Source organism: Georgenia sp. H159 (genome assembly GCF_035607575.1).
GTDB lineage: Bacteria > Actinomycetota > Actinomycetes > Actinomycetales > Actinomycetaceae > Oceanitalea.
Map to the genome: position 1 here is coordinate 169,166 of NZ_JAYDZY010000001.1, position 112,143 is coordinate 281,308.

111 protein-coding genes (2 of these 111 only partly in view) are annotated in these 112,143 nt (G+C 73.3%); 74 read left to right on the forward strand and 37 right to left on the reverse strand.

Annotation, left to right across the window (positions count from 1 at the left end):
* The 8 genes from VR894_RS00825 to pstB form a co-directional block, all read left to right on the forward strand.
* Positions 1-753, forward strand: partial view of a DUF4397 domain-containing protein gene (locus tag VR894_RS00825; RefSeq protein WP_324649399.1) — the 3' portion only. Its footprint begins 78 nt before the window's first position; only the last 753 of its 831 coding nucleotides appear in the window; its start codon lies off the left edge, out of view; its stop codon occupies positions 751-753.
* A 7-nt stretch (positions 754-760) separates the two neighbouring features.
* A complete protein-coding gene (locus VR894_RS00830; RefSeq protein WP_324649400.1) occupies positions 761-1,450 on the forward strand; it encodes a class F sortase in 690 nt (229 codons plus the stop codon).
* Between the two features lie 26 nt (positions 1,451-1,476).
* A complete protein-coding gene (locus VR894_RS00835; RefSeq protein WP_324649401.1) occupies positions 1,477-2,013 on the forward strand; it encodes a sigma-70 family RNA polymerase sigma factor in 537 nt (178 codons plus the stop codon).
* On the forward strand, positions 2,000-2,749 hold the full coding sequence (locus tag VR894_RS00840) for an anti-sigma factor (protein WP_324649402.1): 750 nt from the start codon (positions 2,000-2,002) through the stop codon (positions 2,747-2,749). Before VR894_RS00835 ends, VR894_RS00840 begins: the two co-directional genes overlap by 14 nt.
* A gap of 131 nt (positions 2,750-2,880) precedes the next feature.
* On the forward strand, positions 2,881-4,014 hold the full coding sequence (gene pstS / locus VR894_RS00845) for a phosphate ABC transporter substrate-binding protein PstS (RefSeq protein WP_324649403.1): 1,134 nt from the start codon (positions 2,881-2,883) through the stop codon (positions 4,012-4,014).
* Between the two features lie 92 nt (positions 4,015-4,106).
* On the forward strand, positions 4,107-5,087 hold the full coding sequence (gene pstC, locus VR894_RS00850; protein WP_324649404.1) for a phosphate ABC transporter permease subunit PstC: 981 nt from the start codon (positions 4,107-4,109) through the stop codon (positions 5,085-5,087).
* Between the two features lie 2 nt (positions 5,088-5,089).
* A complete protein-coding gene (pstA, locus tag VR894_RS00855; RefSeq protein ID WP_324649405.1) occupies positions 5,090-6,127 on the forward strand; it encodes a phosphate ABC transporter permease PstA in 1,038 nt (345 codons plus the stop codon).
* A 51-nt stretch (positions 6,128-6,178) separates the two neighbouring features.
* On the forward strand, positions 6,179-6,958 hold the full coding sequence (pstB, locus tag VR894_RS00860; protein WP_324649406.1) for a phosphate ABC transporter ATP-binding protein PstB: 780 nt from the start codon (positions 6,179-6,181) through the stop codon (positions 6,956-6,958).
* A 76-nt stretch (positions 6,959-7,034) separates the two neighbouring features.
* Here the strand turns inward: pstB and VR894_RS00865 are convergent, their stop codons facing one another.
* A complete protein-coding gene (locus VR894_RS00865) occupies positions 7,035-7,466 on the reverse strand; it encodes a septum formation family protein (protein ID WP_324649407.1) in 432 nt (143 codons plus the stop codon).
* A 252-nt stretch (positions 7,467-7,718) separates the two neighbouring features.
* Positions 7,719-8,393: a response regulator transcription factor gene (locus tag VR894_RS00870; protein WP_324649408.1), complete on the reverse strand. Its 675-nt coding sequence runs from the start codon at positions 8,391-8,393 to the stop codon at positions 7,719-7,721.
* 134 nt (positions 8,394-8,527) lie between these two features.
* Here VR894_RS00870 and VR894_RS00875 point away from each other — a divergent pair, with 134 nt between their 5' ends.
* From VR894_RS00875 to dtd, 6 genes are read left to right on the forward strand one after another with little or no spacing between them, the layout of a single operon-like run.
* Entirely contained in the window at positions 8,528-9,250 is a 723-nt protein-coding gene (locus tag VR894_RS00875) for a hypothetical protein (protein ID WP_324649409.1), read from the forward strand.
* A gap of 24 nt (positions 9,251-9,274) precedes the next feature.
* The gene (locus VR894_RS00880; protein ID WP_324649410.1) at positions 9,275-9,877 is read left to right on the forward strand and encodes an FABP family protein; all 603 of its coding nucleotides are present in this window, start codon (positions 9,275-9,277) and stop codon (positions 9,875-9,877) included.
* Entirely contained in the window at positions 9,874-10,974 is a 1,101-nt protein-coding gene (locus VR894_RS00885; protein WP_324649411.1) for a folate-binding protein, read from the forward strand. The genes VR894_RS00880 and VR894_RS00885 overlap by 4 nt, the downstream gene beginning before the upstream one ends.
* Positions 10,975-10,978: 4 nt before the next feature.
* Positions 10,979-12,094, forward strand: coding sequence for an FUSC family protein (locus tag VR894_RS00890; protein WP_324649412.1), 1,116 nt, complete (start codon positions 10,979-10,981; stop codon positions 12,092-12,094).
* Positions 12,095-12,143: 49 nt separating this feature from the next.
* Positions 12,144-12,464 carry a DUF2516 family protein gene (locus VR894_RS00895; protein WP_324649413.1) on the forward strand — a complete coding sequence of 107 codons (321 nt, stop codon included), beginning with the start codon at positions 12,144-12,146 and terminating at the stop codon, positions 12,462-12,464.
* Positions 12,461-12,886 (forward strand): D-aminoacyl-tRNA deacylase, encoded by a 426-nt coding sequence (gene dtd, locus VR894_RS00900; protein ID WP_324649414.1) that lies wholly within the window; start codon positions 12,461-12,463, stop codon positions 12,884-12,886. The genes VR894_RS00895 and dtd overlap by 4 nt, the downstream gene beginning before the upstream one ends.
* Positions 12,887-12,903: 17 nt before the next feature.
* Here dtd and VR894_RS00905 read toward each other — a convergent pair whose 3' ends face one another.
* Entirely contained in the window at positions 12,904-13,419 is a 516-nt protein-coding gene (locus tag VR894_RS00905; protein WP_324649415.1) for an O-acetyl-ADP-ribose deacetylase, read from the reverse strand.
* Positions 13,420-13,636: 217 nt separating this feature from the next.
* On the opposite strand from VR894_RS00905, the gene VR894_RS00910 reads away from it, so the two are divergent.
* Together VR894_RS00910 and VR894_RS00915 are read left to right on the forward strand one after the other, a co-directional pair.
* Entirely contained in the window at positions 13,637-16,213 is a 2,577-nt protein-coding gene (locus VR894_RS00910; RefSeq protein WP_324649416.1) for an ATP-dependent Clp protease ATP-binding subunit, read from the forward strand.
* 183 nt (positions 16,214-16,396) lie between these two features.
* Positions 16,397-16,600 (forward strand): cold-shock protein, encoded by a 204-nt coding sequence (locus tag VR894_RS00915; RefSeq protein WP_324649417.1) that lies wholly within the window; start codon positions 16,397-16,399, stop codon positions 16,598-16,600.
* A gap of 76 nt (positions 16,601-16,676) precedes the next feature.
* Here the strand turns inward: VR894_RS00915 and VR894_RS00920 are convergent, their stop codons facing one another.
* On the reverse strand, positions 16,677-17,564 hold the full coding sequence (locus VR894_RS00920; RefSeq protein ID WP_324649418.1) for a phenylalanine 4-monooxygenase: 888 nt from the start codon (positions 17,562-17,564) through the stop codon (positions 16,677-16,679).
* Positions 17,565-17,703: 139 nt separating this feature from the next.
* Here VR894_RS00920 and VR894_RS00925 point away from each other — a divergent pair, with 139 nt between their 5' ends.
* Positions 17,704-17,874 carry a CsbD family protein gene (locus VR894_RS00925; RefSeq protein ID WP_324649419.1) on the forward strand — a complete coding sequence of 57 codons (171 nt, stop codon included), beginning with the start codon at positions 17,704-17,706 and terminating at the stop codon, positions 17,872-17,874.
* A gap of 125 nt (positions 17,875-17,999) precedes the next feature.
* Positions 18,000-18,500 (forward strand): sigma-70 family RNA polymerase sigma factor, encoded by a 501-nt coding sequence (locus tag VR894_RS00930; RefSeq protein ID WP_324649420.1) that lies wholly within the window; start codon positions 18,000-18,002, stop codon positions 18,498-18,500.
* A gap of 149 nt (positions 18,501-18,649) precedes the next feature.
* Here VR894_RS00930 and VR894_RS00935 read toward each other — a convergent pair whose 3' ends face one another.
* Positions 18,650-19,198, reverse strand: coding sequence for an NUDIX hydrolase (locus tag VR894_RS00935; protein WP_324649421.1), 549 nt, complete (start codon positions 19,196-19,198; stop codon positions 18,650-18,652).
* A gap of 85 nt (positions 19,199-19,283) precedes the next feature.
* Between VR894_RS00935 and VR894_RS00940 the strand changes: the two genes are divergently transcribed.
* Positions 19,284-20,759 carry a hypothetical protein gene (locus VR894_RS00940; RefSeq protein ID WP_324649422.1) on the forward strand — a complete coding sequence of 492 codons (1,476 nt, stop codon included), beginning with the start codon at positions 19,284-19,286 and terminating at the stop codon, positions 20,757-20,759.
* 106 nt (positions 20,760-20,865) lie between these two features.
* Positions 20,866-21,858 (forward strand): pirin family protein, encoded by a 993-nt coding sequence (locus VR894_RS00945; RefSeq protein ID WP_324649423.1) that lies wholly within the window; start codon positions 20,866-20,868, stop codon positions 21,856-21,858.
* A gap of 27 nt (positions 21,859-21,885) precedes the next feature.
* Here VR894_RS00945 and VR894_RS00950 read toward each other — a convergent pair whose 3' ends face one another.
* Positions 21,886-22,179: a GNAT family N-acetyltransferase gene (locus VR894_RS00950; protein ID WP_324649424.1), complete on the reverse strand. Its 294-nt coding sequence runs from the start codon at positions 22,177-22,179 to the stop codon at positions 21,886-21,888.
* A 147-nt stretch (positions 22,180-22,326) separates the two neighbouring features.
* On the opposite strand from VR894_RS00950, the gene ppdK reads away from it, so the two are divergent.
* The 7 genes from ppdK (at position 22,327) to fgd (ending at position 31,934) form a co-directional block, all read left to right on the forward strand.
* The gene (gene ppdK, locus VR894_RS00955; RefSeq protein WP_324649425.1) at positions 22,327-25,035 is read left to right on the forward strand and encodes a pyruvate, phosphate dikinase; all 2,709 of its coding nucleotides are present in this window, start codon (positions 22,327-22,329) and stop codon (positions 25,033-25,035) included.
* 52 nt (positions 25,036-25,087) lie between these two features.
* Positions 25,088-25,876 carry a maleylpyruvate isomerase family mycothiol-dependent enzyme gene (locus VR894_RS00960; protein WP_324649426.1) on the forward strand — a complete coding sequence of 263 codons (789 nt, stop codon included), beginning with the start codon at positions 25,088-25,090 and terminating at the stop codon, positions 25,874-25,876.
* 86 nt (positions 25,877-25,962) lie between these two features.
* The gene (locus tag VR894_RS00965; RefSeq protein WP_324649427.1) at positions 25,963-27,498 is read left to right on the forward strand and encodes an MmgE/PrpD family protein; all 1,536 of its coding nucleotides are present in this window, start codon (positions 25,963-25,965) and stop codon (positions 27,496-27,498) included.
* Positions 27,498-28,391: a methylisocitrate lyase gene (gene prpB, locus VR894_RS00970; protein WP_324649428.1), complete on the forward strand. Its 894-nt coding sequence runs from the start codon at positions 27,498-27,500 to the stop codon at positions 28,389-28,391. The genes VR894_RS00965 and prpB overlap by 1 nt, the downstream gene beginning before the upstream one ends.
* Before the next feature lie 25 nt (positions 28,392-28,416).
* A complete protein-coding gene (locus VR894_RS00975; RefSeq protein ID WP_324649429.1) occupies positions 28,417-29,523 on the forward strand; it encodes a bifunctional 2-methylcitrate synthase/citrate synthase in 1,107 nt (368 codons plus the stop codon).
* 71 nt (positions 29,524-29,594) lie between these two features.
* Positions 29,595-30,779, forward strand: a complete 1,185-nt coding sequence (locus tag VR894_RS00980; protein ID WP_324649430.1) for an acyl-CoA dehydrogenase family protein — start codon at positions 29,595-29,597, stop codon at positions 30,777-30,779.
* Between the two features lie 150 nt (positions 30,780-30,929).
* Complete coding sequence (fgd, locus tag VR894_RS00985) at positions 30,930-31,934, forward strand: glucose-6-phosphate dehydrogenase (coenzyme-F420) (RefSeq protein WP_324649431.1); 1,005 nt, start codon at positions 30,930-30,932, stop codon at positions 31,932-31,934.
* Positions 31,935-31,992: 58 nt separating this feature from the next.
* On the opposite strand, the gene VR894_RS00990 is transcribed toward fgd, so the two are convergent.
* Genes VR894_RS00990 through VR894_RS01000 form a run of 3 tightly spaced genes read right to left on the reverse strand, consistent with a single transcriptional unit; the run spans position 31,993 to position 35,249 of the window.
* Complete coding sequence (locus tag VR894_RS00990) at positions 31,993-33,357, reverse strand: VOC family protein (protein WP_324649432.1); 1,365 nt, start codon at positions 33,355-33,357, stop codon at positions 31,993-31,995.
* Between the two features lie 37 nt (positions 33,358-33,394).
* Positions 33,395-34,582 carry an amidohydrolase family protein gene (locus VR894_RS00995; RefSeq protein WP_324649433.1) on the reverse strand — a complete coding sequence of 396 codons (1,188 nt, stop codon included), beginning with the start codon at positions 34,580-34,582 and terminating at the stop codon, positions 33,395-33,397.
* A 58-nt stretch (positions 34,583-34,640) separates the two neighbouring features.
* Positions 34,641-35,249 carry an SRPBCC family protein gene (locus tag VR894_RS01000; protein WP_324649434.1) on the reverse strand — a complete coding sequence of 203 codons (609 nt, stop codon included), beginning with the start codon at positions 35,247-35,249 and terminating at the stop codon, positions 34,641-34,643.
* 289 nt (positions 35,250-35,538) lie between these two features.
* Here VR894_RS01000 and VR894_RS01005 point away from each other — a divergent pair, with 289 nt between their 5' ends.
* The 11 genes from VR894_RS01005 to VR894_RS01055 all read left to right on the forward strand — a co-directional run bounded on the left by VR894_RS01005 (position 35,539) and on the right by VR894_RS01055 (position 45,891).
* A complete protein-coding gene (locus tag VR894_RS01005; protein WP_324649435.1) occupies positions 35,539-36,537 on the forward strand; it encodes an LLM class flavin-dependent oxidoreductase in 999 nt (332 codons plus the stop codon).
* A 229-nt stretch (positions 36,538-36,766) separates the two neighbouring features.
* Complete coding sequence (locus tag VR894_RS01010; protein ID WP_324649436.1) at positions 36,767-37,168, forward strand: RidA family protein; 402 nt, start codon at positions 36,767-36,769, stop codon at positions 37,166-37,168.
* A 229-nt stretch (positions 37,169-37,397) separates the two neighbouring features.
* Positions 37,398-38,390 carry an ABC transporter substrate-binding protein gene (locus VR894_RS01015; protein ID WP_324649437.1) on the forward strand — a complete coding sequence of 331 codons (993 nt, stop codon included), beginning with the start codon at positions 37,398-37,400 and terminating at the stop codon, positions 38,388-38,390.
* A 32-nt stretch (positions 38,391-38,422) separates the two neighbouring features.
* Positions 38,423-39,220, forward strand: coding sequence for an ABC transporter ATP-binding protein (locus VR894_RS01020; protein ID WP_324649438.1), 798 nt, complete (start codon positions 38,423-38,425; stop codon positions 39,218-39,220).
* Positions 39,217-40,011, forward strand: coding sequence for an ABC transporter permease (locus VR894_RS01025; protein ID WP_324649439.1), 795 nt, complete (start codon positions 39,217-39,219; stop codon positions 40,009-40,011). Before VR894_RS01020 ends, VR894_RS01025 begins: the two co-directional genes overlap by 4 nt.
* Positions 40,008-40,787 carry an ABC transporter permease gene (locus VR894_RS01030; RefSeq protein WP_324649440.1) on the forward strand — a complete coding sequence of 260 codons (780 nt, stop codon included), beginning with the start codon at positions 40,008-40,010 and terminating at the stop codon, positions 40,785-40,787. Before VR894_RS01025 ends, VR894_RS01030 begins: the two co-directional genes overlap by 4 nt.
* On the forward strand, positions 40,784-43,093 hold the full coding sequence (locus VR894_RS01035; protein ID WP_324649441.1) for a xanthine dehydrogenase family protein molybdopterin-binding subunit: 2,310 nt from the start codon (positions 40,784-40,786) through the stop codon (positions 43,091-43,093). Before VR894_RS01030 ends, VR894_RS01035 begins: the two co-directional genes overlap by 4 nt.
* Complete coding sequence (locus VR894_RS01040; RefSeq protein WP_324649442.1) at positions 43,090-43,953, forward strand: FAD binding domain-containing protein; 864 nt, start codon at positions 43,090-43,092, stop codon at positions 43,951-43,953. Before VR894_RS01035 ends, VR894_RS01040 begins: the two co-directional genes overlap by 4 nt.
* On the forward strand, positions 43,950-44,438 hold the full coding sequence (locus VR894_RS01045; protein WP_324649444.1) for a (2Fe-2S)-binding protein: 489 nt from the start codon (positions 43,950-43,952) through the stop codon (positions 44,436-44,438). The genes VR894_RS01040 and VR894_RS01045 overlap by 4 nt, the downstream gene beginning before the upstream one ends.
* A gap of 3 nt (positions 44,439-44,441) precedes the next feature.
* Positions 44,442-45,398, forward strand: a complete 957-nt coding sequence (locus VR894_RS01050) for an FUSC family protein (RefSeq protein WP_324649445.1) — start codon at positions 44,442-44,444, stop codon at positions 45,396-45,398.
* Between the two features lie 25 nt (positions 45,399-45,423).
* A complete protein-coding gene (locus VR894_RS01055; protein ID WP_324649446.1) occupies positions 45,424-45,891 on the forward strand; it encodes a MarR family winged helix-turn-helix transcriptional regulator in 468 nt (155 codons plus the stop codon).
* 7 nt (positions 45,892-45,898) lie between these two features.
* Here the strand turns inward: VR894_RS01055 and VR894_RS01060 are convergent, their stop codons facing one another.
* Entirely contained in the window at positions 45,899-47,002 is a 1,104-nt protein-coding gene (locus VR894_RS01060; protein WP_324649447.1) for an XdhC family protein, read from the reverse strand.
* Between the two features lie 204 nt (positions 47,003-47,206).
* On the opposite strand from VR894_RS01060, the gene VR894_RS01065 reads away from it, so the two are divergent.
* The 3 genes from VR894_RS01065 to VR894_RS01075 all read left to right on the forward strand — a co-directional run bounded on the left by VR894_RS01065 (position 47,207) and on the right by VR894_RS01075 (position 52,167).
* The gene (locus tag VR894_RS01065; protein ID WP_324649448.1) at positions 47,207-47,779 is read left to right on the forward strand and encodes a nucleotidyltransferase family protein; all 573 of its coding nucleotides are present in this window, start codon (positions 47,207-47,209) and stop codon (positions 47,777-47,779) included.
* A complete protein-coding gene (locus tag VR894_RS01070) occupies positions 47,776-50,766 on the forward strand; it encodes an FAD-binding and (Fe-S)-binding domain-containing protein (RefSeq protein ID WP_324649449.1) in 2,991 nt (996 codons plus the stop codon). The genes VR894_RS01065 and VR894_RS01070 overlap by 4 nt, the downstream gene beginning before the upstream one ends.
* A gap of 243 nt (positions 50,767-51,009) precedes the next feature.
* On the forward strand, positions 51,010-52,167 hold the full coding sequence (locus VR894_RS01075) for a hypothetical protein (protein WP_324649450.1): 1,158 nt from the start codon (positions 51,010-51,012) through the stop codon (positions 52,165-52,167).
* Here VR894_RS01075 and VR894_RS01080 read toward each other — a convergent pair.
* Genes VR894_RS01080 through VR894_RS01090 form a run of 3 tightly spaced genes read right to left on the reverse strand, consistent with a single transcriptional unit; the run spans position 52,127 to position 55,963 of the window.
* The gene (locus tag VR894_RS01080; RefSeq protein WP_324649451.1) at positions 52,127-53,383 is read right to left on the reverse strand and encodes an alpha/beta hydrolase; all 1,257 of its coding nucleotides are present in this window, start codon (positions 53,381-53,383) and stop codon (positions 52,127-52,129) included. The two genes, VR894_RS01075 and VR894_RS01080, sit on opposite strands and share 41 nt — an antisense overlap.
* 37 nt (positions 53,384-53,420) lie before the next feature.
* Positions 53,421-54,602 carry a homoserine O-acetyltransferase MetX gene (gene metX / locus VR894_RS01085; RefSeq protein ID WP_416380800.1) on the reverse strand — a complete coding sequence of 394 codons (1,182 nt, stop codon included), beginning with the start codon at positions 54,600-54,602 and terminating at the stop codon, positions 53,421-53,423.
* A 26-nt stretch (positions 54,603-54,628) separates the two neighbouring features.
* On the reverse strand, positions 54,629-55,963 hold the full coding sequence (locus tag VR894_RS01090; protein WP_324649452.1) for a bifunctional o-acetylhomoserine/o-acetylserine sulfhydrylase: 1,335 nt from the start codon (positions 55,961-55,963) through the stop codon (positions 54,629-54,631).
* A gap of 421 nt (positions 55,964-56,384) precedes the next feature.
* Here VR894_RS01090 and VR894_RS01095 point away from each other — a divergent pair, with 421 nt between their 5' ends.
* A complete protein-coding gene (locus tag VR894_RS01095) occupies positions 56,385-57,812 on the forward strand; it encodes a C40 family peptidase (RefSeq protein WP_324649453.1) in 1,428 nt (475 codons plus the stop codon).
* A gap of 30 nt (positions 57,813-57,842) precedes the next feature.
* On the opposite strand, the gene VR894_RS01100 is transcribed toward VR894_RS01095, so the two are convergent.
* On the reverse strand, positions 57,843-58,370 hold the full coding sequence (locus VR894_RS01100; RefSeq protein WP_324649454.1) for an inorganic diphosphatase: 528 nt from the start codon (positions 58,368-58,370) through the stop codon (positions 57,843-57,845).
* A 196-nt stretch (positions 58,371-58,566) separates the two neighbouring features.
* Between VR894_RS01100 and dacB the strand changes: the two genes are divergently transcribed.
* The 14 genes from dacB (at position 58,567) to VR894_RS01170 (ending at position 73,475) form a co-directional block, all read left to right on the forward strand.
* Positions 58,567-59,916: a D-alanyl-D-alanine carboxypeptidase/D-alanyl-D-alanine-endopeptidase gene (dacB, locus tag VR894_RS01105; protein ID WP_324649455.1), complete on the forward strand. Its 1,350-nt coding sequence runs from the start codon at positions 58,567-58,569 to the stop codon at positions 59,914-59,916.
* A gap of 39 nt (positions 59,917-59,955) precedes the next feature.
* On the forward strand, positions 59,956-61,017 hold the full coding sequence (locus tag VR894_RS01110; protein WP_324649456.1) for a zinc-dependent metalloprotease: 1,062 nt from the start codon (positions 59,956-59,958) through the stop codon (positions 61,015-61,017).
* Between the two features lie 3 nt (positions 61,018-61,020).
* Positions 61,021-62,238 carry a tRNA lysidine(34) synthetase TilS gene (gene tilS / locus VR894_RS01115; RefSeq protein WP_324649457.1) on the forward strand — a complete coding sequence of 406 codons (1,218 nt, stop codon included), beginning with the start codon at positions 61,021-61,023 and terminating at the stop codon, positions 62,236-62,238.
* A gap of 11 nt (positions 62,239-62,249) precedes the next feature.
* Positions 62,250-62,804, forward strand: a complete 555-nt coding sequence (hpt, locus tag VR894_RS01120) for a hypoxanthine phosphoribosyltransferase (protein ID WP_324649459.1) — start codon at positions 62,250-62,252, stop codon at positions 62,802-62,804.
* A 142-nt stretch (positions 62,805-62,946) separates the two neighbouring features.
* On the forward strand, positions 62,947-64,971 hold the full coding sequence (gene ftsH, locus VR894_RS01125; RefSeq protein ID WP_324649460.1) for an ATP-dependent zinc metalloprotease FtsH: 2,025 nt from the start codon (positions 62,947-62,949) through the stop codon (positions 64,969-64,971).
* 41 nt (positions 64,972-65,012) lie between these two features.
* On the forward strand, positions 65,013-65,618 hold the full coding sequence (gene folE, locus VR894_RS01130) for a GTP cyclohydrolase I FolE (RefSeq protein WP_324650030.1): 606 nt from the start codon (positions 65,013-65,015) through the stop codon (positions 65,616-65,618).
* Between the two features lie 2 nt (positions 65,619-65,620).
* Positions 65,621-66,502, forward strand: coding sequence for a dihydropteroate synthase (folP, locus tag VR894_RS01135; protein WP_416380784.1), 882 nt, complete (start codon positions 65,621-65,623; stop codon positions 66,500-66,502).
* Entirely contained in the window at positions 66,499-67,371 is an 873-nt protein-coding gene (gene folK / locus VR894_RS01140; protein ID WP_324649461.1) for a 2-amino-4-hydroxy-6-hydroxymethyldihydropteridine diphosphokinase, read from the forward strand. The genes folP and folK overlap by 4 nt, the downstream gene beginning before the upstream one ends.
* The gene (locus VR894_RS01145) at positions 67,371-67,826 is read left to right on the forward strand and encodes a DUF3180 domain-containing protein (protein ID WP_324649462.1); all 456 of its coding nucleotides are present in this window, start codon (positions 67,371-67,373) and stop codon (positions 67,824-67,826) included. The genes folK and VR894_RS01145 overlap by 1 nt, the downstream gene beginning before the upstream one ends.
* Before the next feature lie 62 nt (positions 67,827-67,888).
* A complete protein-coding gene (locus VR894_RS01150) occupies positions 67,889-68,407 on the forward strand; it encodes a PH domain-containing protein (protein ID WP_324649463.1) in 519 nt (172 codons plus the stop codon).
* The gene (locus VR894_RS01155; RefSeq protein WP_324649464.1) at positions 68,404-70,125 is read left to right on the forward strand and encodes a PH domain-containing protein; all 1,722 of its coding nucleotides are present in this window, start codon (positions 68,404-68,406) and stop codon (positions 70,123-70,125) included. Before VR894_RS01150 ends, VR894_RS01155 begins: the two co-directional genes overlap by 4 nt.
* A gap of 62 nt (positions 70,126-70,187) precedes the next feature.
* On the forward strand, positions 70,188-72,068 hold the full coding sequence (gene panC / locus VR894_RS01160) for a pantoate--beta-alanine ligase (RefSeq protein WP_416380785.1): 1,881 nt from the start codon (positions 70,188-70,190) through the stop codon (positions 72,066-72,068).
* A gap of 2 nt (positions 72,069-72,070) precedes the next feature.
* A complete protein-coding gene (gene panD, locus VR894_RS01165) occupies positions 72,071-72,553 on the forward strand; it encodes an aspartate 1-decarboxylase (protein ID WP_324649465.1) in 483 nt (160 codons plus the stop codon).
* Position 72,554: 1 nt separating this feature from the next.
* Positions 72,555-73,475, forward strand: a complete 921-nt coding sequence (locus VR894_RS01170; RefSeq protein ID WP_324649466.1) for an AEC family transporter — start codon at positions 72,555-72,557, stop codon at positions 73,473-73,475.
* A 28-nt stretch (positions 73,476-73,503) separates the two neighbouring features.
* On the opposite strand, the gene VR894_RS01175 is transcribed toward VR894_RS01170, so the two are convergent.
* The gene (locus tag VR894_RS01175; protein ID WP_324649467.1) at positions 73,504-74,226 is read right to left on the reverse strand and encodes an ATP-binding protein; all 723 of its coding nucleotides are present in this window, start codon (positions 74,224-74,226) and stop codon (positions 73,504-73,506) included.
* Between the two features lie 94 nt (positions 74,227-74,320).
* Here VR894_RS01175 and lysS point away from each other — a divergent pair, with 94 nt between their 5' ends.
* Positions 74,321-75,853, forward strand: coding sequence for a lysine--tRNA ligase (gene lysS, locus VR894_RS01180; protein WP_324649468.1), 1,533 nt, complete (start codon positions 74,321-74,323; stop codon positions 75,851-75,853).
* Positions 75,854-75,861: 8 nt separating this feature from the next.
* Here lysS and VR894_RS01185 read toward each other — a convergent pair whose 3' ends face one another.
* The 5 genes from VR894_RS01185 to VR894_RS01205 all read right to left on the reverse strand — a co-directional run bounded on the left by VR894_RS01185 (position 75,862) and on the right by VR894_RS01205 (position 81,890).
* Positions 75,862-77,535 carry a VWA domain-containing protein gene (locus VR894_RS01185; protein WP_324649469.1) on the reverse strand — a complete coding sequence of 558 codons (1,674 nt, stop codon included), beginning with the start codon at positions 77,533-77,535 and terminating at the stop codon, positions 75,862-75,864.
* Between the two features lie 76 nt (positions 77,536-77,611).
* A complete protein-coding gene (locus tag VR894_RS01190; RefSeq protein WP_324649470.1) occupies positions 77,612-78,601 on the reverse strand; it encodes a hypothetical protein in 990 nt (329 codons plus the stop codon).
* A 53-nt stretch (positions 78,602-78,654) separates the two neighbouring features.
* Entirely contained in the window at positions 78,655-80,058 is a 1,404-nt protein-coding gene (locus tag VR894_RS01195) for an HNH endonuclease (RefSeq protein ID WP_324649471.1), read from the reverse strand.
* A gap of 147 nt (positions 80,059-80,205) precedes the next feature.
* Positions 80,206-81,057: a DUF4349 domain-containing protein gene (locus tag VR894_RS01200; RefSeq protein WP_324649473.1), complete on the reverse strand. Its 852-nt coding sequence runs from the start codon at positions 81,055-81,057 to the stop codon at positions 80,206-80,208.
* Between the two features lie 11 nt (positions 81,058-81,068).
* Entirely contained in the window at positions 81,069-81,890 is an 822-nt protein-coding gene (locus VR894_RS01205) for an alpha/beta fold hydrolase (protein ID WP_324649474.1), read from the reverse strand.
* A gap of 99 nt (positions 81,891-81,989) precedes the next feature.
* On the opposite strand from VR894_RS01205, the gene VR894_RS01210 reads away from it, so the two are divergent.
* The gene (locus tag VR894_RS01210) at positions 81,990-83,162 is read left to right on the forward strand and encodes an acyl-CoA dehydrogenase family protein (protein ID WP_324649475.1); all 1,173 of its coding nucleotides are present in this window, start codon (positions 81,990-81,992) and stop codon (positions 83,160-83,162) included.
* 35 nt (positions 83,163-83,197) lie between these two features.
* Here the strand turns inward: VR894_RS01210 and VR894_RS01215 are convergent, their stop codons facing one another.
* The 3 genes from VR894_RS01215 to VR894_RS01225 all read right to left on the reverse strand — a co-directional run bounded on the left by VR894_RS01215 (position 83,198) and on the right by VR894_RS01225 (position 85,697).
* Positions 83,198-83,551: a nuclear transport factor 2 family protein gene (locus VR894_RS01215; protein ID WP_324649476.1), complete on the reverse strand. Its 354-nt coding sequence runs from the start codon at positions 83,549-83,551 to the stop codon at positions 83,198-83,200.
* Positions 83,552-83,712: 161 nt separating this feature from the next.
* On the reverse strand, positions 83,713-85,251 hold the full coding sequence (locus tag VR894_RS01220; protein ID WP_324649477.1) for a catalase: 1,539 nt from the start codon (positions 85,249-85,251) through the stop codon (positions 83,713-83,715).
* Positions 85,248-85,697, reverse strand: coding sequence for a Fur family transcriptional regulator (locus VR894_RS01225; protein WP_324649478.1), 450 nt, complete (start codon positions 85,695-85,697; stop codon positions 85,248-85,250). Before VR894_RS01225 ends, VR894_RS01220 begins: the two co-directional genes overlap by 4 nt.
* Before the next feature lie 103 nt (positions 85,698-85,800).
* On the opposite strand from VR894_RS01225, the gene VR894_RS01230 reads away from it, so the two are divergent.
* A complete protein-coding gene (locus VR894_RS01230; protein ID WP_324649479.1) occupies positions 85,801-86,355 on the forward strand; it encodes an amino-acid N-acetyltransferase in 555 nt (184 codons plus the stop codon).
* Between the two features lie 24 nt (positions 86,356-86,379).
* On the opposite strand, the gene VR894_RS01235 is transcribed toward VR894_RS01230, so the two are convergent.
* Entirely contained in the window at positions 86,380-86,835 is a 456-nt protein-coding gene (locus VR894_RS01235; RefSeq protein ID WP_324649480.1) for a hypothetical protein, read from the reverse strand.
* 114 nt (positions 86,836-86,949) lie between these two features.
* Entirely contained in the window at positions 86,950-87,840 is an 891-nt protein-coding gene (locus tag VR894_RS01240; protein ID WP_324649481.1) for an A/G-specific adenine glycosylase, read from the reverse strand.
* Positions 87,841-87,908: 68 nt separating this feature from the next.
* Between VR894_RS01240 and VR894_RS01245 the strand changes: the two genes are divergently transcribed.
* On the forward strand, positions 87,909-88,538 hold the full coding sequence (locus VR894_RS01245) for a hypothetical protein (protein WP_324649482.1): 630 nt from the start codon (positions 87,909-87,911) through the stop codon (positions 88,536-88,538).
* Positions 88,539-88,550: 12 nt separating this feature from the next.
* Here VR894_RS01245 and disA read toward each other — a convergent pair whose 3' ends face one another.
* From disA to VR894_RS01270, 5 genes are read right to left on the reverse strand one after another with little or no spacing between them, the layout of a single operon-like run.
* Complete coding sequence (gene disA / locus VR894_RS01250; protein WP_324649483.1) at positions 88,551-89,624, reverse strand: DNA integrity scanning diadenylate cyclase DisA; 1,074 nt, start codon at positions 89,622-89,624, stop codon at positions 88,551-88,553.
* Between the two features lie 53 nt (positions 89,625-89,677).
* A complete protein-coding gene (radA, locus tag VR894_RS01255; protein WP_324649484.1) occupies positions 89,678-91,108 on the reverse strand; it encodes a DNA repair protein RadA in 1,431 nt (476 codons plus the stop codon).
* Between the two features lie 49 nt (positions 91,109-91,157).
* On the reverse strand, positions 91,158-92,048 hold the full coding sequence (locus VR894_RS01260) for an aldose-1-epimerase (protein ID WP_324649485.1): 891 nt from the start codon (positions 92,046-92,048) through the stop codon (positions 91,158-91,160).
* A gap of 32 nt (positions 92,049-92,080) precedes the next feature.
* On the reverse strand, positions 92,081-92,749 hold the full coding sequence (locus tag VR894_RS01265) for a TrkA family potassium uptake protein (protein WP_324649486.1): 669 nt from the start codon (positions 92,747-92,749) through the stop codon (positions 92,081-92,083).
* Positions 92,750-92,787: 38 nt separating this feature from the next.
* Positions 92,788-94,188, reverse strand: a complete 1,401-nt coding sequence (locus VR894_RS01270) for a TrkH family potassium uptake protein (protein WP_324649487.1) — start codon at positions 94,186-94,188, stop codon at positions 92,788-92,790.
* A gap of 41 nt (positions 94,189-94,229) precedes the next feature.
* On the opposite strand from VR894_RS01270, the gene VR894_RS01275 reads away from it, so the two are divergent.
* The 4 genes from VR894_RS01275 to VR894_RS01290 all read left to right on the forward strand — a co-directional run bounded on the left by VR894_RS01275 (position 94,230) and on the right by VR894_RS01290 (position 97,117).
* A complete protein-coding gene (locus tag VR894_RS01275) occupies positions 94,230-95,399 on the forward strand; it encodes an acetoin utilization protein AcuC (protein ID WP_324649488.1) in 1,170 nt (389 codons plus the stop codon).
* A gap of 94 nt (positions 95,400-95,493) precedes the next feature.
* The gene (locus tag VR894_RS01280; RefSeq protein ID WP_324649489.1) at positions 95,494-95,703 is read left to right on the forward strand and encodes a helix-turn-helix domain-containing protein; all 210 of its coding nucleotides are present in this window, start codon (positions 95,494-95,496) and stop codon (positions 95,701-95,703) included.
* A 36-nt stretch (positions 95,704-95,739) separates the two neighbouring features.
* The gene (locus VR894_RS01285; protein ID WP_324649490.1) at positions 95,740-96,909 is read left to right on the forward strand and encodes a glucose-1-phosphate adenylyltransferase family protein; all 1,170 of its coding nucleotides are present in this window, start codon (positions 95,740-95,742) and stop codon (positions 96,907-96,909) included.
* 109 nt (positions 96,910-97,018) lie between these two features.
* On the forward strand, positions 97,019-97,117 hold the full coding sequence (locus VR894_RS01290; protein ID WP_005504750.1) for a 30S ribosomal protein bS22: 99 nt from the start codon (positions 97,019-97,021) through the stop codon (positions 97,115-97,117).
* 74 nt (positions 97,118-97,191) lie between these two features.
* Here the strand turns inward: VR894_RS01290 and VR894_RS01295 are convergent, their stop codons facing one another.
* Positions 97,192-98,022: an HAD-IB family hydrolase gene (locus VR894_RS01295; protein WP_324649492.1), complete on the reverse strand. Its 831-nt coding sequence runs from the start codon at positions 98,020-98,022 to the stop codon at positions 97,192-97,194.
* Positions 98,023-98,058: 36 nt separating this feature from the next.
* Here VR894_RS01295 and VR894_RS01300 point away from each other — a divergent pair, with 36 nt between their 5' ends.
* Complete coding sequence (locus tag VR894_RS01300; RefSeq protein ID WP_324649493.1) at positions 98,059-98,301, forward strand: glutaredoxin family protein; 243 nt, start codon at positions 98,059-98,061, stop codon at positions 98,299-98,301.
* Positions 98,302-98,382: 81 nt separating this feature from the next.
* On the opposite strand, the gene VR894_RS01305 is transcribed toward VR894_RS01300, so the two are convergent.
* Positions 98,383-98,940, reverse strand: coding sequence for a YceI family protein (locus tag VR894_RS01305; RefSeq protein WP_324649494.1), 558 nt, complete (start codon positions 98,938-98,940; stop codon positions 98,383-98,385).
* Positions 98,941-99,091: 151 nt separating this feature from the next.
* Here VR894_RS01305 and VR894_RS01310 point away from each other — a divergent pair, with 151 nt between their 5' ends.
* From VR894_RS01310 to ccsB, 5 genes are read left to right on the forward strand one after another with little or no spacing between them, the layout of a single operon-like run.
* Positions 99,092-99,802, forward strand: a complete 711-nt coding sequence (locus VR894_RS01310; RefSeq protein WP_324649495.1) for a histidine phosphatase family protein — start codon at positions 99,092-99,094, stop codon at positions 99,800-99,802.
* Positions 99,799-100,383: a TlpA disulfide reductase family protein gene (locus VR894_RS01315; protein ID WP_324649496.1), complete on the forward strand. Its 585-nt coding sequence runs from the start codon at positions 99,799-99,801 to the stop codon at positions 100,381-100,383. Before VR894_RS01310 ends, VR894_RS01315 begins: the two co-directional genes overlap by 4 nt.
* On the forward strand, positions 100,380-101,198 hold the full coding sequence (locus VR894_RS01320; RefSeq protein ID WP_324649497.1) for a cytochrome c biogenesis CcdA family protein: 819 nt from the start codon (positions 100,380-100,382) through the stop codon (positions 101,196-101,198). Before VR894_RS01315 ends, VR894_RS01320 begins: the two co-directional genes overlap by 4 nt.
* The gene (gene resB / locus VR894_RS01325; protein ID WP_416380786.1) at positions 101,198-102,778 is read left to right on the forward strand and encodes a cytochrome c biogenesis protein ResB; all 1,581 of its coding nucleotides are present in this window, start codon (positions 101,198-101,200) and stop codon (positions 102,776-102,778) included. The genes VR894_RS01320 and resB overlap by 1 nt, the downstream gene beginning before the upstream one ends.
* A complete protein-coding gene (gene ccsB, locus VR894_RS01330) occupies positions 102,775-103,743 on the forward strand; it encodes a c-type cytochrome biogenesis protein CcsB (protein WP_324649498.1) in 969 nt (322 codons plus the stop codon). Before resB ends, ccsB begins: the two co-directional genes overlap by 4 nt.
* A gap of 35 nt (positions 103,744-103,778) precedes the next feature.
* Here the strand turns inward: ccsB and VR894_RS01335 are convergent, their stop codons facing one another.
* Entirely contained in the window at positions 103,779-104,240 is a 462-nt protein-coding gene (locus VR894_RS01335) for a PLD nuclease N-terminal domain-containing protein (protein WP_324649499.1), read from the reverse strand.
* Positions 104,241-104,360: 120 nt separating this feature from the next.
* Between VR894_RS01335 and VR894_RS01340 the strand changes: the two genes are divergently transcribed.
* On the forward strand, positions 104,361-104,645 hold the full coding sequence (locus tag VR894_RS01340; protein ID WP_324649500.1) for a DUF4229 domain-containing protein: 285 nt from the start codon (positions 104,361-104,363) through the stop codon (positions 104,643-104,645).
* Positions 104,646-104,692: 47 nt separating this feature from the next.
* On the opposite strand, the gene VR894_RS01345 is transcribed toward VR894_RS01340, so the two are convergent.
* The gene (locus VR894_RS01345; RefSeq protein ID WP_324649501.1) at positions 104,693-105,562 is read right to left on the reverse strand and encodes a 1,4-dihydroxy-2-naphthoate polyprenyltransferase; all 870 of its coding nucleotides are present in this window, start codon (positions 105,560-105,562) and stop codon (positions 104,693-104,695) included.
* A gap of 51 nt (positions 105,563-105,613) precedes the next feature.
* Complete coding sequence (locus tag VR894_RS01350) at positions 105,614-106,807, reverse strand: AMP-binding protein (RefSeq protein ID WP_324649502.1); 1,194 nt, start codon at positions 106,805-106,807, stop codon at positions 105,614-105,616.
* A 60-nt stretch (positions 106,808-106,867) separates the two neighbouring features.
* Between VR894_RS01350 and VR894_RS01355 the strand changes: the two genes are divergently transcribed.
* The gene (locus VR894_RS01355; RefSeq protein ID WP_324649503.1) at positions 106,868-107,908 is read left to right on the forward strand and encodes a DUF3048 domain-containing protein; all 1,041 of its coding nucleotides are present in this window, start codon (positions 106,868-106,870) and stop codon (positions 107,906-107,908) included.
* 320 nt (positions 107,909-108,228) lie between these two features.
* On the opposite strand, the gene VR894_RS01360 is transcribed toward VR894_RS01355, so the two are convergent.
* A complete protein-coding gene (locus VR894_RS01360) occupies positions 108,229-109,179 on the reverse strand; it encodes a 1,4-dihydroxy-2-naphthoyl-CoA synthase (protein WP_324649504.1) in 951 nt (316 codons plus the stop codon).
* 54 nt (positions 109,180-109,233) lie between these two features.
* Between VR894_RS01360 and VR894_RS01365 the strand changes: the two genes are divergently transcribed.
* Positions 109,234-110,214, forward strand: a complete 981-nt coding sequence (locus VR894_RS01365) for an o-succinylbenzoate synthase (RefSeq protein ID WP_324649505.1) — start codon at positions 109,234-109,236, stop codon at positions 110,212-110,214.
* The gene (gene menD, locus VR894_RS01370; protein ID WP_324649507.1) at positions 110,211-111,863 is read left to right on the forward strand and encodes a 2-succinyl-5-enolpyruvyl-6-hydroxy-3-cyclohexene-1-carboxylic-acid synthase; all 1,653 of its coding nucleotides are present in this window, start codon (positions 110,211-110,213) and stop codon (positions 111,861-111,863) included. Before VR894_RS01365 ends, menD begins: the two co-directional genes overlap by 4 nt.
* Positions 111,864-112,032: 169 nt before the next feature.
* Here the strand turns inward: menD and VR894_RS01375 are convergent, their stop codons facing one another.
* Positions 112,033-112,143, reverse strand: partial view of a SelB C-terminal domain-containing protein gene (locus VR894_RS01375; protein ID WP_324649508.1) — the end only. The gene runs 1,644 nt beyond the window's last position; 111 of the gene's 1,755 nt are visible here — the last part of the coding sequence; its start codon lies off the right edge, out of view; the stop codon is at positions 112,033-112,035.

The window sequence follows — 112,143 nt, forward strand, 5'->3', positions numbered from 1 at the left end:
ACCGCCGAGACCGGTGACGCCGCGTCCCTGTCCGTCCTGCACGGCGTCCCCGGACTCACCGTGGACGTGTGGGTCAACGGCGAGCGCACCCTGGACGACTTCGAGCCGGCGTCCCTCGCCGGACCGCTCGAGCTGCCGGCCGGCACCTACTCGGTGGCCATCACCGCTGCGGACGCCGGGGACGACAGCGAGCCCGTGCTCGGCCCGCTCGACCTCCCCCTCGAGGCCGGCGGGAACTACACCGCGGTCGCGCACCTCGACGCGGACGGGGCACCCACCGCGTCGTTCTTCACCAACGACACGACGGCGACCGCAGCGGGCGAGGGCAGGCTGACCGTCCGGCACACCGCCGCCGCACCCGCGGTGGACGTGCTGGCCGGCGGTGAGGCGGTCATCAGCGACCTCGCCAACGGTAGCGAGCAGAGCCTCGACCTCCCCGCCGGCACCGTCTCCGCGACCGTCGCCGCGGCCGGGACGACCGACCCGGTCATCGGCCCGGCCGACATCCCGGTCGAGGAGGGCGTGAGCACCATCGTCTACGCCTGGGGCAGCCTGGAGGAGGACTCCCTCGCGGTCGCGACCCAGACCATCGAGGGCCTGCACTCCGCTCCCGGTGGGGTCCCGACCGGTCTCGTCCCGGTCGACGAGGGCTCGACCACCGGTGTCGTCCTGGCCGCCGGGCTCGGTGCGCTGCTCCTCGCCGGCGTCGCCGGCACCGTCGGAGCACGCCGGGTCGCGCGAGCCAAGGTCTGAGCCCACCATGAGACCGCTCGTCGGAGCCGTGATCGCGATCCTCGTCCTCGCCGGGTGCTCCTCGGGCGACGGCACGCGCTCCGACGAGCGACCGGAGCCCGTGCCGGTGGTGGCCACTGACGCCGCCACCGGCACGGGTGCCCCGGCACCCGGCCCGACGGCCACCCCCGAGGGGGGTGCGCCGTCGGGCCCCGTGCCGGACGTGCCGGTGCGGTCGGCCGCGGGCCTGCCGGCGGCACGGCCCCAGAGCCCACCGGTGCGCGTCGTCGTCCCCGCACTCGGTGCCGACGTCCCTGTCGACCCGGTGGGCGTGGCACCGGACGGCCAGATGGAGATCCCGCCCGACGCCGCCCGAGCCGGGTGGTACCGCCACGGGCCGTCGGTCGGTGCGGAGGAGGGGGCGACCGTCGTCGCCGCCCACTCCGGATCGCACATCACCGCCCGCGGCCCCCTGCGCGACCTCGTCGACCTCAGGCCCGGGGACGTCGTCGAGGTCACCCGGGAGGACGGCGCGACCCTGCGCTACGCCGTCGAGAGCTCCCTGCTGATCCCCAAGACCACGATCGACCTCAGCGAGCACTTCCGGCGCGAGGGCGAGCACCGCCTCGTCCTCATCACCTGCGACGGGGTCTGGCAGGACGACGTCCAGAGTTACACGGACAACACGGTCGTCACCGCTACGCTGATCACGTCCTAGCACGCGGCGTGGCGGTAGAGGTGGCGATGACGGAACCCGAAGTCCTCGGTGCCCGTTTCCGCGACGGCACGTCCGACGCCGTCCGCATCGCCTACGAGCAGTACTCCTCGATGGTCTACAGCCTGGCACTGCGGTCGCTCCGGAACACCGCCGACGCCGAGGACGTCACCCAGCAGGTCTTCGTCAACGCCTGGCGCTCGCGGTCCCGCTTCGACCCGGACCGCTCACCGCTCCCCGCCTGGCTCGTCGGCATCACCCGGCACGCCGTCGCCGACGTCCACCGACGCCGCGCGCACGCCGGGCACGCGCAGCCGGTCGAGATCCCCGAGACCAGCGGACCCGACCACACCGACGAGATCGTCGACCAGGTGGTCGTCGCCCAGGCGCTCACCGAGCTCGGCCCACCCCAGCAGGACGTGCTCGAGCTCGCGTTCTTCGAGCGTCTCACCCACGCGGAGATCGCCGAGAGAATGGACCTGCCGCTCGGCACGGTGAAGTCGCACATCACCCGCGGCCTCAAGCGCCTACGCACCCGGATGGAGGGAACACATGCGTCACCTTGACGACGAGACCCTCACCCTGGTCGCGCTGGGGGAGCAGCAGCCGCAGGACGCTGCCGCAGAGCACCTGCGCACGTGCGAGCAGTGCAGCGCCGAGCTCGCCGGCCTCGCCGCGGTCGTCACCGCGGGGCGGGCCGGTGGCCGGCTCGAGGCACCCCCCGCCCACGTGTGGGACCGCATCGCCGCCGAGATCGCCGCGGAGGACGGCCCGGCGGACGCCCCCCGGGTCTCCGCCGGGGGGCGCCGCGCCGGCGACCGCCGCCCCGGTCCCTCGACCCGCCCCGCCGGGCGGCGTGACGGCGGGAGGCGGCGCAGCGCGCTGTCGCGTGCCGCCTGGCTCGCCGCGGGACTGGCGGCCGGGGTCGCCGGCACCCTCGTCGTCACGCAGCTGCCCGACGGTCCGACCGGGCCCGCGACCGTCGCCGAGGCGGACCTCGAGCCGCTGCCCGGGTGGTCCGAGACCGGAGCGGCTCGCGTCGAGGAGGCGGGCGACCGTCGGCTGCTCCACGTGGAGGTCACCGGTGAGGTGAGCGACGGCATCCGTGAGGTGTGGCTGCTCGACGAGGCCGCGCAGCAGCTCGTCAGCGTCGGCCTGCTCGTCGGGACCGAGGGCACCTTCGACCTGCCCGAGGCCATCGACCTCGAGGAGCTCGTGCTCGTCGACATCTCCCGGGAGCCGCTCGACGGGGACCCTGCGCACAGCGGCGACAGCATCGTGCGGGGCCGGCTCACCACCTGACTGTGACGTAACCGACAGTCGCTGTTCACCTGCCGTTCACCGTCCGCCCGCCGGCGCGACACCTGCGCTTCCTACCGTCAGTGACGGCCACCGGGTCCCCCCGGCCCTCCACTCGACAGGATGGATTTGACGTGAAGCTTGCAGGTAGCCGCCGTCTGGCGGGAATTGCCGCGATGAGCGCCCTTGCGCTCACCCTCGCGGGCTGCGGAACCGACTCCTCCGCCGAGGACAACGACACCACCACCGGCACCGACTCGGGCGGCTCCGCGCTGTCCGGCTCCATCGCCGGCTCGGGCGCGAGCTCGCAGGAAGCCGCCGTGCAGGGCTGGATCGCCGGGTTCATGGACCAGAACCCCGACGTCAGCGTGACCTACGACCCGACCGGCTCCGGCACCGGACGCGAGCAGTTCCTCAACGGCACCGTCGTCTTCGCCGGGTCCGACGCCGCGATGGACGAGGAGGAGCTCGAGCAGGGCGCCGAGCGCTGCTTCGACGGTGAGGTCATCGAGCTGCCCCTCTACATCAGCCCGATCGCCGTCGCCTACAACCTGCCCTCGGTCGACGCCGAGCACATCAACATGGACCCGGAGACGATCGCCGGGATCTTCATGGGTGAGATCACCAGCTGGGACGACCCGGCGATCGCCGACGCCAACCCCGACGTCGAGCTGCCCGACCTGCCGATCACGCCGGTCAACCGCTCCGACGACTCCGGCACCACCGAGAACTTCACCGAGTACCTCTCCGAGGCCGCTGGTGACGTGTGGACCCACGGGCCCGTCGAGACCTGGCCGATCTCCGGCACGCAGTCCGGCGCCCAGACCTCCGGTGTGGTCGGCGTCATCGAGGGCGCCGAGGGCGCCATCGGCTACCTCGACGCCTCCCGCGTCGAGGAGGGGATGGGCACCGTCGCCGTCGGGGTCGGCGACGAGTACGTGCCCTTCTCCCCGGAGGCGGCCGCGGCCATCGTCGACAACTCGCCGGCCACCGAGGACGCCACCGACCTGCGCCTGACCATCGACCTCGCGCGGGACACCACCGAGGCGGGCACCTACCCGATCGTGCTCATCTCCTACTCGATCGCCTGCTCGCAGTACGACGACGAGGCCGACGCGGCGAACGTCAAGGCCTACCTCGAGTACGTCGCCAGCCCCGAGGGCCAGGACCGGGCCGCCCAGCCGGACGTCGCCGGCTCCGCCCCGATCTCCGACGACCTGCGCCAGCGGGTCCAGGCAGCCCTCGACCAGATCACGGTGGCCGGCTGACCGGCTAGCCTGACGGGCGGGTCGGTGCTTCCCTGAGGGCACCGACCCGCCCGACGCACGTCCATCGCCCGATCGATCCTGCCGGAGGCCTCGTGGCACCCGCCGCACCGCCCACCTCCACACCTGCCGCCGCGGACCTCCGCACCGGCCGCACGCCGGGCAGACTCGGCAACCGCGTCTTCGCCGGAGTCTCCACCGGCGCCGGCGTGGTCATCCTCGTCGTCCTCGCCGCCGTCGCGATCTTCCTGCTCTACCGCGCATGGCCGGCGCTCGTCGCCACGCGCGAGGAGCTCGCCGACGTCGGCTTCATGCAGGGACGCAGCCTGTGGGGCTATGTCACACCGCTGCTCTTCGGCACGGTGCTCTCCTCGGTGATCGCGCTCGTCGTCGCGGTCCCGCTGAGCATCGGCATCGCGCTGTTCATCTCCCACTACGCGCCCCGCCGGCTGGCGCAGGGCCTGGGCTACCTCGTCGACCTGCTCGCCGCGATCCCCTCGGTCATCTACGGGCTGTGGGGCATCCAGTGGCTGCAGCCGACGATCGACCCGCTCTTCGGCTGGTTGAGCGAGCGGCTCGGCTGGATCCCGCTGTTCGCCGACTACCAGGCGCCGGCGCGGAACATCCTCACCGCCGGTCTCGTCCTGGCGATCATGATCCTGCCGATCATCACCGCGACGATCCGCGAGGTGTTCCTCCAGACGCCGCGGCTCCACGAGGAGGCGTCCCTCGCGCTGGGCGCCACGCGCTGGGAGATGATCCGCCAGGCGGTGCTGCCCTTCGGCCGCTCCGGGATCATCTCCGCCGCGATGCTCGGCATGGGCCGCGCGCTCGGGGAGACGATGGCGGTGCTCATGGTGCTCTCGCCCGGCTTCCTCATCAACCTCTACCTCCTGCAGCCCGGGCAGCACCAGTCGATCGCGGCGAACATCGCGGCGCAGCTGCCCGAGGCGAGCGGGATGGGCGTGGACGTGCTCATCGCCACCGGCCTCATCCTCTTCGTCCTCACCTTCGGGGTGAACCTCGTCGCGCGGTGGGTCATCGCGCGACGCGCCGAGTTCTCAGGAGCGAACTGACGATGACCACCGCCGCTCTCCACCAGGTCCGCCGGCTGCCCTCCTGGGCGCCCTGGGCCGTCCTCGCCGCCTCCGCCGCCGTCGCCGTCGCGGTGCTCGCCCTCGTCACCGAGCCCACGCTCGCCGGCGTGGCCTTCCTCACCGCCCTCATCCACGCCCCGGCCGTCACCGCGATCTCCTGGCAGGTCGAGGGCGCCCGCTGGGCGAAGGACCGGCTGGCCACGACGCTCGTGACGACGGCGTTCATCATCGCCATGGTCCCGCTCGTCACCCTCGTCTGGACCGTCGTCGCCGGCGGCGTGCGGGCCTTCAGCTGGGAGTTCCTCACCACCGACATGGTGGGCATCTTCGGCCAGATGACCGAGGGCGGCGCCTACCACGCGATCATCGGCACGGTCTACGTCACCGGGATCGCCTCGCTCATCGCGATCCCGCTGGGCATCTTCACCGCCATCTACCTCGTCGAGTACGGCAGCGGACGGATCAAGCGCGGCATCACCGTGCTCGTCGACGTCATGACCGGGATCCCCTCGATCGTCGCCGGCCTGTTCGCCTTCACCCTCTTCCTCGTGCTCTTCGGGCCGGCGTACAAGTCGGCGCTCATCGGAGGTATCGCACTGGCCGTGCTCATGACGCCGGTCGTCGTGCGCTCGGTGGAGGAGATGCTGCGCCTCGTGCCCAACGAGCTGCGGGAGGCGGCCTACGCCCTCGGGGTGCCGAAGTGGCTGACCATCGTCAAGGTCGTCCTCCGGACCGCGATCGCCGGCATCACCACCGGCGTGATGATCGCGATCGCCCGGGTCATCGGCGAGACCGCGCCGCTGCTCATCACGGTCGGCATCGCCAACGCGGTGAACTACGACGCCTTCGACGGGCGCATCGCGACCCTGCCCGTGTACGTCTACCGGCAGTACGCGCAGGGCGGCGCGAGCGAGTACCGTGCCTGGGCCGGTGCGCTCACGCTCATCATCATCGTCATGCTGCTCAACCTGCTCGCCCGCCTGGTGAGCAGGTACTTCTCGCCCAAGGGAGCGCGCTGATGCCCTCGCCGCGCCACTCCCGCCCGACCGTTCGACCCTCAAGGACCGCCCATGTCTAAGCGCATCGACGTCAAGGACCTCAACGTCTACTACGGGGACTTCCTCGCCGTCGAGGACGTCAACATGGTCATCGAGCCCCGGTCCGTCACGGCCCTCATCGGTCCCTCCGGCTGCGGCAAGTCGACCTTCCTCCGCACCCTCAACCGCATGCACGAGGTCATCCCCGGGGCCTACGTCAAGGGCCAGGCGCTCATGGACGGCCAGGACCTCTACGCCGACGGCGTCGACCCCGTCGAGGTGCGGCGCCAGGTGGGCATGGTCTTCCAGCGCCCCAACCCCTTCCCGACGATGTCCATCGCGGACAACGTGCTCGCCGGGGTCAAGCTCAACAACCGCCGGATGTCCCGGTCGGACGCCGAGGGGCTGGTCGAGCGCGCCCTGCGGGGCGCGAACCTCTGGGAGGAGGTCAAGGACCGCCTCGACCGGCCGGGCTCCTCGATCTCCGGTGGGCAGCAGCAGCGGCTGTGCATCGCGCGCGCGATCGCGGTCCAGCCGCAGGTGCTCCTCATGGACGAGCCCTGCTCGGCGCTCGACCCGATCTCGACGCTGGCCATCGAGGACCTCATCTCCGAGCTCAAGGCCGAGTACACGATCGTCATCGTCACCCACAACATGCAGCAGGCCGCCCGGGTGTCCGACACGACCGGCTTCTTCAACATCGCCGGCACCGGCAAGCCCGGTCGCCTCATCGAGATGGACTCCACCGAGCAGATGTTCTCCGCGCCACGGAACAAGGCGACCGAGGACTACATCTCCGGCCGCTTCGGCTGAGCTGAGAGGCGGTGCGCGTGCGCACCACGGACAACGCCCCGGGAGCCGTCTCCCGGGGCGTTCGTCGTGCGTTGGCTCAGATCTTGGCGCCCTCGAGGGACTCCGTCATCGGCTCGTCGGTGACGACGATGCACAGGGTGGTGCGGTCGTCGGCGTCGTTCCAGCTCTGCTCCGACGGGTGCAGCATGGTGAAGAAGAGCTCGGACTCCAGGTAGGGGACGCCGATGAACTTCTCGAACTCGGCGGTGCAGGTCTCCTCGGACTCCGCCTCGACGGCGTCCTGTCCCGGGAAGTCGTCGCCGGAGAAGACGTGCTCGCCGAAGATCTCGGCGTCGTGCTCCTCCGAGCAGTCGACGGTCGCGGCGGAGCTGACCTCGTCGCCCTGGAGGTCGCTCTGGTTGAGGCAGTCGCCGACCTCCAGGTCGAGCACGGAGTCCGCCGTGCAACCAGCCGCGCCGACGAGGGCGAGGGCGGCCGCAGCAGCAGGGACAAGACGGCGCAAGGACATGGTCTACCTCCGGTAGATGACGGGGAAGGGTGACCTCCGGGGTAGAAGGCCGGGCCAACCTTAGCGAAGCGCGCGAGGGTCGACGGACACCGGCGGGTAGCCGCACCGCTGCTGTGCGGGGCTGAGGCGACGCCGGACCGCGAAGCGCCAGTCGGCGCGAAGGCCGCTCTTGGCGGCTTGTGTTGGAGCCCGGGGCTTTCACGACCCGGCGTCGCACTGTCCATCGTAGGGCAGTGCCGTCGCCGCGTCCTGTCAGTCGACGGTCGGGCGCAGCACGAATCGGTAGCCGACGTTGCGGACCGTGCCGATGAGCTGGTCGTGCTCCGCGCCGAGCTTCGCCCGCAGGCGCCGGATGTGGACGTCGACGGTGCGGGTGCCGCCGTAGTAGTCGTAGCCCCACACCTCGTCGAGCAGCTGCGCGCGGGTGAGCACCCGGCCCGGGTGCTGCGCCAGATGCCGCAGCAGCTCGAACTCCTTGTACGTGAGGTTGAGGACCTGGCCACGCACGCGGGCGGAGTACCCGGCGGTGTCGATGACGAGCTCGCCGACCTCGAGGACGTCGGTGGTGGGCGCCTCGGCCGGGGGAAGGGAGGTGAGGAGCCGGATGCGGGCCTCGACCTCGGCGGGTCCGGCGGTGGTGAGGACGATGTCCGTGCACCCCCACGCCGGGGTCACCGCGGCGAGGCCGCCCTCGGTGAGCACGAGCAGCAGCGGGAGCTGCAGACCCGTGCTCCTGGCCAGCTGGCACAGGGCGCGCGCGGCGGCGAGCTCCTGGCGCCCGTCGACGACGACGACCTCCGCGTCGGGCTCGACGAGCGAGTCGGCGGCGAGGGGGAGGGCGCGGACGCGGTGGTCCAGCAGGGTGAGCGAGGGCAGCACGTCCACCGAGCCGGTCGTTTCCCGGGTCAGGACGACAAGAGTGGCCATCGCACCTCTTCCTGGTCGGTGACACTGTAGTGGGGGTCGGCCGCCCTCGGTGACGGTGTCATCTGCCAGACTCGGGGGGTGCCGCACCGATCTGCCGTCCCGTCGCGCCGTGACCACGCCGGGGCCACGCCGTGATGGGGGCCTCCACCCGGGCAGTGGTCACGGCCGTGCTCGCCGCTGCGCTCGCGGTCGGCGCCATGTGGCACTGGCCGGTGCTCGTCGTCGTCGCGGCGCTCGTCGGGGTCGTGGCGGGCGGCTGGCCGCGACTGATCTCGCTGCCGGTCACCGTCGGCCCGGGTGTGGTCATCGCGCTGTGCGGGCTCGGCGCGCTCGCCGTCGTCGTCCTCACCGAGTCCGTGGACGGGGTGGCCGTCGTCCTCGGCCTGGCGGTGGCCGCCGCGTTCGTCCAGGAGATGCTCCGCCGCGACGGCCGGCCGCGGCTGGTGGAGTCCGTCGCCGGGACCGTCACCGGCTCCGTCGTCGCCGCCTCCGCGGCGATGTGGCCGGCGCTCGGCGCCACCCGTCCCGCGACCGCCGTCGTCGTCACGGCCGCAGCGGCCCTCGCGGCCGGCGCGATCTGCACGGTCCCGCCGCTGCGCGCCCAGGTCGTCTCGCCCCTCGCCATGGTCGTCGCCGGAGGAGCGGGTCTGGTCGCCGGTCTCGTCCTCCCGGCCGTGGGGCCGCTGGTGGGCGTGGCCACCGGCCTGGTCGCCGGCATCCTCACCTCCACCGTCCATCTCGTCCTCGGCCGCTTCCCCTCCTCCACCCGTCCGCTGCCCGCCCTGGCGGCAGCCGCGCTGCCCCCGATGCTCGCCGGGGCGCCGACCTTCATGCTCGGCAGCCTCCTGCTCGCCTGAGCGTCGACCGCGTAGCATCGGGACATGGCCACCTTCACCCTTCCCGAGGGCCTGGCCCCGGAGGTCTACCCGCTCGCCTGGCTCGTCGGCTCGTGGCGCGGCTACGGCGTCCTGGCCTACCCGGGGATCCCCGAGCAGCCCTTCGTCCACGAGATGAGCTTCGACCACGACGGCGGCCCCTACCTGCGGTGCACGAGCACGCTGTGGTCGGTGGACGCGGAACGCTCCTCCTCCGTCCCGCAGGAGACGGCGGGCGCCGCGGGCGCGGACCTCCTCGGGAAGGCCGAGGTGTGGGCGACCGAGTCCGCGTACTGGCGGTCCGTCCCGCGGGGGCCGGAGCAGGCGAACGACGGCGCACCCGCCGCCCAGCGGCAGACCGACATCGAGGTGCTCGTCGCCCAGCCCACCGGCCACGTCGCCGTCTACGTCGGCAACGTCCGCAGCGCCCGGATCGACCTGGTGAGCGACGCCGTCGTCCGCACGGCCAGCGCCGCCGAGATGACCGCGGGCCGCCGGATGTACGGGCTCGTCCAGGGCGAGCTCATGTGGGTGGAGGAGCTCGCGGCGTTCGGCCACGAGCTGCAGTCCTACGCCTCCGGGCGGCTGAGCAGGCAGGAGCAGGCATGAGCCCCAGCCCGCTCCTCGCCCGCCCCGGCGCCGTCGCTGCGGGTGGACCCGACTCCGGGGTCGCGCTGCACTACGGTCAGCCCGCCCAGGAGCAGCGCGCCCTCGAGGCCGGGCAGGGCGTCGTCGACCTCTCCCACCTCGGCGTGGTCACCGTCACCGGCCCGGACCGGCTGAGCTGGCTCAACACCCTGAGCACCCAGCTCCTGCTCGACCTGGCCCCCGGCCAGTCCGGCGAGCTGCTCCTGCTCGACCCCCACGGCCGGATCGAGCACGCGGCCGCCGTCGCCGACGACGGGGAGCGCAGCTGGCTCGTCACCGAGGCCGGGCACGTGGGCGGCCTCGTCGACTTCCTCGAGCGCATGCGGTTCATGCTGCGGGTGGAGGTCGCCGACGTCACCGGGCGCACGGCCGTCGTCGGCACGTACGCCGACGCCTGGCAGGCCGTGGCGGCCACCCCCGGCCACGTCCTCACGTGGCGCGACCCGTGGCCCGCGACGGCGCCCGGCGGCACGAGCTACGGACCACCGGACGCGGAGCACCCCGGACGCGACCTCCACCGTGCGCTCGGCCTCGTCGACCGGGCACGGCTGGCGGAGACCGTGGACGCCACGGGGCTGCGGCTCGCCGGGACCTGGGCGTGGGAGGCGCTGCGCGTGGAGGCGTGGCGCCCGCGGCTGGGCCGGGAGGTCGACGACCGTGCCATCCCCCACGAGCTCGACTGGCTGCGCACCGGCGTCCACCTCGAGAAGGGCTGCTACCGCGGGCAGGAGACGGTCGCGCGGGTGTACAACCTCGGCCGACCGCCGCGCCGCCTCGTGATGCTGCACCTGGACGGCTCGGAGCACCTGACCCCCGAGCCGGGGGCACGGGTGCTGCACGGCGACCGGGACGTCGGTGTCGTCACCACCGTCGTCCGGCACGCCGAGCTCGGCCCGCTCGCCCTCGCCCTCGTCAAGCGCTCGCTGCCCGCGGACGCCCAGCTCGTGGTGGACGACATCGCGGCGGCCCAGGAGATCATCGTCCCGGTGTCCGGTGAGGCCGTCGGCCGACCGGTGGAGCGGCCGGGCGCCGAGCTGCGCCGGCGGCCACGCGGCTGACGCCGTGAGCGAGCCCCGCGCCGGCTCCGAGCGCCTCGACCTGCGCCGGCTGCTGGTCCTGGTGCGGCAGCGGCTGCGGGGCGGACGTCGCCGGGTGCGGGCGGCAGCGGTGCCGGTGGTCACGGCCGCGGTGGCGGCCGGACTGGCGTGGGCGGTCGCCTTCTACGTGCTCGGGCACTCCCAGCCGTTCTTCGCCCCCGTCGCCGCGTGGGTGTGCCTGGGGTTCAGCGCGGACCGTGAGGTCCGCAAGGTGGCCGAGCTCGCCATCGGGGTGAGCCTGGGCGTGGCGCTGGGGGAGCTGGTCGCCTACTTCCTCAGGACGGGCGTGTTCCAGATCATGTTCGTCATCGTCGTCGGTGCGCTGCTCGCGCGGTTCGTCGACCGCGGGCAGATGCTCACCATCCAGGCGGGGGTCCAGGGGATCGTCATCGTCGCGCTCCCGGTGGCGGCGATCGACGGGCCGACCGGCCGGTGGACCGACGCCCTGGTGGGTGGGTCCTTCGCGCTGCTCGTCGCGGTGCTCACGCCCCACGACGCCCGGCGGCGGGCCCGTCAGCTGGCCGGCGCGAGTCTCAGCGACCTCTCACAGATGCTCGAGACGCTCGCCAAGGGCCTGCGGGACGGGGACCCGGAGCGCATGCGCGACGCCCTCGCGCTGGGACGCAGCACCCAGGGCTCGCTCGACGACTGGGCCTCGGTCGTGCGGAACGCCCTGCAGTCGGCGCGGATCTCGCCGGCGGCACGCAGCTACCTGCCCGAGCTCTCCCGCCTCCAGCGGGCGAGCACGCTGGCCGACCGCGCGATGCGCAACGCCCGGGTCATCGCCCGCCGCGGGCACGCGGCGGTCGAGCAGGGTGTCGCCGACGACCGGGTGGCCGACGCCCTGGACGCCCTGGCCGTCGCGGCGCGCAGGCTGGGTGAGGCGCTGGGCGCCGGCAGGAACACCGCGGACGCCGCCCAGGTGCTCGCCCTCGTCACGTCCGAGCTGGACCCCGACGACGTCCAGAGCGGGGGCTGGCAGCTGCAGACCCTCGTCATCCTCATGCGCTCCCTGACGATCGACCTCCTGCAGGCCGCCGGCCTCAGCGCCGAGGAGGCCAACCACCTCCTCGACCCCTGACGCCCGGCGGTCCGGGCGCCGAGGCGGCCGGCGTCGCTAGACTCGGCGGGTGCTCATCGGCTCCCTGCAGTTCTACCTGTTCCTGCTGCTCGCGCTCGCGGCCTTCGTCGTGGAGGTGTGGGCGCTGGTGCACGCCCTGCGGCAGCCCGCCGCCGCCTTCACCTACGCCGGCAAGCGCACGAAGAACTTCTGGACACTCGTCCTGGCTGTCAACGTCGCACTGGGCTTCGTCGCCCTGCCGCCCTTCGGGCCCCTCTCCGGCGGTTTCCTCTCGATCATCCTCGTCATCCCCGCCGCGGTCTACCTCACCGACGTCAAGCCGGCGGTCAGCGGGTTCGGGCGCGGTCGACGAGGTGGCGGCGGCTGGTGAGGACGGTCCTCCAGCGGGTCGACGGGGCCGCGGTCCACGTCGCCGGCGAGCAGGTCGGTGGGTTCACCGGCACAGGGCTCGTGGCCCTCGTCGGCGTCACCCACGACGACGGGCCCGCCGAGGTGGAGACGACCGCCCGCAAGATCGCCGACCTGCGCATCCTGCGCGAGGAGCGGTCGGTGCTCGACGAGGACGCCCCCGTCCTCGTCATCTCCCAGTTCACCCTCCACGCCGACGTCCGCAAGGGGAGGCGTCCCTCGTGGAACGCGGCCGCCCCGGCGGACGTCGCCGAGCCGGTGGTCGACGCCGTCGTCGCCGCCCTGCGGGAGCGGGGTGTGCGGGTGGAGACCGGCCGCTTCGGCGCGGACATGCGGGTGTCCCTCGTGAACGACGGCCCGGTGACGATCGTCCTGGACGTCTGACGCGTCGGCGCGCTGCGTCAGGCGGCGTCGTCGAGCGCGAACGTGAACGCGCGCAGCACGTCCTCGCCGAAGAGCACGAACCGCACGAGCTCGACGTCACCGGACCAGCCCCGCACCGCGTCCACCGCCACCCTGGCGACCTCGGCGGGGTCCCAGCCGTAGACGCCGGCGCTGATCGCGGGGAAGGCGACGGTGCGTGCGCTGACGGCGTCGGCGACGTCCAGCGCGCTGGTGAAGCAGGCGGCGAGCAGCGCCGGGTCGGTCTCCCCGCGGTGCCGGTTCGGTCCCACCGTGTGGATGACCCAGCGGGCGGGGAGGTCGTGGCCGGCGGTGGGGACGGACTGCCCCACGGGGAGGCCGTCGGGCAGCTCGGTGCGGCGCAGCTCCATGCACTCCTCGAGCAGCCCCGGCCCCGCTGCCCGGTGGATCGCCCCGTCGACCCCGCCTCCGCCCATGAGGGAGGAGTTGGCGGCGTTGACGATCGCGTCGACGTCCTGGCTGGTGATGTCGCCCTGTACGGCCTCGATGCGCATGGGTCCATCGTGCCCGGCCCGGGCCTCGGCACAAGCCCGCCCCCGCCGTCGTTGTGGACGACGGCGGGGCCACCCGGCGGGCGCGGCCCTCTGTGGAGGGGGACGATGGAGTCACGCCCCTGGCGAACACAGGCAGGTTCGCGCGCCTCCCGCAGTTAGCCTTGACGAACGCTGCCCGGCTGGGAGCACCCGGCCACGCTGCCTCGAAGGAGCCCTGATGTTCGAGAGATTCACCGACCGAGCCCGTCGGGTGATCGTCCTTGCCCAAGAAGAGGCGCGGATGCTCAACCACAACTACATCGGGACCGAGCACATCCTGCTCGGCCTCATCCACGAGGGCGAGGGCGTCGCCGCCAAGGCGCTGGAGTCCCTCGACATCTCGCTCGAGGGTGTGCGGCAGCAGGTCACCGAGATCATCGGTGAGGGCCAGCAGGCTCCGGGCGGGCACATCCCCTTCACGCCCCGGGCGAAGAAGGTGCTGGAGCTCTCGCTGCGCGAGGCCCTCCAGCTCGGCCACAACTACATCGGCACGGAGCACATCCTGCTCGGCCTCATCCGTGAGGGTGAGGGTGTCGCGGCGCAGGTGCTCAACAAGCTCGGCGCCGACCTCAACCGGGTCCGCCAGCAGGTCATCCAGCTGCTCTCCGGCTACCAGGGCAAGGAGGCCGTCGCCGCCGGCGGCCCCGCCGAGGGCCAGCCGTCCGGGTCCGCGGTCCTCGACCAGTTCGGCCGCAACCTCACCCAGGCCGCGCGCGAGGGCAAGCTCGACCCCGTCATCGGGCGCGAGCAGCCCATCGAGCGCGTCATGCAGGTGCTCTCGCGGCGCACGAAGAACAACCCCGTCCTCATCGGCGAGCCCGGTGTCGGCAAGACGGCCGTCGTCGAGGGCCTGGCCCAGGCGATCGTGCGCGGCGACGTGCCCGAGACGCTGCGGGACAAGCAGCTCTACACCCTCGACCTCGGGTCCCTCGTCGCGGGGTCCCGCTACCGCGGTGACTTCGAGGAGCGGCTGAAGAAGGTCCTCAAGGAGATCCGCACCCGCGGCGACATCGTCCTGTTCATCGACGAGATCCACACCCTCGTCGGTGCCGGTGCGGCCGAGGGCGCGATCGACGCCGCGAGCATCCTCAAGCCGATGCTCGCCCGCGGTGAGCTCCAGACCATCGGTGCCACCACGCTGGACGAGTACCGCAAGCACATCGAGAAGGACGCCGCGCTCGAGCGCCGCTTCCAGCCGATCCTCGTCGACGAGCCGAGCGTCGCCCACACCATCGAGATCCTCAAGGGCCTGCGCGACCGGTACGAGGCGCACCACCGCGTCTCGATCAACGACGAGGCGCTCATCGCCGCCGCGACCCTGGCCGACCGCTACGTCTCCGACCGGTTCCTGCCGGACAAGGCGATCGACCTCATCGACGAGGCGGGCGCGCGCCTGCGCATCCGCCGGATGACCGCCCCGCCGGAACTGCGGGAGCTCGACGAGCAGATCTCCGAGGTCCGCCGCGAGAAGGAGTCGGCGATCGACGACCAGGACTTCGAGAAGGCCGCCTCCCTGCGCGACGACGAGAAGCAGCTCGGCGCCCGCCGCATCGAGCGCGAGAAGGCCTGGAAGGCCGGCGACCTCGACACGGTGGCGGAGGTGGACGAGGACCTCATCGCCGAGGTGCTGGCGATGTCGACCGGGATCCCGGTCTTCAAGCTCACCGAGGAGGAGTCCTCCAAGCTGCTGCACATGGAGGAGGAGCTCCACAAGCGGATCGTCGGCCAGGAGGCCGCGATCTCGGCGCTCTCCCAGGCGATCCGGCGCACCCGCGCCGGCCTCAAGGACCCGAAGCGGCCGGGTGGCTCGTTCATCTTCGCCGGCCCCACCGGCGTCGGGAAGACCGAGCTGGCCAAGGCGCTGGCGGAGTTCCTCTTCGGCGACGAGGACGCGCTCATCCAGCTCGACATGAGCGAGTTCTCCGAGAAGCACACCGTCTCGCGGCTCTTCGGCTCGCCTCCCGGCTACGTCGGGTACGAGGAGGGCGGCCAGCTCACCGAGAAGGTCCGCCGTCGTCCGTTCTCCGTCGTGCTGTTCGACGAGGTGGAGAAGGCGCACGCCGACATCTTCAACTCGCTGCTGCAGATCCTCGAGGACGGCCGGCTCACCGACGCCCAGGGCCGGGTGGTGAACTTCAAGAACACCATCATCATCATGACGACGAACCTCGGGACGCGGGACATCGCCAAGGGCGTGCAGACCGGCTTCCAGGCCAGCGGCGAGCTCTCCAACGACTACGAGCGGATGAAGACGAAGGTCAACGAGGAGCTCAAGCAGCACTTCCGGCCCGAGTTCCTCAACCGGGTGGACGACACGATCGTCTTCCCGCAGCTCACGCAGGAGCAGATCGTCCAGATCGTCGACCTCATGATCGCCCAGCTCGACGAGCGCATGCGCAACCAGGGCATGGCGATCCGGCTGACCGACGCGGCCAAGCTGCTGCTGGCCGAACGGGGCTACGACCCCGTCCTCGGTGCCCGGCCGCTGCGTCGTGCGATCCAGCGTGAGATCGAGGACCAGCTCTCGGAGAAGATCCTCTACGGCCACATCCACGCCGGTCAGACCATCGAGGTGGACGCCGAGGGTGAGGGTCTGCTCGGGGAGTTCACCTTCCGCGGGCTCGACGAGGGTGCGATCACGCCGCCGGAGCCGGTGGGTGTCAGTGGCTCGACCACGGTCGAGCAACGGCAGATGCCGACCGCCCCCGCGGGCGGCGGTGCCGGCGGCGGCGGACAGCTGCAGCCCGGCGCCTGACCACGACGCCACCAGGGCCCGGCGACCTCTCGCAGGTCGCCGGGCCCTGTGGCGTCCTCCGGCCGTCGAGGGACCGTTTCTGGGACAAGTTCGCGTCCGTGTCGACGGATGACGTCCGGTACGGCTATGCTGATCTCAGCCCCGGCATCGGTCCGGGGCGTTTTGGTATCGAGGAGTTCGGCAATGGCAACAGGCACCGTGAAGTGGTTCAACGGCGAGAAGGGCTTCGGCTTCATCGCTCCCGACGGCGGAGGTGCGGATGTCTTCGTCCACTACTCGGCCATCGCATCGAGCGGATACCGCTCGCTGGATGAGGACCAGAAGGTCGAGTTCGAGACCACCCAGGGCCCGAAGGGCCCCCAGGCGGAGAACGTCCGCCCCCTCTGAGTCTTAGCGCGTCCTCTGCCGCGGCCGTCCCTCACGGGATGGTCGCGGCAGAGTCGTCTCCGGGACCGGTCGACCGCTACGCCGCCTGGGCCGCCAGCCGGGCCGGGGTCTCGTCGTCGAAGTCGGCGAAGAAGCCGCCGACCCGGTCGGTGAGCTCGCCCAGCCCGTCGCAGGCGAAGAGGACCGGCTGGTAGTGGGTGATGTCGTACTCCTGTGTCGCCATGGCATGGAAGTCCACCGGCCGGATGTCGGCGCCACGGAACTCCTCGATCTCACCGTAGGAGGACAGCAGTCCCGCACCGTAGGCGCGCAGCTCGCCCTCTTCCCGCATGACGCCGAACTCGATGGTGAACCAGAAGACGTCGGCGACGTACTGCAGGCCCGCCTCGGTCTCACAGCGCTGCGCGGCGAGCCCGGCCTGGCGCTTGACCTCGGCGATGCCCGGGTGGCCGAGGAGGTTCCCGTGTCCGATGACCTCGTGGATGATGTCCGGCTCGGGGGTGTACAGCGGCTGGGAGTGGTGTCGCAGGTACTGCGTGGAGTGGAAGACGCGGTCACCGAGCGAGCCGTAGAAGACGTCGAGCGGCACCAGCCCCGCCGCCGGGTGCAGGGTGAACCCGCTGAGCCGCCGGAGGGTCGCGCTGACCTCGTCCAGCTGCGGTACGTGGTCCGTGGGGAGCCCCAGGGCCTCCTTGCCCTCGAGGAAGGCGCGCACCGCCAGGCGCTCGTGCTTGGGTGCGAGCTCGCGCGACACCTCGGCCCAGATCGCGTTCTCCTGCTCGGTGTACTCCACCTGCGGGACCGGGTCGCCCGGGCGCCAGCGGTGTGCCGGGCCGGCGATCTCCTCGCGCCGTCGCCGGTACTCGGCGTCGGCGACACCGGGGTGGTCGGGGGCCAGGTGCACCTCGACGGTGCCGTCCGCCCGGTCGGTGACAGGTGAGTAGAGCTGTGCCTCCTCGAACATCTTCCCTTTGTACTCCCGTCCATCATGTGAGACAAGGGGGTGGCCGGGGGCCCTGAGCTCGCCGTGCGACCGTGCAGGAGCGCGCCTAGGGTGGATCTCGGCGGGGCCGACCTCGGCCCCGATGACGGAAGGGGCTCACATGGGCACTGACGACAAGATCGCGAACTCCACCGAGAAGACCTCGGGCAAGATCAAGGAGGCCGTCGGCGACGCGACCGACGACAGGGACCTCCAGGCCGAGGGCCAGAAGGACCAGACCACGGGCAGCCTCAAGCAGGCGGCCGAGAACGTCAAGGACGCCTTCAAGTAGAACCAGGCGACCTCGAACGCCCCGCAGGAGTCGATCCTGCGGGGCGTTTGCCGTGTCCTGCGCGGTGGTCCCTCCTGTGCCGTGCAAGATCGAGGCAGGTGGCGACACAGGCAGGGCGGTGGGATGTGCCCACCACGACGGAAGGGGTGCCGGTGCGCGACGACGCGTGGTTCGACACCCTCTACCGTGACCACGCGACCGCCGTCCACCGCTACTTCGTGCGTCGTGCACCGACCGACGACGCGGAGGACCTCGCCGCCGAGGTGCTCGCCACCGCGTGGCGCCGCCGGGCCGACGTCCCCGCCGACGCGGTGCTGCCGTGGCTCTACCGCACCGCGGGGTTCGTGCTCGCCAACCACCGACGCAAGCGTGTCCCGCTTCCCGTCGAGCAGCTCCCCGACGGGCCCGACGACGACGGCGACCCGGCACTGGCGGCGGTGGCCGACGACGAGGTGCGCGTCGCCCTGGCGGCCCTGAGCGAGCGCGACCGGCAGATCCTCGTGCTCCACGCGTGGGAGGGGCTCGGCGGCGGCGAGCTCGCAGCGGTCCTGGGCATCTCCCGCGGGGGAGCGGACGCGGCGCTCTCGCGCGCCCGGGCACGACTCGCGGCGGCCTGGCCGGACTGACCGGCGCTGCCCGCCGCCGTCGTCGTCCCGTCTCCTGCGCCGAGAGCGGGATTGTTGCGGGATGTCCGCCGTCGTCGTCCCGTCTCCTGCGCCGAGAGCGGGATTGTTGTGAATCCCGCTCTCGGCGTGACGTGGGGAGGAAGGGTTGATCAGCCGAGGCGCTGCCGGGCGAGGGCGACGAGCTCCAGCATGTCGGGCTCCGGCTCGGGCAGACCGTCCACCGGCCACCACGCGACGTCGAGCGACTCGGCGGAGGTCGCGTGCGCGGCCCCCGCCGGGGCGGTCGCGACGAACCGGACGTCGAGGTGCGTGACCCCGCCCCGGGGGTCGCAGAACGGCACCGGGTGCGCGCTGAGCTGGACCGGGACCGGGTCGAGGACGAGACCGGCGACGCCCGACTCCTCGGTCGCCTCGCGCAGCGCCGCGCCGGTCAGCGAGGTGTCGCCGGGCTCGACGTGCCCGCCGAGCTGGAACCACCGCCGTGCCTTGCGGTGCAGCGTGAGCAGCACACTGCTCCGGTCGGCCGAGACGACGAGCGTGCTCGCCGTCAGGTGGTCGGGGTAGCACTCGCGCAGCACGCCCTGCGGCTCGGCCTCGAGGTGCGCGACGTAGCGGGCCCGGAGGGCGGACTGTGTCGGCGTGGGCGCTCGCCACCCCGCGAGCACGGCGAGGGCGGAGGAGTGCAGGGCGGAGGGCATGACCCCAGCCTGCCACCCCCGGCCGTGCAAGATACGCACCCGCCGACACACAAGCGGGGTAGGAACCAACCCCCAGGAGGCAGCCATGGACGAGGACGAGGCAGTGGCCCGCATGCGTGCCGCCGATCCCGCCGCCGGGGCCGAGCCGGACGCGGAGCGGCTGGCCGAGCTCACCGCGGGGCGTCGCGCCGACGTCCCCGACGAGCTCGCCGCCCGGCGCGCACGGCGCGCCCCACGCTGGGCCGCCGTCGCGGCCGTCACCGCCGGCGCGCTCGTCGTCGGAGGTGCCGGCTACGGCCTCGGGAGGGCCACGGACGACCCGGCACCACCGACGGACGCGCTCCGCGCCGAGTCTCCCGCCGTCGCCCAGCGGCCGATGGCCGAGAGTGACGCCTCGGGGGCGAGCGACATGGCCATCGACCCGGGGTACGGCGGCCGCACGGCGTTCACGGCACAGGGCTTGAGCGACGAGGCGGGCAGCGCGAGGGCGTGGGCATACGACGGCGCCGGCACCGTCAGTGCCGACACCGCGGCACGGGTGGCCCAGGTGCTCGGTGTCGACGGCGAGCCGCGCCAGGAGGGTGGCTGGGTCGTCGGCCCCGTGGACGGCAGCGGCCCCTCCCTGCAGATCGGCTCGGACGGTGCCGCGACCCTCTGGTACCACGACCCCGAGCTCAACTCCATCGTCGAGGAGCTGACACCGCTCCCGGAGGGCGCCGACGCGGCGGAACCGGGCGTCGCTGTCGAGCCGGAGCAGGACGGTGGGGGAGTGAGCGGAAGCGCAGCCGACGGCGGTGTCGTCGACGAGCCCGCCATCGACGAGCCGGCGGCCGGTCCGGACGAGCCGGCCGTCGACGAGCCGGCCCCGGGCGAGCCGGCCGAGCCGGCCCCGGCCGAGCCGACGACCGGTCAGGACGAGCCGGCCGTCGTCGAACCCCTGCCCGCCCCGGTGGGACCGGCACCGGAGGAGCCCAGCGCCGTCCCGCCGGCAGGCGAGGTGCCGGAGGGCGCGGCCGGCGTCCTCTACGAGACGCTCGCCGCTCTCGGTCTCGACCCCGAGGCAGCCGAGTACGCCCTCGAGGAGCACTGGGCGGGGGACCAGGTGTCCAGCGTCGTCGCCCACCAGCTGGTCGACGGCCGGCGCACCGGGCTGGGCTGGCACGCGGACGTCGTCGACGGTGAGGTGTACTCCCTGGGCGGCCCGCTCGCGCCGGTCGTCGCCCTCGGGGAGTACGACGTCGTCAGCCCGGCCGAGGCCGTCGGCCGGCTCAACGACCCGCGGTTCGGTGGCGCCCAGGTCTGGACCGACGTCGACGTCATGACGATCGAACCGGCCCCGTCCGAGCGGGACTGGAACGAGCCGCCCGGCGCCCCTCCGGCGCCCGGTTCGCCGGTCCCCTGGCCGGTGACGGACGTGACGATCACCAGCGCGGAGCCGGCACTGACCGACCACGGCATCAGCAACGGCAGCACGCTGCTGCTCCCGGCCTACGACCTCAGCGACGCCGCGGGACGCACCTGGCGCGTGCTGGCCGTGGCCGACCACGAGCTGGCGTTCTAGGACGCCACCACGAGACGCCGTTCCGGGTGGGTGGAGGGCCCACCCGGGACGGCGTCGTCATGTGGGACACCGCGTGGCGGTGGTCACCGCGCCCTACCCTGTGGAGGTGACCAACCTCGAGGCACGACCGCAGGAGCAGGTGTGCGCGGCTGGCCCGGCGACGGCCATCGAGCTCATCGAGCCGCGGGACGTCCCCCTGGGCGGACCGCGGGCGATGACGGTGCGCCGCACCTTGCCGTCCCGCGCCCGCTCGCTCATCGGGGCGTTCTGCTTCGCCGACCACTACGGTCCCGACGACATCGCCGAGACGGGTGGGATGGACGTCGCCCCCCACCCGCACATCGGCCTGCAGACCGTCACGTGGCTGTTCTCCGGCAGGGTGCTGCACCAGGACGCGCTCGGGTCCGTGCAGACCATCGAGCCCGGCCAGCTCAACCTCATGACAGCGGGCAACGGCATCTGCCACTCGGAGGAGGGCACCGTGACCCGCTTCCCGGACCAGCGCCGCCTCCACGGCGTGCAGCTGTGGACGGTCCTCCCGGAGGCGACGAGACACGGCGCGCGTGCCTTCGAGCACGTGGCGGAGGTGCCCTCGTTCACGGTCGACGGCGCGCGGGTGCAGGTCTTCCTGGGCGCCCTGGGCGGGGTCGTCTCACCGGCCCGGACGGACACCCCGCTCGTCGCGGCGCAGGTCGACATCCCGGCACGAGTCACGGTGCGGCTGCCCGTGGACCCGCGCTTCGAGCACGGGGTCCTCCTCGACACCGGCACGCTCACGGTCGCGGGGACGCCGCTGGAGCCGGCGTGGCTGGCCTACCTGGCCCCCGGTGCGGACGAGCTGGTGCTCGAGGCGGGCCCCGAACCCGTGCGGGCGGTGCTCATCGGCGGCACGCCCTTCGAGGAGGAGCTCCTCATGTGGTGGAACTTCGTCGGTCGGACGCACGAGGAGGTCGTCTCCGCCCGCGCCCAATGGCAGGCAGCCGTCGCGGGGCACCCCGACGGGGTGGTCCGCTTCGGCACCGTCACCGGCTACGACGGTGCGCCGTTGCCCGCCCCCGACCTGCCCTCCGTGCGGCTCAAGCCGCGGACCAGGCGCTGAGGGGGCGGCGCGAGTCGACCGGAGAGGTCAGCCGAGGGGCGTGGCGACGAGGTCGGCGTAGTCGGGGTGCCGGTCGATCCACGAGGCGATGAACTCGCACTGCGGGTCGACGCGCAGACCGTCCGCGCGGGCGGCGTCGAGGGCCGTCCGGGCGAGTGCGGAGCCGACCCCCTGCCCCTCGGCGGCCTGGTCGACGACCGTGTGGGTGAGCACGACGACGCCGTCGCGGCGCTCGTAGACGGCGACACCGAGGAGGTCGTCGCCGGAGCGTGCCTCGTAGCGGTGACGTCCCGGGGCGTTCTCGACGTGGATGTCGGTCATGCCTCAGCCTAGGCACGGGGCCGGCGGGCCGGCACCTCGGCACCGTCGTCGTCGTGGGCACAACGTCACATGCCGGGCCCTGGCCGCTCGGTACAGTGACCACACGTCCGCGGTGCGGGTGCCGCGTGATGATCACGGGAGGCGACGATGCCGAAGTACGTGTACCGCTTCAGCGAGGGCGGCATGGACCAGAAGGACCTCCTCGGGGGCAAGGGGGCGAACCTCGCCGAGATGAGCCGGCTGGGCCTTCCGGTCCCGCCGGGCTTCACCATCACCACCGAGGCCTGCCGCGCGTACATGCGCGACGGGCACGTCCCGCCGGACCTGCGCGTGGAGGTGACCCTCGCGCTGCGGCAGATGGAGGACTCCCTGGGGCGCAGCCTCGGCGACTTCCACGAGCCGCTGCTCGTCTCCGTCCGGTCGGGCGCCAAGTTCTCCATGCCCGGGATGATGGAGACCGTCCTGAACGTCGGGCTCAACGACGCCTCCGTCCAGGGGCTCATCGAGCTCACCGGCGACGCACGTTTCGCCTGGGACTCCTACCGCCGGCTCATCCAGATGTTCGGCAAGACCGTCCTCGACATCGACGGCGAGCTGTTCTCGCGGGCCTTCGACGACCTCAAGGCCGAGCGCGGTGTCGCCGACGACACCGCGCTGCCCGCCGAGGACCTGCAGGCGCTCGTCGCCACGTACAAGGAGCTCGTCCGGGAGCACGCCGGCCGCGACTTCCCGCAGCACCCGCGCCAGCAGCTCGACATGGCGATCGAGGCGGTGCTCCGCTCCTGGAACACCGACCGCGCCACCCTCTACCGCCGCCAGGAGGGCATCCCCAACGACCTCGGCACCGCTGTCAACGTCCAGGCGATGGTCTTCGGCAACCTCGGCCCGACGTCCGGGACCGGTGTGTGCTTCACCCGTGACCCCTCGACCGGCCACTCGGGCGTCTACGGGGACTACCTGCCCAACGCCCAGGGGGAGGACGTCGTCGCCGGCATCCGCAACACGGTGCCGCTCGCGGAGCTCGAGTCGCTGAACCCGGACGCCTACGCCGAGCTGCGGCAGGCGATGCGCCGCCTCGAGACCCACTACCGCGACCTGTGCGACATCGAGTTCACCATCGAGGACGGCAAGCTGTGGCTGCTGCAGACCCGGGTGGGCAAGCGCACGGCCGGCGCCGCCTTCCGGGTGGCGACCCAGCTCGTCGACGAGGACCTCATCACGATGGACGAGGCGATCGCCCGGGTCACCGGCGCCCAGCTGGCCAAGCTGCTCTTCCCGCAGTTCGACACCGAGGCCGCCACCGAGCTGCTCACCACCGGGATGGCGGCCTCGCCGGGCGCCGCGGTCGGGGAGATCGTCTTCGACAACGCCCAGGCCGTCGAGCGCAGCGAGGCCGGGGCACACGTCATCCTCGTCCGGCGGGAGACCAACCCCGACGACCTCCAGGGCATGATGGTCGCCGCCGGGATCCTCACGGCCCGCGGCGGGAAGACGTCGCACGCGGCCGTCGTCGCCCGGGGGATGGGCACCTGCGCCGTCGTCGGTGCCGACGATCTCGACGTCGACGCCGCCCGCCGCGAGGTCCGCGTCAACGGCCGGGTGCTCGGGGCCGGTGAGACGATCGCCATCGACGGCACGACCGGTGAGGTCTTCCTCGGTGAGGTCCCCGTCGTCGACTCCCCGGTCATGACCTACATCGCCGAGGGACGGGAGGCCGGGCTGGCAGCCGCGCCGGACGAGCAGACCCGCGAGCTCGTCGAGGCCGTGCACCGGATCCTCGTCCACGCCGACGGCGTGCGCAGGCTGCGGGTGCGGGCGAACGCCGACACCGCCGAGGACGCCCGCAACGCCCGTGAGCGTGGCGCCGAGGGCATCGGTCTGTGCCGTACCGAGCACATGTTCCTCGGTGAGCGCCGCGAGCTCATCGAGCGCGTCATCCTCGCCGACGACGACGCCGAGCGCACCGCCGCGCTGGAGGCACTCCTCCCGTACCAGCGGGCCGACTTCATCGACATCCTGCGGGCCATGGACGGCCTGCCCGCGACGATCCGGCTCATCGACCCACCGCTGCACGAGTTCCTGCCCGACCTCACCGAGCTGGCCGTCGAGGTGGCGCTGGCGACGGAGCGGGGCCAGGTGGACGAGCGCCGGGAGCGGCTGCTCACCGCGGTCCGCCGCATGCACGAGTCCAACCCGATGCTGGGTCTGCGCGGCGTGCGCCTCGGGCTCGTCGTCCCGGGGCTCTTCGCGCTCCAGGTGCGCGCCATCGCCCAGGCGACCGCCGAGCTGCGCGCCGAGGGCGCCGACCCGCGGCCGGAGATCATGGTGCCGCTCGTCGGCTCGGTGCGGGAGCTGCAGCTCGTGCGCCAGGAGGCCGAGCGGATCCTCGCCGAGGAGGGCCGGGCGACCGACGTGCTCCTCGACCTGCCGATCGGCTGCATGATCGAGCTGCCGCGCGCGGCGCTCACCGCCCACCGCATCGCCGAGCAGGCGGACTTCTTCTCCTTCGGCACCAACGACCTCACCCAGACGACGTGGGGCTTCTCGCGCGACGACGTCGAGGCCGCGTTCTTCTCCCGGTACCTGGCCAACGGTGTGCTGCGCATCTCCCCGTTCGAGACGATCGACGGGGAGGGGGTGGGCCCGCTCGTGCGGGCCGGCGTGGAGGGTGGCAGGGCGACCAAGCCCCACATGCACATCGGGGTGTGCGGCGAGCACGGCGGTGACCCGGAGTCCATCCACTTCTTCCACGCGGCGGGGCTCGACTACGTCTCCTGCTCGCCCTACCGGGTCCCGGTGGCGAGGCTCGAGGCCGGCCGGGCAGCGGTGCTGACGGGGGAGGACGCGACCGCGTAGTCGTGCGTCAACGGCGCGCGACCGCCAGGGTGGACCACGTGAGAGGAGAGCGATGACTGCGACGGACGGCAGCACCGACCCGGAGGCCCAGCCCCGGCGGGCCCGCCATACGGCGGGCGGCGGAGGACACTCGCCGGGAGCACCGGTCCAGGAGCTGGAGTGGGCGCACACCGGCACCGGCTTCTTCGCCCGACACCTCGACGCGCTGACCGACGCCGAGCTCGCCGAGCCGAGCCTGCTGCCCGGGTGGACGCGAGCGGCCGTCGTGGCCCACGTCGCCTACAACGCGCGTGCCCTGAGCCGGCTCTGCGCGTGGGCACGCACCGGGGTGGAGACGCCCATGTACGCCTCGTTCGAGCAGCGCAACGCCGAGATCGACGAGGGCGCCCGGCTGCCGGCGCAGGAGCTGAGAGAGCTCTTCGGGCGCTCCGCGGACCTCCTCCACGCCGACTGGGACGAGCTCACCGACGACGCCTGGGACGCCGTGGTCCGCACCGCCCAGGGGCGGCCCGTCCCGTGCCGGGAGACGGCCTGGATGCGGAACCGCGAGGTGTGGATCCACGCCGTCGACCTCGACTCCGGCGGCTCCTTCCGTGACCTCCCTCCTGCGGTCGTCGACCGGCTCACCGAGGACGTGCTGGGCGCGTGGCGCGGTCGCGAGGAGGCCGTCGACCTCGTGCTCGCCCCCGACGACCGTGGCGAGCGGATCGTCGTCGGCGCCGGCGAGGGGCCTACCGTGGTCGGGTCGGCGGCGGACCTCGCCCGGTGGCTCACCGGTCGCGACGGCCACCGTCTCGAGTCCAGCACCGGGACGTTGCCCGACCTGCCCCGCTGGCTCTGAGGTGCCGGTCGCCACCGGCCGGGGCAGCGGAACCCGTCGTCCGCGAGCGCGTGACGCGGACGTGTCCCGCGGGGGAGAGTAGGGCCATGGCCGAGCTCGTCACCCACCACGTCCGTGTCCACCCCAGCGCGGACGACCTGCCCCGCGAGCAGCAGCTCGCCTGGAAGATCGCCGAGGTCGCCACCGACCCGGTCGCCGTCCCCGACGACGTCACCGAGATGGTCGTCAACCGGGTCATCGACAACGCCGCGGTCGCGACCGCCTCGCTCACCCGCAGCCCCGCGGTGGCGGCACGGGCGCAGGCGCAGGCCCACCCGTACCGGCCCGGGGCCACCGTCCTCGGCCTGGAGGTGGGCGAGCGGGTGAGCCCGGAGTGGGCGGCCTGGGCCAACGGCGTTGCGGTCCGCGAGCTCGACTACCACGACACCTTCCTCGCGGCCGACTACTCCCACCCGGCCGACAACATCCCCCCGATCCTCGCTGTCGCGCAGCACGTCGCCGCGCGCAGGGGGCTGAGCGGGGCCGACGTCGTCCGGGCCGTCGCGACCGGCTACGAGATCCAGGTCGACCTGGTGCGGGCGATCAGCCTGCACAGGCACAAGATCGACCACGTCGCCCACCTCGGTCCGTCCGCAGCCGCCGGCATCGGCACGCTGCTCGGCCTCGACGCCGAGACGATCTTCCACGCCGTCGGGCAGGCCCTGCACACGACGACGGCCACCCGCCAGTCCCGCAAGGGGGAGATCTCCACGTGGAAGGCCCACGCACCGGCCTTCGCCGGGAAGGTCGCCGTCGAGGCCGTCGACCGCGCCATGCGGGGCCAGACGTCGCCCACCCCCATCTACGAGGGCGAGGACGGTGTCATCGCCTGGCTGCTCGACGGACCCGGCGCCCACTACGAGGTGCCGCTGCCCGCGCCGGGTGCGCCGAAGCTGGCGATCCTCGACACCTACACCAAGGAGCACTCCGCGGAGTACCAGTCGCAGGCGCTCATCGACCTCGCCAGGCGGCTCCACCGCGAGCGCCCCGAGCTGCGCGACCCGGCGACCATCGCCTCGATCGTCATCCACACCTCCCACCACACGCACCACGTCATCGGCTCGGGGGCGAACGACCCGCAGAAGTACGACCCGACGGCGTCGCGGGAGACCCTGGACCACTCGATCCCGTACATCGTCGCCGTCGCGCTGCAGGACGGTGCGTGGCACCACGTCGACTCCTACCTGCCGGAGCGGGCGGCGCGGCCCGACACGGTCGAGCTGTGGCGCAAGGTGACGACGGCCGAGGACCCGGAGTGGACTCGGCGCTACCACTCCACCGACCCGGCCGAGAAGGCGTTCGGCGGCCGGGTCGAGGTCACCCTGACCGACGGCTCACGGGTGGTCGAGGAGATCGCCGTCGCCGACGCCCACCCGCTCGGGGCCCGCCCGTTCGGGCGGGAGCAGTACGTCGCGAAGTTCCGCACCCTGGCCGACGGCGTGCTCGAGCCGGCGGAGGTCGAGCGTTTCCTCGACGTCGCCCAGCGGCTGCCCGAGCTCACCGCGGAGGAGCTGGGCGGGCTCACCGTCACCGCACCGGCCAGCCTGCTCGCCTCCGTCACCGCCCCCGAGGGGATCTTCTGATGCTCCACGCCACCACCCCCGCCCACGAGAAGCGCGCCGCGCTGCGCGAGCGCCTCGCGGGCAACGACCTCCTGCAGCTGCCCGGCGCGTTCAACCCGCTGTCCGCCCGGCTCATCGAGGAACAGGGCTTCGACGGCGTCTACATCTCCGGTGCCGTCCTGTCCGCGGACCTCGGGCTGCCCGACATCGGGCTCACGACGCTGAGCGAGGTCGCCGCGCGCAGCGGCCAGATCGCGCGGGTCACCGAGCTGCCCGCGCTCGTCGACGCGGACACCGGCTTCGGGGAGCCGATGAACGTCGCCCGCACCGTGCAGGTCCTCGAGGACGCCGGTGTCGCCGGGCTGCACATCGAGGACCAGGTCAACCCCAAGCGCTGCGGTCATCTGGACGGCAAGCAGGTGGTCGGCGAGACGACGGCGCTGCAGCGCATCCGCGCCGCGGTCGACGCCCGGCGCGACCCCGGCATGCTCGTCATGGCCCGCACCGACGTCCGCGCCGTCGAGGGCTTCGCGGCCGCCGTCGACCGGGCCAGGGCGCTCGTCGACGCCGGTGCCGACGCGATCTTCCCCGAGGCGATGCGCACGCTGGAGGAGTTCGCGGCCGTCGCTGCCGCCGTCGACGTCCCCGTCCTCGCGAACATGACCGAGTTCGGCAAGTCCGAGCTGTTCACCGCCTCCCAGCTCGCCGACGTGGGCGTGCGGATGGTCATCTACCCCGTCTCCCTGCTCCGGCTCGCCATGGGGGCCGCCGAGCGAGGGTTGCAGACCCTGCGCCGGGACGGCACGCTGCAGGCCGAGGTCGGGTCCATGCAGACCCGGGCGAGGCTGTACGAGCTGCTCGACTACCCGGCGTACGCGCACTTCGACGAGGACGTCTTCAACTTCACCATCTGACCGCACAGCGCAAGGGAGTGAGCACATGAGCGAAGAGATCCGCAAGGGCCTGGTCGGCGTCGTCGCCGACACCACCGCGATCTCGAAGGTCAATCCCGAGACGAACTCACTGCTCTACCGCGGCTACCCCGTCCAGGAGCTCGCGGAGCACTGCACCTTCGAGGAGGTCGCCTACCTCCTGTGGCACGGCGAGCTGCCGACACAGCTGGAGCTCACCGCGATGGAGGGTGAAGGGCGGGCCCAGCGCGCCATGGACGACCGGGTGCGGGCCGCCGTCGACCTCGTCCCGACGACGGCGCACCCCATGGACGTGGTCCGCACCGCCGTCAGCGTCATCGGGGCCAACGACCCGCGGGCGGAGGACCGCTCGAGCGACTACTCCAAGGCCGTCAGCCTGCTCAGCCAGATCCCGGCCGTCATCGCCTACGACCAGCGCCGCCGCCGCGGGCAGCAGCTGGTCCCACCCCGCGAGGACCTCGGCTTCGTGGAGAACTTCCTCAACATGACCTTCGGCGAGGTCCCCGACGACGTCGTCGTCGACGCCTTCCAGGTCTCCCTCATCCTCTACGCCGAGCACTCCTTCAACGCCTCGACGTTCACCGCGCGGGTCATCACCTCGACGCTCGCGGACCTCTACTCCGCCGTCGTCGGCGCGATCGGGGCACTCAAGGGGACGCTGCACGGCGGGGCGAACGAGGCCGTCATGCACGTCTTCGACGAGATCGGCGAGGCGTCGCGGGCGGAGGAGTGGCTGGACGCGGCGCTCGCCGAGAAGCGCAAGATCATGGGCTTCGGCCACCGGGTGTACAAGAAGGGCGACTCGCGGGTGCCGACGATGAAGGCGGCGCTGGACCGGCTCGTGGAGCACTACGACCGGCCCGACGTGCTCGCGCTCTACGACGCGCTCGAGCACGCGATGGTTGCCCGCAAGGACATCCGGCCCAACCTCGACTACCCCTCCGGCCCGGCCTACCACCTCATGGGTTTCGACACCCCGACGTTCACGCCCCTGTTCGTCGCCGCGCGGGTCGTGGGGTGGACCGCGCACGTCATGGAGCAGGCCGCGGACAACGCGCTCATCCGCCCGTTGTCCGACTACAGCGGGCCGGACGAGCGGCACCTGCCGGCGTAGCGAAGCTGCCGTCGTGGCGCGCAGCCGGCGCACCGCGGGACGACCTGTCGATCCGAACACCTGGAGGCCCCATGTCGACGTCACCGCGAGCGGTGAGCGATCTGCTCGACCTCGACGACGCGTTCTCGTCCGAGGAGCGTGCCCTGCGGGACGGGGTCCGCGAGTTCGTCGACCGTCGGATCCGCCCGAACATCGCACGCTGGTACGAGGACGCGGTCTTCCCGCGGGAGATCGTCCCCGAGATGGCCGAGCTCGGGCTCCTCGGCATGCACCTCGAGGGCTATGGCTGTGCGGGGCGCAGCGCCGTCGAGTACGGCCTGGCGATGCAGGAGCTCGAGGCGGGGGACTCCGGCCTGCGCACCTTCGTCTCGGTCCAGGGGTCGCTCGCGATGTCCGCCATCGCCACGTGGGGCAGCGAGGAGCAGAAGCAGCGGTGGCTGCCGGGTATGGCCGCGGGTGAGCTCATCGGCTGCTTCGGTCTCACCGAGCCGAGCGCGGGTTCGGACCCGGGCTCGATGGTGACCCGGGCAGTGCGCGACGGCGAGGGGTGGGTGCTCACGGGCGTCAAGCGGTGGATCGGGCTTGCCTCGATCGCGGACGTCGCCGTCATCTGGGCCAAGGCCGACGACGGCGCGGGCGAGCGGGTGCGCGGGTTCCTCGTGCCGACGAGCAGTGCCGGGTTCACCGCCACCCCCATCGAGCCGAAGCTCTCCATGCGGGCCTCGATCCAGTGCGACATCACCCTCCGGGACGTCCGGCTGCCGGCTGACGCGGTCCTCCCCGGTGGGGCCGGCCTCAAGGGACCCTTCAGCTGCCTCAACGAGGCGCGGTACGGCATCGTCTGGGGCGTCCTCGGAGCCGCCCGGGACAGCTTCGACGCCGCCCTCGCCTACTCCCGGGAGCGGCTGCAGTTCGACAAGCCGCTCGCCGCCTACCAGCTCACGCAGGACAAGCTCGTGCGGATGGCCCTGGAGATCCAGAAGGGCCAGCTGCTCGCACTGCGCATCGGCCGGCTCAAGGACGCCGGGCGCCTCGAGCGGCACATGATCTCGGTCGGCAAGCTCAACAACTGCCGGATCGCGATCGACGTCGCGCGGGAGGCGCGCACGATCCTCGGCGGCAACGGGATCACCATCGACCACTCACCGCTCCGGCACGCGAACAACCTCGAGTCCGTGCGCACGTACGAGGGCACCGACGAGGTCCACACCCTCGTCGTCGGCGAGCACCTCACCGGCCACGCTGCCTATCGCTAGCACTGCGGGTCGGGTGGGGCGCTGCTGATCATGTGGCGGTACGAGCACGGCGACCATTGACGGAGAGCATGAATTGAAGCATCGTGCAGAGTAAGGTCGTGCGTCTACGAACAAGTCGCCTCCGGGGTGGCTCGGACTGAAGGGAACTCAATGCTGAGAATCGGGTACAAGGCGTCGTCGGAGCAGTTCGGTCCGGCGGAGCTCGCCGACTACGTCGTGCTGGCAGAGCAGGCCGGCTTCGAGTCGGCCTTCATCTCCGACCACTTCCAGCCGTGGCGGCACGACGGCGGACACGCCCCGGCCTCGCTGCCCTGGCTGGGCGCAGTCGGCGCACGGACGGAGCGGATCGTCCTGGGGACCTCGGTGCTCACGCCGACGTTCCGCTACCACCCGGCCGTCATCGCCCAGGCCTTCGCCACCCTCGGCTGCCTCTTTCCCGACCGGGTGATCCTCGGGGTCGGGACGGGGGAGTCGCTCAACGAGTCGGCGCTGGGCCTTCCCTGGCCGGCGGGAAAGGAGCGCCTCGCGCGCCTCCGCGAGGCCGTCGACCTCATCCGGCAGCTGTGGGCGGGTGAGCGCGTGACCTTCGAGGGCACGTACTACCAGACGGACAACGCCACCATCTACGACCGACCCGAGCGGCAGGTGCCGATCTACATCGGCGCGTCGGGGCCGATCGCGACCCGCTTCGCGGGCCGCGTGGGCGACGGCTTCATCACGACGTCGGGCAAGGCGCCCGAGCTCTACACCGACAAGCTGCTGCCCGCGCTCGGCGACGGTGCCCAGCAGGCCGGCCGGTCGCTGGACGACCTCGACCTGCTCATGGAGGTCAAGGTGTCCTTCGACCCGGATCGTGAGCGGGCGATGCGCGACACCCGGCACTGGGCGGCACTGGCCCTGACGCCGGAGGAGAAGACCGGCGTGGAGGACCCGATCGAGATGCAGCGGCTCTCCGACGCGCTGCCGCTGGAACGCGCCGCGTCACGCTGGATCGTCTCCGACGACCCCGACGAGCACGTCGAACGGATCAAGACCTACGTGGACCTGGGCTTCCGCCACCTCGTCTTCCACGCCCCGGGTCCCGACCAGGCGCGCTTCATCGAGCTCTACGGCGAGGAGGTCATCCCGCGCCTGCGCCGCCTCACCGCGGACTGAGCGACCCGGGACACACGAAGGGCTCGGCACCCCACGGGTGCCGAGCCCTTCGCGTCCGTCAGCGGGCCGTGACCTGCGCGAGCAGCTCGTCCGGGGAGACCCCCAGCGTGGCCGCGGCCTCCTGGCGCGACGCCTCGCTCTGGCGCGCGTACAGCTCGAACGGGTCGGAGAGCTCGCGTCCGATCGCGCCCGACATCCAGTCCGCGTCGCGGGCCACGCCCTCCTGGGTCGCGTCCTTGGACCCGTCGTCGGTGAGGTTGGACTGGAAGATGCCGGCTGCCGAACGCGGCAGGAAGTCCTCGTAGACGATCGGCTCGGGGACCGCCGTGCCGTTCTCGACGGCGTAGGTGAAGTAGGCGAGCCCACGTGCGGCCAGCTCCGCCTCCGTCGTCGGGAACTCGCGGCGCCACACCTCGAGCTTCACCTCGGTGCGGGCGGCGGAGTCCAGTCCGGCGGCGCGCTCGTCGACCTCGGCGATCGCCCGGTCGTAGATGGCCCGGCCCGCGGGGGTCAGGGCGATGCCGCGTGCCTCGACCTCGCCGAAGCGCACCCGGAGCGACGAGGTCTCGACCGTGCCGTCCGGCATCCGGAAGGCGCGGGGCTCGGCGAGGGCGCGGAAGGAGGTCTGCCGGAGCAGGACGTCGGGCCCCTCCCACCGCGGCGGTCCCTGGATGTCGTCGATCATCGTGATCCCCTGGGCCTCCATCCGGGCGTAGAGGTCGTCGATGTCCAGCACGCGTGGCGTGAGGTGGTTGACGTGCGTGCTCGGCACCCCGCCGATGTCGGCGGCGACCGCGGAGACCGCCTCCAGCTCGTCGTACCAGGCGCGGTCGACCGGCTCGCGGGAGAGCTCGAAGGCTGCGGTGGCGAGCTCGAGGAAGCGGTCGGCGTCCGTCCGTGAGAGACCGTCGTCGGCCTCCGCACGCTCCGCGATGGTCATGAGCTCGGGCGGGAAGATCTCCCGGGCGTCGAGGAAGTTCTCCAGCCGCTGCTGCAGGTCGGCCGAGAAGAAGCGGCGGTCCGACGGGGTGAGCATCGAGGTGAAGACGCGGAAGGGGTTGCGGGCGAGCTCCTCCGCCTCGAGCGGGCGGAACGCCGTCGAGATGACCGGCACCGCGGCGCTGGTCGCGGCCTCGCGCAGGTCGTAGAAGCCCACGGGGTACATCCCCATCGCGCCGAAGATCGTGGCGACCTGCGCCATCTCGCGCGGCGTGCCGAGGCGGATCGCTCCGTGGCGCTCAGCGGTCACGCGGTCGATGCTGCCCAGGCGCTCGGCGTCGGCGCCGATCGTGGCGACGACATCGGCGTTGACGGCGTGCGACACCTCGAGGAGCGTCGTGTAGGCGGGCACCTCCTTGCCGTACATGTCGGAGAGGCTGCGTGCGAACGCGGCCCGGAGCTGCCATGGCTGGACGTCGGTCATCGGTCGCCTGCTTTCTGTGTGAGGTGTCGCGGACGGGTCAGACGAGGGCTGGGGTGAGGGGGCGCCAGACGGCGGACTGGCGCGGCGGGGGCGTCTGCTCGCTACGCCCGTCGACGAGCGGGACGCCGTCGACCATGACGGTCGCGATGCCCGGTAGGTCGCCGAGGGCGAAGCACTCGAGGGCGTCGTCGGCGCGGGAACCGGTGATGGGACCGAGCAGCACGAGGTCCGCGGGGCGGCCGGGCGCGAGGACGCCGACGTCCAGGCCGTGGGCGCGGGCGGTCGTGCCCGTGGCCGCGGCGACCGCGTCCTCGGGGGCGACGTCGCACATCGAGGCGAGCAGGCAGATGTTGCGCAGCATGCCGCGCGGGATGACACCGGTGCCGCCGGGGGTGTCGGTCCCGAGCGTGAGGCGGGAGAGCTCGTCGCGGGCGGCGAGCCGCTCGACGACGAAGGAGGTGGCGCGGTAGTTCATCGAGCTGCACACCTCGAGGGCGGTCTCGGGCAGGTCCTCGACCACCCTGGCCATGTCCTCGTCCGTCATGGGGATGGGGCCGCCGGAGATGTGCCCGACGATGTCCGGCCCGACGGCTGCGACGACGTCGAAGCCCGCGACGCGGCTCGAGCCGGAGCGCGAGACGCCCCCGGAGTGCATCTTGACGGTCATGCCGCGCTCGCGGCACCACTGGAGGTACCGGGAGACCTCGCCGGTGTGGAGCAGGCTCCAGTCGTAGAAGATGAACTTGGCCTGGGTGACGCCCTCGGCGGCCAGTCGGTCGAAGTGCTCCTCGGTCATCCCGGGGACGAGCAGCACCGTGCCGGCGACGGCCTTGACGCCGGACGGTCGCATCCGGGCGGTCGTGTGCCGCGACACGGTGGCGATCGAGACGACGAGCTCCGGGGTGAGTGCGGTGAAGTCGAGCCCCGGGATGTGCAGCTCCCCCGCGGAGACCATCGTCGTCGTCCCGCCGTGGAGGTAGTTGTGGATCCATCCCGTCGCGTTCTGCGCCGGCGTCCACTCCCCGAAGGTGGGGTGGACGTGCCCGTCGACGAGCCCGGGGATCACCGTGAGGCCGCCCGCGTCGAGGACCCGGTCCGGGGCGGTGGCGTCGACACCGACGCCTGCGACCATGCCGTCCTCGATGAGGAGGGTGGTGTCCCGCACGGTCGGTGCCCCGAGCTCGCCGGTGACGAGGGTGCCGATGGATTCGATGAGGGTCTTCATGGTGTGTCACTTCCGTCGTTGGTCACGCGGGTGCAGGCCCGCCCCGATGGCGCCGACGTCATCGGGACGACCGACGTAGCGAGCGCCCGAGCGACCAGCCGAAGAGCGCGCCGGCCAGGGTGGCGGCGGCCAGGGGCGCCGCCGAGGCGAGAGGGGGGCGGAGGGGGTCGGCCGGCGACGGGGCCGGGCGACCGGCCGCCGGGGTGTCCGCGGGGCCGTCGGGACCCGCCTCGACCAGGGCGCCGATCCGCTTGGCGACCTGCTTGACGATGCGTCCGGAGACCTGGGTGATGAGTCCGGATCCGAACTGGGCGACCTTCCCGCCGAGCTGCATCGTCGTGGCGATGGTGATCGTCGTCCCCGCCGGTGACGGCGACGCGCTGACCGCCATGGTGGCCTCGACCGTGCCCTGACCGGCGGCGTCCTCGGCCCGGATCTGCACGGTCATGCGGCGGCCCGGGTCGTCACGTTCGACGACCGTCGCCACCCCGCTCATCCCCATGGCTATGGGGCCCACCTTGATCTGGACCCGGCCGTGGTAGGTGTCTCCGTCGCGCGACTCGATGACGGCGCCGGGCAGGCACAGGGCGATCTGCTCCAGGTCCCCCACGGTGCGCCAGGCCACGCCAGGCTCGGCCGCCACATCGAAGGTGTTGCTGAGTTCCACGTCTGCGCCTTCTGCATTGGTTGTACGCCCACGAACGATATGCACGGTCGGCGTCGGCTCTCCGTCGAGACCTGCGGTGGGGTGGGCGGGTGACCCGTCCGTGGCGTCAACCTACCGCATGGCCCGGATGATGGGAACACTTCGCTCGAGACGGCCCACCTCGACGGTGGTGACCGTTGCGCTGAGCGTCCGGGGATGGCAGGGTGCAGGTCACACGTGTACGGACAGATTGTTCCGACTGCTCGACATCGGATAGCGTCCGTGCTGGCTCAACCGACACAAAGGGGTAGTGACTGTGCTGACCAAGGGAGTCGGGCTCTTCCCGACGGAGTCCGTCGAGACCATGCGTTCCTACGTCCAGCTGTCGGAGTCGCTGGGCTACGACAGCGTGTGGTTCGGAGACTCCCAGAACATCTGGCGGGAGTCCTCCCTCACGATGGGGGCCGCCGCCGTCGGCACGGAGCGCATCACCTTCGGGACCGGCGTGACGAACGCGTCCACCCGCCACCTGTCGGTGCTGGCGTCCTTCTGGGCCACGCTGAACGAGTACACCGGCGGGCGGGCCCGGCTCGGGATCGGAACCGGTGACTCGTCGCTGCGGACCATGGGTCTGAAGCCGCAGAAGCTCGCCGAGCTGGAGAAGTCGGTCGCGGACCTGCGCACGCTGTTCGCGGGCGGTGAGGTCGTCGAGGAGTCCAGCGGGGCGTCCTTCCACCTCGGCTGGATGCCCGAGCCGCAGCACGTGCCGATCTACATCGCCGCCTCGGCGCCCAAGATCCTCAAGCTCTCGGGACGGATCGCCGACGGCGTCGTCGTCCTCGTGGGCACCGCGCCCGAGTTCATCGAGGCCGCGCTCAAGACCATCGAGTCGGGGGCGAAGGAGGCGGGCAAGTCGCTGTCGGACGTCCATATCGTCCTGTGGACGCCGACGGCGATCAACGACGACAGCACCGAGGCGCGTGACCTCGTCCGCGCCCACGTGTCCCGGGTGGCCATCCGTCCCCTCCCGGCGCCGATCGACCCGTCGCTGCAGGCGGCGGTCGACCGGATCAAGGAGACGTACAACTACTACGAGCACATGAACACCGAGGCCACGCACGCCGACCTCGTGCCGGACGAGCTCGTCGACCTCTTCGCCCTCGCCGGCACGCCGGACGAGTGCGCCGACAGGCTGCGCGAGATCAAGGGCCTCGGGGTGGACCAGGTGTCGATCGTGCCCTTCGTGCGCCCCGGGGAGAGCAAGGAGCCGACCATCCGCGCGTTCTCCGAGATCATGGACAGGATCTGACCGTGGAGTTCCCGCCGCCGGGCAGCCCTGCCCCCGGGGCACCGCCGCCCCTGCGCGCACGGGGCGGGCAGCGCCCGCCGGCCGCGGTTGCCGCACCGGCGGCCGCGGTGACGCCCGTTGCCCCAGCGACGGGGCCGACCGGCCAGCGGGCGGACCTGTCGGCGTTCGCGCTGGCCGGAGCGCTGCTCGGCGCGGCCGTGGGCCTCTGGATGGAACGGAGGTGGGGGCGGTGACGGCGGAGGCGATCAGCACCGAGGAGGCGCCGACGCCGAGGGCCGCCTACTCGCAGGCGGTGCGGCGGGGTCCGCTCCTGTTCCTCTCCGGCCAGGTGGGCACCGACCCGCGCACCGGGAGGCTGGTGAGCGAGAACGTCGCCGAGCAGACGCGCCAGACCCTGGCGAACCTCGGTGCCGTGCTCGCCGCCGCGAACTCCTCGTGGTCCGACGTCGTGTCCGTCCGCGTCTACCTCGTGGACCAGGCCGACTACCGGGAGATGAACGCCGTCTACGACGCTGCCATGGTCCGGCCCTACCCGGCGAGGACGACCGTCTACTGCGGGCTCAACCCCGGCAACAGGGTGGAGATGGACCTCGTCGCCGTTGTCGACCAGCCTGCCACCAGGCCGACGTAAATTCTGTGTAAATTGTTTGACGACGTACCTTCCGTCCACTCCGAACTGTGGGTACGGTGACGGCATCGAAGGCGCCACCAGTCGCGCGGAGACCTGAAGATCAAGGCTAGAGCCCCACAAAGGCCGCCCTTGACAAGAGCGGAGCAGCACACCAGTGTTCTCCGGAAGTCCTTTCTATACATACAGTTCCGAGCGTCCCACCGTCGGGCCGCCAACTGGAGGAACAGCCATGACGCGCACCACACGCCCCACGTCCATCCTCACCTTGGGTGCCCTCGGCGCCCTCGCCGTCTCCCTGGCCGCCTGTGGCGCCGACGCGGCGAGCGGCGGCGAGCAGACCGAGCAGCTCACCATCTCCGCCACCGGTGTCGACAACCTGCCCTTCATGGCGATGCTCCAGGCGGGCATCGACAAGGGCTGGTTCGAGGAGGAGGGTGTGGACGTCTCGCTCTACTCCGCGAGCGGCGGCGGGAACACCCTGCGCGTCGTCACCAGCGGGGATGCCGACATGGCGATCTCGGGCAGCACCTCCATCGTGCTCGCGAGCCAGCAGCCCGACTCCAACCTCACGGTCATCGCGCCGTGGTTCCAGGTCAACGACTTCTCCTGGATCGCCCCGGAGGGCACCGAGCTGGGCGAGGGGGCGGTCCTCGGGTTCAGCTCGGCGGGCTCCTCCACCGAGCTCGTCACCAAGAACATCGAGCTCGCGATGGACGGCATCACCACCCAGGCCGTCGGTGGCGAGGGCGACAACTGGACCGCGGCGCGTGCCGGGCAGATCACCGCGGGCTGGGCCATGCAGCCCTTCATCGCGGACAAGGTGCTCAACGAGGGCGCGGAGGTCCTGCTCAACTCGCGCGACGTCATCGGTGACCTGCCCGCCGACCTCGTCGCGGTGAACGACGAGTACGCCGAGGCGAACCCGGAGAACCTCCGGGCGTTCTTCCGGGCCGTCGAGCGGATCAACGAGTGGATCGTCTCCGACCCGGAGGGTGCCGCCGCCGACCTGGCGCCGCTGCTCAACGTCTCGGAGGAGGTCATGGTCGAGGCGATGGAGCTGACGCCGGACCTCGAGAAGGCCTACTCGCTCGACATCGACCCGGCGATCCTGGAGAACCTCTCCGAGCTCATGGTCAACGCGGGACAGATCGAGGAGCCCATCGACTGGGCCACCGTCCTGGACCAGCAGTACCTGCCCGAGGACGCACAGACCGATCTGTGACGACCACCGAACGAACCGGAAGGCCGACACCAATGAGTGACGCCGGAATCAGGATCACCGACGTCGGGGTGAAGTTCCCCTCCGCGCGAGGGACCGTCACCGCTGTCGAGAACGTGAACCAGCACATCCCCGCGAGCAGCTTCGTCTCGATCGTGGGACCGAGCGGATGCGGGAAGTCCACGTTGCTGTCCGTCATCGCGGGTCTGCAGAAGCCGACCTCCGGAGAGGTGAACGTCCACGGTCGCACCGTGACGGGACCGGACAAGAACATCGGCTTCGTGTTCCAGGAGGACTCGACGCTGCCGTGGCGCGACGTCGAGGAGAACGTGCGCTTCGCCATGCAGATGGGCGGCGTCTCCAAGCAGGACCAGCGGCGCCGGGCGCAGGACGCCATCGACCTCGTCGGTCTCACCGGCTTCGAGCACGCCTACCCCGCGACGCTGTCCGGCGGTATGCGCCAGCGCGTGGCACTGGCCCGCACGCTGGCGATGGAGCCGAACGTCGTGCTCATGGACGAGCCCTTCGCCGCGCTCGACCAGCAGACCCGCATCTTCCTCGGCGCCGAGGTCCGTCAGATCTGGTCGCGCACCCATCAGACCGTCGTGTTCGTGACGCACGACATCGGTGAGGCGATCCTGCTCTCGCAGCAGGTCTGGGTCATGTCCTACCGCCCCGGCACGATCATCGACGTCATCGACGTCGACCTGCCGGAGGAGCGTGACGCGTCCATCGTCTCGACGCACGAGTTCAACGAGCTCAACAACAGGATCTGGACCTCCCTGCAGGCCGAGTCGATGCGTGGCTTCGAGCAGCAGGAGAAGTCGGCATGAGCACGGCCACCGCTGCGCCCAGGCTCCGGCTGGACCCCCGGAACTCCGCGGTCAGCGCGATCGGCACGACCGCCGTCGTGCTGCTCGTCGCGCTCGTGCTCGAGGTCGGGGCGCGGGCGGACTGGTGGACGGTGGTCCCGGCCGTCTCCACGATCCTCGTCGGGGTCGGCGAGATCGTCCGTGACCCGCAGTTCTGGACCGACGCCTCCCGCACGGGGCTCGAGGTGGGGGTCTCGCTCGTCTTCGGCTCCCTGTTCGGGCTCCTCGCCGGCATCGTGTTCTGGAAGCTGCCCGCGGTGGGCCGGGCCTTCGAGCCCTATCTCGTCGCGCTCTACGCGGTGCCGCTCGCGCTGTTCTACCCGTTCATGATCGTGCTCGTCGGGATCAACGTGTGGTCGGTCATCATCCTCGCCACGCTCATGGCGGCGATCCCGATGGCGCTCAACACGGGCGTCGGGCTGGCGGCGATGCGTCCCGTCTACACCAAGCTCGCACGCTCCCTGGACCTGAACCAGCGGCAGCTGATGTTCTCCGTCGCGCTGCCCGCCGCCGGTCCCTACCTCGTCGCCGGGCTCCGGATGGCCCTCGTGTACTCGCTCATCGGTTGCGTGGCCATGGAGTTCGTCACCGCGCAGGCCGGCCTGGGGTACCGCATCCGCTACCTCTACGAGATCTTCGACGACGTCGGGATGTACGCCTACATCGCCGTCGTCCTGCTCATCTCCGTGGCGCTCACGGTCGTGCTGCTGCCGATCGAGCGCCTCATCCTCCGTGGGCGGGTGACGTCATGACCACCCCGAACATCGCGGTGTCCCGCTCCCGCACCTGGAACTTCCCGCGGGTGAGGCTCTCCCGCCACGGCGTCGGCCCCGTCGTGCTGGCACTCCTCGTCCTGGTCGTGTGGTGGGTGTCCTCGGGACTGTCCTTCGTCATCCCCGGGCCGGGGGAGACGCTCGCCGAGCTCGGCGCCAACCTCTCCGACGCGAACTACCGTGTCGACCTCTCCCGGACGGCGGTCGCCACGGTCCAGGCCTTTGCGATCGGGGCAGCGATCGGCTTCCTCCTCGGCCTGCTCGTCGGGTTCTCCGACTGGGCCAAGGCACTGTTCGAACCGATCCTCGTCGCCTTCAACGGGATCCCGAAGATCGTCCTGTACCCGGTGCTGCTCCAGCTCTTCAGCCTGAGCGGCGGCAAGGTCGCCATGGGCGTGCTCTTCGCGCTCTTCCCCGTGTTCGTCAACGTCGCCACGGGCGTGCGCGAGCTGCCCCGCGTGTACTGGAAGCTGGCGCTCTCGGCCCAGGCCTCCCGCTGGCAGCGGCTGATCCACATCGTGCTGCCGGGCATCCGCAAGCCGCTGCTCACCGGAGTGCGGCTCTCGGTCAGCCTGGCGATGTCCGGCGTCGTGCTCTCGGAGTTCTTCGCCACGGACCGCGGCCTGGGACGGGTCGTCCTGCAGGCCTTCAGCCAGGCGCAGTACCCGACGATGGTTGCCACCCTCATGCTGCTCGTCACGACGGCCTTCGTCATCTCGATGGCCTTGTGGAACCTGGAGAAGAAGATCCGGTGACGGATGCCCCGCTGGTCGGCCGCTCGGTCTCCCGACGGGAGGACCGCCGCTTCCTCACGGGACGCGGCAGGTACCTCGCCGACGGGACGGCCGGCGGCCACCACGTGGCCTTCGTGAGGTCGCGCGAGGCCGCCGCGGTCATCCACGACGTCGACGTGACACACGCCCTCGCGGTGCCCGGCGTCGTGGGGGTCTACGGTGCGCGGGACCTCGGTCTGGCGCAGAACCGGATCGAGGTCCTCACCCGACCGTCGCCCGAGTTCGCCGAGGCTGCCGGCTTCGAGATGGTCGGCCAGCACATCCCCGTCCTTGCCGAGGACCGGGTCAGCTACGTCGGCCAGCCGATCGCCGTCGTCGTCGCGCACGACCGGTACAGCGCCGAGGACGGGGTCGAGCGCGTGCGGGTGAGCTACGAGGCACGCCCACCCGTCGTCGACGCCGAGGAGGCGCTCGCACCGGGGAGCCCCACGGTGCACCCGGAGCTGCCCGGGAACGAGGCCGGACGCCTGGCGATCGAGTTCGGGGACACCGAGCTCCCGGCGGACGCGGTCACCGTCCAGAGCCGCTACCGCGTGGGCCGGCACGGTGCCGTCCCGATGGAGACTCGCGGCGTGCACGCCTGGTTCGACCCGCAGCGCGGACGTATCGGGCTGCGCACCTCGACGCAGATCCCCCACATGGTCCGGCAGGCCGTGTGCGGGGCGCTCGGCGTGGAGGTCGACGAGGTGCACGTCGCCGTCCCGGACGTCGGTGGGGGGTTCGGCTCCAAGGCGAACGTCTACGCGGAGGAGGTCGCGCTCGCCGCGGTCGCTCGACACACCGGACTCGAGGTCGCCTGGGTGGAGGACCGGCACGAGAACCTCACCGCGGCCGCGCAGGGCCGCGACCAGGTCCACGACGCGCGGCTGACCGTCGACCCGCAGGGCCGCATCCTGCGCTGGGAGGACGACTTCGTCGTCGACATCGGGTCCGGCAGCCTGTGGGTGGGCGGCATCGTCGCCAACACCGGCATCCACCTGCTCGGCCCCTACCGCGTCCCGGCCGCCCGGATCACCGGTCGTGCGGCCGTGACCAACAAGTGCATCGTCGCCCAGTACCGCGGTGCGGGACGGCCCGAGGCCGCCTTCGTGCTCGAGCGCAGCCTCGACGCCGCCGCCGCGGCGGTGGGCATCGGTCCCGAGGAGATCCGGCGTCGCAACCTGCTGCGCGCCGAGGACATGCCCTACGCCCGGCCGCTGCCCTACCGCGACGGCGTGCCGATCGCCTACGACGGCGGCGACTACCTCGCCTGCCTCGACGCCGTCGTCGAGATGCTGCCCCGGTCGGCCACTGCCGAGTACGCCGCGGAGCACCCCGGTCTGCGCATCGGCTACGGCGTGGCGAGCTACATCGAGGCGACCGGCCGCGGTCCGTGGGAGGCGGCGCGGGTGCGCCTCGACGCGACCGGCCGGTTCGTCGTCACGTCCGGCGCGGCCTCCGCGGGGATGTCGCACGAGACCTCCTTCTCCCAGGTTGCTGCGGACGCCCTCGAGGTGCCCTTCGACCTCGTGCGGTACAGCCGGGCGGACACCGACCTGCTCGAGTACGGCGTGGGCTCCTTCGCCAGCAGGTCCGCCATCCTCGCCGGGTCCGCGATCCACCTCGCCGGCCGAGAGCTGCTCGCCCGTGCCACCGCCGTCGTCGCAGAGCTCACCGGAGCCGACGTCACCTACGAGGCGGGGACCTTCACCGCCGACGGCCGCCGGCTGACCTGGCACGACGTCGCGGTGGCACTCGGTCCCGGGGGCCACGGGGAGAACCTCGGCGCGCCGCTCGACGTCACTCACGTCTACCGCCCCCGCACCGTCACGTGGACGATGGGCGTGCACGCCGCGATCGTCGGGGTCGAGCCGCGCAGCGGCGTCGTGCGGGTGCTGGACTACGCCGTCGCCCACGAGGGCGGCGCCGAGATCAACCCGCTGGTCGTCGCCGGACAGATCTCCGGCGGGGTGGCCCAGGGCATCGGTGGTGCGCTCACCGAGGAGTTCACCTACGGCGCGGACGGCCAGCCGCAGTCGACGACCTTCCTCTCCTACCAGCTGCCCTCCAGCCACGAGGTGCCGCGCGTGCGCATCCGGCACCTCGCCGTCGAGACGCCGGAGAACCCCATCGGCGTCCGCGGGGCAGGCGAGAGCGGCACCATCGCGGCCTACCCGGCGGTGGCCTCCGCGGTCGACGACGCGGTCGGGCCCGCCCTCCACGTCCGGTCCACCCCGATCTCGCCCGCCGAGGTTCGGCGGGCCCTGCGCTCGAGGAGCACGTCGTGAAGCCCGCGGCCTTCGACTACGTCCGCGCCCGGTCCGTGACGGAGGCGCTCACGGCGCTCGCGACCCCCGGTGCCAAGGCCCTCGCCGGCGGGCAGAGCCTCGTCACGCTGATGAACATGCGCCTGGCCCGACCCGAGCTCGTCGTCGACATCGGAGGCCTGCGGGAGCTCGCGCGCTCCTTCGACGACGACGGACAGGTCGTCCTCGGCGCGCTCCTCACCCACCGCGAGCTCGTCGAACACCCGACGCTCGGCGAGCGTCACCCCGTCGTCGCGGCGATGGCCTCGCAGATCGGGCACGTCGCGATCCGCAACCGGGGGACGCTGGGCGGTGCCCTCGCGCACGCCGACCCCGCCGCCGAGCTGCCCGCCGCCATGGTCCTCCTCGGTGCCGAGGTCCACGTCGACTCCGCTGCGCGCGGGCGGCGCACCATCCCGGCCGAGGAGCTCTTCGAGGGCCACTACGAGACCGCGCTCGAGCCCGACGAGCTCATCACCTGGGTGACCGTCCCGGACCGCGCACCCAGGACCGGCTGGGGGTTCGTCGAGCATGCGCCGAGCCCCGGCCACTACGCCATCGCCGGTGCCGCCGTCCACGTCGGCGTCGACGTCCGGGGTGGCGTCGAGACGGTGCGGGCCGCGCTGCTCAGCGTCGGTGAGACCCCTGTCCTCGTCGATCGCGCCCGTCGCGGGCTCCCGGCCGGGGACGACTGGGAGACGTGGGCGGAAGCGATCACGGCCGGGCTCGAGCCCGCGGCCGACGACGCCGAGTACGTGAAGGACGTGGCCGCCGGCGCACTCGCGCAGGCGGCGGGCGCGGCGCACGCCCGCGCGCTGGACGAGCTGGAGGGCACGCCATGACCGAGTACTCGAGCGAGACCGACGTCGACGTCACCGTCAACGGCAGCCCGGTGCGGCGTACCGTGCCGGCGCGGCTCACCCTCGCGGACTTCCTCCGCGACGATCTCGGGCTCACCGGCACGCACCTCGGGTGCGAGCAGGGGGTGTGCGGCGCGTGCACGGTGCTCGTCGACGGCCGCACCGTGCGGTCCTGCCTCATGCTCGCGGGTCAGGTCGACGGCTGCGAGGTCACGACGATCGAGGGCCTGGACGACGACCCGCACGCTCAGCGGCTGCGGAGCTCGCTGTCCACCCACCACGGGCTGCAGTGCGGGTTCTGCACCCCCGGCATCGTCGTTGCCGCCTGCGAGATGCTCGGGCGGTGCGGCCGCGCGCCGACGCACGAGGAGGTCCGCAGCACCCTCTCCGGCAACCTGTGCCGCTGTACCGGCTACACCGGCATCGTCGACGCCGTCGTGGAAGCAGGACAGAGCGCGGACCGTTGAGCGGTGTGGACCCCCGTCGCACCGCCTGTGACGCCCGCCGCGCGCTCGCTCGCGATGAGCGTGCTGCTCGGCCTCGCGGTGGGGTCGGCGCTGCTGCTCGGGCTCCACAGCGGGCACACGGACCGGGCCGGCCGGGCGGCGATGGCGATGATCCTCGTCGCTCTGCCGAGCATCCCGGGCCCACCGCGCGGGGCGGCCCGCACCCTGCTCACGAGGTCGGTGACGGTGGTGGTGGCGGCCCTCGCGGTCGCTGCCGTCGGCGGGAACGAGGTCGTGGTGGCGGTCGGCATCGTGCTGGCCGCTGCGCTGGGGTTCACCGTCCCCAGTGTCGGGACGACGGCGGCACTCGCCATCCTCATGTCGGGGCTGCGGATGCAGACCGTCCCGACCGCCCTGGAGGCGCCGGGCCTGTGGGAGCTGATCGGGGCGCTCGTCGTCGGCGCAGCGACCGTCCTCACGCGGCTCGGACAGGGTGCCGTCCACGAGGAGGACCTCGCGGAGCGGGCTCGCGAGCGTTCCTGGACGGTCCGGCGCACCGGCTCCGTCGCCGCGGCCGTGCTGCTCGCCCTGGTGACGCCGCTCGGCGTCTACGGCGGGCACTGGCTCGTCACGGCGGTGCTGCTGTCCGTGCGGCCGACCCCGTCGGCGACAAGGGTACGGCTCGCCCAGCGCCTGCTCGGCAACACGGTGGCGGCGCTGCTCGTCGCGGTCCTCATGGCGAGCGGGGCCGGTCCGACGGCCCTCGCCTACGTCGTCGCTGCGCTCACCGGGCTGTCCTTCGCGCTCCGGCCGGTGAGCTACCTCTGGTGGGCCGTCGCGGCACCGCCCGTCCTGCTCATCCTCGGGGACTACCCGACGGCGCACGACTGGTACGAGGGCATGGTGCGGGTTGCCCTCAACGTCATCGGCGCCATTATCGTCCTCATCGTCTGCTCCAACCCGCGTGCCCGAGAACACTGACGTCCGTCGACCGAGGAAGCAGCTCATGACCAGCACCGAGACCCCGAACGCGACCAGCGACGTCGCCGACTACGACCTCCACGCCAACATCGGCTACCTGCTGAGGCGGGCGCACCAGATCGGGTCCTCCTCCTTCCTCCACGCGGACGACACGGGACTGTCGGTCATCCAGTTCGCCACGCTGGCGAGCCTCATCCGGTCGGGTCCCGACTCGCAGAACAGCCTCGGCCGCAGCGTGGGGTCCGACGCGGCCACGATGACCGGGGTCGTCCAGCGGTTGCAGCGGCGCGGGCTGGTCGAGATCCACGCCGCACCCACGGACCGTCGCATGAAGACGATCTCGATCACCGACGAGGGGCGCCGGGTCTACGAGCGCGGGGCGCGGGCCTCGCAGGCGTCCAGCGAGGAGCTGCTCGCCCCCTTCAGCCCTGGCGAGCGGATCATGCTCATCGAGATGCTCCAGCGCATCGTCAAGGCCGAGGAAGGGCACTGAGCCCGGGTCAGCCAGGCACCGCGACCCGCGTACGGTGGATCGGCCCGGACAGCTCGGACAGTGGCCGACCGGTCCCGCCGGACCGGTGAGCGACGATCTCCGCCATGATCGACAGCGCAGTCTCCTCCGGTGTACTGCCGCCGAGGTCGAGGCCGGTGGGGGAGGACAGCCGCGCCAGCTGCGCCTGCGTCACGCCGTGCTCGGCCAGGCGTGCGGCGCGCTCGTCGGTGGACCGCCGGCTGCCCATGACACCGATGTACGCCGCGGGCGTGCGCAGGGCCTCGACGATGAGCGGGACGTCGAACTTCGGGTCGTGGGTCAGGACGCACAGCACCGTGCGCTCGTCGACCGCCACCGTCCGCAGGTACTCGTGGGGCCACGCGACGACGAGCTCGTCGACGTCCGGGAACCGCCGACGGGTGGTGAAGACCGGCCGGGCGTCGCAGACCGTGACGTGGTAGCCGACGTAGGAGCCGAGGTGCGCCAGGGCCGCGGCGAAGTCGATGGCCCCGAAGATGATCATCCGCGGAGGCGGGGCGTACGACTCGACGAACACGGTGACCTCCTCCATGCGCCGCTCACCGTTCGTCCCGACGTGCACCGTCCCGTTGCGCCCGTGCGCGAGCAGGCCTCCGGCGAGAGTGACGAGACCGTCGTCGAGCCCGGGCCGGCCGGTCCCGTGGCGGAGCGCGGCATCGACGACGACGAGGCTCCGACCGACGAGCTCGACGTCGGCCGCACCGACGACGGTGGCGACCGCGGCGGGCTGCCGCTCGTCGACCGCCTCGGCGACCGTCGCGACCTCGGCCGGGTCGCCGAGCCGGACGAAGACCTCGATCGTGCCACCGCACGTGAGGCCGACGGCGAACGCGTCGTCGTCACTCACGCCGTACGTCGCGACGTGGGGCCGGGCACCGGAGAGCACCTCGAGGCACGCCTCGTAGACGGCCGCCTCGACACAGCCGCCGGACACGCTGCCGACGACCTCGCCCGACGCGCTCACCGCCATGGCCGCCCCCGCGGGTCGAGGGGCGGACTGCCAGGTCCCCACGACCGTCGCCAGCGCGAAGGGCTCGCCCCAGGACCTGAGATGGTCGAGGATGTCACGCACGGGTTCCTCCAGTTGCTCGCCGGCGCGGGCACGGACGACGCCCCGGCGACACCGGGGGATTCGTTCGTGCACTCGTAACTCTAGGTGAGAGTGCCAGGCCGTTTCCTCGAAATAAGCCGGTAGTCGCGCCGCGCGAACCGTTCGTTGACAAACGAACGGGCTCCACGAACAATGGCGACTCATCACTGCTGCATGGGAGGTGGCGTGGTCGACGACGACCGTACCGCGGGGCTCGTGCTCGCGGCAGGTGCCGGCTCCCGCTACGGCAGGCCGAAGATCCTCGTCGACGACTGGCTCACCGGCGCCGTCCAAGCCCTGCACGCGGGTGGCTGCGGGTCTGTTGCCGTCGTCACCGGGGCCGCGCGGCCCGCGCTGCCCGGCGGCGTCGTCGAGATCCACTGCCCCGCGTGGCGGCGGGGGATCGGTGCGTCGCTGCGTGCCGGCCTCACGGCGGTCGGGAGCGATGCCGACCGCGTCGTCGTCCACCTCGTCGACTGCCCCGACGTCGGTCCCGCGGTCGTCCGCAGGGTCCTCGACCTGACCGGTGACCAGCTGGGGCGGGCGGTCTTCTCCGGGCGTCCGGGCCACCCGGTCGTGCTCCCGCGCGGGCACGTCAGCCCACTGCTCGCCGGACTGCGCGACGTCGACGGTGCCGGCCCTTACCTGCGAACACATCCCCACGTCGATGTCGAGTGCGGTGACCTCGCCAGCGGGGAGGATGTCGACGTGGACAGAGCCGAGCCGTCAATGGACTCGATGGAAGGATCAGACCCGTGACGACGACCGACCCGCGCCCCGCCCCGCCCGCTCCGACGAGCAGTGACCAGCGCTCCGAGATCGTCGCCGCCCTGCGCTCCGCGGTGGACGGCACCGTCCACGACGACGCGCTCTACCGCGGCCAGTACTCCACCGACGCCTCGAACTACCGGGTGGTGCCCGACGTCGTCGTCGTCCCCAGGGACGTCGACGACGTCCGCGCCGCCCTCGACACCGCGCGTCGCCTCGGCGCACCGGTGACCGCCAGGGGTGGCGGCACCTCGATCGCCGGCAACTCCATCGGCCCGGGTGTCGTCATCGACTTCTCCCGGCACGTCAACCGCATCCTGGAGATCGACCCCGAGGCGCGCACCGCCCGGGTCGAGCCGGGGGTCGTCATGTCCGCCCTGCAGAAGGCCGCCAAGCCCCACGGCTTGCGCTTCGGCCCGGACCCCTCGACCCAGAACCGCGCGACCTTCGGCGGGATGATCGGCAACAACGCCTGCGGGCCGCGCGCCGTCGCCTACGGCCGGACAGCCGACAACGTCTCCAGCCTCGACGTCGTCGACGGCACCGGCCGCTCCTTCACCGCCGGCAGGGGCAGCCTGGACGCCGTCCCCGGCCTCGACCGTCTCGTCCAGGCGAACCTCGCGAGCATCCGCACCGAGCTCGGCCGCTTCAAGCGCCAGGTCTCCGGCTACAGCCTCGAGCACCTGCTGCCGGAGAACGGCGCCGACCTCGCCAAGATGCTCGTCGGCACCGAGGGCACCCTCGTGACCGTCCTCGGCGCCACCGTCGACCTCGTCCCCGTTCCCAGCGCCCCCGTGCTCGTCGCCCTCGGCTACCCGGACATGGCCTCCGCCGCCGACGCCGTCCCCGCGCTGCTCGCCCACGGTCCGCTCGCCGTCGAGGGAATCGACGCGCGCCTCGTCGACATCGTGCGCCACCACCACGGCCCCGCGGCCGTCCCCGACCTCCCCGCGGGCGAGGGGTGGCTCCTCGTCGAGGTGGGAGGGGAGGACCACGCCGACGCGCTCGACCGCGCTCGCCGGCTCGCGGCCGACGGCGGGACCGACGCCGTCGCCGTCGTGCCAGCCGGCCCGCAGGCCGACGCGCTCTGGCGGATCCGGGCCGACGGCGCGGGCCTGGGTGGCCGCACCCCGTCCGGTGCGCAGGGCTGGCCGGGCTGGGAGGACGCCGCCGTCCCGCCGGAGAAGCTCGGTGCCTACCTGCGCGACTTCGAGGTGCTGATGGCGGACCACGGCGTCGACGGTCTGCTCTACGGCCACTTCGGTGACGGGTGCATGCACGTGCGCATCGACATGCCGCTCGACGACCCGAACGGCATCGGGCCGACCCGCGACTTCCTCGTCGCCTCGGCCGAGCTCGTCACCTCCTACGGCGGCTCGCTCTCCGGCGAGCACGGCGACGGCCGCGCGCGCAGCGAGCTGCTGCCCCTCATGTACAGCCCCGCGATGATCGACCTCTTCGGCCAGGTCAAGACGCTCCTCGACCCGGCCGAGCACCTCAACCCCGGTGTGCTCGTCCGTCCGCGACCGCTGACGGAGGACCTGCGCCGCCCCCACGCGAAGCAGCTCCCGCTCGTCCCGGGCGGTTTCAGCTTCAGCGAGGACGGCGGCGACTTCACCCGCGCCGTCCACCGCTGCACCGGCGTGGGCAAGTGCCGCGCCGACACCTCGGCGTCGGGCGGCTTCATGTGCCCGTCCTTCCGGGCGACGCAGGACGAGAAGGACGTCACGCGCGGGCGCGCCCGCATCCTCCAGGAGCTCGCCAACGGCACGCTCGTCACCGACGTCCGCAGCCCGGCGGTGCACGCCTCGCTGGACCTGTGCCTCTCGTGCAAGGCGTGCTCCAGCGACTGCCCCGCCGGTGTCGACATGGCCCGGTACAAGTCCGAGGTCCTCCACCGCACCTACCGACGCAGGATCCGCCCGGTCAACCACTACGCCCTGGGGTGGCTGCCGCGCTGGGCGGGGCTCGTCACCCGCGTCCCTGCCGTCGCCAGGCTCGTCAACGCCGTGCTCGGTGTCCGGCCGGTGGCCACGGTCGTCATGCGCCTGGGCGGCATGGACCCCCGGCGGCAGATGGTCTCCTTCAGCACCGAGCGGTTCTCCCGCTGGGCACGCGGACGCGAGGAGGTCGCCGTCGGGCAGGCGCCGGTGCCGCGCGGCATCGCCGCCGTCCCGGGGGACGGCCCGGACACCCCCACCGACGGCCGCACCAGTCCCGCGGGGCCCGCTGCCGGCGGGCAGGGCGCCCGACGGCAGGTGCTGCTGTGGAGCGACACGTTCTCCGAGTCGCTCGACGGCGCCGGGGCCCGCGCCATGGTCCGGGTGCTGCGCGACGCGGGCTACGAGGTCGTCGTGCCCGACCAGCAGGCCTGCTGCGGCCTCACCTGGATCTCCACCGGCCAGCTCGACGGCGCCCGCCGCCAGCTCGAGCACACCATGTCGGTGCTCGCCCCCTTCGCTGCGAACGGCGTGCCCATCGTCGGCGTCGAGCCCTCGTGCACGGGGGTGCTGCGCTCGGACCTCGTCGACCTCTTCCCCGACGACCCGCGCGCCGCGATGATCGCCCAGGGCACCCACACCCTTGCCGAGCTGCTCACCGCACCGGCCCCGCTCGGCCCCGGCGAGGAGTGGCAGCCCCCGTCGCTTGACGGGCTGGAGGTCGTGGCGCAGCCGCACTGCCACCACCACTCCGTCATGGGCTGGGAGGCGGACCACGCACTGCTCACCCGGGCCGGTGCGCAGGTCACCCGGCTCGCCGGGTGCTGCGGCCTCGCCGGGAACTTCGGCATGGAGAAGGGGCACTACGACGTCTCGGTGCAGGTCGCCGAGAACGCCCTGCTCCCCGCCCTGCGGGAGGCGGGTGCGGAGTCGGTCTACCTGGCGGACGGCTACTCCTGCCGGACGCAGGCCGAGCAGCTCGCCGGACGGCGCGGCATCCACCTCGCCCAGCTGCTCGCGGGCGAGCGCACGGGGTAAGCCACCCGGGTCGCGCGGCACAGGCCGTCCCGGGCCGCACCGTCCGTCGAAAGTACGGTTCTCGGCGTTCCGGGATCCTCCGCTGGTGGCGGGCGGAGCCCCAGTCCCGGCACGATCGGTACGCTCGACGCGGGGGCAGTGAGGCTGCTCCCGAGTGGCGGCGTCGGCCCGGGGCGGCCCCGCCGGCGACCGGTCGACATGAGAAGATGCCTGCTGATCCCCACCGGTGCAAGAAGGTCGAGTATGCCGCTGTTCGAGTTCGATGCGGGCCATCTGGTCCCGGCGCAGGTCGGTCACGCCGTCACCGACCCGGTCGAACCCGCAGTGCTCGACGCGGTCCGCGCCCAGGTGCTGGAGATCCTGCGCCTCCCCGTCTTCCCGGTCACCTGGCAGGACGACGACGGCGCCCCGCGCGTCACCGCGATGGACCCGTCCGGTCACGTCGTGAGCATCGAGGTGCTGGACCTGCTCGACGCCACGGCGCTGGTGGCGGCCCTCGGGCGGGCCGGTCGGTCGGCCGAGCAGGGGTGGATCGACGTCGCCCGCACCTACCCGAGCGGCGTCGGCGGTTTCCGGCGCGACTGGAACGCCTTCCGCGAGTCGCAGCCCGTCGGGACGACCGTCACCGCGCGGGTCCACGTCGTGGCGGCCCGGATCGACGACGACGCACGGCAGGCCCTCGACGCCCTCGCGGGCGCGGGGGTGGTGGTCCACGAGCTCGCCGTGCGCGCCATGTCCAGCGGCCGGCTCTTCCTCGACGTCACCGAGGTGAGCGTGCCTGTCGCGCCCCTGCCGTGGCTGCTCCCCGGACGTCCCACCCTCGAGCAGACGCTGAGCGAGGACCGGCACCCCGCGGTGGCCGCGCCTCCCGGGCTCGGCGACACCGAGCCCGCGGGTGCCGGCAACCACGAGCAGACGCACGTCGCGACGGAGCCCGCCGGTGAGCACGTGGCGACCGAGCCGGCCGGTGAGCACGTGGCGACCGAGCCGGTCGGTGAGCACGTGGCGACCGAGCCGGCCGGTGAGCACGTCGCCACGGAGGCCGCGGACGAGCCGTCGGCCCCGGACCGTGACCTCCTGAGCATCAGCGCCACCATCGGCGCTCCGACCCCGCTGGTCTGGGTGAGGAACGGCAACCGCCGGGAGGCGACCCTGCGGCCGGACGGGTGGATCGTCGTCGGCGACACACCGTTCGCCGCCCCGGAGGCCGCGGCGAACGCCGTGACGGGCGGGCGGGCCGTCGCCGACGCCTGGAGCGCCTGGCGCTTCGGGGAGGACGGGCCCAGCCTGCTCGAGGCACGCGAGGAGCTCCGCGCCCACCGTGCCCAGTCGCGGCGACGCACCACTGGTGACTCGGGGCTCAGGCGGCGGGACCGGCGTAGGCGCGCAGCCAGCGAGTGAGCTCACGGTAGGCCTCCCCCCGCACGGGCGCGGGGGAGAGCAGCACGTCGTGGACGGCGTCGCGGACACGCACGACCGTCACGTGCGGGCCGAGGGCGAGCGCGCGCCGGGCGGTGAGCTCGACGTCGATGACCGTGTCGGCGCGCCGCATCTCCTCCGACCAGCGGGTCGCGAAGAGGGACGTGCTCGACGCGAGGACGAGGACGGGACAGGTGATCGCCAGACCGCCGGCGACCTGCGTGTGGCCGGCGAGGACCGCGGCGAGCCACCCCGGCCGGATCGCCGCGCTCGGGCTGGTGCGCCACGCGGGCTCGATCTGCCAGCCCGTCACGGCCGGGTCCTCGCCGGGCTCGGCCGGTTGACCGTCCGGCGACTCGGGTGCGAGCTCCGCCACCTCGTGGGCGGTGCCCGCGAGAATCCGGCTGTAGAAGCCGAGGTCCCGCAGCGGGAGGGCCGCGCGCGGCTGGTAGCGGGCGAGCCGCTCGATGACGGGCTGGCCCAGGGTGCGGACGAGCCACGAGCCCTGCATCTCCAGCCACGGCGCGTTGAGCACGAGGGCCCGGAGCGCGCCGGGGTGGCGGTGCGCCCACAGCGCGGCGGTGAGGCCACCCGTCGAGTGCCCCATGAGCACGACGTCGCCGAGCTCCGGGTGGTCCGCGCGGATGAGGTCCCGCGCGGCGTGGATGTCCTCGTCGTAGCTCGAGAGCGACTCGACGTAGCCGCGCAGCTGCCCCGGACGCAGGCTGCGCCCGTAGCGCCGCAGGTCGAGGGCGTAGAAGGCGGCACCGGTCGCGGCGCAGGCCCGGGCGAGCTCGCGCTGGTGGAAGTAGTCGTTCCACCCGTGGAGGTGGAGCATGACGTACCTCGGCTCGCCGACGTCCCGCATCTGCGGGTCGTCCTGCGGCCGGTAGCGCACGACCGTTGCGACCACCGGGCCGTCCTCGTCGGGCAGCAGCTCGACCGTCTGCGCGGTGAAGCCGTCGCCGAGGACGTCGGGGCCCCAGCGGCCCACCGGGGCGGCGGGCATGTCGGCCAGGGCCGCGTCCGGGTCGTCGTCCGGTGCGGCGTCGGCGCTCGCGACACGCTCGTCGTCGGTCTCCTCGGCTCGCTCCTCATCGGCGTCCGGTCGCTGGTCGACGGACGTCACGGCGAGGTCGGCGTCGTCCGGGCGTGCGTCGTCGTCGCGGGCGGACCGGAGGAACGGGATGCTCGGCACGTGCCCATCGTGGCCCTCGCGGGCCACCCGCCGCGAGTCAGGAGCGGGCGAGCTGCTTGAGGAACCCGCCGAGGTGCCGGGTCACCTGCTCGTGCTCGATGAGGAAGCCGTCGTGGCCGTAGGGCGAGCGGAGGTAGCGCACCGGCCCGGCACCGGGCACCCCGGCCGCGATGCGCTCCGACTCTGCCGGCAGGAACAGCCGGTCGGACTCGACGGCGATGACGAGCGTGTCCGCCGTGACCTCCGCGAGCGCTGCCTCGACGCCGCCGCGGTCCCGGCCGACGTCGTGGGTGAGCATCGACCGGGTGAGCGCCAGGTAGCTGTTCGCGTCGAAGCGCAGCGCCAGCTTGGTGCCGTGGTGGTCGAGGTAGGACTGCACCGCGAACCGGCCGCCGAGCATCGGGTCCTCCGCGTGCTGGGGGAGTCGCCCGAACCTGCCCTCGAGCTCCTCGGCGCTGCGGTAGGTCGTGTGCGCGATGCGGCGCGCGAGGGCCAGACCGGCGTGCGGTCCCGCACCGGGTGGCGCGCCGTAGTAGTCACCGCCCCGGAAGTTCGGGTCGAGGAGGATCGCGGACAGCTGCGCGTGGCCCCAGGCGATCTGGTCGGCGGTGGTCTGGGCGCCGGAGGCGATGACACCGATCGAACGGACCCGCGAGGGCGCGGTGATCGCCCACTCCAGCACCCGGTGCCCGCCCATGGAGGCGCCGACGACGTGCGCCCAGCTGCCGATCCCGAGCCGGTCGGTGAGCTCGATCTCGGCGGCCACCTGGTCCCGGACGGTGATGCTGGGGAAGCGGCTGCCCCACGGCGTGCCGTCCGGTGCCGGTGACGCCGGGCCGGTGGAGCCCTGGCAGCCGCCGAGGACGTTGACGGCGACGACGAACCACCGGTCGGTGTCGACGGCCAGTCCCGGGCCGACGATCGAGGACCACCAGCCGGCGGTCGGGTGGCCCGCCCCCGCGGGTCCGACGACGTGGGAGTCACCGGTGAGGGCGTGGCAGATGAGCACGGCGTTGTCACGCGCCGCGTTGAGCTGCCCCCACGTCTCGTAGGCGAGGGTGACGGCCGGCAGGCGCCCTCCCGCCTCGAGGTGGAGGGCGCCGATGTCGACGAACGAGCGGTGGCCGGCGCCGTGCTCGGGACGCCAGGCACCGGTGGCCGGGATCTCACCCGGCTCGACGCGCGCCCGGACACGGTGGACGGCGCTCTCGCCGTCCACCGCGTGCCAGGTGCGTCTCTCCGAGGTCACGGCGTCGGCTCACCGCCGACGGCGGCCGTCGCCTGCGAGACGGCGGACGCCGCCCGCAGCCCCTTCTCGAGGTCGGCGACGATGTCGTCGATGTGTTCCAGGCCCACCGCCAGGCGCACGAGGCCCGGGCCGACGCCGGCCGCGGCGAGGGCGGCCTCGTCGAGCTGGGAGTGGGTCGTGGACGCCGGGTGGATCACCAGGGACCGGACGTCACCGATGTTGGCGACGTTGGAGTGCAGCTCGAGGGCGTCGACGAACGCGATGCCGGCCTCGTAGCCGCCCGCAAGCTCGAAGGTGAGGACGGCGCCGGCACCCTTGGGGGAGTACTTCTGCGCTCGCTCGTGCCAGGGGGAGGACGGCAGGCCGGCGTACCCGACCGTCGTCACCTGGTCCTGGCGCTCGAGGAACTCGGCGACCTGCTGGGCGTTCGCCACGTGGCGCTCCATGCGCAGCGACAGGGTCTCGATGCCCTGACCGATGAGGAAGGCGTTGAAGGGCGAGACCGCTGCGCCGATGTCGCGGAGCAGCTGGACCCGGGCCTTGAGGATGAACGCCGGCGCGCCGAGGTCCTTGTAGACCAGGCCGTTGTAGCTCGGGTCGGGGGTGTTGTAGTTCGGGAACTTCTCGGGGTCGGCGGACCAGTCGAAGCGGCCGCCGTCGACGATGGCCCCCGCGATCGAGGTGCCGTGACCGCCGAGGTACTTCGTGGCCGAGTGGACGACGATGTCGGCCCCGTGCTCGAGCGGACGGATGAGGTAGGGGGTGGCGACGGTGTTGTCGACGATCAGCGGCACACCGTTCTCGTGCGCGATCCCGGCGACGGTCTCGATGTCGAGGATGTCCTGCTTGGGGTTGGGGATGGTCTCCCCGAAGAAGAGCTTGGTGTTGGGCTGGACCGCGTCGCGCCAGGCCTGCGGGTCGTCGGGGTCGGTGACGAACGTCGTCGTGATCCCGTACTTGGGCAGCGTGTGCCGGAGGAGGTTGTAGGTGCCGCCGTAGAGGCTCGGGCTGGCGACGACGTGGTCACCGGCCTCGGCGATGTTGAGGATGGCGAAGGTCTCGGCCGCCTGGCCGGAGGCGACGAGCAGGCCGCCGACCCCTCCCTCGAGTGCGGCGATGCGGTCCTCCACCGCCCCCTGGGTGGGGTTGGTGATGCGGGTGTAGATCGGGCCGGCCTCGGCGAGGGAGAACCGGTTGGCCGCCTGCTCGGCGCTGTCGAAGACGTAGGACGTGGTCTGGTAGATGGGCAGGGCGCGCGCGCCGGTGGCGGCGTCGGGCTGCTGGCCCGCGTGGATCTGCTTGGTCTCGAAGGACCAGGTGGACTCGGTCATGGTGTTCTCCAGGTGTGGGGGAGCGGGGCGAGCCGGCTCCCTGCCGTCACGCTTCCCGCGGAGGGGACTGTGCGCACGGTGGGCCTGGGCGCCGACATCGGCGAGGGCATGCGAACGTGCGCTGGGCTACCTGCACATTCGACGGCTCATGCTGCCGAGACTAGGAAGCCCCGTAGGCGCTGAGAAGACGCGTCTCGCGGACCGGACGAGGGGTGGGACGGCCGTCCAGCAGGTGGACGGGGCTGGACAGCGCCCCGGAGGTGAACCAGTGACCTCGAGAAATGACACCGGTGTGACTCGTGTGACGCCTGTGACTGATGTTCCCTTGTGAGGTTCCACGCGCTAGCGTGGGTCCGGCGACGCGCCAGGACGGCGCGCTCGCGGAGGCCGCCGAGGCGGCGAGGGAGGCACAGTGGGCAGGTTGGACCGTCGACGGCACGTCGTGGTGTCGGTCGTTGTGCTCGCGCTCTCCGGCGGGATGCTCGTCAGCCAGGCCACCGCTGAGCCGCCGAGCGAGGAGGACGTCGCCGCTGCTCGCGCGGCAGAGGGGCGTACCTCCTCGAGCATCGCCGAGCTCGAGGTCGACCTCGCGCACCTGTCCACCCAGCTCGAGCAGTCCACGATCCGTGCGCAGCAGGCCAACGAGGCCTACCTCGGGGCCCAGGTCGAGCTGGACGAGGCCACCGCCCGCGCCGACGAGGCCCGGGAGGCGGCGCAGACGGCGCAGGCCGAGGTGGAGGAGCAGCGCAGGGAGATCGGCCGTATCGCGATGTCGGCCTACCGCTCGGGTCCCGGAGCCCTCGGCCCGGTCGAGCCGCTGCTCTCCGCCGACAGCTTCGAGAACGCCATGCGGCGCGCCACCGCGACCGAGCGCGCCGGGACCCGCGCGGACGAGTCGCTCCAGCGCTTCCAGGGGGCCGAGCTCGTCGCCACGACCTTCCAGCGGCGCGCCGACGAGGCCACCGCCGAGCAGGAGGAGGCCACCGCCGCGCTCGCCGCTGCGGCCGACGAGGCGCGCGCAGCGACCGAGAGCGCCGAGGCGCAGCTGACCCTGTCCGCGGACCGGAGGGCCGGCCTCATCGCCCAGCTCGCCGAGCAGCGCGGCACGACGGCGGAGCTCGAGCGCGAACGCCAGGAGGCACTGGAGGAGGAACGACACCGCCGCGAGGCGGAGGTCGCCCGTGCCGCGGCCGTCGAGGCCGCCCGCCAGCAGGAGGCGGCCTCCCGCGCCACGGAGCGCACGGCCCGCGAGGCGGCGACATCCACCGAGCCTCCCCAGCGCCCGGAGCAGTCCCGGCCGGAGCCCGCACGGCCCGCGCCGGAGCCGGAGCGTCCCGCGCCCGAGCCGGCACGCCCTGCCCCGGAGCCCGCGCGTCCCGCGCCCGAGCCCGCACGCCCTGCCCCGGCACCGGCCACGCCCGCGCCGCCAGCTGCCCCGGCACCCGCGCCGCGCCCGGAGCCGGCGCCCCAGCCGCCGCCGTCGTCGAGCGCTGCCCGCGCGGCCCTGGACTGGGCACGGACCCAGCTCGGCAAGCCCTACGTGTGGGGCGCGAGCGGACCCGACGGCTACGACTGCTCCGGGCTGACCCAGACGGCGTTCGCCCAGGCCGGCGTCTCGATCCCGCGGACCACGCGGGCGCAGTACGCCGCCACCAGCAGGGTGCCGGTGGGCGACCTGCAGGTCGGTGACCTGGTCTTCTACTCCAGCAACGGCGCGGTCTCCGGGATCTACCACGTGGCCATCTACGCGGGCAACGGCATGCGTCTGCACGCACCGTCGCCCGGGAAGACCGTGGAGCTCGTCCCGATGTACTGGCCCAACGTGCTGCCCTACGGCGGACGGGTCTGACCCGGGACGACACCGGCCCGAGGCCGGGAGCTACTCCGCCTGACCGGCCCCGTGCGGCTCGCCGTGCTCGTAGTATCCGGCGTCCTTGGCCCGCTGGTAGGACCGGCGGATCTCCTCCTCGGCCTCCTCGCGGCCCACCCAGTGCGCACCCTCGACGGACTTGCCGGGCTCGAGGTCCTTGTAGACCTCGAAGAAGTGCTGGATCTCGAGGCGGTGGAACTCGCTGACGTCCTCGATGTCGGTGCGCCACGACGCGCGCTGGTCACCGGTGGGCACGCACAGCACCTTGTCGTCGCCGCCCGCCTCGTCGCGCATGCGGAACATGCCGAGCGCGCGGCAGCGGATGAGGCACCCGGGGAAGGTGGGCTCCTCGAGGAGGACGAGCGCGTCGAGCGGGTCGCCGTCCTCACCGAGGGTGTCCTCGATGAAGCCGTAGTCGTCGGGGTAGCGGGTGGAGGTGAAGAGCATCCGGTCCAGCCGGATCCGTCCCGTCTCGTGATCCACCTCGTACTTGTTGCGGTTCCCCTTGGGGATCTCGATCGTGACGTCGAACTCCACTGTCAACCCTTCCGTCTGCCACCGCGGGCGCGGTGCGTGCTCGCGCCCCGGCGCGGGGCGTGCAGTCGATGTAGTTACCGGGCACTAGTCTGACCTACGAGGACACAGAAGGCGGCCACGACGTGGCGCACGGGCGTGAGGGGTGGCTGCCGGCGTGGCGACGAGGAGCAGGCACCGCAGGTCGCTGACGGCCTCGGTGACCGTTACCTCGCTGCTGCTCCTGGCCGGCGGCTACGCGGCCGCCGACGCCGCAGACCTCCTACCCGGCCCGCTGACGACGGCGCCGCCGGTGCCGCAACCGGCGCCCTTCCCGCAGCCCTCGGCCGCGTCCCCCGCCGCCCCGCTCGTGCCGCCGCTGGACGAGGAGGCGCCACTGCCGTCGCCGCACCGGCTCACCGCACTCGCCGAGGACCTCGTCCGGGACGAGCGCACGGGTGGTGACGTCGGCGTGGTCGTCCGCGACGCGTTGACCGCGGACGTGCTCGTCGACGTCGGCGGCTCCCAGCCGCGCACCCCGGCCTCCTCGCTCAAGCTCCTCGGCGCGGTGGCGGCGCTGGACGCCCTGGGTCCCGGGCACGTGCTGAGGACGACGGCGGTGACCGGCGAACCGGGGCAGGTGGTCCTCGTCGGTGGGGGCGACATCCTCCTCACCGACGGCCCGGCCCGGCCGCACGACGTCGTCGGTCACGCCTCCCTCGCTGACCTCGCCGCCCGGACCGCGCAGGCCGTGGAGACGCAGGAGGTGCGGGTGGCCGTCGACGACTCCCTGTTCAGCGGGCCGCTGTACGCGCCCGGCTGGGGAGGCATCGACCTCGACTTCGTCATGCCGATCCAGCCGCTCGCGGTGGACGCGGGGCGCGGCCCGGCCGGCGGCTACGTCCCCGACCCCGCACTCGCGGCCGGTGAGGCGTTCGCGGCGGCGCTGCGCGCCGAGGGCGTGGACGTCAGTGGCGAGGTCACCAGGGCAGCGGCTCCCGCCGGCGCCACGGAGCTCGCGGCCGTGGAGTCGGCGCCGCTGCGCGACGTCGTCGCCCACACCCTCGCGGTGTCGGAGAACTCCGTCGCCGAGGTGCTCGCGCGCCTGGTGGCCGTCGCCGACGGTGAGGAGGCGACGTTTGCCGGAGCCTCCCGGGCGGTCCTGGCCCGGCTCGCGGGCCTGGGGATCGACACCGAAGGGGTGACCCTCGCGGACACCTCCGGCCTCCTCATCGAGAACCAGGTGCCGGCGGCGGTGCTCGCCGACGTCACCGCCACGGCGCTCGCCCCCGAGCGCCCCGACCTCCGCGGCGCCGTCACGGGGCTGCCCGTCGCGGCGCTCGAGGGCACCCTGAGCACCCGCATGCACAACGCGGCCGCCGGGGTGCTCCGGGGCAAGACCGGCACACTGACCACGGCCGTCAGCCTCACCGGCCTCGTCCAGGACGCCGACGGCCGGCTGCTCGTCTTCTCCGTCGTCGCGGACGAGCTCTCCCTCGGTGGAGTCGGGCCGGCCCGGGCGGCGATCGACGAGTGGGCGGCGCAGGTCGCCGCCTGCGGCTGCAGGTAGGCGCAGCGTGCGGACGCTCGCGCGGGTTACCGTGACGCCATGAGCTCACCGATCGACTGGCAGGCCGCACGCCGACGGGCCGCCGCGCTGCCCCCGCCGGGCCCCCGCGCCGGCCGCGCCGAGGCCCGTGGGCTCGTCACGGTGCTCCACACGGCGGCCAAGGAGGCGCCCGAGCACGTCGCCGGCATCACCGGCCTCGAGGACGCGGCCGCCCGGGCCGCCGAGCGGCCGGTCTACGTCGTCGACCGTGCGCGCTGGGCGGAGGCGAACATCGGCATGTTCCGCCACCTCGTGGGAGACCTGCTCCCCGCGACGACGCTGCCCGGCGCCGCCCGTCTCGGCGGCGAGGAGCTCGGCGTCATGCTCTCCTACCTCTCGACCAAGGTGCTGGGCCAGTACGACCCGTTCACCGGCGCCGGGGGCCACACCACCCCCGGCTACCTGCTCCTCGTCGCGCCGAACATCCTCCACGTCGAGCGTCAGCTCGACCTCGACGCCCTCGACTTCCGCCGCTGGGTCTGTCTCCACGAGCAGACCCACGCCGTCCAGTTCGCGGCGGCGCCCTGGCTCGCCGACCACCTCATCACCCGTATGCGCGCGACGACCTCGTCGATCGCCTCCCCCGAGGGCGGCGGGCAGCGGCTCGCCCGCACCCTGCGGGCCCTCGTCGAGGCCCTCACCGCCCCACGGGGGTCGACGACGACGGCGCAGGCCCTCGCCGGCCCGCTCGTCGACGGCCTCCTCACCGAGGCGGAGCGAGCGCAGCTCGCGGAGGTCGTGGCGGTCATGTCGCTCCTCGAGGGGCACGCGGACGTCGTCATGGACGCCGTCGGGCCGCGGGTGCTGCCCTCGGTCGCGCGGATCCGCAGCCAGTTCGAGCGCCGCCGCGAAGGGACCGGCACGCTCGACGTCCTCGTGCGCAGGCTCATGGGCATGGACGCGAAGATCGCGCAGTACCGCAACGGCGCCGACTTCGTCCGGGGCGTGGTCCACCGCGTCGGGCACCACGGGCTGAACGCGGTGTGGGCCTCCGCGGAGCACCTACCCACGGCCGCTGAGATCGCCGACCCCGACGCCTGGGTGCGCCGGGTCCACGGCTGAGCCGTGGCGGGGCCGGCACCGGCGGTCGCGCTCGCGCGGGTGGCCGTGCGTGCGGCGCTCGCGGACCTGCCGGCCGGCGCACTCGTAATGGTCGCGTGCTCCGGCGGGGCCGACTCCCTGGCCCTCGCCGCGGCGACCGCCTTCGTCGCGCCTCGCGCCGGCCTGCGTGCGGGGGCCGTCGTCGTCGACCACGGGCTGCAGGCGGGCAGTGACCGCACCGCGGCCGCGGCCGCAGCGGTCTGCCGCGGCCTCGGGCTCGACCCCGTCGAGGTGCGGGCGGTGGACGCTCGCGGAGCCGGCGGCCCGGAGGCGGCGGCCCGCACGGCCCGCTACGCCGCGCTCGAGGCCGCTGCCGAGGAGGCCCGTGCGGACGCCGTCCTCCTGGGGCACACGCTGGACGACCAGGCCGAGACCGTGCTTCTCGGACTGGGGCGGGGCTCGGGCGGACGGTCGATCGCCGGGATGCCGGCTGTCACCGGCCGGTGGCGGCGCCCGTTCCTCGGGCTGCGGCGCGGTGACACCGAGGCCTGCTGCGCCGCGCTGGGGCTGCGCTGGGCCGAGGACCCCACCAACGCGCCGGACGGGCCGTGGCGACGGGCCGACGGCGGCCCGCTGAGGCGCGCGGCCGTGCGACACCACGTCCTCCCGGCCCTGGAGGAGGCCCTCGGCCCGGGGGTCGCCGAGGCGCTAGCACGCACCGCCGATCGGCTCCGGGACGACGAGGACTACCTCGCCGGCGCGGCGGCCGAGCTCGCCACCGCGGCCGGCCTGAAGCCCGCCCCCCACCCCCCGCCGAGCCACCCCCCGCCGAGCCACCCCCTGCCGAGAGCGGAGTTGTTGGGTGAAACAACTCCGCTGTCGGCGCGAGGGGAAGGGGGACGGGACCGAACAACTCCGCTGTCGGCGCGAGGGGAAGGGGGACGGGACCGAACAACTCCGCTGTCGGCGCGAGAGGGAGAGCCAGGGGGCGGGGTGAGCCTCGACGTCGTCGTCCTCCAGCGCGCCCACCCGGCGCTGCGCGGGCGGGTGCTCCACCTCGCCGCCACGACGGCGGGCTGCGCCCCGGGTGCGCTCACCTCGGTGCACGTCGCCGCCCTCGACGCCCTGGTGAGCGACTACCGCGGGCAGGGGCCGGTCGCGCTGCCCGGCGCTGTCACCGCCTGGCGTCGGTGTGGCAGGCTGAACCTCGGCTGCCGCGGCCAGCGCGGCGCGAGTGAGTGACGGGAGAACGCGTGGACGCCAGCGACATGGGATCCGACCTGGAGAAGGTCCTCATCTCGGAGGAGCAGATCGCGGCCCGGCTGGACGAGATGGCCGCGGAGATCGACGCCGACTACGCCGGGAAGGACCTCCTGCTCGTCGGGGTGCTCCGCGGCGCGATCATGGTGATGGCGGACCTCTCCCGCCGCCTGCACACCTCGATCGAGATGGACTGGATGGCGGTGTCCTCCTACGGCTCGGGAACCAAGTCCTCCGGTGTCGTGCGCATCCTCAAGGACCTCGACACCGACCTCCACGGCCGGCACGTGCTCATCGCCGAGGACATCATCGACTCGGGTCTCACCCTGTCCTGGCTGGTCTCCAACCTGCGCAGCCGCGGCCCCGCCTCGGTGGAGATCGCCACCCTGCTGCGCAAGCCGGAGGCCGCGAAGGTGGAGGTGGACGTGCGCTACGTCGGCTTCGACATCCCGCCGGAGTTCGTCATCGGCTACGGGCTCGACTTCGCCGAGAAGTACCGCCACCTGCCCTTCGTCGGCACGCTGGCCCCGCACGTCTACAACGGCTGAGCACGCAACAACTCCGCTGTCGGCGCGAATGGGGTGGGCCGTCCTGCCCTGGGCGAACACGTGACCGGACCCGCAGGTTGTGCGTGTAACGTCAAATGATGATCGACCGACCAGGAGGGACCCGGCCGCTGCGCCGCCACCGATGAACGTCAAGAAGCTGCTGCGCGGCCCCCTCGTGTGGGTCGTCGTCGTCCTCGTCCTCGCCTACCTCGGTGCCTCGATGCTCACCGGGCAGAGTGCCGAGGAGATCGACACCTCCGACGGCCTGGAGCTGCTCGACGGCGACACGGTCGAGCAGGTCGAGGTCAACGACACGACCCAGCGGGTCGAGCTCGCCCTCACCGAGGAGTTCGAGGACAAGGGCGACCTCGTCGCCTTCTACTACGCCACACCCCAGGGTGAGACGGTCATGGAGGCGATCTCCGCCTCCGACCCCGCCGAGGGCTACAACTCCGAGGTCCCGCAGCCCTCGATCTGGACCACGCTGCTGGGCTTCCTGCTGCCGATGCTCATCATCCTCGGCGTCTTCTGGTTCCTGCTCTCCCGCATGCAGGGCGGCGGCGGGATGATGAAGTTCGGCAAGTCCAAGGCCAAGATGGTCAGCAAGGAGAACCCGCAGGTCACCTTCGCCGACGTCGCGGGCGCCGACGAGGCCGTCGAGGAGCTCCAGGAGATCCGCGAGTTCCTCGAGGACCCGGCGAAGTTCCAGGCCGTGGGTGCCCGCATCCCCAAGGGCGTGCTGCTCTACGGCCCCCCGGGAACCGGTAAGACGCTGCTCGCCCGGGCCGTCGCCGGTGAGGCCGGTGTGCCGTTCTACTCCATCTCCGGCTCGGACTTCGTCGAGATGTTCGTGGGCGTCGGCGCCTCCCGCGTGCGCGACCTGTTCGAACAGGCCAAGGCGAACTCCCCGGCGATCATCTTCGTCGACGAGATCGACGCCGTCGGTCGCCACCGTGGCGCCGGCATGGGTGGCGGCCACGACGAGCGCGAGCAGACGCTCAACCAGCTGCTCGTCGAGATGGACGGCTTCGACGTCAACACCAACGTCATCCTCATCGCCGCCACCAACCGCCCCGACATCCTCGACCCCGCCCTGCTGCGTCCCGGGCGCTTCGACCGGCAGATCACCGTCGAGGCCCCCGACCTCCAGGGCCGCGCCGCGATCCTGCGCGTCCACGCCCAGGGCAAGCCCCTGGTCCCCGAGATCGACCTCGAGATGGTCGCCAAGCGCACCCCCGGCTTCACCGGTGCCGACCTGGCGAACGTGCTCAACGAGGCCGCGCTCCTCACCGCGCGCTCCGGCGCCGACCTCGTCGACGACCGTGCCCTGGACGAGGCGATCGACCGCGTCATCGCCGGCCCCCAGAAGCGCACCCGGCTGATGAACGAGAAGGAGAAGAAGATCACCGCCTACCACGAGGGCGGGCACGCCCTCACGGCGGCGGTGCTCCGGTACACCGACCCGGTGACCAAGGTGACGATCCTCCCGCGCGGCCGGGCGCTGGGCTACACGATGGTCATGCCCAGCGAGGACAAGTACTCCACCACCCGCAACGAGCTGCTCGACCAGCTCGTCTACGCCATGGGTGGGCGGGTCGCGGAGGAGATCGTCTTCCACGACCCCACCACCGGGGCCTCGAACGACATCGAGAAGGCGACCGGGCTGGCCCGCAAGATGGTCACCCAGTACGGGATGAGCGACCGTATCGGTGCCGTCAAGCTCGGCACCGACAGCGGCGAGCCCTTCCTCGGCCGCGACATGGGCCACCAGCGCGACTACTCCGAGGACATCGCCCGGATCGTCGACGAGGAGGTCCGCCACCTCATCGACTCCGCGCACGACGAGGCGTGGGAGATCCTCCACGAGTACCGCGACGTCCTCGACCGGCTCGTCCTCGAGCTCCTCGAGCACGAGACGCTCAACGAGCGCGAGCTGGCCGCGATCTTCGCCCCGATCGTCAAGCGGGACGCCCGCCCGGTGTGGCTGTCCTCCGAGACCCGCACCGTCTCCGACCGCCCGCCGGTGCGGACCCCCGCGGAGCAGGAGGCCGGGAACAACGGCAACGGGATGCTGCCGCAGGACGAGGCGGCCGCGGCCGGTGAGGGCCCGGGCATCGGTCAGATCCCGTCGTCGGGTCAGGTCGGTGGGCCGGCCGAGGGGGTGTGATGACGAGCGACCCGAGCACCACGCCGCTCGCGGGCGACGGGATGCTGCTGCCCGACACGGCGAACGGCACCGCCGTGCGGCCCTACGACGCCGCGGGTGTGGAGCGGGCCGTCCGTGACCTCCTCGTCGCGATCGGGGAGGACCCCGACCGCGACGGTCTGCGTGACACGCCCGCCCGGGTGTCCCGCGCCTTCGCCGAGACCTTCGCCGGGATGCGCACCGACCCGTCGCAGGTGCTGACGACGAGCTTCGACCTCGGGCACGAGGAGATGATCCTCGTGCGCGACATCGAGGTCTACTCCACGTGCGAGCACCACCTCGTGCCCTTCCACGGCGTCGCCCACGTCGGCTACATCCCCGGCCCCAGCGGCCGGGTGACCGGGCTGAGCAAGATCGCCCGGCTGGTGGAGGCCTTCGCCCGTCGCCCGCAGGTGCAGGAGCGCCTCACGTCCCAGATTGCCGACGCGCTGGTCGCCGGCCTGGAGCCCACCGGCGCGATCGTCGTCATCGAGTGCGAGCACCTGTGCATGTCGATGCGCGGGGTCCGCAAGCCCGGAGCGCGCACCATCACCTCCGCGGTGCGGGGGCAGATGCGTGACGCCGCCACCCGCGCGGAGGCGATGAGCCTCATCGCGCCCCACCGGTAGCCGTGGCCGCCACCGGTCCCGGGGACAGCCCGCGCGCACGCTTCGCCGACCTCGGCGCGGCGGGCCGGACGCTGGTCATGGGCATCGTCAACGTCACGCCGGACTCCTTCTCCGACGGCGGACGCTGGCTCCAGCCGGAGGTCGCCGTCGCCCACGCGCGGCTGCTGCGGGCACAGGGCGCCGACGTCCTGGACATCGGCGGCGAGTCGACCCGTCCCGGGTCGGAGCGTGTGCCCGTCGACGTCGAGCTCGAGCGGGTGCTGCCGGTCGTCCGGGAGCTTGCCGCCGAGGGGGCCGTCGTCAGCGTCGACACCGTCCACGCGGAGACCGCCGACGCCTGCCTGAGCGCCGGGGCGGTCATCGTCAACGACGTCTCCGGCGGCCTCGCCGACCCGGACATGTTCGCGGTGGTCGCACGCCGTGAGGCTCCCTACGTCCTCGGGCACTGGCGGGGCGACCCGGCGACGATGAACGAGCGCGCCGTGTACGACGACGTCGTGACCGAGGCACGCGAGGAGCTCGCCCGGCAGCTGACCGCCGCCCGCTCGGCCGGCGTCGACCCCGGCCTCGTCGTCCTCGACCCCGGGCTCGGGTTCGCCAAGGAGGGGCAGCACAACTGGGAGCTGCTCGCCGGGCTCGAGGAGCTGCAGGGACTGGGCCACCCCGTGCTCGTCGGCGCGTCCCGCAAACGGTTCCTCGGCACGCTGCTCGCGGACCCCGACGGCGCGCCGGCACCGCCACTCGCCCGCGACAGGGCGACGGCGGCCGTCTCCGCGCTGGTCGCGGCGGCAGGGGCGTGGGGGGTCCGCGTGCACGAGGTGCTCGGATCGGTGGACGCGGTCCGGGTCGCCGCCGCACTCTCCCGGGCCCGGCGGTCGCGATGACCGCGCTCGACCGCATCACGCTCACCGGGCTGCGGGCCCGCGGCACCCACGGGGTGCTGCCCGCGGAGCGGGAGCTGGGCCAGGAGTTCAGCGCGGACGTCGTCCTGCACGTGGACACCCGTGCGGCAGCCGCTGACGACGACCTGTCCGCCACCGTCAACTACGCCGAGGTGGCCCAGGACGCCGTCGCCGTCCTCGCCGGGCCGCCCGTGGACCTCATCGAGACCGTCGCCGCGCGGATCGCGGACCGCGCGCTGCGCCACCCGCGGGTGCGTGCCGTCGACGTCACGGTCCACAAGCCGCAGGCCCCCGTCCCGGTCCCCTTCGCCGACGTCACCGTCCACGTCCACCGCACCGCGGGTGCGAGTGGTGATGTGGTCCTCGCCCTCGGCGCGAACCTCGGCGACGCCCGCACGACCCTGCGCGACGCGCTCACCCAGCTCGACCGCCACCCCCGCGTGGCGGTGACCGCGGTGTCCCCGCTGCTGCGCAGCGCCGCCGTCGTGGCCCCCGGGACGCCGCCGCAGCCGGACTACCTCAACGCCGTCGCGCTCCTGCGCACGGACCTCCCGCCCCGTGAGCTCCTCGCGCTGTGCCAGGGCATCGAGCTGGCTCACGGGCGCGTGCGCACCGAGCGCTGGGGTGCGCGCCCCCTCGACCTCGACCTGGTCGCCGTCGGGTCCCTCACCTGGCAGGACGAGGACCTCACGCTCCCGCACCCGCGGGCGCACGAACGGGGCTTCGTGCTCGCGCCGTGGGCCCGGGTGGCGCCGGACGCCGTCCTGCCCGGCCACGGCTCGGTCGCGGAGCTCGCCGACCGGGTGGGCGACGGCGGGCAGTGGCTGGACGAGAGCTGGTGGGAGGCCTGATGCAGAGCACGAGCTGGCAGACGCTGGTCCTCACCGCGATCGTCGTCGGCGCGGTGTCCTACGCCGGGCTGACCGTGCTCGAGTCCCGCAGCGGCGCCCTCCTGCCCGTCCCCGGGCTCATGTGGGCGGGGCTCGCGGTCATCGCCGTCGTCCTCCTCCAGCTGGGACGGTCGGTGCGGCGGCTGACGGAGGGGGAGCCGACCCGGATGGACCTGCTGCGGGCCGCGCGGGTCGCCATGTTCGCCAAGGCGTGCTCGCTGTGTGGTGCCGCCTTCATCGGGTACTTCGCGGCGCAGGTGCTCATCGCGTGGACGAACATCTCGGCGCCGGCGCTGCAGGGGCACGCGCTGTCCTCCGTCGCTGCCGGGGTGGCGTCCCTCGTGCTCGTCGCCGTGGCACTCCTCGTCGAGCACTGGTGCAGCCTCCCACCCGACGACGACGGCGAACCCGCCTAGGCTGCGCCGGACGGCAACCCGCGTGTGGCAGGCTGCTCAGTGCCCTACCAGGAGGAACACCGATGAGCACCCCACCGTCCGGCTGGCACGAGGCCGCGACCAGTCCGTTCGCGCCCGCCGGCCTCAGCTTCACGCCGGTCTCCCGCGGACTGGCCAAGGTCCGTCTCATCTCGACGGCGATCTGGCTCGGGCTCCCGCTCGTGGCCCTCGTCGTGCTGGCGGTGATCTTCCCGGGCTGGTGGTGGGCGATCCCCATCGGCGTGCTCGTCGTGCTGCTCGGCTGGCTCGGCTGGCTCATCCCGCGGCAGGTCGCGGCGATCGGGTACGCGGAGCGCGACGAGGACCTCCTTATCCGCAAGGGCATCCTCTTCCGTCAGCTCACGGTCGTGCCCTACGGGCGCATGCAGTACGTCGACGTCCAGGCAGGCCCGCTGGACCGCTGGGCGAAGGTCGCCAAGGTCCAGCTCCACACCGCCTCCGCCGCGACGGACGCCTCGATCCCCGGGCTGCCGCCGGAGGAGGCCTCGCGGCTGCGTGACCGCCTCAGCGAGCGCGGCGAGGCGAGGCTGGCCGGCCTGTGAGCACCGAGCAGCAGCCTGCACCCGAGGAGCAGGTCGAGTGGCGGCGGGTCCACAAGGTCACCCCCGTCCTCAACGCCTGGAAGGTCATCGTCGCGATCTTCGCGGTCCTCGTCTGGCAGAACACCCAGTCGATCGCCCAGCTCTGGGACGAGCGCAGCTCCGTGGACTGGACCCTCGTCCTGCTCATTGGCGGGGGCGTCGTCCTGCTGCTCCTGGCGGTGCTCGCCACCTACTCCGTGCTGTCGTGGCGGATGATGCGCTACGCCGTCGGACGGGACGCCGTCTTCCTCCACAGCGGGATCCTCTTCCGGCAGCAGCGTCACGCGCGACTGAACCGGATCCAGGCCATCGACGTCGTCCAGCCGCTCCTCGCGCGGCTCTTCGGGCTCGCCCAGCTGAAGATCGAGACTGCCGGTGGCGGCGGGTCCTCGGTCGTGCTGGCCTTCCTCAAGGAGGACGAGGCGCAGCGGCTGCGGCGCGAGGTCCTCGACCGAGCCGCGGGCCGCGCGACGGCGACGGCGCCCGACCAGCCCGCGTCCGACGGTGGACCCTCCCCGCTGCGGACGGAGGCGGTTCCCGAGCGCGAGCTGCTGTCCGTCCCCACGGGACGGCTCGTCGGGTCGCTCCTGCTGTCCGGCTCGATGATCGGCTTCGTCCTCATCCTCGTGACCTTCGTCGTCATCGCCGTGGTCGCCGGCAGCGCGGCACCGCTCGTCGGTGTCCTCCCCGGCATCCTGGGGTGGGGTACGTACGTCTGGGGCCGGTTCACGGGCGGCTTCAACTTCCGGGCCGCAATCTCGGCGGACGGCATCCGGCTGCGGTACGGCCTGCTCGAGCAGCGGACGCAGACGGTTCCTCCCGGTCGGATCCACACCGTGGGGCTCAAGCAGCCGCTGCTGTGGCGCCGGCGCGGGTGGTGGCGGGTCGAGGTGAACGTCGCGGGGTACGCAGCGGTCGAGAACCAGATGGAGAGCACCACCGGCACGGTGCTGCTGCCCGTCGGTCCGCGGGGTGACGCACTCACCGCGCTGTGGCTCGTGCTGCCCGACCTCGGGGTCGCCAACCCGCAGGGGGTCATCGACGCCGCGCTCGAGGGCAGCGGTGACGCGGCCGGCTTCCACACGAGCCCGCGCCGGGCTCGCTGGCTGGACCCGATCTCGTGGCGCCGCAACGGCATCCAGCTCACCGAGAGCGCGGTGCTCATGCGCACCGGCCGGCTCAACCGGGCGCTGGCCATCGTGCCGCACGAGCGGACACAGTCGTTGGCGATCAGCCAGGGACCGCTGGAGCGCAAGGCCCGGATCGCGAACGTCGTCGCGGCGACGGTGGGCGGGTCGGTCGCGACGACCGCCCACCATCTCGAGGAGATGACGGCACTCGAGCTCCTCGGCGCGGCCTCGGCGCGCTCACGTGAGGCGCGGCACCGGGAGTCCCCGGAGGAGTGGATGCGCCGCGTGGGGCTCGTGCCGGAGCAGGACGCGGTGCAGCCTCCGGCGCCCGAGGGCCATCCGGTCCAGCCTCCGGCGCCCGAGGGCCATCCGGTCCAGCGACCGGCGCCCGAGGGGCATCCGGTCCAGCCGCCCGCGCCCACGGGGTACGCGGTCCAGCCGCCTGCCACTGACGGGCACCCCGCTCACCCGCCCGCACCCGAGGGCCGCCCGGTCCAGCCGCCCGCCCCCCAGTCCGCACCCGGGTACTCGCCGCCGCGTCACCGGTGAGCACGGCCGCAGGTGGTCCATCTCACCGCCGGCCGCCCGGAGGGCAGGGCGATAATGACGCAGTGACTTCGAGCGTGCCGGGTGAGTCCTCGCCGTCGTCCCGTCCGGGGCGGCTGGGCGTGGGTGTGGTCGGTGCCGGCCGCGTCGGTGCGGTGATCGGCAGTGCCCTGAGGGCCGCCGGCCACAGCGTCGTCGGCGCGAGCGCCGTCTCCGAGGACAGCCGTGACCGCATCGACGCGCTGCTGCCGGGTGTCCCCGTGCTGGAGATCCCCGCCGTCGTCGAGCGGTCCGAGCTCGTCCTCCTCACCGTGCCCGACGACGCCCTCGCCGGTCTCGTCCAGGGCCTCGCCGAGACGGGCGCGTGGCAGGCGGGGCAGATCGTCGTCCACACGGCGGGGCGGTACGGCACCGACGTGCTCGCCCCCGCGCAGCGTGCCGGAGCGATCCCCATCGCGCTGCACCCCGCGATGACGTTCACCGGGACGAGCATCGACCTCTCCCGGCTCGTCGGCTGCCCCTTCGCAGTCACCGCCCCCGCCCCGGTCCTGCCGATCGGCCAGGCCCTCGTCGTCGAGATCGGCGGCGAGCCGGTGGCGTTGCCCGAGTCCGCCCGCCAGCTCTACCACGCGGCCCTCGCCCACGGCGCCAACCACCTCGTCACGCTCGTCACCCAGGCGATGCGGGTGCTCCGCCGCGCCGGTGTCGAGGAGCCGGGCACCTACCTCGCCCCGCTGCTCACCGCCGCCCTCGACGGCACGTTGCGCGACGGCGAGCTCGCGCTCACCGGCCCGGTGCTGCGCGGGGACGCCGGGACGGTCGCCGCGCACATGGCCACGCTCGTGGCCCTGGCCGCCGAGGACGTCGACCTCACCGACGTCCCGTCCGCCTACCGGACCCTTGCCCGGGTCACCACCCAGCGGGCCTGGGGTGCGGGACGCCTCACCGACTCCGCCGCGCAGCTGCTGCTCGACGCCGTGGCCGAGCCGGTCGACGGTCGCGGCGTCACAGGGCCGGGCGGCCCCCAGACGGGCGGCGACGCGGACGGCACCGTCTCCACCCTCGAGGCGCACGACCGGAGCGCCCACCCACCGGCAGGGCCCGCCCTCGTGCGGACCCGCGAGGACCTCCGTGCAGCGCTGGCTGAGCAGTCGGGGACCCGCGCCGTCGTCATGACGATGGGTGCGCTCCACGAGGGGCACCTCGACCTCGTCCGCGAGGCCCGCCGCCGCGCCGACCACGTCGTCGTGACGATCTTCGTCAACCCGCTCCAGTTCGCGCCCGGGGAGGACCTCGAGGCCTACCCGCGCGACCTCGAGGCGGACCTCGGCAAGCTCGCGGACGTCGGCGCGGACCTCGTCTTCGCCCCCGACCGGCAGACGATGTACCCGTCGGGCGACCCCGAGGTCCGGGTGGATCCGGGCCCCGTCGCGACGGTGCTCGAGGGCGTGGCACGCCCGACGCACTTCGCCGGCGTGCTCACGGTCGTGCTCAAGCTCCTCCACCTCACCCGGCCGGACGTCGCGCTCTTCGGCCAGAAGGACGCCCAGCAGCTCGCGCTCGTGCGCGCGATGGCGCGGGACCTCGACCTCGACGTCGAGATCGTCGGCGTGCCGATCCGGCGCGAGCCCGACGGCGTGGCGATGAGCAGCCGCAACGCCTACCTCGACGCCGCCGGCCGGGAGGCCGCCCGCGCACTCCCCGCCGCCCTCCGGGCCGGCGAGGAGGCGGCCGGTGGTGGCGCCGCGGCCGTGCTGCGGGCGGCACGTGAGCGGCTCGGTGACGCGCCCGGTGTCGAGGTCGACTACGTCGAGCTCGTCGACCCTGGGACCATGGAGCCGGTGCCCCCCGGCCGGGGCGGACCAGCACTGCTCGTCGTCGCGGCCCGGGTGGGCGGTACCCGACTCATCGACAACACGATCCTCGACGTCCGGGAGAACGACTGACGATGCCCGCGCCCAGCTCGCTGCAGCGCCCGATGCTCATCGGCAAGATCCACCGCGCCACGGTGACCGCCGCGGACCTCCACTACGTCGGCTCCGTCACCGTCGACGCCGACCTGCTCGACGCCGCCGACCTGCTGCCCGGTCAGCAGGTCGACGTCGTCGACATCACCAACGGGGCGCGGCTCACCACCTACGCGATCCCGGGCGAACGCGGCCGGGGCGACGTGCAGATCAACGGCGCCGCCGCCCACCAGATCCACCCGGGCGACCTCGTCATCCTCATCGCCTACGGCATGCTCAGCGACGCCGAGGCCCGCACCTACACCCCGTCCGTCGTCTTCGTCGACGAGCGCAACCGGGTCCTCGACGTCGGACCGGAGCCCGGGCAGCTGCCCGACGCGGCCGCCGACGTCCCCTTCCCGGTCGAGCCGAGCGGCGTGCCGTTCGCCGACGTCCGCGCCGAGGCAGTCACCGGGCACCGCTGACGTGGTCGAGGTCCTCGAGGGCTTCACCGCGCTCGCGGCGCTCATCGCCCTCGGGGCCCTGCTCGCCCATGTCGGGTTCCTCACCTACGCCAGCCAGACGATGCTGGTGCGGCTGGCGTTCTGGGTCGCCAGCCCCGCCCTGCTGCTCACGGTCGTCGCCGACGCCGACGTCCACGCCGTCTTCTCCGCGAACCTCGTCGCCACCGCCGGCGCCGTCGCCGGCTCGCTCCTGCTCTACCTGCTGCTGTCCCGCCTCGTCGCCCGCCGGCCCGCCCCGGAGACCGTCATCGGCTCGCTGTGCGCGATGTACGTCAACGCCGGGAACCTCGGTCTTCCGATCGCCGCGTACGTCCTCGAGGACGCCGCCCTCGTCGCGCCGGTCCTGCTCCTCCAGCTCATCGTCCTGCAGCCGCTCGCGCTCGCGGTCCTCGACCGCACGACGGCGGGGGAGGCGGCCGGGGTCGGGCGGCTCGTGCTGCGCACGGTGCGCAACCCGCTCATGCTCGGCGCCGTCCTCGGACTGGTCCTGGCGCTCACCGGGATCCAGCTGCCCACGGTCGTCCGGTCGCCGGTCGACCTGCTCGGTGCGATGGCGGTGCCCGCGATGCTCCTGGCCTACGGGGTCTCCCTGCGGCTGGGACCCAAGCCGGGGGGCGGCTCCCCGCCGGGGGAGCTCGCGCTCGTCGTCGCGCTCAAGCTGCTGGTCCAGCCGGCGCTCGCCTACCTCATCGGGCTCGCCGTGGGTCTGCAGGACACGGCCCTGTACGCCGTCGCCGTGCTCGCCGCCCTTCCGACGGCGCAGAACGTCTTCGTGCTGGCGAGCCGCTACGACCGCGCCGTCGTCCTGGCGAGGGACGCGATCTTCCTGTCGACCATCGGTGCGGTGCCGGTCATCCTGGGAATCACCGCGCTGCTCGCGTGACGCGTCGGTCCCGGGCCCGGCCCGATCCTCAGCCGGGCTGCACGGCCAGCCGGCGGATGTACTCCTCCGCCTCCGCCACCCGCATCCTGCGTGCGCCGCGGCGTTCGAGCTCGGCGACCATCGCCGGCTCCGTGCGGGCCAGGTTGAGCCCCCGGCGCACCAGCGTGGCGGGCGGCTTGCGGGCCTCCCCGAGGTCCCGTAGCAGCCGGAACCAGAACGTCTGCAGGCGCGGACGCCACAGGCACAGGGCGTCCGCCAGGATGTCCTCGTCACGGCAGTCGGCGATGAGCTCGGCCGCGAAGATGCCCTCAGCGAGCACGATCGGGCTCCCGCCGGCGTCGAACTGGGTCGTCGTCGTCCGGCGGTTGGTCGGGATGTCGTAGAGGGGCACCTCCGCCCGTCCCGTGCGGGCGATCTCGAGGAGAGCGGCCAGCGCGCCGTCGTGGTCCCAGCTGCGGGGGTTGTCCCAGTCGACGATGCCGTAGCGGCGCGGCAGGTCCGGGTGGTCGCCGTCGCGGTAGAAGTCGTCGAGCGACACGACGGGCAGCCCGAGCCGACCGGTCAGCGAGGTCTTGCCCGAGCCGGACGGCCCGGTGAGCAGCACGATCCGCACCGGTGTGCGCCGCGCTCCGGGCGGGATGTCGAAGAGCCCGGGCTGGGTGACGTCGTCGGGGTCGATGCCGGGGGAGCGGGGCCTGTGGACGGAGCCGGAACGGTCGTCGGCGTCGTGCGCTGGCTCGCCAGAGGTCATGGCCCATCCCCTCGTGCGCCGCACCGGTCCGCGGCGTCCGGGACGAGGATATCGGCCGTTCGGGTCCCGCCGCCCCGCTGGTTAGGATCGGGTGGTGACTGAGACGACCCAGCCCGGCAGCGAGGAGCTCGACCAGGACCTTCCCGAGCAGGTGAGGGTCCGTGCCGAGAAGCGCGCCCGGCTGCTCGCCGCCGGCACCGACCCCTACCCGGTGACCCTCCCGATCACGACGACGATCGCCGCCGTCCGCGAGAGGTACACCTCCCTGGAGGCGGGGGAGGAGACCGACGACGTCGTCGGCGTCGCCGGCCGGGTCATGTACCTCCGCAACACCGGCAAGCTGTGCTTCGTCACGCTCCAGGACGGCGAGGGGCGGCGGTTGCAGGCGATGCTGTCCCGCGCGGAGGTGGGGGAGGAGGCGCTCGCGTCGTTCAAGGCCGACGTCGACCTCGGTGACCACCTGTTCGTCCAGGGGCACGTCATCGCCTCCCGGCGCGGGGAGCTCAGCGTCTTCGCCGACGGCTACCGGCTGGCGGCCAAGGCGCTGCGCCCGCTGCCGAAGACCTACGAGACCGAGGACGGGGAGCAGGTGGCGCTCTCCGAGGAGGGGCGCGTCCGCCGTCGTCATCTCGACCTCATTATGCGGCCGGCCGCCCGCGACATGGTGCGCACGCGCGCCGCGGTCGTGAAGTCCCTCCGGCGCACCCTGGACGCGCGCGAGTTCGTCGAGATCGAGACCCCGATGCTCCAGGTGCAGCCGGGTGGTGCGGCCGCTCGGCCCTTCGTCACCCACATGAACGCCTACGACATCGACCTCTATCTGCGGATCGCACCCGAGCTCTTCCTCAAGCGCGCGGTGGTCGGGGGGATCGAGAAGGTCTTCGAGATCAACCGCAACTTCCGCAACGAGGGCGCCGACTCCAGTCACTCCCCGGAGTTCTCCATGCTCGAGGCATACGAGGCCTACGGCTCCTACGACACGATGGCCGAGCTCACCCGCCGGCTGGTGCAGCAGGCCGCCACCGACGCCTTCGGCAGCACCACCGTGCGCCTGGCGGACGGCACCGACTACGACCTCGGCGGCGAGTGGGCCGAGCTGTCCCTCTACCCCTCCCTGAGCGAGGCACTCGGGGAGGAGGTCACGCCGCAGACCCCCATGGAGGAGCTGGCGCGGCACGCCGAGCGACTGGAGGTCGCCGTCGCCCCGCACTACACGCCCGGCAAGGTCGTCGAGGAGCTGTGGGAGCACGTCGTCGGGGACCACCTGCACGCCCCGACCTTCGTGCGGGACTACCCGGTGGACACCTCACCGCTCACCAGGGAGCACCGGTCCGTCCCCGGCGTGGTGGAGAAGTGGGACCTGTACGTGCGGGGCTTCGAGCTGGCCACCGCCTACTCCGAGCTGGTGGACCCGGTCGTGCAGCGGGAGCGCTTCGCCGCCCAGGCACTGGTCGCGGCGGCCGGTGACCCCGAGGCGATGGTGCTCGACGAGGACTTCCTCGAGGCGATGGAGCAGGGCATGCCGCCCGCCGGCGGCATGGGGATGGGGATCGACCGCCTGCTCATGGCGCTCACCGGCCAGGGCATCCGCGAGACGATCACCTTCCCGCTGGTCAAGCGGGCCTGAGGCCTCGGCTACTCGACGCGGGCGCGGTGCGTCAGCGCGTCGACGAAGACGGTGCTGATGTCCGCGGGGTTGCGCGCGAGGTAGCTGCGGCCGCCGGTCTGGGCCGCGATCAGGCGCAGCACCTCCTCGTCGGTCCCGGGCCCCATGCCGACGGTGATGACGGGGATCGGCTTGCTCGGGTCGACGGCAGCCTGCAGCTCCGCGAGCAGCTGGCTGAGCGAGAGGCCGTCGTCGTCCTCGTTGACGCCGTCGGTGAGCAGGACCACCGAGTTGACGTACCCGGGCTCGAAGTTCTCCTGCACCTCCAAGTACGCGGCGAGCACGGTGTCGTACAGACCGGTGTCCCTCCCCTCACGGGGCTGCCCCGGGAGCGTGGTGACGGCCTCGAGGAGCGCATCACGGTGCGTCCCGGCGCCGTCCTCGGCGTTCAGCGGCGCGATCGGGGCGAGCTCGGTCCAGTCGCTGCCGCCGCGGTGGTCGGTGGAGAACACCCACAGCCCCACCTGGGAGGTGGGTGGGAAGATCTGCATGGCGGTGCCGGCGGAGGCCGCGGCCAGGCCGATGCGTGTCTGCTCACCGACCGGCTGCAGCATCGATCCGGAGACGTCGATGACGGCAAGCATGCGCATGTCGACCGCGACGGTGTTCCAGGCCGTCACCAGCGCGTCGGCCGCGGCCGCCGACGGCGCGGGTGCGGTCGTGACCACGTCGGCAGGCATCCCGGGGACGTCCGGCGCCGACCCGCCGTCGGGGCCGCGGAAGCCCTCCTCCTGCAGGGCCGCCAAGCCGAGCTCCCCCGTGAGGGCCTCCTCGAGCGCGGCCAGCGCGTCCTGCATGCCGACGCCCTGGTCCGGCCCTGGAAGGGGGACCCACGAGTAGCTCAGCGCGCCGGCCCCCTCGGCCGGGACCACCACCTCCAGCGGCGTCGCCGGGTACTGCGCGCGCTGCCGGAAGACTCGCTGCTCGGTGGTCCCGACGGCGGTGACACCCTCCACGTCACTGCTCGCCTGGGCGAGCAGGTCGTCGTCGCTCGCCGTCGCGCGGGACATCCTGATCGTCTCGGCGCCGAGCAGCCGCTCCCCCTGCGGCGTCCCGCGCAGCGCCGCGTCGGCGGAGTGGAGCAGGAGCAGGCCCGTCGTCGACTCCGCGGGGTCGGCGAGGCGCGGGTGGAGCGGCCCGCCGAGGATCTCCTGCCACGGCACGGCCCCGCTGAGCCCGGTGGATGCCGCCTGGGTGCTCGGGACGCCGATCACCACGGGTGTCGTTGCCAGGACCGGGCCCGTGGTGAGGGTGGGCGCCGAGGGGTCCCGGTTGACCCGCTCCACCCAGACGTCGGAGTCGGGGATCCACACGTGGTACAGGGTGGTGCCGCTGCGGATCTGCTCGGCCATGAGGGACGACGGGAGGGCGGTGACGGCGTACGTGGTGCACGGGTCCGCTGCCCGCAGACGGTCACCGGCCGCCACCACGACCGGCGCGAAGTCCGAGGTCGTGGTGACCTGGACGGTGACCTCGCGTCCGCAGCCCGCACCCTCGTCCTCGGGCGCCGCCGGCGCACCCGGCTCTGCGGCGTACTGGCGAAGGATGGCCCACGCCAGCACCGCGATCACGGCGATGATCACGACAAGGCCGAGGACGCGCACGGCGGTGCCCCGGCCCCGCTCCGTTGCGGCACTGGCCATGAAGCAGAACCTAGTCCCTCGAGGGGCGGGCCGGAAGGGAATGGGCCCGAGAACCTGCCCGACGGACGCCGCGCGGTCAGCTCTCTCGCCTGCGCCGTACCGTCCGTACGCCCGTGACCAGGAGGAGTGCGGCCCCGAGGGCCACGAGCGCAACCGCGACCCCGACACCGGTGCCGGACCGCGCGACGCGTGCCGGTCGCTCGACCGTGGTCCCGGCGAGCTCGAGGTCCAGCACGCGGGCGTCGACGGCCACGTCCAGGGCACCGGCGCAGCTCGCGCCGCGGAGGCTCGGCACGCAGAGGTCGACGTCCAGGCGGAGAGTGATCTCGGCGATGAACCCGGCCGCGTGCGCGGCGCCGGCGTCCTCGTCGGCCTCGCCGACGCTCCGCACGGTCACGTCGACCGTGCCCGCGGCTCCCGCCACCCTGGTGAGCAGGCCGGTCACCGCCGACACCTCCGGGACGAGCTCCCCGAGGAGCTCGAGGACCTGGTCGGTGCTCAGGGCGAGGGACAGGTCGACGTCCCGGTCCTGGGGCAGGGTCACGGGAGAGCCGAACACCTCCAGCCCACTTACGCTCGTGCGTGCGGTGGGCGGCTCCTCGGGGTGGGTGGTGACCCGGGAGGTGACGGGTCCGACGTCGAGCACGGGCAGACCGAGAACCGCGACGCGGCCACCCCCGACGCCGGACTCGGCGGACAGCACGCCGTCCTCGACCCGTCGCGTCTCGGCGGTGACCGCCTCCGCGACGAGCAGCGACCCGAGCTCGACGGGTCCCAGGGAGTCGCTCTCCGTCCCCGCGGGTTCGGCCGGGGTCCCGGCCGTGACCGCGGTGAGCGCACGGCCCCGGACGACCGGTCCGGCGGTGAGGCGGTCGACCATGGGGGCCAGGCGCCCGATCGCCCCACTGGTGGTGACGTCGAGCTCCACCTCTCCGGCGACCGCGGTGACACCGGTGGCCGAGGCGTGTCCGCCCTGTGAGGCCGCGGCGGGCGGTGTGGTGGCGCCGGGCGGAGCGGTCAGCACGAGCAGCACGGCCGCGACACCGACCAGCCTGCGTGCCGACATGCTCGCGACCTTACCGGTGGGGACCGGTGGGGACCGGTGGCGACCGGTGCCACTCACTCGCGTCGCGGGGGAGGGGCAGCGCGGGGGACTCGGGGCAGTCCGGGCGGACGGGACCGGTAGACGTGGCCGGTGGGCGTGCGGGTCTCGACGACCGGGCCGGCACGCGGCCCTTCTGGCGCAGGGCCCTCGGCGAGGACCGGTCGGGCCCGCCACCCCGGCGCCGTCTTGACGTAGTTGCACCGCTCGCAGCATCCCTGGAGACCGGCGGCGGTCGTGGCGCCGCCGACGCTGTGGTCGACGACGTGGTCGATGTGGCGGATCGGCGCGTCGCACCAGCGGGTGCGGCACGTGCCGCCGTCGCGGACGGCGATGAAGCGGGCGAGGCCGGCCGGCGCCGTCCGGCGGCGCGACTCCATGGCGACCAGCTGGTCGGCCGGATCGGTGAACAGCCGCCGCAGCCACACCCCCGCCTCACACCGGAGGGCGCGGTCCACGAGGTCACGGGCCCAGGCGGCAGGGACGGTCCCATGGCCGGCGAGCTGTGCGGGCTCCTCCCCGCCGGCGAGGAGGGAGTGGTCCGTCATGACGAGCTGGACCTCGACCGAGGCGGGGACGTCCGCGTCGGTACCGGTGAGCCGCGAGACGAGGGTGTCGGCCATGACCTGCCCGCGGCTGCGGCCGTCTCCGGAGGCCTGGGCGGCGGTGGCGGCCGCGAGCAGGGCGGCGTGCGCCGCGACGGCGCGGCTCACCGGCAGGAGCGCGGTGAGGTAGGCCATCGTGTCCGGTGCCGGCCGGATGCTGACGCACCGGTCCTTCTCCGCCCGGGCAGCACGCTCGACGACGCTGTGCGGGTCGAGCCGGTAGGCGACCTTCTTCGCCTCGGCCACGAGCCGCCGGTCCCCCCAGCCGTCGAGCCGGTCGAGGTCGGTGCACATCTCGCCGTCGAACGCGCGCCGTTCCGCTGTGCCGAGGCAGATGCTCTCGCGGACGAGGAGCGTGGCGCGCCACTCGCTCAGCAGGCCCGTGCGGAGCGCGGCGAGGGTGTGCGGCATGTCCTCCCGCAGGGTGCGTGCCATGCCGAGGTGCTGTCCGCCGCGGTGGGGTGAGAGCCGCCGCGCCAGCGCGACCTCGCTCGCCAGCCCCTTGCACCGCGCGTCCGCGGGGACCCCGGCCGCCTGCTCGGCGTCGTGCCTGGCCTGCGCCAGGTGGGCGGTCACCACCGCCTGGGCGCCCGCCGCGGCAGCCTTGAGGTCCTCCAGCTCGCGCAGCAGGTCGATGCACTGTGCCTGCGTCAGCCCGTGGCCGCCGCGGGCAGGGTCGGCGAGGGGCGCTGCCCGGCGCCCGGCCCGGCTCGCCGTGTCCACGGTGACAGCGGGATCCAGGCACTCGAGCAGCCGGCGCATCTCCGCCACGTCGGTGACGCCCACCGGGAGGGGCGCGGAGCCGTTGTCGACCATGTGTCCACGGTAGGAACGACCACCGACATTTCGTTGGCATGGCGCGGAAAAGTGGACGCGAACTGTGGATCGAGCATGCGCAGGGCAGGACTGTGGAGCAGGGCACCGCTGCCCGCGCGGCCCGAGGAGGCCCCGCGGCCAGTCGGGCTAGCCGGCGGGCGCAGCCTTCGCCGTCGCGCGCCGTCGGCGCCGTGCGACCACCGCGACGAGGGCGAGCGGCACCCCCAGGACGAGCAGCCACGGCAGCACCGCGCCGAGGACGACGAGCACGCCACTCGCGAAGGTCACCAACGCGTTCCAGCCGGTCTCCAGGCCGCCGAGGAAGCCGCCCGCCTCGAGCTGGGCGGGCCGGTCGGCGGACACCGTGATGTGCAACGACGACATCGCGACCTGCTCGCTCAGGTAGGCACGCTCCGACTGGAGGGACTCCAGCTCGCTCTGTCGCTGGCTCAGCGCACCCTCCGCGGCGAGGAGTGCCTCGTTGGACTCCGCCTCGGCCATGAGGGTGAGCAGCCGCTCGGTCGACGTCTGCAGCGCCGCGATCCGGGCGTCGAGGTCGCGCCCACGTCGGGTGACGTCCTCGGAGCTGATGGACAGGTCGGTGACCTCGCCGAGCTCCTCGACGGCGTCGACGGTGGCCGTGAGCTCGGCGGCCGGGACCCGGACCGTGAGCCAGCCGTACGCCTCGCTGCCCTCCGTCCGCGCCTGCTCGGTGCGCTCCTCCACCCGGCCGCCCACGCCCTCGACGAGCCGGACCACCTCGTCCATCGCGGGCGACGGGTCCGCGGCCACGAGGGTGAGCGACCCGGTGGTGACGACCTCCCGGGAGCTCTCCTCCCCGTCCCCGCCGCCCTCCGCGCCGTCGGCGTCCGCGGCCTGCTCGACCGCGCCGTCGTCCCCGCCGCTCGAGTCGGCCGTCCCGGCGTCGTCGCTTCCCGAGCACGCGCCGAGGCCGAGCAGGACCAGGAGGGTGAACGCCACTGTTCGCAGGAGCCTCATGCCCCGCGACGCTAGCCCGGAGCCGGGGTTCCCGACGGGCCTGTGGCCGAACCGTGACCCAACCGGCACCGTCCCGAGACACCGTCGGGCGCCCGCTCACGCGAGCCGTGCCAGAGGTCCCGCAGCACGGCGTTGAACTCCTCGGCGACCGTCTGGACCTCGTGCCCCGCCCCCTGGATCACGCGCAGCTCCGCGCGGTGGTCGTGAGCCAGGGCGGCACAGACAGCGTGGAACGCCTCGTCGTGGCGCCCCGAGACCGCGACGACCGGGTACGGCGCGGTGCGAAGCCCGTCCACCGGCACCCGCGCCTCCCACGGCTGCCGCGCCCTCCGGAGCGCCGGCACGAGTGCCACCAGCTCGTCGAGCAACGCCGCGGAGAGCTCGTCCACGGGCACCCCGACGACGTGCAGGAAGTGCTCGAGGAACTCTCGGTCGCCTGTCCGGCTCGCGAACGCCGCCCTCAGTCGGAGCTCCAGCCGGCGGACGGCGGGGTGGTCCGCCGCGACCTGGAACAGCGGCGGCTCCGCGAGCACGAGCGATCGCACCGCCTCGGGTCGCAGGTCGGCGGCCACCAGGGCAGCGAGCCCGCCGTAGGAGTGACCCACGAGGTGCGCTCCGTCGCCGAGCAGCTCGGCGACGTCCGCACCGTCGGAGAGGAAGTCCTCCCCGACACTCGTGTGCACGTACGCGCGGCGGGTCGGCACCACGACCTCGTACCCCTCGTCGGCGAGCGGCCGCTGACACCGCCACTCGGACGGCCCGGTGGCCAGCGAACCGTGCACGAGCACGACGCGCTCACCCGCGCCCCATACCTCCACCGTGATCCCCGGCATGGGGGCACGGTAGCCAGCCGACCGTCGGGGCGGTGGCGGTTCACGCCGTGGGCGAGCCACCGTCCTGCCCCGGGTGGTGAGCGGCCGTAACCTCGGGGCATGGCCACCGACCTCCTGCCCGACGACCTGCTCGACCGGATCCGCTCCCGTGCCGCCGACTACGACCGGGCGAACGCGTTCTTCACCGAGGACCTCGCCGAGCTCGCCGAGTCCGGCTACCTCCGGGCGATGGTGCCGACCGAGCTCGGCGGCGCCGGGCTGACGCTCGAGCAGATGACCCGCGAGCAGATGCGCCTGGCCGGTGCCGCGCCGGCGACCGCGCTGGCCGTCAACATGCACCACGTCTGGGTGAGCGTCGCCCGCACGGTGCGGGCGCGCGGTGACGGCTCCTGCGACTTCATCCTCGAGGAGGCGGCGGCGGGTGAGGTCTTCGCCTTCGGGGTCTCCGAGGCCGGCAACGACCTCGTCCTCTTCGGCTCTGGTAGCGACGCCGTGCCCGACGGCGCGGGTGGCTACTCCTTCCACGGCACGAAGATCTTCACCTCGCTCTCCCCCGCCTGGACGAGGCTCGGCACGTTCGGCACCGACTCCAGCGGGGACGACGGCCCGCACAACGTGTGGGGCTTCGTGCCGCGCGACGGTGGCGGCGTCGAGGTCAGGGACGACTGGGACGCGATGGGCATGCGCGCCTCGCAGTCCTGCACCACCGTGCTCACCGGCGCCCACGCCCCCGCCGAGCGGATCGTGCGGCGCATCCCGCCGGGCCCGACCATGGACCCCTTCATCTTCGGGATCTTCGCGAGCTTCGAGATCCTGCTCGCCAGCGTCTACACCGGCATCGCCCAGCGGGCGATCGACGTCGCCGTGCGCACCGTCCGCACGAGGCGGTCCCGCGCGAACGACGGCGCCCCGTACGCGAACGACCCCGCGATCCGGTGGCGGCTGGCGGACGCGGCGATCCAGCTCGACGGCGTCTACCCCCAGATCGCGCAGATCGCCCGGGACGTCGACGACCAGGTCGACCGCGGACCGCTGTGGCTCCCGCAGCTGTCCGCCGTCAAGGTGCGCGCGACCGAGGTGGCCAAGGACGTCGTCGAGAAGGCCGTGCGCGTCTCGGGCGGCTCGTCGTACGTCAACCGCGCCGAGCTCTCGCGGCTCTACCGCGACGTTCTCGCCGGGATCTTCCACCCGAGCGACGACGAGTCGGTCCATGGGGCCTGGGCCAACGCGATGCTCGGCCCCGTCGTCGACTGGCCGCCCGCCGAGGACTGAGCGCGACCGCTGTCACGGGCGGTGCGCGGGACGGCTCACCGCGGCGTGTGCTGGTGGCTGACCATCCGCCAGCCGGCCGAGCGGCGCACGTAGAGGCTGGCGACGAGGGCGGAGTACGGCTGTCCACCCCGGGCTGCCTCGACCTCGTAGGTGACGACGGCGACGTCGTCCGTCGGGCGCAGCTCCTCGAGCCCGGACAGCTCGAAGGAGTCCCAGGCAGGACCGCCCATCGTCGCGAGGATCTGCGCCCTCTCCGTGAGCATCAACCCGCCGGGGAACAGCATCCGGACGTCGGCGTCCAGCACCTCGTCGTAGAACGCGGTGGCGCTCGCGGCGTCGGTGGACAGGGCCTGCCAGCCCTGGCGCTCGAGCTCACGGGGCTCCGTCATCGTCGGCTCCTCTCGTCCGTGCCGGTCCGCGCCGGCAGTCAGCTGACCGGAGCGACGGTAGGCAGTCCCTCCGTCGGCTGTCGAGCGGTTTGGCGGTCGGCGGGAACGCGAAGGGCCCGGCGACCGCGTGCGCGGTCACCGGGCCCCAGGCACTCGGAGGGTCAGGCCTCCACGGACGCGAGCTCGGCCTCGGTGGTCGCCTCGACGGGGTCGCCGCCGACGTGCTCCTCACCCTTGCCGGCCCGGTAGGCGGCCTCGATGCGCTCGCCGATGGTCTGGTCGACGTTCCTCCAGTACTGGAAGGCGTTGGACAGCACCGGCTCCTCGACGCCGCCGAGCAGCGAGCCGGCGACGGTCTCGACCAGCCCCTGACGCTGCTCCTCGGTGTAGACCTCCCGGACGAGGGTGCCCGGCTGGCCGAAGTCGTCGTCCTCGGCGTGCAGGGAGTACGCACTGCGCACCATCTCGCCGTCAGCCTCCCAGCCGTCGTCGACCGGGCCGGTCTCGTCGGCGTAGGGGCGGCCGTAGGAGTTGGGGACGTAGACCGGCGCGGTGCCGGAGTGCTCGAAGGTCATGTTGCCGTCGAAGAGGTAGTCGTTCGTCTCGACGACCGGCTTGTTGACCGGGAGCTGGTGGTAGTTCGTCCCGATCCGGGCGCGCTGCGCGTCGGCGTAGGAGAACACGCGACCGAGCAGCATCTTGTCCGGCGAGAAGCCGATGCCGGGGACCGTGTTGGACGGGGCGAACGCGGCCTGCTCGATCTCGGCGAAGAAGTTCTGCGGGTTGCGGTTGAGCTCCATCGTGCCGACCTTGATGAGCGGGTAGTCCCCGTGCGGCCACACCTTGGTGAGGTCGAAGGGGTTGAAGCGGTAGGTCTTGGCGTCCTCGTAGGGCATGACCTGGACCGACAGGGTCCAGCGCGGGAACTCGCGACGCTCGATCGCGTCGTGGAGGTCGCGGCGGTGGTAGTCCGCGTCCGAGCCGGCCAGCGCCTCGGCCTCGGCGTTGCTCAGATCCTGCAGGCCCTGCTCGGTGTGGAAGTGGTACTTCACCCAGAACCGCTCACCCTGGGCGTTGACCCACATGTAGGTGTGCGAGCCGTAGCCGTTCATGTGCCGCCAGGTGCGGGGGAGGCCGCGGTTGCCCATGAGGTAGGTGACCTGGTGGGCCGACTCGGGGTTCTGCGTCCAGAAGTCCCACTGCATGGTGTTGTCACGCAGCCCGGAGCCCGGCATGCGCTTCTGCGAGCGGATGAAGTGGGGGAACTTCATGGGGTCGCGGACGAAGAAGACCGGGGTGTTGTTCCCCACGAGGTCGAAGTTGCCCTCGCTGGTGTAGAACTTCAGCGAGAAGCCGCGGACGTCGCGCCACGTGTCGGGCGAGCCCTGCTCGCCGGCGACCGTGGAGAAGCGGGCGAGCATGTCGGTGGTGGCGCTCGGCTGGAAGAGCGCGGCCTTGGTGTACCGGCTGACGTCCTCGGTGGTGGTGAAGGTGCCGAACGCCCCGGCGCCCTTGGCGTGGGGGTTGCGCTCCGGGACGCGCTCACGGTTGAAGTGGGCGAGGGTCTCGACGAGCCGGACGTCGTGGAGAAGCAGCGGGCCGTTGCTCCCGATGGACAGCGAGTTGCGGTCCGAGGGGTTCGGCGTGCCGAAGCCGGTGGTCGAGCCCGTCGGCTGGGGGCCGGGGACGGTGTCGGTCATAGTGTCTCCTTCTGCGATACGGATGACTGCTGTCGGGAAAGGCAGGAGGGGCAGGTGCCCCAGTACAGGACCTCGGCCGTGTCGATGGCGAAGCCGTGGTCGTTGCTGGCGGTGAGGCACGGGGCGTGCCCGACGGCGCACGGCACGTCGCCGACGTCGCCGCAGGTGCGGCACACGACGTGGTGGTGGTTGTCGCCCCGGAAGAGCTCGAAGCGGCCCGGTGAGCCCTCCGGCTCGATGCGCCGCAGGATCGAGGCGTCGGTCAGGGCATGGAGGACGTCGTAGACCGCCTGCGTCGACACGGTCCCGAGGCGCTCGTGGACCCGGCGACGGATCTCCTCCGCGGTCGCATGGGGGTGTGCTGCCACCGCCGCGAGCACGGCCAGGCGCGGTGCGGTGACCCTGAGGTCGGCGGCGCGCAGCAGCTCGGCGTGGTCGGTGGGCATACGGCGACACTAGTCGTTTAACTGGAACCGTTCAAGTATTGGGGCGGTTCGAAGCGGTGTGGCGCGCAGCGCCCCGGGGCGGGCTGCGTGCCATCATCGGGCGATGAGCACGACGAGCGGCGCCTACCCGGAAGGGGCGCAGCGACCTTCGGTCATCGTCCGACCGGCGCTCCCGGCGGACGCCCGTCGCATCTTCGAGCTCGTCGAGCCCTACGCGGCCGAGCGGATCCTCATCGACAAGGACCTCATCGCCTACTTCGAGTCCATCCAGGAGTTCCTCGTCGCCGAGCTCCCCGACGACGACGGCACGTGGCAGGTCGTCGGGTGCGGCGCGCTGCACGTCCTGTGGGACGACATCGCCGAGGTCCGCACGCTGGCCGTCCACCGTGACGTCCAGCGCCGGGGCGTGGGCCGGCACGTCCTGGTCGCCCTCGTCGAGCGGGCACGCGAGCTGGGCCTGCAGCGGGTCTTCTGCCTCACCTTCGAGGTCGACTTCTTCCGTCAGCTCGGCTTCGAGGTCATCGAGGGGACGCCCGTGGGCACCGACGTGTACGCCCAGATGCTGCACTCGCACGACGACGGGATCGCCGAGTTCCTCGACCTCGCCAGGGTCAAGCCCAACACCCTGGGCAACTCGCGGATGCTCCTCGAGCTCTAGCAGCCCCTCGGGACCCGCCCGCCGTCAGGTGGCGCGCGCCAGGCGCCGTCGCAGCACGACGACGACGGCGGCGAGCTGTGCCGTCACCGCGGCGAGCGCCAGCACGAGGAGCGCGATGGTGGGCTCGGCGATCGTCCAGGCGGCGGACGCGGCGACGCACCAGACGAGCACGGCCCGGGCCACCAGACGCAGGCGCCGTCGCGCCGTGGCGAGGACCGCTCCGGCGGCCTCACCGCGCAGGACGCCACGCAGCCCGAGCCCGCCCACCACCGCGCCGACGAGCGCGAGGAGCTGACCGCCGCCGAGGACCGTGACGGCCGGGCCGGTGAGGGTGGGGTCGGAGCCGGAGAGGGCCAGGATCGCGCTGGCGACCACGGCCAGGCCGAGGCAGGCGGCGCCGCAGCCGATGACGGTGTCCCGAAGGGCCCGGATCGCGCGCGCGAGCCGCACGTCCTGCGGCACCGGTGAGGGGCTGTCCACCCGAGCAGCCTAGATCGGCCGACGTGGTGACCGGCACCGTGCCCGCCGGCCGGCCACGCGGTCGCGTCCTCGCGGGTGGCGGCCGAGGCGGTGACGCGTCCCGGCCCGCCGGCGTCAGCGGGGCAGGCCGTAGCGGCCGGGACCCCGCTCCGCGACGAGTCCGTCGGCGAGCAGCGAGGCGAGCGCCCGACGCGGCTGCTCGGGGTCGGCCATGCCCAGGGGCGCGAGGAGCTCCTCCTGCGCGAGGTCGCCGTCGTCGGGCAGCTCGCGCAGGCGAGCCATCACCCGCCCCCGGGCCTGGCGGTCCGTGCCGTGCCAGCGCTGGGTGCGGCGGCGCGCGGAGTGCTCGTCCGGTGGCGACCCGGCCAGCAGCCACCGGCACCGGTCCGCGAGCGGGCAGGCGTCGCAGCGCGGTGACCGAGCGGTGCAGACGAGCGCGCCGAGCTCCATGAGGCCCTCGTTCCAGCGCACCGAGAGGGCCGGCTCCGCGGGGAGCAGCTCGGCGGCGCGGGCCCGCTCGGCGACGGTGAGGCCGGGCGGCGGCAGCGCCCGGCCCTCGGCCACGCGGCCGAGCACCCGGCGCACGTTCGTGTCGAGGACGAGGGCGCGCCTCCGGTGAGCGAAGCTCGCGACGGCAGCCGCGGTGTAGGCACCGACCCCGGGGAGGCTCACCAGCTCCTCCTCCGTCGTCGGGACGGCACCACCGAAGCGCTCCACGACCGCCGCCGCACACTCCCGCAGTCGCAGCGCGCGGCGCGGGTAGCCGAGCCGCTGCCAGGCGCGCAGCACGTCCGCGGGGCTCGCCCCCGCGAGGTCCTCCGGGCGCGGCCAGCGGGACATCCAGGCCTCCCACACCGGGGCCACCCGTGCGACGGGGGTCTGCTGGGACATGACCTCGCTGACGAGCACTCCCCACGCCGTCGTGCCGGGGCGCCGCCACGGCAGGTCACGGGCGTTGACGGTGTACCAGGCGGCCACCGTGGCGTGGAGGTCGGGCGAGAGCATCACCACCAGTGTGCCCCGCTCCGGCGAGCCGCCGTCGGCATGCCGCACGACGTGCCTACCGTCGGACCGTGAGCACCACGACGACCGGTCGGCGGCCCGGACCAGCCCGCCCCTCCCCGGCGGTGTACCGCCGGCGCCGCATCGTCGCGCTCGTCGTCCTGCTCGTCGTCGTCGGGGCGGTCGCCTGGGGCGTGACCGCGCTCCTCGGTCGGGGGCAGGACACGGGCGTGGGGCCGGACGCCGCAGCCGCCGCAGCACCTTCCGAGGACGCGCCCGCCGAGGAGGCGGCGTCCCCCGGCGAGGTGGTCGCCTGCGACTCCGCAGCCCTGGACACGAGCCTCGCGCTCGACCCGCAGACGCCCGCGCCCGGGTCCGGCGTCCAGTTCCTCGTGACGCTCACCAACACCGGCGCCGCACCCTGCCTCCTGGACGCCGGGCCGGCGACCTTCGTCGCCTCCGTGAGCTCGGGCTCCGACACCGTGTGGCGCTCGGACCACTGCGGGGACGAGGCGACGAAGGAGCTGCTCCTCGACGTCGGGACCGAGACCTCCGTCGCCGTCCCCTGGGACGGCCGCCGCTCCGCCGAGGGCTGCGCCGGCGACCAGCCGCAGGCCGGGACGGGGACCTACCGGGTGTCGGTGACGCTCGACGGCGAGCCCGTCGAGCGCGGCGCGGGCCGCGTCTTCACGGTCGGCTGACCGCACGACCGGTCAGACGTAGCGCTCGAGGATCGAGGACTCGGCGAGCCGGGAGAGCCCCTCGCGCACAGACCGGGCCCGCTGGGGACCCACACCGTCGACCTGCTGCAGCTCCTCGGTGCTCGCCGCGAGCAGCTTCTGCAGCGGGCCGAGGTGCTCGACCAGTGCCGACACGACTGCCGAGGGCAGTCGTGGGATGCGGGAGAGCATGCGGAAGCCGCGCGGGCTCAGGGGGTCGTCCAGCGACTGCCCGTCCGGTCCGCCGATGCCCAGGGCGCGGGCGATCGCCGACATCTCGATGAGCTCGGCCGAGGACAGCGCGGCCAGCCGGGTGAGCACCCCGGTGACGTTGTCGGCCGCCCGCGCGGAGTAGTCGCGGATGATGAACTCGCGGTCCGGCGCGAGACCGCCGATGAGCTCGTCCAGCTGGAGGGACAGCAGCCGTCCGTCGGCTCCGAGCTCGATGACGTAGCCGTCGATCTCGGCCGAGATGCGGGAGACCATCTCCAGCCGCTGGACGACGGTCGTGACGTCCCGGACGGTGACGAGGTCCTCGATCTCGAGGGCGGCGAGCGTCCCGGAGACCTCGTCCAGGCGCGCCTTGTACCGCTCGAGGGTCGCCAGGGCTTGGTGGGCCCGGGAGAGGATCGCGCTGGAGTCCTCGACGACGTGACGCACGCCGTCGACGTACAGCGCCACGATCCGCATCGACTGGCTCACCGTGATCACCGGGTAGCCGGTCTGCTTCGCCACGCGCTCGGCGGTGCGGTGCCGCATGCCCGACTCGCTCGTCTCCACGCTCGTGTCCGGCATGAGCTGGACGTTGGCGCGCCGGATGCGCTGGCGGGCGTAGTCGACGACGACGGCGCCGTCCATCTTGGCCAGCTCACGCAGCCGCGTGGCCGAGAACTCGACGTCGAGGTCGAAACCGCCCGAGCAGATCGTCTCGACGAGGTCGTCGTAGCCGAGCACGATGAGCGCGCCCGTCCGCCCGCGCAGGATCCGCTCGAGGCCGTCCCGCAGCTCGGTACCCGGGGCGACGGCCTGCAGGGTGGAGCGCAGCAGGTTGTCGGGCTGCTCGGGCACGTGCTCTCCTCGGGTCGGCGTGGGGGCGTCGCGCGCACGCTCCGTGCGTCATCCTACGGCGCGGGCCGTCCGGCCTCTCCGCCACGCCCGTCGGTGGGCGCCGCACGCCCGGGCAACGCGACGAGGAGCGCCTCCTGGACGTTGGCCACGGGCCGCACGCGGATGCCCGCGACCGCCTTGAGCTGCTCGGCGCCGTGGCGGGGGACGAGGGCGGTGGTGAAGCCGAGGCGGGCCGCCTCGCTGAGCCGTCGCTGGACGCCCACCGTCGCCCGGACGTCGCCCGTGAGCCCGACCTCCCCGATCGCGACGACGCCACCGACGAGCGGCCGGTCGGACGCGGCGCTGGCCACCGAGAGCGCGACGGCGAGGTCGACCGCCGGCTCGACGGCACGTGCCCCGCCGACGGTCGAGACGTAGACGTCGCGTCCGGTGAGGTCCAGACCGAGGCGTGCCTGGAGCACGGCCAGCGTCATGGCGGTGCGGGAGCCGTCGACGCCGGAGGTCGTCCGGCGGGGGTTGCTCAACGAGCTGGCGGCGACGAGCGCCTGGATCTCGGTGGGCATCGGGCGACGGCCCTCGAGGCTCACCGAGGCGCAGGTACCGGGCACCGGCGTGGTGCGCGCGTCGGAGAGGAACAGGCCCGAGGGGTCCGCCAGGCCCCGGATGCCCGTGTCGGACAGCTCGAAGCAGCCGACCTCGTCGGTGGGGCCGTAGCGGTTCTTCGTGGCGCGCAGCAGCCGCAGCCTGGAGTGACGGTCGCCGTCGAACTGGCACACGACGTCGACGAGGTGCTCCAGCACCCGCGGGCCGGCGAGCGACCCGTCCTTGGTCACGTGCCCGACGAGGACGACGGGGATGTGGCGCTTCTTCGCCGCACCGATCAGTGCCGCGGCCACCTCACGCACCTGGCTGACGCCCCCGGCCGCGCCGTCGACCTGACCGGACGCGATGGTCTGCACGGAGTCGACGACGACGAGGGAGGGCTCGGCGGCCTCGATGTGGCCGAGCACGGTGGCGAGGTCGTTCTCCGCGGTGAGCAGCAGGCGTTCGGCCAGCGCGCCGATCCGCTCGGCGCGCAGACGCACCTGGCTGGCCGACTCCTCCCCGGTGACGTAGAGCACCTGGCCCGTGGACTGCTCGGCTGCCCGTGCGGCGACGTCGAGCAGCAGCGTCGACTTCCCGGCACCCGGCTCGCCGGCGAGGAGGACGACGGCACCGGGCACGATGCCGCCGCCGAGGACGCGGTCGAGCTCGCCGACCCCGGTGGGCCGGGCACGGGCGGTGTCGACGTCGACGTCGGCGATGCGCTGCGCCGCGAGCGCGGGCCGGGCGGCCGCCGGGGTGCGGCTGGTGGCCGCGGCACCCGCCTCGGCCACCGTTCCCCACGCCTGGCACTCCCCGCACCGGCCCACCCACTTGGCCGTGCTCCAGCCGCACTCGGCGCAGCGGTAGGCGGGGCGCTGGGCCCTGGCGGTGGTGCTCATGACGTCGACGGTAACGGGAGGCGGTGACATCCTCCTCGACCGGCGCGGGTCAGACGTCGACGGCGTCGATCCGGAGCCGCAGCGTGTGGGAGTCCCCGGTGGCGAGCTCGACGAGGTCCGTGCCGGAGTTGAAGGCGTCCGGCGGGCAGGTCATCGGTTCCACCGCCACGCCGCGGCGCCCGACCAGCTCGCCGCTGTAGATCTGCAGCCACGGCGCGTCGGCGTGGAGCCGGACCTGCAGCGCCCGCTCCGCGCTGGTGAGCGTGACGGTCCAGCCGCCGGTCGGCAGGTCGGTGTAGGCGTGGTCGATGCGCGTGTCCCCCAGCGGCGCGTCCCCGGGCAGGGCCAGGCCGGCGTCCGCGGCGGGCACGGTCGAGACCGGTCGCAACCGGTCGTCGACGGTGAGGACCGACCGGGCCGGGGCACGGAGCACGCACTCGTCGACCGGCTGCAGGTCGCACGTGAGGTACGGGTGCGTCGAGGACCCGTAGGGCGCGGTGCGGGCACCGATGTTCGTCGTCGTGATCTCCACACCCAGCCCGTCGTCCGCGTCCAGGCGGTAGGTGACGCGGCTGTGGAGGTGGAACGGGTAGCCGTAGCGGGGAGCGATCTCGAGCTCCAGCACGACGTGCGCGTCGGACTGCGCGACGACGTCCCACACGCTCCAGCACGCCAGGCCGTGCAGTGCCGCGTTCGTCTCGTGCTCGTTGACGGGGACCCGGTGGGTCTCGCCGTCGTACTCGTAGGTGCCGTCGGTGATCCGGTTGGGCCACGGGACGAGCGTGGCGCCGGGGTACCCGAGCGGCAGCTCGGCCGGGTCGTGCCCGACGACGACCTGCCGGCCGCGGTGCTGCAGACCCGCCAGACCGGCGCCGACCGGCACGATCGTCGCGGTGTAGTCACCGGAGGTGAGGGTGACGGCGGGCGCGGGAACGGTCATGACTCTCCTCGAGACGCAGTGGGGACGCGGACTCAGGGCCGGGCGGCGAAGGTCTCGAGGAGGCTCGAGTCACCGGACACGATGATCGTGTCCCCGGGGTGGATGAGGGTCTCCTCGGTCGCGTACTCGAAGGCCTCGCCGGGGGACTTCACGCCGAGCACGGTGACGCCGTAGCGCGCCCGGATCTGCGACTGGCCGATCGTGAAGCCGTGGGTCTCCCGCGGTGGCCGCATCTTGACGATGGTGAAGCCGTCCTCCATCTCGATGTAGTCGAGCATGCGCCCGGAGACCATGTGCGCCACCCGCTGGCCGGCGTCGTGCTCCGGGTAGACGACGTGGTGGGCACCGATCCGGCGCAGGATCCTGCCGTGCTCCGCCGAGGTGGCCTTCGCCCAGATCTGGGGAACCTCCATGTCCACGAGGTTGGCGGTGATGAGCACGCTGGCCTCCAGCGACGTGCCGACCCCGACGACGACGACGGAGAAGTCCTGCGCGCCCAGCTGGTCGAGCGCGTCGGGGTTGGTGGCGTCGGCCTCGATGACCGGTAGCCGCCCCGACCACTGGGACACGAGGTGCTCGTCCTTCTCGACGGCAAGCACCTCCCGACCGATGTCCTCCAGCGTCGCCGCCAGGGCGGAGCCGAACCGGCCGAGGCCGATGACCAGTACCGCGCTCGCGCGCGGGGCGTCCCTCTGCGCCATGTGCGCACCTTCCTTCCGTCGGGCCCAGTGTGCCCGTGTCAGCCGACGATCGGCGGCTCGGCCGGCATCCGGATCACGCGTCGGCGCTGCCGCAGGGCCAGTGCGCCGGCGAGGGTGATGGTCCCGAGCCGGCCCGCGAACATCAGCGCGGCCAGCACGTACTTCCCTGCGTCGGGGAGCACCGGTGAGATGCCCGTGCTCAGCCCGACGGTCGCGAAGGCCGAGATCACCTCGAAGAGCACGAGCTCGAGCTCGTGGTCGGTGAAGACCAGCAGCAGCAGCGTGGCGACGCCCACCAGCGTGGCACCGAGGAAGGCCACGGCGACGGCGAGGCGGATGGTGATCGTGCCCACCCGCCGTCCGAAGGCCTCCGCGTCCCGGTCGCCGCGCGCCTCGGCGATGATCGCGAGCACGAGGACGGCGAAGGTGGTGACCTTGATGCCTCCTGCGGTCGACGCCGAGCCGCCACCGACGAACATGAGCGCGTCCTGCATGAAGCGCGTCGTGTCGCTCATGTCCGCGACCTCCACCGTGCTCAGCCCCGAGGACCGGGAGTTGACGCCGGCGAGCAGCGACGCGAGCACGCGGTCGGCGACCGGCAGCGGTGCCAGGGTGGAGGCGTTGCGCCACTCGAAGGCCGCGAAGCCGAGCGTGCCCCCGACGGCGAGCACCGCGTAGGTCACGAGCGTGAGCTTGGTGTGCAGGGTCAGCCACCGGGTGTGGCGCACCCGCTCGGCGAGGTTGAGGATCACCGGGAAGCCGAGCGCTCCGACGGCCCCCCCGACGATGATCGGCAGGCACATCCACCAGTCGCCGACGAACTGCTCGAGGCCACCCTCGAGGACGATGAAGCCGGCGTTGTTGAAGATCGACAGGGCCATGAACAACCCGTGCCACAGGGCCTCGGCGATCGACTCGCCCATGGCCAGGAAGCGGGGGACGAGCACGAGGAACAGCACCAGCTCGATGACCAGCGACGCGACGACGACGGCGCGCACGAGCGTGCCGACCTCACCCAGCCGCGTCGTCTTCCGCTCCGAGGCGGCGAGCAGCCGCTGGGTGAGCCCGATCCGGCGTGAGACCGCGAGCCCGAGGATCGAGGCCAGCGTCATGACGCCCAGGCCACCGATCTTGATGCCGACGAGGATGACCGCCTGGCCCAGCCCGGACCAGTAGGTCGCGGTCGGCACGGTGGTCAGCCCGGTGACGCAGACGGCCGACACGGCGGTGAAGAGGGCGTCGACGAACGGTGCCCGCTCGCCGCTCCGGGTCGCGGCAGGCAGGGACAGCAGCCCGGTGACGACGGCGATGATCCCGGCGAACACGAGGAGGGCCAGGCGGGCGGGGGAGTGGCGGGCGATGTGGTCGACCGCGTCGCGGAGCGCGCCGAGCACCCGGGTCGGCAGGGCCGGCCGACTCTCGCTGCGTGCGGTGGTCACGCGCACACCTTGCCAGACCCCGGCCCGCGTTACCGTGAAGCATGCCCAAGCCGCTGCTCCTGTGGAGCGAGGACCTCCTCGAGTACGACTTCGGCGCGGGCCACCCGATGGCTCCGCTGCGCCTCGCGCTCACCCACGGGCTGATGCGGCACCTGGGGGTGCTCGACGCCTTCGCCGTCGAGCCGGTCGTCCCCGCCGACGACGCGGCGCTGCTCCGGGTGCACGAGGCGGACTACCTCGCCGCAGTGCGTGCGGCCGAGGACGGTCACCCCGACCCGGCGCACGGCCTCGGGGAGCCGGACAACCCGATCTTCGGGAACATCCACGCCGCGGGCGCGCGTGTGGTCGGGTCCACGCTCCGCGCGGTGACAGCCGTGTGGGAGGGACACGCGCCCCGTGCGCTGAGCCTCGCCGGCGGCATGCACCACGCCATGCCGGCCCGTGCCTCGGGATTCTGCGTCTACAACGACGTCGCCGTCGCGATCGCGGCAGCCCTGGCCGCGGGTGCCGAGCGGGTCGCCTACGTCGACCTCGACGCCCACCACGGCGACGGCGTGGAGCGCGCCTTCTGGGACGACGACCGCGTCCTGACCATCTCGGTGCACCAGCATCCCGGGACCCTCTTCCCCGGGACGGGCTACGCCCAGGACGTCGGCGGCCCCGCGGCGCGCGGCGGCGCCGTCAACGTGGCGCTCCCGCCGCGCACCGGGGACGCCGCGTGGCTGCGGGTGCTCGACGCCGTCGTCCTGCCCCTGGTCCAGGACTTCGCGCCCCAGCTGCTCGTCACGCAGCACGGCTGCGACTCCCACGCCCTGGACCCGCTGGCCGAGCTGTCCGTCTCCGTCGACGCCCAGCGACGGGCCGCCCTCCTCATGGCCGAGCTCGCCGACGAGCACGCCGGGGGCCGGTGGGTCGCCACCGGCGGCGGCGGCTACGAGGTCGTGTCCGTCGTCCCACGCGTGTGGACCCACCTGGCCGCGATCGTCGCCGGGCGACCGATCGACCCGGCGACCGCCGTGCCCGAGCCGTGGCGCGCGGAGATCGCCGAGCTGGCGGACGTCGAGGCGCCGCTGCGGATGACCGACGACGTGACGGCCGACTACCGGCCGTGGTCCTCCGGGTACAACCCCGACGACGCCGTCGACCGGGCCATCATGGCGTCCCGCGGCGCGACGTTCCCGTGGCGTGGGCTCGACCCCCAGCAGCTGTGAGCCCGCCGAACGTTTCCCAAAACCGGCCCCAGCCTCTAGAGTTCGAGCGTATCTCCGGCGCAGTCGCGCCTGAACACGACACGGGTAGGTGGACATGGCCGAGCGACAGGCGCCGCGGTTCCTCACGGTGGCCGAGGTTGCCGAGCTCCTCCGGGTGTCGAAGATGACGGTGTACCGCATGGTGCACGCCGGAGACATCCCCGCCGTCCGCGTCGGTCGCTCCTTCCGCGTCCCGCAGCACGCCGTCGAGGAGATGCTCAGCAGCGGTGTCGGGGACTGGAACCCGGAGAGCCAGGCCCGATAGCGCGCGCCGGGCGCCCGCTCGCGAGACGATTCCGCGATGGCCCCGACGCGTACCCTGCTCATCGTCCTCGCCGGCGGCGCGGGCTCCCGCCTGGAGACGCTGACCGAGCGTCGGGCCAAGCCCGCCCTGCGTTTCGGCGGCAGCCACCGCCTCATCGACTTCCCCCTCTCGCACGCCGCGAACAGCGGCATCAGCGACGTGTGGGTCATCGAGCAGTTCGAGCCGGAGTCGATCACCGAGCACCTGGCGGGCGGACGCCCGTGGGACCTCGACCGGTCGCGCGGCGGGCTCATGCTCCTCGGACCGCACCGGGGTGACGAGCGCGAGGGCTGGCACACCGGGACCGCGGACGCGCTGTGGCGCAAGGCCGACCTCATCCGTGGCCACGACCCCGAGGTCGTCCTGGTCGCCTCCGCCGACGCGGTCTACCGGATGGACTACGCCGACGTCGTCGCCCACCACCTCGACAGCGGGGCCGAGGTCACCATGGTGACCACCCGGCACGACGGCGACGTCACGCGCTACGGCGTCGTCGTCGCCGAGGGCGGGCGCATCCAGCAGTACGAGCTCAAGCCGGACGACCCGCCCTCCCGCGTGGTCACCACCGAGGTGTTCGCCTTCGACCCGGCCGCCCTCGTCGGCACGCTCGAGGCCGCCGCCGAGGCGCGCCCGGACGAGGGCCTGGGTGACCTCGGGGAGCAGGTGCTGCCGGCGATGGTCGAGCGGGGTGGTGCCGCGGAGTACCGGCACACCGGCTACTGGCAGGACGTCGGGACGGTGGAGGCGTACTGGTCGGCGCACATGGAGCTCATCGAGCAGCCGCCGTTCGACCTCGACGACCCGGCATGGCCCGTCCGCACCCGGTCGCAGCGCCACGTCGGTGCCCGCGTCCACGCGCGCGGGACGGTCGAGGACTCGCTGCTCGCACCCGGGGTCGTCGTCGAGGGGACGGTGCGCCACAGCGTCCTCGGGCCGGGCGTGCAGGTGGCACCGGACGCCGAGGTCGTCGACTCCGTCCTGCTCGACGACGTCCGGATCGGCCCGGGCGCGCGGGTGCGGCGCAGCGTCGTCGACGAGGCGGCGCGGGTCCGGGGACGGGCCCAGGTCGGCGGCGGCGGCGCCCAGGACGACATCGCCCTCATCGGGGCGCGCAGTGTCGTCCACCCGCGCAAGCGGGTCCCCGCGGGGGGCCGCTACCCGGCGTGACGACCGCCGCACCGCGCCGGTCGGGTGGAGACGCTAGACTCGTGACGTTCTGCGTGTAGTCACCGTGCTGCGCGCCACCGTTCCGGCTCACCCAGCACTGTGAGGTTTCATGGGCTCTGTCATCAAGAAGCGCCGCAAGCGTATGTCCAAGAAGAAGCACCGCAAGCTGCTTCGCAAGACGCGTCACCAGCGCCGCAACAAGAAGTAGGCACTGATCTCCCCAGGCCCGGCAACTGCCGGGCCTGGCGCGTCCCTGCGGTCAGTCACCGGGACGTCGTGCGGTCACGCACCGGTCCGGCGGCGCAGCGAGCGGAGGACGGCGGCCGCCGTCCACACCGCTCCGGCCCAGCCCGCGCTGCGCACCCCGGTGCGGACCCCGCGGCCGACGTCCCTGCGGCGGCGGCGGAAGTCTCGCACCGGCCAGCCCACCTCGCTGGCGTGCAGCCGCAGCCGCGGCTCGGGGTTGATCGCGCACGCCGAGCCCACCGTCTCCAGCAGGGGGATGTCGTTGACCGAGTCGCCGTAGGCGTGGCTGCGCGAGAGGTCGATCCCGCGCTCGTCCGCGAGGGTGAGGACGTTGGCCTTCTTGCCCTCGCCGTGCAGCATGTTGCCGTCCAGCTTGCCGGTGTAGACCCCCTCACGGGACTCGGCGATGGTGCCGAGCGCACCGGTGGCGCCCAGACGGGCGGCCAGCAGGTCCGCGATCTCGGCGGGCGTGGCCGTGACGAGCCAGACCTCGTGGCCCGCCGCCAGGTGCTCCTCGATGAGCGCCCGGGCGCCGGGGTAGATCTTGTTCGCGAGCACCTGGTCGTAGACCTCCTCGCCGATCGAGACGATCTCGGCGACGGTGCGTCCGCGCACGATGCGCAGCGCCCGGGCGCGCACGTCGGCGATCCGGCGCAGGCTCTCCCCGAGGAGGAAGTAGGAGACGGAGTGCCGCGCGAAAAAGGCGATGTCTCGCAGCCCGAAGAAGTCGCGGCGGTACAGCTCGCGCGCGAGGTGGTAGGCGCTCGCGCCGCGGATGATCGTGTTGTCGACGTCGAAGAACGCGGCGACCACATCGGCGGGCTCGCGGGACGCGTCGTCGGCTAAAGGGCTGCTCGTCGCGTGCACGTCCCCACCCTAGGGTGCCGCCCGTAGGATCGCTGGGTGCCCGACTCCCGAGTGGTCCTGTACTCCCGCGCCGGTTGCCACCTGTGCGACGAGGCGCGCGACGTCGTCGTCGTCGAGTGCGAGCGTGCCGACGCCGGGTGGGACGAGGTCGACGTGGACGCCGACCTCGGGCTGCAGGCCCGTTACGGGGAGTACGTGCCCGTCGTCGAGGTCGACGGCGTGGTCCAGGGCTACTGGCAGATCGACGCCGGCCGGCTCAGGAGCGCGCTGGCGGGCTGAGGCGAGGACGACGACGGCGGCCGGTGCGCGTGGCACCGACCGCCGGCAGGGTCGTGGTCCCGCGCCGGGCGCGGGGACGGGTCAGGCCTGCGCGCCCTCGACCGCGGCCACGATGGCCGAGATCTCCAGGGCGATGCGGATCTTGTCGCCGACGAGCACGCCGCCGGTCTCGAGGGCCGCGTTCCAGGTGAGGCCGAACTCCTTGCGGGAGACCTCGGTGGTGGCGCTGAAGCCGACGCGCGGGTTGCCGAACGGGTCGGTGGCCGCACCGTTGTACTCCACCGCGAGGGTGGCGGGCCTGGTCACGCCGTTGATGGTGAGGTCGCCGGCGACGGTGAACTCCTCGCCGCTGCCCTCGACGCCCGTGCTGACGAAGGTCCAGGTCGGCTTGCTCTCGGCGTCCCAGAAGTCCGCGCTGCGCAGGTGGTTGTCGCGGTTCTCGTCGCGCGTGTCGACGGAGGCCGACTGGATCGTCACGTTGACGGCGGAGTCGGCGAAGCTCTCGGCGACGACGATCTCGCCGGAGAAGTCGGTGAACTGGCCGCGGACCTTGGCAATGCCGGCGTGGCGGACGGTGAAGCCGACCTCGGAGTGCGAGGGGTCGATGGTGTACGTGCCGGGTGCGGGGGTGCTCGTCATGGTGTCTCCAGGAAGGTTGTCGCTTGACTTGACCCTTCAACTATACGTCCGGTGACAGGCGCGCGCAAGAGGTGCGTGCCCCGGGTCGGTGGTGACCGTGCGCACTGGCCCGGCGTGCCGGGTGGGCCGCGGAGTTTGCGACACTAGGGACATGTCGCGAACCACGGTGCACCTGCTGCGGCACGGCGAGGTCCACAACCCCGACGGCATCCTCTACGGACGCCTCGAGGGGTACCGGCTGTCCGAGCGCGGGCAGCAGATGGCCCGGCGCGTGGCCGAGGTCCTCCACGGCAACGGCCACGACATCCGCCGCGTCGTCGCCTCGCCGCTCCAGCGGGCGCAGGAGACGGCGCTGCCGACCGCGCAGGCGTACGGCCTGGACGTCGGGACCGACGAGCGGCTCATCGAGGCGGCCAACGACTTCGAGGGCACCACCGTCGGCAGCCGGCGCGGCTCGCTCGCCAGCCCCCGCTACTGGCGGCGCTACGTCAACCCCGCGCGGCCCAGCTGGGGTGAGCCCTACCGTGACCAGGTGGCCCGGATGACGGCGGTCGTCGGCGACGTGCGCCGCGGCCTCGCCGATGGTGGGGAGGCACTCCTCGTCAGCCACCAGCTCCCGATCTGGGTCACCCGGCTGTTCCTCGAGCGCCGGCCCCTGTGGCACGACCCGCGCCGGCGCCAGTGCTCCCTCGCCTCCCTCACCTCGCTCACCTTCGACGGCACCCGGCTGGTGGGACTCGCCTACTGGGAGCCGGCCGCTGACCTCGTCGCCGGTGCTCTCGACCTGCTCCCGGGCGGGTCCGGGGCCGCCATCCCCCGCAGTGCCGCCCAGCAGGAGCGCGGCAGCGAGGGGTCGGCGTGACCCGGGCCGTGCGCGCCGTGGCCGCGGCCCTGGTCGCCGCCCTGGCACTCGTCGGGTGCGGCACCACCGCCGAGACGCCGCAGGACAGCACCGGCGCCGGCTACCAGGCGGGCGACGGCTCGTGGACGACGTGGGAGGCGGGGGAGCGCGGCGACCCGGTCGAGCTCGTCGGCACGACCTACGACGGCGAGGCGGTGGACCTCGCGGACTGGCGTGGCGACGTCGTCGTCCTCAACTTCTGGTACGCGGCCTGCCCGCCGTGCCGCGCCGAGGCGGGCGACCTGGCTGCCATCGACGCCGACTACGCGGACGGCGGGGTGCGGCTGCTCGGGATCAACCCGCGCGACGACGCCGCCACGGCCCAGGCCTTCGAACGCACCTTCGGCGTGCCCTACCCGAGCCTCCACGACGAGGCCGCCAGCGGTGTCGCGGCACTCCAGGGGGTCGTCCCGCTCCAGGCGATGCCGACGACCGTCGTGCTCGACGCCGAGGGTCGGGTCGCGGGGCGGGTGCTCGGCCAGATCGACCCCGCCGTCGTGCGCGGCATGATCGACGACGTCCTCTCCGAGGCCGTCCGATGAGCTGGGAGGCGATCGCCGAGGTCTTCCGCACGACCGTCCTCAGCGGGTCCCTGCTCGCCGCGGTGCCGGTGGCGCTGCTGGCCGGGGCGGTCTCCTTCGCCTCGCCCTGCGTGCTGCCCCTCGTCCCCGGGTACGTCGGCTACCTGGGCGGGATGGCGGGCTCCCTGGGCCAGGGGACCGGCCGCGGCGCCGCCGGCGGCCGGACCTCGACGGCGACCGCGACCCGCACGGGCACCGGTCAGGGGCGCCTGCTGCTCGGCGTCGTCCTGTTCGTCCTGGGCTTCAGCGCCGTGTTCGTCCTCGCCGGGGTGGTCTTCGGCGGGCTCGGGCTCGCGCTGCGGCCGTGGGTGGACGTCCTCACCCGCGCGATGGGCGTCGTCGTCATCCTCATGGGGCTCGCCTTCATGGGCGCCGTGCCCTTCCTCCAGCGGGACCGCCGGCTGCACCTCAGCCCGCGTGCCGGGCTGTGGGGCGCGCCGCTCCTCGGCGTCGTGTTCGGGCTGGGCTGGGCGCCGTGCATCGGCCCGACCCTCTCCGCGGTGCTGCTCCTGTCCCTTGACGGCGGTGACCCCGTCCGCGGTGGGCTGCTGGCGGCCGCGTACTGCGTCGGCCTCGGTGTGCCGTTCATCGTCATCGCGCTGCTCTACTCGCGCACCACCCGCGCCCTGGGCTTCCTGCGGCGGCACCGCCTGACGATCATGCGGATCGGTGGCGCGCTGCTCGTGCTCGTCGGCCTCGCGCTCGTCACCGGCCTGTGGGGGCACTTCGCCGGCTGGGTGCAGGGCCTGGTCGCCGACTTCGTGACGGTGGTGTGATGGCCTACCGCCCCGAGGGTCTGCGGACGATGGACGAGGCGCAGGAGGCGCCGCAGCCGTCACCGGCCGGCATCGGCGTGCGCGGCTGGCTCCGCTGGGCGTGGCGCCAGCTCACCTCGATGCGGGTGGCGCTGCTCCTGCTCATGCTGCTCGCGATCGCCGCCCTCCCCGGCGCCGTCTTCCCGCAGGCGCCGCAGGACGCAGCCGCGGTCGCCAGCTACAAGGCCGACCAGCCGCAGCTCTCCCGGTGGCTCGAGCGGCTCGGGCTCTTCGACGTCTACGGCGCCCCCTGGTTCGCAGCGATCTACCTGCTGCTCTTCGTCTCGCTCGTCGGCTGCATCCTGCCCCGCACACGGGCGCACGTCGCCGCGCTGCGCGCCGCCCCCTCCAGGGTCCCGCGCCGGCTCTCCCGCTTCCCCGTGCGCGACACCCACACGACGACGGCGTCGCCCGAGCAGGTCGACCGGGCGGTGCGTTCGGCCCTGGGCCGGCGGTTCCGGGTCGCGCGGACCCCGGACGGTCTCAGCGCCGAGCGCGGCTACCTGCGCGAGACCGGGAACATCGTCTTCCACCTCTCGCTCGTCGGCGTGCTCGTCGCCCTCGCGGCCGGTCAGCTGCTCAGCTACCGCGGGCAGGCCGTGGTCGTCGAGGGCCGCTCCTTCGCCAACGCCGTCGTCGACTACGACACCTTCACCCCCGGGACCCTCGTCGACAGCGACGACCTCGAGCCCTTCACCTTCACCCTCACCGAGATGGCCTCGGAGTTCACCGTCGACGCGCAGGCGCGGGACTTCGCGGCGCACGTCGTCGTCACCGAGCCCGACGGCGACACGGTCGAGGACGTCATCCGGGTGAACTACCCGATCAACGCTGCGGGCGCGAACATCTACCTCGCGGGCAACGGCTTCGCGCCGCACCTCACCGTCCGCGACGCCGAGGGGGAGGTGGCCTTCTCCCAGCCGGTGCCCTTCCTGCCCGAGGACGACTTCTACACCTCCCGCGGCGTCGTCAAGGTCCCGGACGTCTCGCCCGGACTCGACCAGCTCGGCTTCACCGGCTACCTGCTGCCGACGGCGGTCGTCGACGAGGCCGGGGCGCGCTCGGTGCACCCGCAGCCCAACGCCCCGCTCCTCGTCCTGGACGTCTACGCCGGTGACCTCGGGCTGGACGACGGCGTCCCGCAGAACGTCTACGAGCTCGCCACCGACGGCATGACGCAGGTGATGGACGGGCCGGAGGAGGCGAAGATCCTGCTCGAGCCGGGCCAGGAGGTCGAGCTGCCGGACGGCCTGGGCACCATCTCCTTCGACACGCTGCCCCGCTTCGCCGCCCTCGACCTGCGCTACGACCCCTCGCTCACCGTGCTCCTCGTCTCCGCGCTGCTCGCGATGGCCGGGCTGGCTGCCTCGCTGTTCGCGCCCCGCCGCCGGCTCTGGGTGAGGACCACCCACGACGACGGACGTACAGTTGTCGAGGCGGCCGCGCTCGCCCGCGGGGACGACCCGGGGCTGGAGCGGGAGCTGGAGCGCGTGATGACCGCCGTCCGGGCCGTGGGGCCCACACCACAGGAGGACACGTGAACGACCTCGGCCAGCTGAGCCTGCTGGCGATCTACGGCGCGATGGCCGCCTACGGCATCGCGATGGTCGCCTTCGGCATCGACCTGTCGGCGCTGCGGGACGGCGGCCCCACCGGGCGCCCGCGGCGGGCGGTGCGCGTCGCGATGACGACGACGACGGCGGGACTCGCGCTGCACGTCGTCGGCGTGGTCACCCGCGGCTTCGCGGCCGGGCGGGTGCCGTGGGCCAACATGTACGAGTTCTCCATCGTCTTCACCCTCGTCGCGGTCTCCACCTTCGTGCTCATCCAGCGGTGGCGTGACCTGCGGTACCTCGGCGCGCTCGTCATCACGCCGACGCTCCTCGCCCTCGGCCTGGCCGTCTCGGTGCTCTACATCGAGGCCGACGGGGTGCGCCCGGCGCTGGACCACTACTGGCTCGTCATCCACGTCTCCGTCGCGACGATGGCGATCGGCGTCTTCGCGGTTGCCGCAGCACTGTCCGTGGTCCAGCTCGTCAAGGAGCGCGGGGAGCGCACGCGCGTGGCGGAGCGCGAGCCCGCCGTGGCGCTCGCCGGGGGCGCCGCGGGCACGGCGACGTCCGCCGCCGACGGCGACGCCGCCGCCGGTGCCGGGCCGGGTCGTGGGTTCTGGGGGCGGCTGGCCGACGTCCTGCCGAGCTCGGCCGAGCTGGAGCGGTACGCCTACCGGCTCAACGCCGTCGGCTTCCTCCTGTGGACCTTCACGCTCATCGCCGGCGCCATCTGGGCGGAGCACGCCTGGGGCCGCCCGTGGGCGTGGGACCCCAAGGAGGTCGGCACCTTCGTCGTCTGGGTCGTCTACGCCGCCTACCTCCACGCCCGGGCCACCCGCGGCTGGGACGGGCGCAAGGCCGCCTACCTCGGGCTCACCGGCTTCGGGCTGCTCCTGTGCAACTACTACGTGGTGAACCTCTTCACCGAGACGGTGCACGGGTACGCGTTCTGACGCCCGGCGTCACCGACCCGCCCGCGTCGCGGCGATCAGTGGCGAGGGGTTGGACCGTTGTCCTCGTCGGGTGCGTTGCTCGCTCCGCCGGCGGCCGGGCCCTCGTCCGTCGGCCCGCTGGTCGCCTGCGGCTCCTCCGCGCCCGGCTCCTCGGGGCTCGGCCCGTCCGGCCGGCGTCGCGGCCGGTCGAGGCTGGCGAGGAACTCGGGGTCGTCGTCGGGTGCCACCGGCCGCGGGGCCTGCGCGCGCGGCGTCGGACGGCTGGGGAAGCCGCCGGACGGCGACGGCTGCCCGGGCCGCGCGGTCCGTCCCACCTGGCGGCCCGCCCGGCTGACGACGAGCCACGCGAGCGCCCCGGCCCCGGGGAACACGACGATGAGGATGACCCAGATCGCCTTCGGGAGGCCGACGGGCATGTCGCTGTCCTCGTAGCGCACGCAGTCCACGAGCGCGTAGATGACCAGCGCGAGCAGCAGGACGAACGGGAGGTATCGCATATCACGACCAGCCTAAGCGTTCGGAGCCGGTGCGTTGGGCCGGACCGTCCCATTCCGCCGACAGCGCAGTCCGCGACGGCCCCGCGGAGGGTCCGCCCGGAGGCGACGTATTCTGCTGGGGTGCCGATCCTGCGATACACGCTCCTGCGCCTGGCGGTGCTCGCCGGGGCCTTCGCCCTCCTGTGGCTACTCGGGTTCCGGGGGTGGCTGCTCGCCGTCGTCGCCGTGGTCGTCGCCGCCCTCGTCTCGTTCCTCGCCCTCCCGCGGCACGCGAACGAGGCCGCGGCCGTCATCGCCCGCCGACGTGAGGGCAGGGGCGCGCCGAGGACGGTCGACAAGGACATCGCCGACGACGAGGCGGAGGAGGACGCGCTCCTCGACGGCGAGGACGACCCCCACCGCTGACCGTGCTCGCCCGGAGGCTCGGCGGGGAGGCTCCTTCGGCGGGCCGGCTAGAGCAGCAGCCCGAGGCCGAGCAGGACGCCGTAGCCGAGCTCGAGCAGCCCGGTGTCGCGCAGCACGGTGATGAGGTCGCGCCCCACCGCACCGGCGAGCACGATCAAGGCCAGCCGCACGACGACGGGCACGAGCAGCAGGGTGAGCAGCGCCCACGGGTGCGCCGGCGCGAGCGGCAGGACGAGCACGAGCGGCAGGACCAGCATGGCGACGTAGGTCAGCCGGGCGCGTCGGTCCCCGAGGCGCACGGCGAGCGTGCGCTTGCCGGACACGGTGTCCGTCGGGATGTCCCGGACGTTGTTGACCATGAGCAGGGCGCAGGCGATGAGCCCGATCCCCACCGCACCGGCGACCGCCGCCCAGGACACCTGCAGCGCCTGGGTGTAGGTCGTGCCGAGGGTGGCGACGAGGCCGAAGAAGACGAACACACCCACCTCGCCGAGCCCGCGGTAGCCGTAGGGCCTGCTGCCGCCGGTGTATCCCCAGGCGGCGAGGACGCTCACCGCCCCGACCGCGACGAGCCACCACGTCCCGGCCAGCGCGCACAGGACGAGGCCGAGCACGGCCGCGACACCGAAGAAGCCGAACGCCGCGAGCTTGACCGTCCGCGGTGCTGCTGCGCCCGAGCCGGTGAGCCGCGGGGGGCCGGTGCGGTGGTCGTCGGTGCCACGGACGCCGTCGGAGTAGTCGTTGGCGTAGTTGACCCCGATCTGCAGGGCCAGCGCGACGCCGGCGGCGAGCAGGGCCCGTGGCACGGAGCCCGCGTCGAGGGCGAAGGCGGCGCCGGTGCCGACGAGGACGGGTGCGGCGGCGGCGGGGAGGGTGCGGATCCGGGCGCCTTCCACCCAATCGGCGAACGTGGCCATGGAGCTCCTTGCTGAGGGACGGCGTCAAGCGTATCTGCGCCGAGCGCGGCGTCAGCCCATCAGCTCCGTGCGGGGGTCGCGGGCAGCGAGCAGGTCGCGGGCGAGGGCGGCGGCGGCGATCCGGTCGACCTTCCCGGGCCCGCGCAGCGGCAGCTCGCCGACGTGCACCAGGGCCCGTGGCGCGAGGTGGCGACCGAGGAGGCCGGCGACGTGGTCGCGCACCCGCGCGAGGCCGGGAGCGCCGTCGCCGCTGACGACCGCCGTGACGAGCGCCCCCCAGTGGTCGTCCGGCACGCCGACGACCACGACGTCCCCCACCCCGGCGAGCTCACCCAGGGCCTGCTCGACCGCGGCGGCCGAGACGTTGACGCCGCCGCTGATGATGACGTCGTCGAGCCTGCCCAGCACCGTGAGGACGCCGTCGGCGAGCACGCCGCGGTCGGCGGTCCGCAGCCAGCGCCGGCCGGACCGCTCGGGGAAGGACTCCCGGTCGGCCCGCTCGTCGTCGAGGTAGCCCCGCGCCAGGACCGGGCCGGCGATCCAGATCCGGGAGTCGGCGTCGACCTCGACCTCCACCCCGTCGAGGGGGACGCCGTCGTAGACGCAGCCCCCGCCGGTCTCTGTCATGCCGTACGTCGTGACGACGGGCAGGCCGGCGTCGCGGGCCGCGTCGAGGAGCGAGGCCGCCGTCCGGGCGCCCCCGACGAGGATCGCGGCGAGCGCCCTGAGCGCGCTGACGGCGTCGTCGTCGGCCATCACCCGCGCGAGCTGGGTGGGCACGAGGGAGAGGTAGCCGGGGACGTCCGCTCCCAGCTGCCGGACCGCCGACGCGAGCGCGGAGGCGCGGAAGCCGGTGGCCGTGTCGAGGACGACGGGCTCGGTGCCGGCGACGACCGAGCGGACGAGCACCTGGAGGCCCGCGACGTGGTGGACCGGCAGGCAGGCGACCCACCGGCCGGGTCCGGCGAGCCGCTCGTAGGTGGCACGGGCGGAGGCGACCAGGGCGGTGCCGTCGAGGGCGACGAGGTGGCCGGTCCCCGACGTGGACCCGGAGGTGGCGACGACGGCCGCGACACCCCGCGGGACCGGGAGCGTCGGCGGCTCGGGTCGCGACGGGTCGACCAGGCGCAGGGCCGGTCCGCTGCCGTCCAGCGCCCCGGGCAGGGCCGCCAGCAGCCCGGTGACCGCGTCCGCTCCCGTCCCGCCGGGACGCACGACGACGCGCCGGGACTCCTGGGACCTCATGCCGCCAGGGTAGGACGTCGGCGGAGGTACGGTGTCCCGGGCGATCTCCAGGAGGGGCGGATGACCGGACGACACCGATGGGCGGTGGTGCTGGCGACGGCGCTGCTCACCCTCACCGCCTGCACGTCCGCGCCGAAGTCCACCGAGCAGGTGACCGCGACACCGACGCCCACCCCGACGGCCACCCCGACGCCCGCGCCCGTCCCGACGTGGCCGCTCACCGGCGTGCCGGCGGAAGACCTGCAGGGGCGTCCGGCCATCGCGGTCAAGGTGGAGAACACCGCCATGGCACGTCCGCAGACCGGTCTGGGGGACGCCGACGTCGTGTGGGAGGAGATGGTCGAGGGCGGCATCACCCGCTTCAACGCCGTCTTCCACTCGACGCTGCCGGAGGTGGTGGGCCCGGTCCGCTCCCTGCGGCCGATGGACGCCGGCATCGTCGCACCGCTCGGCGGACCGCAGGTCGTCTCCGGCGGCCAGCCGATGTTCCTCGACTCGGTCCACGCCCAGGGCGTCCAGCTCATCTCCAACGACGCGGGGGACGCGGGCTTCTTCCGCAGCCCCGACCGCCGCGCACCCCACAACCTCTACGGGCGCCTCGCGGACCTCCTCCCGCAGGCGGCGGCGACCGAGCCGCCGCCGGAGCAGTTCGCCTTCGCCGCGGACGGCGAGGAGCCGACCGCCGTCCGCATCGGTGAGCCCGCGTCCGCCCTGCGCCTGCGCTTCCCGCAGACCGCACCGGGCTGGAGCTGGGACCCCGCGTCCGGGCGCTGGCTGCGCGACGAGAACGGCACGGCGTCGACCACGGTCGACGGCGAGGTGCTGGACGCCCGGAACGTCGTCGTCATGCGCGTGCAGATCGTCGCCTCCGCCGGCCTGGACCAGGCCGGGAACGCCGTCCCGGAGACCGTGATGACCGGGACGGGTGAGGCCCTGGTGGCCTCCGGCGGGCACACGGTGGCGGCGACGTGGACCAAACCGAGCGTCACCGACCCAGTGACGCTCACCACCGCCGACGGCGGCGTCGTCGAGCTGGCACCCGGCGCGACGTGGGTCGAGCTCGTGCCCGCGGACCGGGGCGGCGTCGAGGTCCAGCGCTGACGTCATGCGAAGGGCGGACGCAACTTCCCCCCTCGGCAGGACGCGAGCCGCGGCAAATCGATGCTGGAGGCCGATTCCCCGGCGCCTCCGGCGGGGCCATGCTGGTGACTGTGACCGCGCTCCACGAGCTTCTTCGATGATGCAGGGGGTGTGGCAGGCACGGTAACGGGGGGCGTGCCCGCCGAGCAGGAGTGGAGGCCTGCGCGACGCGGCACGTACGAGGCTGTACCCGCAGCGGCTGTCAGGGATGGAGGGCCCGGGCGCTGCGGGTACAGCCGCATTCCGGGACGGTTCGCGTCGCCTCCGGCCCGCTTCGTCGGTCAGTAGAAGTAGGGGAAGCGGGACCAGTCCGGGTCGCGCCGCTCGAGGAAGGCGTCGCGCCCCTCGGCCGCCTCGTCGGTCATGTAGGCGAGCCGGGTCGCCTCCCCGGCGAAGACCTGCTGGCCCGCCAGGCCGTCGTCGACCATGTTGAAGGCGAGCTTGAGCATCCTGATCGCCTGCGGGGACTTGCCCGCGATGGTGAGGGCGTACCCCAGCGCGGTGGTCTCCAGGTCCGCGTGGTCGACGACCTCGTTGACGACGCCCCAGCGCTCGGCGTCCTGCGCGGAGTACTCCCGCGCGAGGAAGAAGATCTCCCGCGCACGCTTGTCGCCGACCTGCCGCGCGAGCAGCCCGGAGCCGTACCCGGCATCGAAGGATCCGACGTTGGCGTCGGTCTGCTTGAACCGTGCGTGCTGGCGCGAGGCGATGGACAGGTCGCACACGACGTTGAGGGAGTGCCCTCCGCCGGCGGCCCACCCGCTCACGGCGGCGATGACGACCTTCGGCATCGTCCGGATGAGGCGCTGGACCTCCAGGATGTGCAGGCGTCCGGCGCGCGCCGGGTCGATCTGCTCGCGCCGCCGGGCAGTCTCCGCGTGCGGGTCGGCGTCGTCGGTCTCGTACCGGTACCCGTCACGGCCGCGGATGCGCTGGTCCCCGCCGGAGCAGAAGGCCCAGCCGCCGTCCTTGGGGCTCGGGCCGTTGCCGGTGAGGACGACGGCGGCGACGTCGGAGGTCATGCGGGCGTGGTCGAGCGCCCGGTAGAGCTCGTCGACGGTGTGGGGACGGAACGCGTTGCGGACCTCGGGCCGGTCGAAGGCGATGCGGACCGCGGGAAGGTCCGCGCCCTGCTCGTCGACGGCCCGGTGGTAGGTGAGGTCGGTGAGGTCGAATCCCTCGACGCGGCGCCACCGGCGCGGGTCGAAGGGCTGGTCGGGCTGCTCGGTCATGGCCGTCAGCCTATGCGGGGGCCGGGTGCCGACCGGCGCCCTATCCTCGGGGGCGTGTCCCTCCCGTCCGGCGCCCACGCCGTCCCGCCGCCCACGGCCGTCTACTCCACCCCGATGACCACCCGCTTCCGCGGCATCACCACGCGCGACGGCGTCCTGCTGCGGGGTGACGCGGGCTGGGGTGAGTTCTCCCCGTTCTGGGACTACGCCGACGCCGAGTGCCGCCCGTGGCTCGCCGCGGCGCTCGAGGCCGCCGACCTCGGCTGGCCCGCCCCGGTCCGCGACCGGGTCCCGGTCAACGTCACCGTGCCCGCCGTCGGGCCCGAGCAGGCCGCGGCGATCGTCGCCGCGAGCAGGGGCTGCCGCACCGCCAAGGTCAAGGTCGCCGAGCCCGGGCAGGACGTCGGCGAGGAGCAGGCGCGGCTCGAGGCGGTGCGCGACACCCTCGGCCCGGACGGCCTCGTCCGCATCGACGCGAACGCCGCGTGGGACCTCGACACGGCGCTCAGGCGACTCGCCCTGCTCGACCGCGCCGCCGGGGGCCTGGAGTACGCCGAGCAGCCGTGCGCCGCCGTCGAGGACCTCGCCACCCTGCGGCGCCGCACCGACGTGCCCATCGCCGCGGACGAGTCGATCCGCCGCGCCGAGGACCCGCTGGCCGTGCGGCGCGCCGAGGCGGCCGACGTCGTCGTCCTCAAGGTGCAGCCGCTCGGCGGGGTGCGCGCCTGCCTGCGGCTCGCGGAGGAGGTGGGGCTGCCGGTGGTCGTGTCCTCCGCGCTGGAGTCCTCGGTGGGGATCGCGGCCGGTGTCGCGCTCGCCGCCGCCCTGCCCGAGCTGCACCACGCGTGCGGGCTGGGGACCGTCCGGCTGCTCGAGCGGGACACCGTCCCCGCGCCGCTCGTGCCCCACGACGGTTACCTGCCGGTGACCGCGGCCGTCCCCACCGACGCCAGCCTCGCCGCCGTCGCCGCCCCGCCGGACGTCCACGACCGCTGGGCGGCCCGCCTGCGGGACGTCGCGGGGGCGGCCCGGTGAGCCGCGAGGCCCCGGCGGCGCTGCTCGCCCGCGAGGTCGTCACCGAGCTCGTGCGCGGCGGGGTGCGCCACGTCGTCCTCTCGCCGGGCTCGCGCAGCGCCCCGCTCGCCTACGCCCTGCTCGCCGCGCACGACGCCGGGTGGCTGCGCCTGCACGTGCGGGTCGACGAGCGCGTCGCCGGGTTCGTCGCCCTCGGGCTCGCCCGCGCCGACGGCGCGCCGGCCGCCGTCGTCACCACGTCCGGCACGGCCGTGGCCAACCTCCACCCGGCCGTCCTCGAGGCGGCGCACAGCGGCGTGCCCGTCGTCGTCCTCAGTGCCGACCGTCCCCACGAGCTGCGCCGCACCGGCGCGAACCAGACGACGGAGCAGGTGGGCATCTTCGCCGCCGCCCCCCGCTGGGAGGCCGACGTCCCGGCGGACACACCCCCCGGGGCGATCCGGCAGGTCGTGGTCCGGGCGCTCGCCGCGGCCACCGGTGCCCGGTCCGGTGACCCGGGGCCGGTCCACCTCAACCTCTCCTTCCGTGACCCGCTCGTGCCCACACACCCGTGGGACCCGGGTGCGGCGCCCGGGCGGCGCGACGTCGTCGCGTGGCGCGGACCGGGCGGCGTGGTCGACGTGCCGGCGGGCGGCCGGACCGTCGTCGTCGCCGGGGACGGCGCGGGCGCGGTCGCCGCCCGGCTCGCCGAGGAGGGTGGCTGGCCGCTGCTCGCCGAGCCCACGTCCGGTGCCCGGACCGGGCCGAACGCGGTGTCCGCCTACCGGCTGCTCCTCGCCGAGCTCGGGGACGAGGTCGAGCGCGTCGTCGTCGTCGGCCACCCCACGCTCTCCCGGCCGGTGAGCTCCCTGCTCGCCCGGCCGGACCTCGACGTCGTCGTCCTCGCGCCCACCGGCGCGGTGTGGCCGGACGTCGCCGGGACCGCGGGGCGGGTCGCCGGTGCGGTGCGCGTCGTCCCCGGGGCCGACGACGCCGGGTGGCTCGCCCGGTGGCGGCGGGCGGGTTCCGCCGCTGCGGCGGTGCTCGACGCCCACGCCGGGCTCGACGGGCTCACCGTCGCCCGGGCGGTCGCGGACGCGGCGGCCACCGACGGGCAGCCGGGTGTGCTGGTGCTCGGCTCCTCGATGACCGTGCGCGACATGGACCTCGCCGCCGCCCTGCCGACGGGTCTGCGACTCGTGGCCAACCGCGGCCTCGCCGGCATCGACGGCACGCTGTCGACGGCGACCGGGCTGGCCCTCGCGACCGGTGGGCCGGCGCGCGCCGTGGTCGGTGACCTCACCTTCCTCCACGACGCCGGCGCCCTGCTGCGCGGCGAGCTGGAGGAGGAGGTGGACCTGCAGGTCGTCGTCCTCAACGACCGCGGCGGCTCGATCTTCGCCACCCTCGAGCACGGTGCTCCCGAGCGGGCCGCGACCTTCGAGCGGGTCTTCGGCACGCCGCAGGCCGTCGACGTCGCGGCCCTCAGCGCGGCGTACGGGGCGCGCCACACCCTCGTCCGCAGCGAGGAGGACCTCGCCGCGGTGCTCGCCGCGCCGGTGAGCGGCAGGTCCGTCGTCGAGGTGCTGCTCGACCGCTCCCGGGTGCGCGAGCAGCGGGCCCAGTTGTCGGAGCAGGTCACCGAGGCGGTGCGGCGGGCGCTCGCGTAACCCTGCGCGACCGGACCACCGGCGACCCGGCCCCAAGTCCCCCCGGTCCCCCGGTCCCCAGGCCCAGAGGGGACCGTGCGCCCGCTCTCGAACTGTGCGCCCAGTAGAGCGGGCGCACAGTTCGAGAGCGGGCGCACGGTCCGGTGCAGGCGGGCTTTCGGTCCCCGCCCTAGCGGCCGGTGAGGCGACGGCGGTCGTCGGGCAGCCGGCGGGTGCGGCCGGTGCGGTCGAGGTGGGCGAGCAGGGGCAGCACGACCCGTCGGCTGGTGCCGAGGTGCTG

What these genes read in the sequence shown, in the direction of transcription:
- VR894_RS01200 (WP_324649473.1), bottom strand. Translation starts at nt 81,057, where the DNA reads ATGAGGCTCCTGCGAACAGTGGCGTTCACCCTCCTGGTCCTGCTCGGC.
- VR894_RS01025 (WP_324649439.1), top strand. Translation starts at nt 39,217, where the DNA reads ATGAGCACGGCCACCGCTGCGCCCAGGCTCCGGCTGGACCCCCGGAAC.
- VR894_RS00830 (WP_324649400.1), top strand. Translation starts at nt 761, where the DNA reads ATGAGACCGCTCGTCGGAGCCGTGATCGCGATCCTCGTCCTCGCCGGG.
- VR894_RS00975 (WP_324649429.1), top strand. Translation starts at nt 28,417, where the DNA reads ATGAGCGAAGAGATCCGCAAGGGCCTGGTCGGCGTCGTCGCCGACACC.
- VR894_RS01195 (WP_324649471.1), bottom strand. Translation starts at nt 80,058, where the DNA reads ATGGTCGACAACGGCTCCGCGCCCCTCCCGGTGGGCGTCACCGACGTG.
- VR894_RS01090 (WP_324649452.1), bottom strand. Translation starts at nt 55,963, where the DNA reads ATGACCGAGTCCACCTGGTCCTTCGAGACCAAGCAGATCCACGCGGGC.
- VR894_RS01350 (WP_324649502.1), bottom strand. Translation starts at nt 106,807, where the DNA reads ATGAGGTCCCAGGAGTCCCGGCGCGTCGTCGTGCGTCCCGGCGGGACG.
- VR894_RS01355 (WP_324649503.1), top strand. Translation starts at nt 106,868, where the DNA reads ATGACCGGACGACACCGATGGGCGGTGGTGCTGGCGACGGCGCTGCTC.
- VR894_RS00940 (WP_324649422.1), top strand. Translation starts at nt 19,284, where the DNA reads ATGGACGAGGACGAGGCAGTGGCCCGCATGCGTGCCGCCGATCCCGCC.
- VR894_RS01305 (WP_324649494.1), bottom strand. Translation starts at nt 98,940, where the DNA reads ATGACGAGCACCCCCGCACCCGGCACGTACACCATCGACCCCTCGCAC.
- VR894_RS01150 (WP_324649463.1), top strand. Translation starts at nt 67,889, where the DNA reads ATGAGCACCCCACCGTCCGGCTGGCACGAGGCCGCGACCAGTCCGTTC.
- VR894_RS01205 (WP_324649474.1), bottom strand. Translation starts at nt 81,890, where the DNA reads ATGCCGGGGATCACGGTGGAGGTATGGGGCGCGGGTGAGCGCGTCGTG.
- VR894_RS01030 (WP_324649440.1), top strand. Translation starts at nt 40,008, where the DNA reads ATGACCACCCCGAACATCGCGGTGTCCCGCTCCCGCACCTGGAACTTC.
- VR894_RS01220 (WP_324649477.1), bottom strand. Translation starts at nt 85,251, where the DNA reads ATGACCGACACCGTCCCCGGCCCCCAGCCGACGGGCTCGACCACCGGC.
- VR894_RS00885 (WP_324649411.1), top strand. Translation starts at nt 9,874, where the DNA reads ATGAGCCCCAGCCCGCTCCTCGCCCGCCCCGGCGCCGTCGCTGCGGGT.
- VR894_RS00865 (WP_324649407.1), bottom strand. Translation starts at nt 7,466, where the DNA reads ATGTCCTTGCGCCGTCTTGTCCCTGCTGCTGCGGCCGCCCTCGCCCTC.
- ftsH (WP_324649460.1), top strand. Translation starts at nt 62,947, where the DNA reads ATGAACGTCAAGAAGCTGCTGCGCGGCCCCCTCGTGTGGGTCGTCGTC.
- VR894_RS00980 (WP_324649430.1), top strand. Translation starts at nt 29,595, where the DNA reads ATGTCGACGTCACCGCGAGCGGTGAGCGATCTGCTCGACCTCGACGAC.
- VR894_RS01290 (WP_005504750.1), top strand. Translation starts at nt 97,019, where the DNA reads ATGGGCTCTGTCATCAAGAAGCGCCGCAAGCGTATGTCCAAGAAGAAG.
- VR894_RS01275 (WP_324649488.1), top strand. Translation starts at nt 94,230, where the DNA reads ATGCCCAAGCCGCTGCTCCTGTGGAGCGAGGACCTCCTCGAGTACGAC.
- VR894_RS01265 (WP_324649486.1), bottom strand. Translation starts at nt 92,749, where the DNA reads ATGGCGCAGAGGGACGCCCCGCGCGCGAGCGCGGTACTGGTCATCGGC.
- radA (WP_324649484.1), bottom strand. Translation starts at nt 91,108, where the DNA reads ATGAGCACCACCGCCAGGGCCCAGCGCCCCGCCTACCGCTGCGCCGAG.
- VR894_RS01260 (WP_324649485.1), bottom strand. Translation starts at nt 92,048, where the DNA reads ATGACCGTTCCCGCGCCCGCCGTCACCCTCACCTCCGGTGACTACACC.
- VR894_RS01175 (WP_324649467.1), bottom strand. Translation starts at nt 74,226, where the DNA reads ATGACCTCTGGCGAGCCAGCGCACGACGCCGACGACCGTTCCGGCTCC.
- VR894_RS01190 (WP_324649470.1), bottom strand. Translation starts at nt 78,601, where the DNA reads ATGTCGGCACGCAGGCTGGTCGGTGTCGCGGCCGTGCTGCTCGTGCTG.
- VR894_RS01015 (WP_324649437.1), top strand. Translation starts at nt 37,398, where the DNA reads ATGACGCGCACCACACGCCCCACGTCCATCCTCACCTTGGGTGCCCTC.
- folE (WP_324650030.1), top strand. Translation starts at nt 65,013, where the DNA reads ATGCTGCTGCCCGACACGGCGAACGGCACCGCCGTGCGGCCCTACGAC.
- VR894_RS00910 (WP_324649416.1), top strand. Translation starts at nt 13,637, where the DNA reads ATGTTCGAGAGATTCACCGACCGAGCCCGTCGGGTGATCGTCCTTGCC.
- VR894_RS01045 (WP_324649444.1), top strand. Translation starts at nt 43,950, where the DNA reads ATGACCGAGTACTCGAGCGAGACCGACGTCGACGTCACCGTCAACGGC.
- VR894_RS01335 (WP_324649499.1), bottom strand. Translation starts at nt 104,240, where the DNA reads ATGCGATACCTCCCGTTCGTCCTGCTGCTCGCGCTGGTCATCTACGCG.
- VR894_RS01075 (WP_324649450.1), top strand. Translation starts at nt 51,010, where the DNA reads ATGCCGCTGTTCGAGTTCGATGCGGGCCATCTGGTCCCGGCGCAGGTC.
- VR894_RS00965 (WP_324649427.1), top strand. Translation starts at nt 25,963, where the DNA reads ATGGCCGAGCTCGTCACCCACCACGTCCGTGTCCACCCCAGCGCGGAC.
- VR894_RS01310 (WP_324649495.1), top strand. Translation starts at nt 99,092, where the DNA reads ATGTCGCGAACCACGGTGCACCTGCTGCGGCACGGCGAGGTCCACAAC.
- VR894_RS01320 (WP_324649497.1), top strand. Translation starts at nt 100,380, where the DNA reads ATGAGCTGGGAGGCGATCGCCGAGGTCTTCCGCACGACCGTCCTCAGC.
- pstB (WP_324649406.1), top strand. Translation starts at nt 6,179, where the DNA reads ATGTCTAAGCGCATCGACGTCAAGGACCTCAACGTCTACTACGGGGAC.
- folK (WP_324649461.1), top strand. Translation starts at nt 66,499, where the DNA reads ATGACCGCGCTCGACCGCATCACGCTCACCGGGCTGCGGGCCCGCGGC.
- VR894_RS01215 (WP_324649476.1), bottom strand. Translation starts at nt 83,551, where the DNA reads ATGACGGAGCCCCGTGAGCTCGAGCGCCAGGGCTGGCAGGCCCTGTCC.
- VR894_RS00995 (WP_324649433.1), bottom strand. Translation starts at nt 34,582, where the DNA reads ATGAAGACCCTCATCGAATCCATCGGCACCCTCGTCACCGGCGAGCTC.
- VR894_RS01225 (WP_324649478.1), bottom strand. Translation starts at nt 85,697, where the DNA reads ATGCCCACCGACCACGCCGAGCTGCTGCGCGCCGCCGACCTCAGGGTC.
- VR894_RS00925 (WP_324649419.1), top strand. Translation starts at nt 17,704, where the DNA reads ATGGGCACTGACGACAAGATCGCGAACTCCACCGAGAAGACCTCGGGC.
- VR894_RS00880 (WP_324649410.1), top strand. Translation starts at nt 9,275, where the DNA reads ATGGCCACCTTCACCCTTCCCGAGGGCCTGGCCCCGGAGGTCTACCCG.
- VR894_RS01360 (WP_324649504.1), bottom strand. Translation starts at nt 109,179, where the DNA reads ATGACCGAGCAGCCCGACCAGCCCTTCGACCCGCGCCGGTGGCGCCGC.
- panD (WP_324649465.1), top strand. Translation starts at nt 72,071, where the DNA reads ATGCCCGCGCCCAGCTCGCTGCAGCGCCCGATGCTCATCGGCAAGATC.
- VR894_RS01345 (WP_324649501.1), bottom strand. Translation starts at nt 105,562, where the DNA reads ATGGCCACGTTCGCCGATTGGGTGGAAGGCGCCCGGATCCGCACCCTC.
- VR894_RS00840 (WP_324649402.1), top strand. Translation starts at nt 2,000, where the DNA reads ATGCGTCACCTTGACGACGAGACCCTCACCCTGGTCGCGCTGGGGGAG.
- fgd (WP_324649431.1), top strand. Translation starts at nt 30,930, where the DNA reads ATGCTGAGAATCGGGTACAAGGCGTCGTCGGAGCAGTTCGGTCCGGCG.
- VR894_RS01110 (WP_324649456.1), top strand. Translation starts at nt 59,956, where the DNA reads ATGAGCTCACCGATCGACTGGCAGGCCGCACGCCGACGGGCCGCCGCG.
- VR894_RS01020 (WP_324649438.1), top strand. Translation starts at nt 38,423, where the DNA reads ATGAGTGACGCCGGAATCAGGATCACCGACGTCGGGGTGAAGTTCCCC.
- pstA (WP_324649405.1), top strand. Translation starts at nt 5,090, where the DNA reads ATGACCACCGCCGCTCTCCACCAGGTCCGCCGGCTGCCCTCCTGGGCG.
- VR894_RS00915 (WP_324649417.1), top strand. Translation starts at nt 16,397, where the DNA reads ATGGCAACAGGCACCGTGAAGTGGTTCAACGGCGAGAAGGGCTTCGGC.
- VR894_RS00870 (WP_324649408.1), bottom strand. Translation starts at nt 8,393, where the DNA reads ATGGCCACTCTTGTCGTCCTGACCCGGGAAACGACCGGCTCGGTGGAC.
- VR894_RS00935 (WP_324649421.1), bottom strand. Translation starts at nt 19,198, where the DNA reads ATGCCCTCCGCCCTGCACTCCTCCGCCCTCGCCGTGCTCGCGGGGTGG.
- VR894_RS00905 (WP_324649415.1), bottom strand. Translation starts at nt 13,419, where the DNA reads ATGCGCATCGAGGCCGTACAGGGCGACATCACCAGCCAGGACGTCGAC.
- ppdK (WP_324649425.1), top strand. Translation starts at nt 22,327, where the DNA reads ATGCCGAAGTACGTGTACCGCTTCAGCGAGGGCGGCATGGACCAGAAG.
- VR894_RS00835 (WP_324649401.1), top strand. Translation starts at nt 1,477, where the DNA reads ATGACGGAACCCGAAGTCCTCGGTGCCCGTTTCCGCGACGGCACGTCC.
- VR894_RS01145 (WP_324649462.1), top strand. Translation starts at nt 67,371, where the DNA reads ATGCAGAGCACGAGCTGGCAGACGCTGGTCCTCACCGCGATCGTCGTC.
- VR894_RS00920 (WP_324649418.1), bottom strand. Translation starts at nt 17,564, where the DNA reads ATGTTCGAGGAGGCACAGCTCTACTCACCTGTCACCGACCGGGCGGAC.
- VR894_RS00875 (WP_324649409.1), top strand. Translation starts at nt 8,528, where the DNA reads ATGGGGGCCTCCACCCGGGCAGTGGTCACGGCCGTGCTCGCCGCTGCG.
- VR894_RS00960 (WP_324649426.1), top strand. Translation starts at nt 25,088, where the DNA reads ATGACTGCGACGGACGGCAGCACCGACCCGGAGGCCCAGCCCCGGCGG.
- VR894_RS01055 (WP_324649446.1), top strand. Translation starts at nt 45,424, where the DNA reads ATGACCAGCACCGAGACCCCGAACGCGACCAGCGACGTCGCCGACTAC.
- VR894_RS01185 (WP_324649469.1), bottom strand. Translation starts at nt 77,535, where the DNA reads ATGGCCAGTGCCGCAACGGAGCGGGGCCGGGGCACCGCCGTGCGCGTC.
- VR894_RS00990 (WP_324649432.1), bottom strand. Translation starts at nt 33,357, where the DNA reads ATGACCGACGTCCAGCCATGGCAGCTCCGGGCCGCGTTCGCACGCAGC.
- VR894_RS01285 (WP_324649490.1), top strand. Translation starts at nt 95,740, where the DNA reads ATGGCCCCGACGCGTACCCTGCTCATCGTCCTCGCCGGCGGCGCGGGC.
- prpB (WP_324649428.1), top strand. Translation starts at nt 27,498, where the DNA reads ATGCTCCACGCCACCACCCCCGCCCACGAGAAGCGCGCCGCGCTGCGC.
- VR894_RS01210 (WP_324649475.1), top strand. Translation starts at nt 81,990, where the DNA reads ATGGCCACCGACCTCCTGCCCGACGACCTGCTCGACCGGATCCGCTCC.
- VR894_RS00950 (WP_324649424.1), bottom strand. Translation starts at nt 22,179, where the DNA reads ATGACCGACATCCACGTCGAGAACGCCCCGGGACGTCACCGCTACGAG.
- resB (WP_416380786.1), top strand. Translation starts at nt 101,198, where the DNA reads ATGGCCTACCGCCCCGAGGGTCTGCGGACGATGGACGAGGCGCAGGAG.
- VR894_RS01230 (WP_324649479.1), top strand. Translation starts at nt 85,801, where the DNA reads ATGAGCACGACGAGCGGCGCCTACCCGGAAGGGGCGCAGCGACCTTCG.
- VR894_RS01240 (WP_324649481.1), bottom strand. Translation starts at nt 87,840, where the DNA reads ATGCTCTCGCCCGACCTCCACGCCACGGTGGCCGCCTGGTACACCGTC.
- VR894_RS01280 (WP_324649489.1), top strand. Translation starts at nt 95,494, where the DNA reads ATGGCCGAGCGACAGGCGCCGCGGTTCCTCACGGTGGCCGAGGTTGCC.